Here is a 111,273-nt window from a genome sequence, read left to right on the forward strand (position 1 = left end):
GGCCCTGCCTTCATGCGCGTACCGACGGAAGATCACCCGACCAGGAACTCCGTTCGATCCACACGTTCCAAGATCGGTTGAGATACGGCTTCTTAAAGCACACGAGCTTCCCAAGCTGATGGCGCCACCGGAGTTGGCAGGGGCAAGTGGCCTCAGCCCTGCCCTCGCAGTGTTCGAGTGCCTACGATCGCGCAGTGAGCTATGACATCTACTTCTTGAACCGACGCGACGGGCAGTCCTGGGATGAGGTCCTGGAGGGGATGGAGGACGCAGCCGACGAGAGCGAGCCCATCCCCGCCCACCTCCTTGAAGCGTGGGACCGCATAGTGCCGCAGGCTCGGACCCTGCTGGGCGAAGTAGAGATCACGGAGTACGAGCAGGAGTCGCGGGACCTGAGCCACTCGGGCACCGGCATCGACCTGTCCATCTTCGGTGACGAGGTGAGCATCACCGTGCCCTACTGGCATGCGGGGGACGATGCTGCAGTCGTGCTCGGCCAGGTCTCCGCCCTTGCCGCCATCGTCGAGAAGGAGACCGGGCTGACTGCCTACGATCCCCAGACAGAGCGTCCGCTGGTGGAGACGCCGCCGGAAGACTCGATTGGGCTGATGTCACGCATCACCGACGATTTGCGCAGCCGCTACAGCGGTTGAGCACCGGGCACCGGCGGAGCCGGCCAGGTTCCGAGCCATCTGCTCGCCGCGTGCCACAGTCGTGCCAGATACAAGGGTCAGCCACAGCCAACGGGGGTGCCTCGCGGTCGAGTTCTCGATGGGCTGACCAGGTATCGAAGCTCCAGGTCAGCGCCCCCATGCCCCCGCCTCTCTCCTAAAGCGGGTGTCGCAGGTTCGAATCCTGCCGGGGGCACAGTGCGTTACACCGCTGACCTGGGGTTTCTCCCCCAGGGAAGCGCTCTATTCGGCCTCGGACTCGTCGTCCTGACATGGCGCGTCCAGCGCCTCGGCGCACGGCCGGCACCCAGCGCACGAGCCCGTGTAGCCCAAGCCCGCACGTCAGCAGTGGCGCATGCATCCGGGCCCTCCAGCGGGGTCGGGCCAGCACCCCTGCCCCGGCCTCAGTCGATGCCAGACCCCAGTCGGCACCGCTGAGCAGGACAAGACAGGCCGAGTGGCCACCAGGGCGCGTGCGTTCTCACACGGCGAGATGAGCAACTCGTACGCGGACGGTGCTCTGGTGGCCTGCTTGTCCGTGCTTGGCCGCGACGAAGACGACCCCTGATGATCAAGGTTCTCGAAGCCTTTGATCGCGAACAGGGGTCGCGTTCGCCTGCCATCCCCCCCTCTGATCGACGTTCTCCAGCGCCACCGCGAGGACGTCGACCTGCCGCACCTCCCTGTCGAGCCGTCCGAACTCGCCCCACTGTCAGAGAAGTTGGACCGGCTGCCCGATCCACGACGGGCGCGGGGCCGCCGCTACCGACCACTACCGGTCACGAACCGACCACGCCCTCCAAATACTCGATCTTGAAGCCTGAGAACGCATCAACCCTGCTGTCAGCACAAGTAGGGACCACGAAACGGCCATCACATAGCCACCCTGAAGCCCTGGATGAGCCAATATGTGCGACTCATCCAAGATCGAATATGTCTTATTTTCTTCTATTGGGCTGATCATCCATATTGAAGGATGAATGGAAGTTTGCGTGTCCGAAATTTCGCAAGATTCGTGCCATAGGGAGGGAAATGAAGTCCCCGAGATCCGGATATTTCATAGCCGTGGTGTGTGCGCTCTTATGCGGCCTCCTTGGCGCCGCCCAAGCTTCTGCGGCGTCTGGCGACGTCAAGACTGTCAAGGTCGACAGGCTGGATCAGTACATAGCCCCTGAGGCGCTACGGAAAGGACTCAAGGCGGGGAAGAGTGTAGCCGAGCAGGTTGCAGAAATCCGCACAAGCCGGGTGGCCGCCTCAACTGAGGTGCACCGTACCGGTCCGGTCGGCATCAGAGGACCCGTCGAAGTTCCCACCGTGACCGGTGAGCGCGAGTCCGGATCTTCGCGCGTCAAAGTGAGTGATGTCCCGAGCCGCTCTATGACGCGCGAAGAGTGTGCGGCCCAGACCGAGGTCGATGCAACGATGTGGATTCGCTCGCGCTTCGCCATGTGTGAATCGACGTGGTTGTATATCACGTGGCTGGTCAACGGAAGACCTGTGGGCGTGTCTCAGTTCACGGGAAATGCGATTGCCACCGTTCCGGACGCGAAGTCGCGACAGATCGACCTCGACTACTATTTCCACGATTTCGTGAAGGTGGGGACAGTCCCGTCAGGTGTGGTACTGACGCCCTCGCCCGAGTACACCACCGTCCCCAAGGTAACCCTGTACGAGGGTGACGTGTACCCCCGGAATGAGACATGGGAGCAGTGGGCGGCTCAATCCCCCGTTCACCATTCACTTTGGGTTGAGGCGCCGCTCGGTCAAGGTATGGCCCCAGACGACGGAATATGGGCCATATGGAACTATGAGATCAAGATTAAATTTCCGGCTGGGTGGGTCCCAATTGATGATGAGATGGGCTTCTCATCGTTCGGCTTGCGATGGGATTTCGCTCCTTATCTGGGAGACGCGCCAGGGGCTGCACTGAGCTACAACGTATCCCCGTTGCGTTATAGCAAGTCGGCTAACGAGGGTGAAGTGGCGCTGCACATCGACGATGCCATTAACAGGCCCGAGAGAACCTTGCCCGTCAACCCCAACAAGAAGGTTCCCGGGACGAGCCCGTCCGATCCGCTGCACAGGCTGTATGAGCTCTACGAACCCGATCGCTATGAGGAGAATCGGGCCAATGCCATAGCTGAATGCGTGGCCGCTGATCCGGACTACGCGTCCAAAGGGTTGGACTGCGACGAGTATCCGTTCGCGTCGACATTCGAGGGGACAGCCCGCGCGGACTATGAGGAAGGCTACCCTCAGAAAAACTGGAGTGCCCGCGCTCTCGGTTTGTCCTCCAACCGTTCCGCCGGTGCGCAGCTCAACACCTACTACCAGCGCAATCGCATCCTGCACGGTGAAAATGACGGGTACTATCTTCAAATCATCCCCTAAGATCGCCTAGGGGGGCGCCGACGCTGTGGGCGTGCACGGTGACAGGCCCTTTCGTCTTGACGAGCTGCTATCCACCTATAGCGTTACATTCGAGGTGATAGGGTTTCTTTCGTGTCGCTTGCAGTATCCAAAAGCCCGTCCTGCCGTGTGAGTTTTCATACGGCAGGACGGCCTCACGGCGTCACTGCTCTGTCGTAGGTTCCGACGGAGTGAGGGATCTCCGGTTCCGGAGGAGGCTGGTCACGCGGGGAATTGCATAATGCCCATTTATGTCCACGCCGTCAAGCGCGGCGCCATAGAACAGAGTGATCTTCGAATATCGCCCTGTAACCGGCAATACTGTGGGTGCTATCCTCAGTTGTCGCCCTCAGTGCGTTGGCAACGTCCTCGATAAGACTCTGGAAGCTAGGCCAAAGAGGTTCACCTACAGCCCCCGAACTCTGGTACCAACGTCGGATGCATCCGTGCATCTCTCCGTCGCGGAGATCGATGAAATACTCGTCGCCAGCCGTGTCTGTCGCGATGGGCAAAAAGCGAGGCGAATAACTGGTTGCGTCCTCACCCGCCAGACCTTCAACGTCAGGTGATGCATCAAAGTCTACCTCTATGATCTCCCGCCAGAGTTTGTGGCTGGCGACCATTCCCGCAGCACTGTACGGGATGAACGACGGCGGGAAGAGTCGAGCATGCAGCGGCTTGAGTTGCATCCCGTCGTGACAGGTGAGCGATTGCAAGAGCGAATCGGGGGCGCGGCCTAGCGAGCACTCTTGCACTTCGGACAAGACCGACTGGCTTGCCGGAGGGTTCAGGCATGCAGATGTCCGTGGGGCTCGTTCCGCCAGCACCGAGGAAATCGATCGCCACAGATCCCTTACTTCGTCAGACATAGTCCAAGTTCATCATGGCCTGAGCTTCGATGTGCCGGAAACCGGTGCGGCGGGCGGTGGCCTGGTGGTGGCGGCGCCATCGGGACCGGTTCAGTGCGCGGCCGGTGCGCCGCAGGTGAGTGGGGGACGGCGAGCTGCCAGGAGTCGCCGGATCTCCTCCACGGTGAGTGTTCCGCCGACCTGCCCGGCGAGGATCTCTTCTGAGCGGGCCGTAGGGAACTGCCGGACCGTACAGACATTGCGCTCTGAGGCGTCCGGTCCGACAGCCCCTGTCAGGCGTCTGCGCTTTCTCCCCCAGGCGGCCCGCCCAGAGACATCGACGCCCACACCTCGCACCGGCCACTCATCTGCGTTGACCAACCTGAATTACTCACAGCGAGGATGTGGCTCAACTCCCGAGTGGCCGCGCGGGACTCGCCCGGATCACGCCGTCGTTGGCACGCAAAGCCGACGCCAGTTCTCCATGCAGTTCGTCCGGGATGGACCCTGCCCCGAGGGCGCAGGCACGCACCGCGGGCAACGAGACCGCGGCGGCACCCCTCCCGAACACCGCCCGCTCCAACGGGCAGTGGAACGATTTCTCCCAGCTCACCTCGGTCACGCAGGGAAGCAAGGAGTACAAGGGCCGCTACGCCTCTACCGACCAGTCCGAGCGCACCCAGTTCGGCGACACCGCGTTCCACCACGGCCCCGTCGGTCTCTCCGCTCAGACCAAGGCCGGCGTGGACATGAACTTCACCCGCGAGCCGTCCGGGAACCTCCAATCCTTCCGCACCAACGGCGAGACGTACTACTACCTCACCGACGTCCTCGGTACGGTCGAGGCCGTGGCGAACTCCCAAGGCGAGAAGGTCAACTGGTACTACTACAGCCCCAACGGCATCACCGACGCTACCGAGGAAGTCCCACAGCCCTACCGATTCGCGGGCGGCTATCAGGACCCGACCGGGCTCTACCACAACCAGGCCCGCTACCTCGACTCGAACCTCGGGCGCTTCACTCGGCCCGATCCAGCCGGCTTGGAAGCGAACCCGTACCTGTACGCCTCCGGAGACCCCACCAACATCATCGACCCCACCGGCCTGTGGGGATGGGGCGAGGTGCTGGGCGGGGTCCTCGGCACAGCGATCGGGATCACGGCAACTGTCGTGACAGGAAACCCATACGTCGGCTTCGGCCTCGGCGGATGCGTCGGCGCAATGACCGCCGACTCGTACAACGGCACGCGTGGCGGCGCGCTGTTGAAGTCATGCGCTGGAGGCGCCGCGTTCGGCGCGATCGGTGGCGGCGGAGCCGGAACGATCCTCAGCCGAGTCGGTAGACCCCTTTAGAAACAGCCTTGCCGGGTGCCACGGGTTGTCCCGTGGCACCCGGCCCCTCCAGCCGATCCACAGGGGTGACGGAATGCACGACATCGATTCGCGAATACAGCGAGTGGCGAGCCGCGCGCTACGGAAACGGCTGATCCTGTTCGCCGTACTGTGGCTGGGCTTGCCGTTGCTCGCGGCATTGTTCGTGTACGTCGTCGGCGCCACCGAGAGTCTCCTCATCTACGCGCCCGTAATCGCAGCGTGGTGGACTGTGTACTACAGCGGGCAATCGTGGAAGGAACGCAGCCGGGTACAGGCACTCCTTGAGGAAAGCGAGTCCCCGATCGTGGTGTTCCCGGTCCGCCGTCCCCATGCCCCGGTGCTATGGCGAACGGTCCGTGGCTGCTTCCTCGTCCTCACCGAACGCCGGGTACTGGCGTTCACGTACAACAAGCTTCTCGACGCTCCGACTTCCGTCCTGTGGGTGGCCGATCGAAGCGAGAGTGTTGCTCAACTGCGGGCGGACGGACGGCTTCTGACCGTCACAAGCCAAGGCACAGAAATGGCGTTCGGTGTAGCGGAACGACGCAGGAAGGCGACAGCACACTTCGTATCCGCACTCGGCGTATGACGCGAAGGCCCGCATACCAACGGGCTGGCGCGGGTTCGCGCGAAGGAGGTCCAGCTCCTGGCCGACTTCTGAGGGCCGACGGAGACTGCCGCAGCTGGACCTCCTGGAGTGGCTGGCCGCGTGAGCGCCGCGGCAAGGGCCCATACAGCACCAGTCGGGCACCAGCCGCGTGAGCGATGCGTGAGCGGATGGTCGGGCACCAGCTGTCACGGCCAGGACCAAAGATCATGCTGGGTGGTGCTGACCTGCAAGGTCAGCACCACCCAGCATGAAACAGCATCCCCGATCAAGGATTCGAGCCCACTCCTAAAGCGGGTGTCGCAGGTTCGAATCCTGCCGGGGGCACCAGCTCAGAGGCCCCTCACATACGGATTTCCGTATGTGAGGGGCCTCTGACATCCAGGTCTGACCTCAACGGCGGTGGTCACTCACGACCGGGCCGCCTCTTGAGCAGCCGGTCCATGTGGCTGATGGCCTCTCGCTGGGTGTCCTGCACGACGTGCGTGTACACGTCCTGATGCTGATCTGTGAGTGCACCTGGCAAGGCAAAGCAGCCACGTTCGAGGGCGCAAACGATCGCCAGGCTTGAGGGGGGAGAAGATCGCCTACCTTCGGGAGTACGCGTCCACGGCACCGCTCTACGACGGGACGGGCGCCTGGCGTGATTGACGCCCACAGGTCTTGACGATTCCTCCTGCCGTGACGGAGCCGCACGAGCGCGGTTGAGCCGAATCGAGTTCGTCAGGTGGCCACGCTAAGCAGGACGTCCGTCAGGCGATCCGCTGCGTCCGGGCGGCCCAGGGCGCGGGCCCGCTGGGCCATGTTCTGGCGCTGCTCGAGGGAGGCGAGGATCGGGCCGACCGCCGAACGGAGACCTTCCGGGGTAACCGCATCCTTCAGCAAGGCGACCGCAGCTCCCGCCTGTTGGAGGTGAACCGCGTTGTGCTCCTGCTCGTTGCCCGCCGAGGTCGCGAGCGGAATGAGGACGGACGGCTTGCCGAGCGCGGTGAGTTCAGCGATCGTGCCCGCGCCGCTGCGGGAGATGACGACGTCGGCGAGGGCCAGAACGTGGGGAAGTTCTGGGCCGACGAAGTCGGTGACCAGGTAGCGGTGCCGGAAGTCGTCCGGGAGCTCGGCGGCGTACTTGCGGGATTCCTCGAGGGAGGTGGCGCCGCACTGGTGGATGACGTTGGCCTGGGTGAGCAGCCACGGGAGAACCGCGCGGACCATGGTGTTGATCTGGACCGAGCCCTGGGCACCACCCGTGATGTACACCGTCGGAAGCGTCCGGTCGAAGCCGACGAGCCCGAGCGCGCTGATCGCCTTGTCCGCCTGACCGGTGAGGAGCTCGGGGCGTACGGGATTGCCAGTGACGACCGCCGAGTCGCGCACCGAGTCCGGCAGCAGCGGGAGCGTCGACTCGGAGGAAACAGCGATGCGGGTGGCGGCGCGGGCCAAGGCGCGGTTGGCCAGCCCCAAACGGACCGTCTGCTCGTGAACGACCAGCGGGCGCCGGCAGAACTTGGCAGCCAGGCCGACCGGCACAGCCACGTAACCCCCGGTCGACAGCACCGCGTCCGGCTTGAAGTCGGAGACGATCGTACGAGCCTGCGCGGCGCCGAGCGGGACGCGGCCCATGTCCTTGATGTTGGCCGGAGAGGCCAGCTTCAGCGGATTGCTGGAGCGGCGGATCTTGCCGGTCGCGACCGTCCTGAACGCGATGCCCTCGCGTTCGGCGACGCGGGCCTCCAGACCGGTGGCCGTGCCGACCCACAACACGTCCAAGCCGATGCCCAGGCCGGCGAGCCGTGCGCTGGTCGTGCGGATCGCGGTGAGCGCGGGGTAGGTGTGGCCGCCGGTCCCGCCGCCCGTGACGATCAGCCGGAAGGGTCGGCCGAGGGCGGCGAGGCGGCGGTCGAGGTCAGCGCTGGTCACGTTGTGGGGGTTCCGTTCCGGCGGGCGCCGGGGCGCTGCCCGGGCCGGGAGACATTCGGACTTGCCGGACGATATCAGGCAGCCGGACCTTCGTAAGGAGCCGTCCAACACCCCAGGACGATGATCGCGGCGGGCGCCGAGCACGTGTCGAGCCGTCTGCTGCGCAGGCCCGACGACAAGCTGTCCCAGGGCACGCTCTGTGTGATCGTCGAAGGGCAGGATGTCGGTCTGCAGAGCGAGGACAGGCAGGGGTCGGCGAAGCGCACCGCCGTCCAGTGGCGCGAGCTGTATCCGGATGCCGAGGTGGGGCTGGTCATGCTGCCGTACGGCATTTCTGCCCTCTGCATACGCGACCAGGACCTGCAGATACCCGGCGTACTCTTCGGTCTGGACGAGCCCGTGCCTGCCACGATCCGGCAGGTGCAGTTCTGCTTGCCGCTGAGGACCGGCCCCGGATCGGCCCTCTTCGTCTTCATGACCGAGGACATCGAGCATTGGGCCGAGTATCTCGAGGTGCTCAGCGGCACCATGAAGTCGGACTCGGCGGACGAGCCGCACGATGGGAACGCCCCGGAAGCCGACGGCCCGGTTGCTGGAGGAACGGAGAAGCAGGCATGAGTGGCGTCGCAGAGGCAGAGGACGAGGCGCGCAAGAGGCGCGTTCGGTACCCCGTCCCGCTGGCGGTCGGCATCGGCTGCTACGTGCTCGCCGTGATTGGCGGGATGTTCCTCCTGGCAGACGACTTCGGCCCCGGTCTGCAGGTCCCCCTGTGGATCGTGCACGGAGTAGTACTCATCCAGCTGATCCGGAAGTTGGGGGCGAAAGAGTCGAGTGCGTATGCGGCGCTGTTCATCGTGATCACGTCCGCGATGTCCGTGTACGTCATCGTCGTGGCGTGCGACGACCTCACCCTTCAGCAACGAGGCGAGAGGGTCACGTCCACGGTTGTGAGGGAGTGGCGCGACCCAGCGCAGGGGCGCAAGGCCCGTGACTACAACTACGAGCTGGAGCATCAGGACGGCACCAAGGTCCTGGGCCCCGCCCTGAAAGCCACGTCCAACCTTTACAACGCCGGCCAGAAGGTGACGGTGATCGAGGACCCCGAGGGCGAACTCCGTCCCCGGACGCCGGGTCAGGCGGACGCGACGGGTGAGGCTCGTGGCTCAGGGGCGCTCGCCTTCGCCGCACTCGGTGCCGTCGGCTGGATGACTTGGCGAGGTTCGGACACCGCAAAGCGCAGGGACGAGGCAAAGCGAAAGACCTCGTCCCGGGCGCAGAAGCTGTACAAGACCGTCACCCGCGACCACACCACGCAGACCGAGCAGGAGGAGAAGCTGCGCGAGACCCTGCGCACGTACCCCGCCGACCGTCGCGGTTACATCAAGGTGCACCCCGAGGACTACCCCGACGTGTCGCAGCACCGGGCCGCCCGGATCGCCTGGGAGGCGGGCCTGCGCGCGGAGGCGGCGGGCAACCGGGGCTCGTGGCGCTTCGGGGAGACCGTGATCGAAGAAGTTCCGCACGACTGAGCGCTCGATCTCCGATCCACGGTCCGCTGGCCCGGCTCACGCTCGTCGCGTCGGCCACGTGATCGTCTGCGTCATTTGAAACGGCTGGAAAGCCGACAGCGAGAAGGACCGGGCAGCCCGGCAGGAAGGGTGAACCGCGCGTTGAGAGACGCAGAGATCCTGAAGGGAAATGACGTATCGGTCCCCGCTCCCACCGATGAGTTCGGCCCAGGTCGACGGTCATACTCCGCGACGGCCGGTCGAAGCCAGCAGAGGAGCAGCACATGGTCATCATCGCGGGGCACATCGTCGTCGACCCGGACCGGCGCGGACCGTATCTCGCGAACTGTGTGAGCGTCGTTGAACAAGCCCGCCGTGCACCCGGCTGCCTCGACTTCGCCATCGCCGCCGACCTGGTGGATGCCAGCCGCATCAACATCTTCGAGCGCTGGGAGTCGCAGGCGGCAGTCGAGGCGTTCCGAGGCAGTGGACCCAGCGACGAGCAAAGCGCTGCGATACTCACCGCCTCGGTGGCCGAGTTCGACATCGCGGACGTGCGCTCGCTGACGTGAAGGACCCCGGGCGCCAACTCGCAAGCGCGTAGCTCAGCGCGCGACGGCATTCTCGCCGGACGAAAAACAGAGCCCCTTGGATTCTCGGTACCGGCGATGGGCATGGATTTCCTGAGGGTTCGTCATCGCGGGCTGGGGGGCTCATGGCACTGCGGCTGGAACGCTCCGTCGAGGAAGCGCACCTCTACATGGCGATGCATCCGTGCGAAGTGTGCGGCGAAAGCGACTTTGACTGCCAAAGCAGCGTTGTCATGGCGGAGGGCGATCTTGCCAGTCAGTACGAGGGCAGTTGCTTCGGGTGCGACAGCAGGCGAAGCTTCGTTTTCCGGCTGCCGGCTGAGGTCTCACTACCCAGTCGGGTGCTCCAGTTCGGCGGGCCCGAGCCGTCTGAGTTGATTGACGCCGGTGAGTGGCTCTGGGTTTCGCGCAACTTCGCAGCCGTCGGCCTGGTCGACGATCCAGCGGCGCTGTCGGTCGCGGAGCTGAACGAAGCCCGTGCCGATTTCGAGGGCGCCGCGGCAGCCGTCGACGAAGTGCTCAAGTTCTTGCCAGACGGCGTGGACAAGGTTCCGGACAGGGCATTCTGGACGGACCGGGGGCTCCGAATGCGGGCCCAGGACCCAACGGCCTTCCGACGCGACCAGTTGGTTGCCCTCCGCGACGCATACCGGGCAACTCTCGCCGCACTACCCCGCCCCGGCGACGAAGCTGTGTCCTGATGAACTGCGCAGATCCGATGGGTACTTCTCGTCCCAGTCGGCAAAGCGAACCCGCCCGCGAAGGCGGAGCGGTGCTCACCGGAACGGGATCCGCGCCCCTATCAGGGCCCCGAATCACCCCAGGACAGCGCCCACTTCCGGACCGCCTCACCGGGGACGCGACGGGGACAGATCGGGGACATGTCCCCTCCGACGGCCCGTTTCCTGCCCGTGATCCGCACACTCACCCCCCACTTCGCGGGCGCCACCCGCCTGCCCCACCACCGCATCGCCCCCTACAGCGTCACTGCCGCCTGTCTGTGGGCCACCGCCGAAGCCGGCGTCGGCTACGCCGCCGCGCCGTCTCTTCAGCGGATCCTCACTCTGGGCGGCCCTGCCATAACCGTCGTCGTCCTGGTGACCCTCGGAGTCGCACTCCTACGGCGACGCGCTCTGCGCCGTACACGACACGCTGCGAACGCCCGGCCCGGTGGCTCTGGCTGCCACGCCCGTTCTTCCGAGCTGGTGTGACCAGCCGTCACCTGTCACGGGACGGCCGTCTACGATCGGCGGCCATGGACTGGCTGGAGCGGACCGCGAAGCTGAGGCAGTGGACGCGGAGCGGAACCCGCGCTCCGCACAAGCCACTGCTGCTCCTGTACGCCCTCGGCCGGTTCCAGGAAGATGCGGAGGGCGGCCTGCGCTACAGCGCGGTCGAGCTGGACCTGCAGCGGCTGCTGACCGAGTACGGCCCGCCGAACAAGACGACGCCCGCCTACCCCTTCCACCACCTGGTCAGCGACGGCGTATGGGAAGTGCGCACCGATCGCGGTCCCGGCAGCCCCGGAAGCGGGGTACGGGATCTCAGAGAGACGGGCGCCATCGGGCGGCTCACGCCGGACCTGAGAGCAGCAATGCGACGCGAGCCGCAACTGCTCGGCAGGCTCGCCCGGTTGCTGCTCGACCTGCACTTCCCACCCTCGCTCCACACCGAGTTGTGCGAAGCCGTCGGCCTGAATCTGGAGCCGGCGGAGACCGAGCAGCTCTCGACGGCACGCAGGCAGCGGGACCGGCGCATGCGGGAACTGGTGCTGACCGCCTACGAGTACCGGTGCGCCTTCTGCGGTTACGACGGCAGGATCGGCGCGGTGCCGGTCGGGCTGGAGGCCGCCCACGTGCGCTGGTGGGCGTTCGGCGGCCCCGACGACATCGAGAACGGGCTGTGCCTGTGCTCGCTCCACCACAAGCTCTTCGACAAGGGCGTCCTCGGTGTGGCAGACGGTCACCGGATCCTGGTATCGCAGCGCTTCGTCGGCCACAGCCCCGCGGCCCGCGAGCACGTCATAGCCCTCGCGGGCCGCCCGCTCGTCGGTCCACAGCCCGGCGCACGCCCTGTGGCGTCCGCCCACCGCGACTGGCATGCCCGTCAGGTGTTCCACGGCGAGCCGCGCCCAGCTGCGACTGCTTGAAACCGTCTGCCGGCCCGCCCAAGTCATCAATGTGGTGCCCCCGCTACGCGAGGCAGGTGCCGTAGCAGCAGAGCCCCGCTCATCGACGCCCAGAACGCATTCAGCACACATGAGGCCGGGAAGCGTCGTGAACGCATGAGAACTACGGAGGGGTGTTTTCCCATGCCAGGCACCGTCGGGCTCGGGCGCCGCGGCGGAAGCGGCGTTCTCGGTCGTGGCGCGGGCGCGCGGTACGAGCCGGGCGGCGGCCTCGGCGATCGTCAGATCCGCCTCGGGCAGCAGGCTCGTGTACGCGTCGGCCGTAATGGTGATCGAGGAGTGTCCGAGCATCTCCTGGATGTCCTTCAGGTCGGACCCGGCCGCATGGGCCAGCGTTGCCGCGCCGTGGCGGAGGTCGTGGAGCCTTGGCGAAGACGCGTCCGGTTTCCACCCAGGCGCTCGCCCGTTCCTCGCGACCCGGGCCTGTCGGGCCAGCCCAGAGCGCACAGCGCAGCATGGACCGACAGCACAGCACAGCGCCCCAGCACTCCGCTCCACCAAGCAGCCGCCGCAAGCCCCAACAGCACCACGCGTCGGCCATCGGTTGCCGGGGCCCGCGGCCTCGCTTCGACCTGCCGAACGGGATCTCGGCCGACGAAGCCTCTTCAGCCCTGGCGTGGCTACCGGTGTTCGGGGTTTTCGTAGTCGTGGCGGCAGCCGGCGTCCCAGGCGGTGCGCTGGTTGCCGTAGGCGGGGATGCCGCCGAGGTCCTTCAAAGCCCGGGCCAGGTGCAGGAGGTTCCAGGTCATGAAGGTGGTGTTGCGGTTGGTGAAGTCGTTCCCCGGGCCGCCCGAGCCGGGGTCGAGGTACGAGGGGCCGGGGCCCGCCTCGCCGATCCAGCCGGCGTCCGCCTGGGGAGGGATGGTGTACCCAAGGTGCTGGAGGCTGTAGAGGACGTTCATGGCGCAGTGCTTGACGCCGTCCTCGTTGCCGGTGATCAGGCAGCCGCCGACGCGGCCGTAATAGGCGTACTGGCCCGCTTCGTTGAGCAGACTGGAGCAGGCGTAGAGGCGTTCGATCACCTGTTTCGTCACGGAGCCGTTGTCGCCCAGCCAGATGGGGCCCGCCAGTACGAGGATGTCGGCTGCCATCACCTGCCGGTACAGGTCCGGCCAGGCGTCCGTCTCCCAGCCGTGCTCCGTCATGTCGGGCCACACACCGGTGGCGATGTCGTGGTCCACGGCCCGTACGACATCGACCTGCACTCCCTGTGCGTCCATGATCGCGGTGCTGCGGTCGACCAGCCCCTGGGTGTTGCTCGTCTCCGGCGAGCGTTTGAGGGTGCAGTTGATCACCAGGGCCCGCAGGTCGTCGTACCGGGCCGGCGGTACGTCGGTGGCGGCCGACGAAACAGTCACACGAGCCTCCCAGAGCCTTGCCGGCGCACGGTGCGCAGCGGCGCGTCCACATCCGGATCCAGCGTGCGGGCCGACCGAGGCAGCCGCCACCACAGCACCTCCGAATGGCGCCCGGCGGTGTTTGCGGGGCACTGGTCGTCACCTGCCACCTGCCACGGGCCACCGGCCCCCGGTCGGCGGCCGACGAGTGGCCGGGGCGGGCGGGGCGTGCCTACGTTCCTCTTCATGGGTACCGAGAGCGCGACCGATTCGCGGAACACGGATGCTGTCGAGGACGTCGCGCACCTGCTGGTGCGTTGTCTGCGCGCCGAGGGCGTGGAGTACGTCTTCGGGATCCCCGGCGAGGAGAACATCCGCTTCGTCGACGCGCTGAACGACTCCGGGATCCGGTACGTCCTGGTGCGCCACGAGCAGGCCGCCTCGTTCATGGCGGAGATCTACGGGCGGCTGACCGGGAAGGCCGGTGTGTGTTCGGCCACCCTGGGCCCCGGCGCGATCAACCTGCTGCTCGGCACCGCGGACGCCATGACCAACAGCAGTCCGATGGTGGCCCTGGCCGCCCAGGGGTCCCTGCGCCGCATCCACAAGGAGTCGCACCAGGTCATCGACCTGGTGTCGATGTTCGCACCCGTCACCCAGTGGGCGGCCCGCATCGAGTGTCCTGACGCGGTGCCGGAGATGACGCGCAAGGCGTTCAAGATCGCGCAGAGCGAGCGCCCCGGCGCCGTGTTCCTGGCGGTGCCGGAGGACATCGAAGCCGAGGGTCCCGCCGAGCCGCTGGCACCCCTGCAGATCGACGCGGTGTACGCCGACGCCCCGTCGCCCTCCCAGATCGCACGAGCGGTCGAGGTGCTCACCGCGGCACGGCACCCGGTTGTGCTGGCAGGCCACGGCGCCGCAAGGACGGGAGCCTCGGCCGCTCTCGTACGGTTCGCCGAGCAGCTGAACATCCCGGTCGCGACCACCTTCCACGGCAAGGGCGTCTTCCCCGACGACCACCCGGGCGCCCTCGGCGCCGTCGGCTTCATGCGCCACGACTACGGCAACTTCGGCTTCGACACGGCCGACGTACTGGTCTGCGTGGGCTACGAGATCCAGGAGTTCGACCCGGTCAAGATCAACCCGAACGGCGACAAGCGGATCGTGCACGTGCACCGCTTCCCCGCCGAGGTGGACGCCCGCTACCCGGTCACAGTGGGCGTCGAAGGTGACCTGTCGCAGGCGCTGGACGCACTCGCGGAAGCACTGCCCGACGGCCTCACCTACGACTCGGGCAGCAGCGAGAAGATCCGTACGCTGCTCGACGAGGAACTCCGGTACGGACACGACAACGGCGCATTCCCTCTGGTGCCGCAGCGCGTGGTGAGCGATGTCCGCACCGCGCTGGACCGCCACGACATCGTGCTCGCCGACACGGGCGCCGGAAAAATGTGGATGGCCCGCCTCTACCCCACCTACGAGCCTGACACCTGCCTGGTCTCCAACGGCCTGTCCACCATGGGGTTCGCGCTGCCGGGCGCCATCGCCGCCAAACTGGCCCGGCCGGACCGGCGCGTCCTGGCGATGATGGGCGACGGCTCGTTCCTGATGAACTCCCAGGAGTTGGAGACCGCCGTCCGCGAACACATTCCACTGGTCGTCCTCGTCCTGGTGGACGGGGAGTACGGCCTGATCACCTGGAAGATGGAACTCGAACTCGGCCGCCACAGCCACACCCGGTTCACCAACCCGGACCTGGTCGCCTACGCCGAGAGCTTGGGCGCAAGCGGCTACGCGATCGAGACCGCCGACGAACTGCTGCCCGTACTGCGCCGCGCCCTCGACGACGACACGGTCTCCGTGATCGCCTGCCCCGTCGACTACTCCGAGAACCTACGTCTGACCGACAAACTGGGCAGTCTGCACGGCCCGTTCTGACACCTTCCACTTCCACCAGCGGTCCTCGCGTACGGCGCACTGCCGACCGCCGCGGGGCGTGCCCAGCGCCGACGCCGCCTGCTGATCCCCGACCCGAGGCGGGCCGGACGGGTGGATGCGACGCGCGCCTCCCGCCCTCCCAGGTCACCATCGCGGGAACCGACCGTGCCTTAGCATGGCGCGCATGACGCGACGCGTGCCGCCGGCGCTTCGGACATGGTCCGGGGCGCTGCTTGTGTCTGCGCTGATGTTCTGTCTGTCTGGTTTGGCTCGCCCCGCAGTCGCCATGCCGATGTCGATGCCCGCCTCGATGGGGACCATGTCTGCACCCGCGGGCGCTGAGAGCACCGTGCCTGGGCAGACGTCCTTGGGTGTCGCAGGGCAGGCGGTGCGGGCGGCCGAGGCTTCGTATACCGGCCCGCACTGCCCGATGGCCCAGCAGCAGTGCGTATCGCCGAAGGCCACGATCGCCCAGGACAGTCCGACGGCCCCGAAGATCGGCGATGTGCCGCCGTCGACGGCGTGCCCGGCTGCCGCCCTGCTGCCGCAGTCCAACGCGCCGCCGCCGACGCTCCCTCCTCCGGATCTGCACCGGTTGTGCGTGTCGCGGACGTGACAGCTCCCTGCCCGTGAGGCTCCGCCTCGCGGGACGCCGTGCTGTCTCCACGTCCGCCCCGGCACGCCCCGAACTCCGCCATCGCGTGCCGGTTGTCGCAGAACAGGAGTAACGACGCATGCCGTCGTCCGTCGCATTGCTCATCACCGGTGTCGGCACCGGTCTTCTCGCCGGTGGCGCCTCCTGCGCCGCCGTACAAGGGGGGCTGCTCGCCGGTGCGGTCACCCGCCGGTCCCCCGCCCCCGCCCCATCCGCCGCGTCCTTGGCGAAGGGGGCGAAGGGGGCGAAGGGGGCGACTCGCACGGCCACGACGGCCACGGCCGAGCCAATCGCAGCGCCCCAGGCAACGGAGACATCCACCGGGCATCTGGCACCGGTGGGGGCGTTCCTGGCCGGAAAGCTGCTCTCCCACACGCTCCTCGGGGCGCTGCTGGGGATCTTCGGCGCCGCGCTGCAGCCCAGCCCCCGTGTCCAGGCGGGGATGCTGGTGGCCGCCGGGCTGCTGATGGTGCTGTTCGCGCTGGATCTGTTCGGGGTCAAGGCGGTGGGGCGGCTGATGCCGCGGCCTCCCGCCTCGTTCGGCCGGCTCCTGCGGCGCAGCGCCAGGACCGACTCCGTCGCCACTCCCGCGCTGATCGGTTTCGCCACGGTGCTGGTGCCGTGCGGGGTGACGCTGTCCGTGGAGCTGCTCGCGATCACGTCCGGGTCGCCGGTCGCCGGGGCCGCGGTCATGTTCGGATTCGTGCTCGGTACGGCGCCGCTGTTCGCGGCGCTGGGCTATGTCTTCCGCCGTTCCAGCCGGGCGCTGTCCGGCCAGCTCGCCTCTCTCACCGGTGTGGTGGTGCTGGCGGTTGCCGTCTGGACGATGGCCTCCGGGCTGCAGGCCGGAGGGTGGGTGTCCTTCGACTCCCCGGACAAAAGGCCCGCCGCCACTGGACCGTTCATCGTCGAGGGCGGCGACCAGAGCAGTCCCGGCAAAGACCCCGGGGGCGGGAAGACCACGGCGGTTGACGCCCCGGTCCGCATGGACGCCTCCGGGCAGCAGATCGTGACCCTGACGGTGACCGACTTCTACGAGACGACCCAGTTCACGGCAAAGGCGGACGTGCCCACCACGCTGGTGCTGCGCGGTAAGGACTCCGGCGGCTGCGCCCGCGCGTTCACCATCCCCGAACTCGGCGTCCAGGAGATCGTCAAGCGCAACGGCGACACCAAGGTCGACCTCGGCACCCGCAAGGCGGGAACCCTCCGCTTCTCCTGTGCCATGGGCATGCAGACCGGCACCATCGACTTCCAGGAGAAGGATCCTGTCAGTGAGCCTGTTCAGCCGTAAGAAGACGAAGCCCCAGACCGAAGCCGGCACACAGGTGGCCTTGCTCGTCGAGGGCATGCACTGCACCAGCTGCGGCCTGCTCATCGACGACGAGCTGGAAGACCTCCCCGGCGTGCGCTCATCCAGCACGGATGTGAAGGCAGGACGCACCACGATCCGCCTCGACGACGGCGCCGACGTCGACACCGCCGCACTGGTCGCGGCGGTTGAGCAGACCGGGGACTACACGGCCCGGCTCGCCGACTGACCGACCGAGGCGCCGCACCACGACGCCCGGCCGGGGAACGTTTCCCCAGCCGGGCCTCAGCGGGCGAACCGTGGGGTGCGGGAGGGGCTCGTAGCGGAGACGATGACGCTGTGCCCGAGCCGAAAGACAGCGAGCGGGTGCGCCGCTACTGGGACAAGCACGCCCACTCCTACGACCGGCAGATGCGGTTCTTCTGCGGCAGCTGTTGTGCGTTGGTTCGCCGTTCCCAGGCGTCATGGCGACCGGTGTTCGCAGCGATGTTCCGGCGATCGGCACGTTCGTCGCCTCGCTGCCAACGGACTCAACCTTGATCCGCCCCTCGCCGGAGGATCTGAACCTCGAACCACGGGACACTTCTTGTCAGCTCCGCCCGTCCCCACTGGGAGCAGGACAGCCCCGGGGGCGCGCCGTGGACCGACTGAGCGAAGATCCACCGCTGCCCGGCTTCTGCCGCCGAACTCTCAGTTGGCGCCACCAAGGCTGCGGATCGGGCCGGGATGCAGCACCTCATCGACCGGGGTCACCGCCGGATCGGCATGATCGACTGCGAGTGCGTGAGCGCCCCGATGGTCCGGCGCCGCACCTTCCTCGAAGTCGTCGGCGAACATGCGCTGCCCGTCGGCGAGGGCTGGGTTGTTCATGGGTGAACAGTCCCCGGCCGGGGGCGCCGCCGCGTTCGAGGCGCTGTACGCCGCGCGCCCGGACCTCACCGCCGTGGTCGCCTTCCACGACCTGGTCGCGATCGGCGCGCTCCGGGCCGCCCGCCGGCTCGGCGTCCAAGTACCGGACGACTGCGCGCCGGTCGGCTACGACGGGCTGAGCGTCGTCGAGCTGGTCGGCCCGCCACTGACCACCCTCCACCTCGACAAGCGACGGCTGGGCGAACTGGCCATCCATCAAGTCGACCAACTGACCCGCGGCTCGCAGTGCCTCCGACCACTGCGGGAGCACGGGCATCGGCAATCCCTGGTCTCGCTGGTCGGAGGCACTCTCTTTGCATCGGGGGCGAGGTCGACGATCAACCCGCATGAAGCCCGAGGTCAGTTGTAGACGTTGAATTCCGCGACTGACCACCAGCTACGCGCAACGTTGCCGGTGTTGACGACCTTGATGTAGCGAGCTGTCTGCGCCGGGAAGGAAATTAGGTGGACTCGTTGGCCGTCTGTTACGGAAGAGACCTTGGTCCAGTCGGTTCCATCCGCGGATACGTATACGTCTGCGCTTCGCGCATAGTCGCTGACACTGCCGCCGACATCCAGCACAATCTTGTCGAAAGTCTGCGCTTGCCCCATGTCCACTTGGATCCAGAGACCCTCGTACTGCCCTGTTCCGGAGCTGTACCGAGTGTCAGCATTGCCATCCAGCATGTTTCCGGGCGCATCCGACTGACTTGCGTCCGAAGCCTTTGCGGTCCAACCCGTCCGCGGCAGCGCGGGACCCGGATCCATGACGTCGAACGAAGATCGACCCGCATCCACTCCGCTGATTCCCTTCACGGAGACCGTAACCTTCTCCGACGGAAGTCCCTTCGGAACGTACGCGCTGATGCTCGTGTCCGACCAGCTGTCTATTTCGGCGTAGCCTGATCCGAAATAGACCGTACCCAGCCCCTGCGCGTCCCCGAAACCCGAACCGCGAATCGTGAACTTGGAGCGCGGCATGCCTTGGTCCGGCGTCAAACTGCTGAAGACCGGTGTCGGGAAGCTCGACAGCTTCTTGGTGGTGAACATCGCCGAGGTCCCGCTTGGCAGCGTATAGGTGTACGAGCCGTCGGTGGACATCTTGAAACTCTTGCTGTCGGCGGTCCCGTTGAATACTACGGTGACCTGTGACCCTTCCTTGCTGGTCCAAGTCTTCAACTGGAGCCCGTTTGATACCGCTGTAGGAGCTGTGATCGAACCGGATCCACGCGAATCCCCGCACACCTCGATGTCGCCGATGGCCCACCAGAAACCGGATGCCGCGGTACTGACGACGCGAATGTACCGCGCCGTCCGGGTGGGCAACGTGACGGCCACCTTTCCTATGCCTCCGCTGCCGCTTGCGATCGCGCTGCCCCAGTCGACACCGTCGTCCGAGACGTATATCTGGTACTTGGTGACGTAGTCGAACGAGTTGTTCACGCCGGTATCGAGGACGATCTTGTTGAAGCTCGTGGGGCTTCCCAGATCGATCTGGAACCAGTCGCCGCTCGTCGTCCCGTGCCCGAGACTCCATCTGGTGTTGATGTCGCCGTCGATCGCGTTCGCGGCCACACCCCAATCCGGCTGCGCCGAAGCCGTGGCGGTCCACTTGCTACGACTCAGCGCCCTTCCCGTCGTCTGGATGGAAGCACCGATCGGAAGGGAGTACGTGAGCAGCTTGTTTTCGGTGTGGATGGAATTCTGGTAGGGCAGGAGTGCCGGATCGTACGTGACAGTGACCGGACCGGATGGCGACCTGAACATGAAGTCATGCGTCGGGTCCGAGACCTTGGTCGCTGCAGGGGTGCGGCCGCTCTGCGCAGGCCCGGAGTACGTGAAGGTGACGGCGTCGCCGGCGTTCAGGGTGTAGTCGAACGATTGCGTCCCGTCGGCAACGCTGAAGGTTTTCGCGGCGCTTCCCGAGTTGTACGCGATCAGGACCTTCGATCCGTCCGCATTCTGGAACGCGACGTTCTCTATACTTCCTTCCCCGAAGGTGTTCGAGTAGATCCGACGCGCTCCAGGCTTGACGAACTTGCTGGCGTGAGCGAGGGCGTAGTAGTCCACGTTGTAGGACACCCGCCCGTCGGCCGGATCGATCGTGAGCAGGCCCCGGCACATGGGTATACCGCCGGTGTCGCTGTTGAGCGGACCCAGATCGGGGTCGAGTGCGATGTTCCACAGCATCACCCCGTTCGCCCAGTTGCGCACGCCCTTGATGATCCATGTACCGAGTGCCTCACTGAACGCTGTCTGCTTGCTGTCCTGCCAGACACCTCCAGTGGCTTCCGTGATGTAGGTTTCTTTGCTCGGGTAGTCGTTGTGGACCAGAGTCTGGGAAGTCGGGTTGCCGCTGTAGATGTGCCATCCTGTTCCCGCGGTGTACTCGGAGGCAGCGGGATCGCTGAAAATCCTCTCGGGATACGAGGGAACATCCCAGTTGTGGTCCCAAGCCAGGATCTTGGTGGAGATCTTGTTGGCCTCGAACCCCTTGCCGATCTCCTGAATCAACTCGGATTCCTGGTAAGCGGACAGGAACATGCCGGGCCAGGAGGGAGTGCCCATGGGTTCGTTTTGCGGCGAGATGTAGGAGATGGGCACGCCGGCTTCGCCGTAGGCTTGGATGAACTTGACGAAGTAGTTGGCCAGCGCGGACGTGTACTCACTCTTGAGAGTGCCTCCTATCATGGAGTCGGAGGTCTTCATCCAGCCTGGTGGGCTCCATGGATTGGCCATGACCTTGATGGACGGGTTGAGCGAGAGAGCCTGCCGCAATGCCGGAATGATGTACGGCTCGTCATGCTGGATGGAGAAGTTGGACAGCTTCGGATCCGTCTGCCCCGCCGGCATGTCGTTGTAGGAGTAATTCCCGGACGCGTTGAAATCCGTGGCGCCCATCGGAGAGCGGAGCAGGCTGAGGCCGATTCCCTTCGAGGGGTCAAACAGCTTCTGCATCAGCTTGGTCCGCTCAACAGTGGACAGCTTGTTGATAAGCCAGGCGGAGGAGTCGGTCATAGCCGCCCCGAAACCCTGGACCTTTTGATACTTGACGCTGTCGTCGATCTTGATCGTCAGCGGATTGGCCGTTTTCTCTGTCTTGAACAGCACATCGCTTTGGCCGGCAACCCACTTGTTGGCCGATACGTCCGTCAGCCAAACTTGCACGGAGTTGCGAGGTGCGGCTTTCTTCGGCTGCGGGGCGGCGATGGCGTTCCCGGAAACCTGGGTCCAGGCGGCGGCGACACCAACGGCGGTGGCCAGGAACTGGCGTCGTCCGAGACCGTACGAGCTCATGGAAGATCCTCCTTAGGACCAGCTGTTCAGCACTTTGAAAGGCGGGGGGAGTGCCGTGGGTTGGAGTGGTCTCTACAGCGATATCGGCGCCGGCTCTGCGGCGCCGGTGCTCGGCTCCTTGATCACGAGCGGGTGCAGCTCCCACGTGTCGATCGCGTAACCGAGGCGCGTACCCGGTGCGGCGGTGCGGGCCTGCAGTCGCCACGGGCCCTGTCCCGTCGGGTAGGAGCGCAGCGTGAGGACCTGGCCGGTGGTGGTCAGGAAGATTTCGGCGATGGAGTGGTCGACGACCACGCGCAGGTCGACGGGCCGGTCGGCTGGGCAGGGCATCCGGTAGGAGCCTCCGCGGGCCCGGGGGTCCAGTGAGGCGTGGGTGCGGTCGACGACCAGTTCGCCCGTGCCGGCATCGAGGCGGATGTCGAGGTACTCGGAACCGTCGGGGGTGGTGAGCAGCCGCAGACCGGCGTCCCCGGTCGGCTCCAGACGGGCCGTCAGGTCGAACGCGTGGCCCACGCTACCGAGGTCCACCGGCTGCGTGCCGTGCGTCTCGCCCGCGGAGTGGATGATGTGCCTGCCGCGCAGGGCGAGCAGTTCGGTGGCGGGCTGCTGACGCAGCGTGCCGTCGCCGTCGACATGGATCTCGCGGGGCAGGGTGAGGACGCCGGCCCATCCGTCCGCGACCGCCCAGGCTTCGTCGCGGGCTTCCCATGACCAGCCCCACAGCAGCCATCGGTTGCCCGGTGCGCGCAGGAGGGCGGGTGCGTAGTAGTCGGGGCCGTGGTCGAGGGGTACTGCCGGGCCGGCCTTGAAGTGGCCGTCGTGCTCTTCACCGATCAGAGCTGCGACGCTCTGCGGGCCAGTGCGTTCGGTCCATGTGCTGACGATGAGGGCGGCGCCGCGTCCGTCGGCTGCCGGAAGGTATTGGGGGCATTCCCAGCCCTCGCCCGTAAGTGACTCGGTGCCGCCGATGGACTCCGGACGGCGGGCCGCGAAGGGCCCTCGGTATGTCCAGGTCTCCAGGTCGGGTGAGTCGTACAGGAGGGCGGCGGCGCGGCCGTCCGCGAGGGCGGCGCCGACCAGCATCCGCCAGCCGCCGCCGTCCTGCCAGACGTACGGGTCGCGGTACATGGCGCAGCCCTCGGGCAGCTCGGGGATGAGCAGTTCGCCCCGCGGGCGGAGGCTTCTGCCGCCGTCGTGGGAGACGGCACAGGTGACCGGCTGGTGCTGGAACGAGCGGTCCTCGCGGTGCGCGGAGTAGAAGGCGACGAGACGGTCGCCGTCGGAGACGGCGTTGCCGGAGAAGCAGCCGTCGGCGTCCACGCCATCGCGGGTCGGGGCGAGGGCGATCGGCAGTGGCTCCCAGGTCTGCAGGTCGGGGCTGCGGAAGTGGCCCCAGTGCAGGTTCGCGTGGGTCGCTCCGTACGGGTTGTACTGGTAGCACACGTGGTAGTAACCGTCGTGGAAGACCAGCCCGTTGGGGTCGTTGATCCAGTTGCGGGGCGGGCGCAGGTGCGCCACGGGGCGGTGCGGATCGCGGGGTGCGGTGGACACACGCGTGCCTTTCGGTATTCCAGATGGGGCCCGCCCCGCCGGCCCTCGGTTCGGCGGGGCGGCAGGCCGGCGGGGCGGGGTCTTCGAGCCTGTATGCGGGCTTCAGGTCCGGATACAGGCTTCAGGTCCGGATACGGCCTTCAGGTCCGGATGCGGAATTCTGCGCTCAGTTGCTGCTCCCGTCGTGAGCTGGGGCCGACGCGGAGTGCGAACTCACCTGGTTCGACCACTCGGCGGTTGTCGGCCGTGACGAGTGAGCACTGCGCGGCAGGGATGCCGATGCGGACGTCCAGACTTTCGCCGGGAGGGATTTCGACCTGGGTGAAACCCTTCAGCTCCTGCTCGGCCCAGGTGACGCTGGTGGTCAGGTCGCTGATGTATGCCTGGACCGTTTCCAGGGCCGGGCGGCTGCCGCTGTTGGTGAGTCGTACCGTGGCGTCGACGGTGCCGTCGGCGGTGACGTCCGGGTCGTGCACGACCAGGTCGGAGTAGGTGACGGTGGTGTAGGTGAGGCCCTCGCCGAACGCGAACAGGGGGTCCTGGGTGAGATCCGCGTAGCGGTTCCCGTGCTGGCCTCGCACCTGGTTGTAGAAGACCGGTTGCTGTCCGACGTGGCGGGCGAAGGAGACCGGGAGCCGGCCGCTGGGCTCGATGAGTCCGAGGAGGAGTTCGGCGACGGCGCGGCCACCGCGCATGCCCGGGTTGAACGCCTCGATGAGTGCTGCCGCGTTCAGTGCCGAGGCGGGGAGGGTGCTCGGCTTGGACTGGGCCAGTACGACGATCATCGGTGTGCCTGTGCCGGCCACCGCGTCCAGCAGAGCGATCTGGCCGCCTTGGAGGTCGAGTGTGGCTGTGGAGCGCACCTCGCCGGTGAGGTCGATGGTGTCCCCCACGACCACGACGGCGTAGTCGGCGGCCTCCGCGGCCGCGGTGGCCTCCCGAAGTTGTGCCTGGTCGACCGGGGCGGGGGTGAAGACGGTCGGCTGTGGCTGGCCGTCGGGTCCGAGGGACCACTCGGAGGTGGAGGCGGGGCTTGCGATGTCGGCTCCGCGGGAGTGCGTGATGGTCCAGTCGGCGGGTGCGACGGCGCGAAGGCCGTCGAGCACCGTCTCCACCGACTCGCGGGGATGTCCTTCGGGCATCCAGGGGACCTGGCCGGTGGCGCCCGCCCAGTCGCCGAGCATGGCTTCCGTGCTGTCGGCGTTGGGGCCGATGACCGCGATCGTCCGCGGGGTGCCCTGGCTCGCGGCGCGGCCGGTTCCGTCCGCCGTCAACCCGCCATCGAGGGGCAGGATGCCCTCGTTGCGCAGCAGCACCAGGGAACGACGGGCGGTCTCGAGGTTGAGGTCGGCGTGTGCGCGGCAACCGATCACCTGCGCCTGCCGCTCGGGGTCGGGAGTGCGGGGGTCCTCGAAGAGCCCGAGCTCGAACTTCAGCCGCAGGACCCGCCGTACCGCGTCATCGATCTGTTTCTCTTCGATCAGGCCGCGGGCGACCGCCTCCTGGGCGCCCTCGAAGAACGCGGGTGTGGCCATGATGAGGTCGTTGCCGGCGTTGACGGCGACCGCCGCCGCCTCGGCGTGGTCGGCGCAGGTCCGCTGGTCGTAGACCATCCGGCCGACGTTGTCCCAGTCGGTCACCAGCGTGCCGGTGAAGCCCCACTCGCCCTTGAGCACATCGTTGATCAGCCACTCGTTCGCGGTGATGGGCACCCCGTCGATCGACTGGTACCCGAGCATGAAGGCGCGGCAGCCGGCCCGAGCCGCCTGCTCGAACGGGGGCAGGAACCACGAGCGCAGCTTGCGCGGGCTGAGATCGGCTTCGCTCGCGTCGCGCCCGCCGAGGGTCTCGGAGTAGCCCGCGAAGTGCTTCGCGTACGCCAGCACGGCGGTCGGGTCGCCGAGGCCCTCACCCTGATAGCCGCGCACCATCGCCGCCCCGAGTTCACCGATCAGGAACGGGTCCTCGCCGAACGTCTCGTTGATCCGGCCCCAGCGCAGGTCCCGGGTGATGCACAGCACCGGGGAGAACGTCCCGTGGATTCCGGTCGCCGCGATTTCGATCGCGGCTGCACGGGCGACCCGCCGGAGCAGAGAGGGGTCCCAGGTGCAGGCCATGGCCAGCTGGGTCGGGAAGATGGTCGCGCCCGGCCAGAACGAGTGGCCGTGGATGCCGTCGTCGGCTGTCAGCAGCGGAATGCCGAGCCGTGTCCGCCGGGCCAGTTCCATGGCCTCGGGCATCAGCGCGGGTGACACGTGCAGGACCGATCCGGCGAGCTTGGCCGACACGATGTCCGCCAGGTCACCGTGTTGGGCGTCGAGCATCAGCAACTGCCCGACCTTTTCCGGAAGGGTCATCCGTGACAGCAAGTCCTCGATCCTTGCTTCCACGGATGCTTCCGGATCCAGGTACGCGGCAGGGCGGACCGGCTGTCCCACTTTGGTCTCCAAGGAATGAGTCGACACAGGTCAGAGAGTTGATTGGCGACGGCGAGCGCTTCGTCGCAAGGACGCTTTCGCCTGCCGCGGAGGGGCTCGCCCGCCGGCTGCCCGCCGCATCGGGCGGGACCGGTGCGGCACAGGGCGGCGGGGTGGGAGCCGGGGTGTCACCTCAGGCCGGTGGTGGGTCACTTCAGGCCGGTGGTGGCGATGCCGGCCACGAACTGGCGCTGGAAGATCAAGAAGACGATCATCACCGGCAGCAGGACGACGACGGCTCCGGCGAGCAAGATGCCGAAGCGGGTGAAGGACTGTCCGCTGCTGGCCAGGGCGAGGCCGACAGGGAGGGTGTACTGGCTCTCGTTCTGGGCCACGACCAGCGGCCACAGGAAGTTGTTCCAGGAGCCGAGGAAGGTGATGATCCCCAGCGTGGCGAGGGCCGGCTTGGTCAGCGGCAGGATGATCTTCGCGAAAATGGCCAGTTCGCGGCAGCCGTCGACGCGGGCGGCGTCGATCAGCTCGTCGGGCAGGGTGGAGATGAACTGCCGCATAAGGAACACTCCGAAGGGGCTGGCCAGGAACGGCAGGATCAGGCCGAGCAGGGAGCCGGTGAGCTGCATGTTGGCCACCAGCACGTACAGGGGGACGAACGTGACCAGGCCGGGGATCATGAGCGTCCCCATGACCAGCAGGAATACGGCGCGCTGTCCGCGGAACTCCAGCTTGGCCAGGGCGTATCCGAGCATCGAGCAGAAGATCAGGTTGCCCGCGGTGACGGCGAGGGCCACGATCACGGAGTTGGCGAACATGCTCGTGAAGTCGAGCGTGCTGAACAGCTCACCGTAGTTGGATGTCGTGGGCGCCGTGGGTACCAGGACGGGCGGCACTCGGCGGATGTCGGCCTCGGGTTTGAAGGAGCCGGACAGCATCCACAGGAACGGCGCGATCATCAGCAGCAGGGCGCCGGCGAGCGGAAGATACAGCCAGGGCTGGCCCCAGGTCTGGCGGATGCGGCGGCGCCTCAGCACGCGGTCCGTGCCCGGGTGCGGCGTTGGGAGTGTGGAGAGGGTGCTCATGGGTCGTCAGTCCTTGTCTCGCAGCACGCGGAACTGCAGCACGGTCAGCGCCACGATGAGGACGAAGATGACGTAGCTGGCCGCCGACGCCATCTCGTAATTGCCGTTGCCGAACTGCTTGTAGGCGTACAACGTGGCCGACAGGGTGGAGTCCAGCGGTCCTCCGTCGGTCATCACGAACGGCTCGTCGAAGAACTGCAGATAGCCGATGCCCGTGGTCACGGCGGTCAGCAGCAGGGCCGGACGCAGGAGCGGGAAGGTGACCCGCCAGAACCGCTGCCAGGCCCCGGCGCCGTCGAGTTCGGCCGCCTCCATCAGGGACTGGGGAACGGACTGCAGACCCGCCAGCATGATGATCATGACGGTGCCGAGGTTGCGCCACACCGCCATCACGATCATGACGGGCAGAGCGAAGCGGGTGTCCGCCAGCCAGGCCGGTCCGTCGATCCCGAACCAGCCCAGGACGAGGTTCACCAGGCCCGCGCGAGGTTCGAGGAGCGTCTTCCACACCACGGCGACGGCCACGATGCTGGTGATCACCGGCAGGTAGAAGCCGACCCGGAAGACGGCCCTGAAGCGCCGGATACCGCGGTCGAGGGCGACCGCCGCGGCAAGCCCGGCGGCCAGCGTCAACGGCAGGGCCACCAGGACGAACACGGCCGTGTTGCGCAGGGCCGTGAAGAACTGCTCGTCCTGGAAGAGCCGCACGTAGTTGTCGAGGCCGATGAACGACACGTTCAGGGGTGTGCGCAGGTCGGCGCTGCTGGTGTCGGTCAGGCTCATCAGCAGCGACCAGACCAACGGGAGCAGCATGAAGGTCGCGAACAGCGCGAGGAAGGGCGCGGCGAGGATCCAGGCGGCCCGGGCCTGTCTGCCGCGCGCCATGCCCCGGAGCGGGAAGTGCCGGCGTCCGGCACTCCGCTCCGGCCCCGCGGTGCTCTGCTTGTCGGTGTCGCCCCGCCCGGGGAGCGTTTTCGTGGACATGGATGTCATCCGTCCGTACGAGGGGTGCTCATGGCGGTGGCGCTCAGCGGCCGGTGCCGATGCTGGTGGCCTTGGACTGCAGCGCCTTCTGCACCTCGGCGACGGTGGCCTTGCCGAGGGCCAGCTTCTCCAGTTCGGAGTCGATGGCGTCGGCGATCTGCTGCCAGGTCGTGATGGCGGGCGGCGCCTTGCTGACCTTGAGCTGCTCGTCGAACGGCTTCATGTTCTCGTCCGCGCTCAGGTTCCCGTCCGACCACGCCTGGGGCGAAGCGGGCAGGCCGCCGGTGGCCTTGACATAGGCGGCGAGGTTGGCGGGTTCGGTCAGGAACCGGGCGAACTTCCATGCCGCGTCGGGGTTCTCGGCCTCCTTGAACACCGCCAGGTCGGTGCCCCCGGCGAACCCGGCGGGCTGCTCGGAGTACGGCACCGGCATGGTCCTCCACTTGCCGTCCAGTTCCGGGGCGTCCTTGTGGAAGCTGGCACCGGCCCACGCGGCCTGCTGATAGGTGGCGATCAGCCCGTCCCGGAAGCCCTGCACGCTGTCCGACCTGTCGGTCGGCGCCAGGCCCTCCTTCGGGACGCTCGCCCAGTACTCCAGCGCCTTGGCGACCTCGGGCGTATCGAAGGTGAACTTCTTGGTTTCGGCGTCGTAGATGTCACCGCCCTGCTGCCAGACCATCGGCACCCAGAAAACCCAGGAGTTGAAGCCCATCACCAGCCCGGCGGCATGGCGCAGCTTGGGGTTCTGCTTCCCGGCGGTGGCCTGGATGGCCTTGAGGTCCTTCAGATATCCCTCCCGGTCGCCGGCCAGGGCACCCGTGATACCGGCCTTCTCGGTGAGGTCGGTCCGGTAGTAGACCACCGTGGTGTCGGCGGTGAACGGGACGCCGTAGGAGGCGTCCTTGTACTTGGTGGTGTCCCACTGGCCGGGGTAGAAGTCCGACGACTTGATCGAGGTCGGGGTGGCCTGGAAGCCGTTCATGGCGGCCATCTCGGCCATCCAGGTACTCCCGATCATGGACATGTCCGGCGTGTTGCCGCCGGCTATCGCGGTGGTCAGCTTGTCGTGGGCGCCGTCCCACGGGACCGCGGTGATCTTGACGTCGGCGTCCGGGTTCTCCTGCTCGAACTTCTTGGTCAGGTCCTTCAGGGCGGGTTCGATGTCGCCCAGGTTCCACATGACCACCGTTCCCTTGGCCTTGCCCGCGCCGATCTCGGCGGGCGCGTCCTTGCCGGGTCCGGAATCCTCGCTCCGGCCACAGCCGGTGGCCACCAGGGCCGCCGTGACGGTGAGGCACAGGGTCTGGACGGTTCTGACACTGTGACGGGTGGTGATACGCATGATGCGGCTCCTTGCCGTTGGGCGATACAGGCGCGGGGGGTGGCGAAGGGTGAGAGCGGGCGGGCGAAGGGTGAGAGCGGGCGGGCCGCCCGGATGAGTCAGCACACGAGGCGAGGCCGTCTGCGGTGACAGCGGCGTCGGCGGTCAGTCGCGGGTCGCGCCGGGAGCGTCCGACGCGGAGTGGGCAGCGGCCGGGCTAGGTGTGCCGGACGCATCGTTCGGTGTCCCGGATCGGGAACGCACGGGCGGAAGGGTGCATGTGGGCGGTGCCGCGTGAACGCAGGCGCAGCCGCCGGGATTTGCGAGGAAGGCGAGACCGAAGAAGTTCGCCGAGACTTCAAGGAGACGGGGGCGGTGCGTCGCCGGCAACGCACCGCCCGGCTGCGAGGCGCCATCAGTTGCGCATCGCGATGACGTCACGTCAGTTCGAGCTCGACTCTCACGTCGAGCCACGGATCACGAGGCTGGTGGGAATGATGCGCGAGGGGGCGGCCTCCGGCGACCTGCGCACGTGGTCGAGCAGCAGACGGGCCGCTGCCTCACCCATTTCCCGCATCGGCTGGCGGATGGTGGTCAGTGCCGGATAGGTGTACGACGCCAGCTCGATGTCGTCGAACCCCACCACGGCGACATCCTGCGGAATCCGAAGGCCGGCCTCGTGCAAGGCCGCGAGCACGCCGGCCGCCGAGGGGTCGTTGTGCCCGAAGACCGCGTCGAACTCCACGCCGTCCGCGAGAGCTTGTGCGACCGCGCTCCGGCTGCTGTCGAAGAGGAAGTCTCCACCGATGATGCGGCGTTGATCGAGCTCGATCCCCGCCTGCGCATAGACGTCGACGAAGCCGCCCAGCCGTTCCTGAGTGCAGCCGTACTCCTCGGGACCGGTCACGACCAGAGGGCGACGGCGGCCAATGTCCAGCAGGTGGCGCGCCGCCTGCTCACCGCCCTCCCGGTTGGTGGTGGCCACGTAGGGGAATCCCGGCCGCTGGAAGCGGTCGTCGATCAGCACCACCGGCAGTCCGGCTTCGTGCAGTTCCGTGATGGCTCCCAGGGCACCTTCGGGCTCTATCACCAGCAGACCGTCGAACGACTTGGCAGCGACCTGCAGGCCCAGCCTGCGCAGTGACTCCTCACCGCGGTTCACGGTCAGCATGCGCAGTCCGAAGCCCTCGGTCTCCAGCGTTTCGACGACCGCCTGCACGATGCCGGCCCAGGCCCAGGCCATGTCAGGGACCAGCATGCCGATCATCTGGGTTGTGCCGCGTGCGAGCCCCACTGCCCCGGCGCTCGGCACATAGCCGAGCTCCGAGATCGCCTGGCGGACCTTCAAGACGGTGTTCTCGTTGATCTCACCCTTGGCGTTCAGCACCCGCGAGACCGTCGTCTTGCTGACCCCGGCCCGCGCGGCCACGTCGGCGATAGTGACTCCCATGTCACCTCCCCTCCTTCCCTGCAGAGGCGGAAGACGTCCTCCCGCACCGAGGGGCCGATCGTACAGCGACCCATGGAACCGGTACCGGAAGCGGTCCCGGAACCGGTTTCGGTACCGGTTCCGGAAGTGAAGCACCGAGAGGCCCGACCGGTCAACAGGTCGGAAACAACTCGTTAAATTGCCGATCTCGGTCACTCGCGATGCAGGCGGAAGCCTGCCGGTTCGCCACCCAGGTCACCGCCCTGACCTGCTCGTTTACCGGCCCCAGCCCGCCCCGCCCGAACCAGTCGGCACAGTTCGCGACCGTCGGCGACACCTGATGGACTGTCGATCCGCCCCGAAACAATCGCGACCGCACCGTTGACGCACCGGCCGGATCGCGCTTCATAATCGGGCACTCGATGTCATCGCTGACACAAGTCAACGTTGACACCCCTGGTCGGCGGCGTGGACGCCGGCGTCGGCCAGGGTGTCACTTTTCGGTCCGTCCGCGCCGGGGCCGCAGTCACCGCTGTGCGGACGGACCGCGGGACAAGGAGACACCATGAGCTCTGTACGCGTATCCCGGCATGCCCGCATGCGGCTGATGGCGGCGGTGACGACGGTCTGCGCCCTGTCCGCAGCCCCGCTCGCCCCTCAGGCCGTCGCGGCCGACGCCCCTCCGTACTCCGAGACCTACAGACCCCAGTTCCACTTCACCCCGCAGAAGAACTGGATGAACGACCCCAACGGTCTCGTGTACTACAAGGGCGAATACCATCTCTTCTACCAGTACAACCCGAACGGTAACTCCTGGGGCGACATGTCCTGGGGGCACGCGGTGAGCAAGGACCTTGTGCACTGGGAGGAGTTGCCGCTCGCCCTGTCGCACGACGACGAGGAGATGGTGTTCTCCGGCAGCGCGGTCGTCGACTGGAACAACACCACCGGGTTCGGCACGACGAAGAACCCGCCCATGGTGGCGATCTACACCAGCGCCTACAAGGACGGCGGCAAGCAGGCCCAGTCGCTCGCCTACAGCACCGACCGCGGCCGCACCTGGACCAAGTACCAGGGCAATCCCGTGATCGACATCGGCTCCACCAACTTCCGCGATCCCAAGGTCCAGTGGCACGCGCCGACGAAGAGCTGGCTGATGACGGTGTCGCTGTCCGCCGAGCACAAGGTGCGGTTCTACTCGTCCAAGAACCTCAAGGACTGGAAGCTGCAAAGTGAGTTCGGGCCGGCCGGTGCGACGGGCGGCGTGTGGGAGTGCCCCGACCTGTTCCCGCTCGCCGTCGACGGGGACAGGAAGAACATCAAGTGGGTCCTGGTCGTCAACATCAACCCCGGGGGTATCGCGGGTGGTTCGGCCGCCCAGTACTTCATCGGTGACTTCGACGGCAAGAAGTTCACCGCGGACGACAAGGGCACCTACACACCTCCCACCGGCATGGTCGTCCAGGACTTCGAGAGCGGCGGCTTCGGTGAGTGGACGACGACCGGCACCGCCTTCGGCCGGGGGCCGGCAGCCGGCGCGGTTGACTGGCAGGGGGCCGTCACCGGCTTCGACGGCAAGGGCCTCGCCAACAGCTTCCACGGCGGTGACGGCGCCACCGGCGTCCTCACCTCCCCCTCCTTCACCGTCGACAGTCCCTACCTGAACTTCAAGGTCGGTGGCGGGCGGCATCCGCACGAGGCCGGAACCGTCATGGACAGGACTCCACCCGAGGGCACGGTCCTCGCCGACTTCGAAGGCGGAACCTACGGCGACTGGACGGCGACCGGGAACGCCTTCGGCACCGCACCGGCCACCGGCACCCTCCCCGACCAGGGACAGGTCTCGGGCTTCCTGGGAGACGGGCTGGCCAACACCTTCCTGAACGGCGACGCCGCCACGGGCACCCTCACCTCACCCGAATTCACCATCGACAAGAAGCACATCAACTTCCTCATCGGCGGCGGCAACCACCCGGCCGGCTCCGACAACCCCACCGCCGTCGAACTCCTCGTCGACGGCCAGGTCGTCCGCAGCGCCACAGGCAAGGACGCCGAAGCACTCAACTGGGCCTCCTGGGACGTCAGCGACCTCGCCGGCAAGAAGGCGCAGATCAAGATCGTCGACGACAACACCGGCGGCTGGGGCCACCTCAACGTCGACCACATCGTGATGTCCGACACCAAGGCCACGCCGGTCTCCCAGGAGACGTCCGTCAACCTGCTCGTCGACGGCAAGGTCGTCCGCAGCGCCACGGGAGCGGACAGCGAGAGCCTGGACTGGGCGTCCTTCGACATGCGCCCGTACGTCGGCAAGAAGGCGCAGATCCAGGTCGTCGACATGAACACCGCCGGCTGGGGCCACGTCATGGCCGACCAGTTCACCGCCGCCGAGAAGCCCGCCAAGTCCGTCGTGCAGCGCGCCGACTGGGCCGACTACGGCAAGGACTACTACGCGGCGGTGTCCTGGGAGAACGCACCGGACGGCAAGCGCTACATGATCGGCTGGATGAACAACTGGGACTACGGCCAGTCCGTCCCCACCTCCCCCTGGCGCGGCGCGCAGAGCGTTCCGAGGGAGATGGCCCTGCGCACGGTCGACGGCCGGGTCCGGCTGACGAGCAAGCCGGTGGGCAGCCTGGAGTCCCTCCGCCAGAAGCGCCCGGCCGCGACCGCGTCAGGCGTCACCGTCAAGAGCACCGCCAAGCCCCTGATCGGCCCCGCGGCCAGGGGTAAGGCACTCGACATCGAGGCGACCTTCTCCCTCAAGGACGCCGACCGCTTCGGCCTGAAGGTGCGCACCGGTGCGGGCGGCGAGGAGACCGTCATCGGCTACGACACCACGACCCAGGAGCTGTACGTCGACCGCACCCGCTCCGGCGCCGGAGACTTCAACAGCACCTTCCCCGGCGTCCAGACCGCACCCCTGAAGGCCAAGAACGGCAAGGTCAAACTGCGGATCCTCGTCGACTGGTCGTCCGTCGAGGTCTTCGGCGGCAGCGGCGAGGCCGTGATCACCGACCAGATCTTCCCCGACCCCTCCAGCACCGGCGTCGAGGTCTTCGCCGAAGGTGGTACCGCCACCCTCGACCGCATGCAGGCGTGGCAGCTGAGGTCCATCTGGCGGTGACGAGCCCTCAGGTCAGTGCGCCGGGCCGCCGACCCCGCGACAGCCGGGATCACGCTCAGGTGACCTCATCACCGCGCGGCCGAGGAGCCGGTGCTGGTGCCGGCGGAGGTCGAGTTGCCGGGTAGGCGGCCCGCACGTCCACCCCCCGGCCGGAACCCGGCCGGGGGATTTCGGTAGGTGACGGGTTCACACGAGGCCGACGAGGGTGGGTGTCGGCTCGGTCTCCTACGAGTGACCAGGCACCGAGCCAGTACAGCAGCGGAGTACAGCAACCACCTCGTCCACAGCCAACCACCAACGGCCCTCTATTGGGGCACAGGATGACGAGTTCTCCGGTGAGCGATGAGCTCCAGACCGAATCCGACGACAGCGAGGGCGACACCCAGCCAGAAGAGCAGCGAGCTATGCCGTTCCACTCCGCCGAACAGCATCACATCCGCGCCGAGGATGGGGAGAAAGATCCCTCCTGCGGTGTACCACTGTCCCTTGCGTGCCTTGTCGACCGCCGAAGCCGCACCAAGCAACAGGATCAAGGACATGAGCGCCATCCACACGGCGACACCTTCGCAGCGGATGGTCTCCTGTGCAACAGGCCCGTGCACGCGGTCGCTCACCGGCGGGTGCACCGCCTTCGTGCCATGCGCTGGGGCGGCTGTACAGCAACCACCACGCCCACGCTATCTGCCAGCAGCCCCAGGGGACCGGCTCACGTACTCGACAAACCTCAACAACCGCCCTGTCCGTGCAGCAGGGTCGGGCCTTGGCTCGTGAAGATTCCTCGCGCTCGGCGAGGTAGTCCGTGGTTTCGGCCCTCCAACGCTCGCGCTTCTCCCCCTGCCGGGTGGCAAAGGGCGGCGTGCTGGTCGCCGAAGTGAGGCGCGGAATCTGCGGTGCCGAGGTCGCAGCCGTGAGGCTGCGGCCTCGGCTTCGTCCGCGGGTGTGGCTGTGGCTGTGGCTGTGAGTGTGCGTGCGGGCACGTGGGCGTGGGATTTGAAGGGACGAGGCGTGCGTCGAGCGCCGTCCGCCTCGCTCGCATGTCAGGAAACCTGAGAAAGAATTACGCCTGCCGAGCGGGCCCCGTCAAGGCCGTCGCGGCAACTTCTCTCCCCCCGAGGCGCGTGGCGGGGGCAGCCGAAGAGCGCGTTCGATACGTCTCGGCAATGCCCTTGTCATCCGGCGCAACGGTGTGCATCATCAGGGTCATCATCAGGGTTCCTGATATCGGGCACGTTGCCCGGCCCTACCGGGACGCGACGGAACCCGCCACCGCTTTCCGCTGCCGGCTCCGGCTTCCCCAAGCGGCTTCAGCCGCCCCTCCGGCTCCCCCAGCAGCTTCACCACCCTCAGTTCCGCTCCCTCGACGTGCCCGGAGGCATTCATGAGCGCACCCATGAGCACACCCGCGAACGGCAATTTGTCCCGAAGATCCATTATCCGGGGGACGGCCGGAGCCGCCGGGCTGTTCACCGCAGGCGGTCTGCTGACCGCCTGCGGCGGCATCAAGGAGTCCTCGGCGCAGACCGACACGGTGCTCCGGATCGGCTATGTCTCGCCCAGCACGGGCCCGGCCGCGGGCTTCGGCGAGCCGAACGCGTTCCTGTTGAAGAAGCTGCGCACCACCTTCAAAAAAGGGTTGCAGATCGGCGGCAAGAAGTACTCGGTCGAGATCATCGACCGCGACAGTCAGTCGAATCCGCAGACCGCCGCGCAGGTCGCGGCCGATCTGATCAACAGCGAGAAGATCGATCTGATGCTCGTCACCTCGACCCCGGAGACGGTCAATCCCGTCGCCGACGCGTGCGAGGCGGCCAAGGTCCCGTGTCTGTCGACCGTCGTGCCGTGGGAGGCCTGGTACTTCGGCCGCGGCGCCACCCCCGAGAAGCCGTTCACGTACACCTACCACTTCTTCATAGGCGTCGCGGAGTTCCATACCGCGTACACCTCTCTGTGGACGAAGGGCGGGGTGGAGACCAACCGGCGGGTCGGCGTCATGTGGCCCAACGACCCCGACGGCAAGGCGATTCGGCAAGGGCTCGGGCCGCAGCTGAAGAAGAGCGGGTTCAGGATCGTCGACCCGGGAGCGTACGAGGACGGAACGAACGACTACTCGGCGCAGATAGCGGCGTTCAAGAAGGCGGACGCGGAGATCTTCAACACCTTCCCCCTGCCGCCCGACTTCGCCACCTTCTGGAAGCAGGCCCGGCAGCAGGGCTATCGGCCGCGCATCGCGTCCATCGCCAAGACCGGTCTGTTCCCCTCCCAGATCGAGGCGCTCGGCTCCCTCGGCCACGGCCTCACCGCCGGCTTCTGGTGGTCGCCGCAGTTCCCGTTCACGTCCACCCTCACCGACCAGACCTCCCGGCAACTGGCCGACGACTACGAGAAGTCGACGGGCAAGCAGTGGAACCAGGTCATCGGGTCCAACATGGCGCTCTTCGAGGTCGCGGTCCACGCTCTGAAGGCAACCTCCGACCCCAAGGACCGCAAGGAACTGGCGGCCGCCCTCGGCGAGGCCAAGCTCACCACCGTCGCCGGGCCGCTGGACTTCACGTCCGGGCCGGTGAAGAACGTGTCCACGGAGCCGCTGGTCATGGGGCAGTGGCGCAAGGCCACGGGGGGCAGCAAATTCGCCGTCGAGCCGGTCATCGTCGACAACGGCAACTTCAGCGCCATCCCCGTCGGAGGCGAACTTGAGCCCCTCCGCTGAGCCGGTGACCGACAACGTGGAGACAGGGGAGGCCGCCCCGGCGGCCGCCCCCGCCCTGCCGGTGCTCGCGGCGAACGGCATCCACCGACGCTTCGGCAGCCTGATCGTCCTCGAAGGCATCGACATCACCCTCGCCCCCGGCGAGGCCCTCGGCATCGTCGGCCCGAACGGCGCCGGAAAGACGACCCTGCTCGACATCCTCTCCGGCGCCCAGGCCCCCTCCGAAGGCAGCGTCACCTTCCAGGGGCAGGACGTGACCCGCTGGAGGGTCGACCGCCGTTGTCGCAGCGGCATCGGGCGCTCCCACCAGGTGCCGCGCCCCTTCACCGGCATGACGGCCTACGAGAACGTGCTGGTCGCGTCGGTGCAGGGCGGCTCGCACCGGCGCCGGGCCGCGCAACAGCACGCACTCGGCGTACTCGAGCGCTGCGGCATGCTCGGCCAGGCCAACCGGCCCGCGGCCGCGCTCACCCTGCTGGAGCGCAAGCGGCTGGAGATGGCGCGGGCGCTGGCGACCGATCCGCAGGTGCTGCTGCTGGACGAGATCGCCGGCGGTCTCACCGACGCCGAGACGGACGAACTGATCGCCACCATCCAGCAGTTGCGCGCCGACGGCATCGCCATCGTCTGGATCGAGCACGTCATCCACGCACTGCTGCGGGTGATCGACCGGTTGGTCTGTCTCGCGCAGGGCCGGGTCCTGGCCGAGGGCGAACCGGACGCCGTCATGTCCGATCCCCGGGTCGTCGAGGCCTACCTCGGGAGCGCGGCATGAGTCTGCTGTCGGTCGAGAATCTCGAAGTACGGCACGGTCTGCTGCGCGCCGTCCGCGACGTCTCCTTCGCCGTGGACGAGGGCGAGGTCGTGGCGGTGGTCGGGGCCAACGGTGCCGGGAAGTCCACCCTGATGCGGGCCGTCGCCGGAGCACACCAGCCGACCGAGGGCCGTATCGGCCTGGACGGCGTGGAGGTGACGGCCCGGCGGGCCCACGACCGTGTCGCGGCCGGGATCGCGCTGGTCCCGGAGGGGCGGCGGCTCTTCGCCGACCTCACCGTGGAGGAGAACCTGCTGGTCGCGTCCCGGGTACGGCGTCCCGGGCCATGGGACCTGGCAGCCGTTTTGGCGGCCTTCCCGCTGCTCGACGGACTGCTGAAACGGCGCGCCGGCAACCTGTCGGGCGGCGAGCAGCAGGCCGTGGCCATCGGCAGGGCGCTGATGACCAACCCCCGGCTGCTGCTGCTCGACGAGGTCTCGCTGGGCCTCGCGCCCATCGTGGTCGACACCCTCTACGACTCGCTCGGCACGATCCTGTCCGGCGGTACGACGGTGCTGCTGGTGGAGCAGGACCTCGGCCGCGCTCTGGGGGTGGCCCGGCGCGTGCTGTGCATGCTCGAAGGCCGCGTCGTCCTGGACGAACCCGCCGACGACGTCACCCGCGAACAGGTCGTCGAGGCGTACTTCGGGCTGAGTCGCGCCGCCGTCGCAACCGTGCAGGAGGAGCCGGCATGAACTGGATCAACGCCATCGTGCAGGGCGTCATGCTCGGCGGTGTCTACGCACTGTTCGCCTGCGGCCTCTCCCTGATGTTCGGCGTGATGCGGACCGTCAACCTGAGCCACGGCGACCTCGCGGTCCTCGGCGCGTTCCTCGTCGCGGTGCTGGCCGCCGCCGTCGGCATCAGCCCGCTCTTCGCGGTACTGCTGGTCCTGCCCGTGATGGGCCTGGTAGGAGTGGCATTGCAGCGGGGCATCCTCAGCAGGGCACTGCGCACCGGCGAGATGTCGTCGATGCTGGCCACCTTCGGTCTCGCCATCGTGCTGCAGAACGTACTGCTGGAGATCTTCAGCGCCGACTCCCGCTCCCTGGACGTCGGTTCGCTGTCCGCATCCGGCCTCCAGCTCGGGTCGTCGGTGAGCATTCCCTACCTCGGCCTGCTCACCGTGGCGGTCGCGGTCGCGCTGCTCGGCGGGCTGCAGCTGCTGCTGGCCCGTACGGGCATCGGCCGGGCGATCCGCGCCACTGCCGCCGACGCCGACACCGCCGAGCTGGTGGGGATCGACAGCCGCCGGGTGTACGCCTGGGCCGCCGCCATCGCCGTCGCCACCGCCGGCCTGGCGGGAGCGTTCTTCGCGATGCGGTCCTCGTTCAGCCCGTCCATGGGGCCGACCCAGCTGCTGTTCGCCTTCGAGGTCGTCGTGATCGGAGGGCTCGGTTCGCTGTGGGGGACGCTCGTCGGGGGCATGGTCCTCGGCGTCGCCCAGACGGTTGGCGCGCAGGTGGATCCGCGCTTCTCCATCGTGGCCGGACACGCGGTGTTCCTCGCGGTCCTGGCCTTCCGTCCGCAGGGCCTGCTCGGCATGAGAAGGAGCCGCACATGACCACCGCATCACCGGTGGCCACCGCCACCGCCACCGCCACCGCCACCATCCACCGGTGGACCCCCGTCTCCCGTACGGCGTCCGGTGCCTTGGCCGCCCTGCTGCTCGCCCTGGCCTTCGCGCCCTTCGTCTTCACGCCCGAGGCGACCGCGAAGCTGACGACCCTGTTCGTCCTCGTCATCGTCGCGGCGATGTGGAACGCGCTGGCGGGCTACGCCGGTCTGGTCTCCGTCGGCCAACAGGGCTTCATCGGCCTCGGCGCGTACGGAGTCTTCCTCTTCGTCGACCGAGGTGTCAGCCCTTTTCTCGCGGTCGTCCTCGCGGCACTGCTCGCGGGCGCCGTCGCCGTACCCACCTCGCTGCTCGCGTTCCGGCTCACCGGTGGGCAGTTCGCCATCGGCATGTGGGCGATCGCGGAGTTCTTCCGGCTGGTCGTGGTGAACACGCCTTCGCTGGGCGGCGGTTCCGGCCGCTCGCTCACCGATCTGTCGGCCACTGATCCAGCGGTACGGCAGGCCCAGGTGTACTGGCTCGCCCTGGCGCTGATGAGTGTGCTGCTGCTGGCCGTGTTCGTGCTGCTACGCAGCAGGCTGGGGGCCTCGCTGGAGGCGATCCGCGACGACCCGGTGGGCGCGGCCTCCGTCGGGGTACGGGTCACCTCGGCGAAGCGACTGGTCTTCGTCCTGGCGGCGGTGGGCGGTGCCGCGGCCGGTGGACTCACCCTCGCCAACACCCTTCGAGTGCAGCCGGACTCCATCTTCGGGGTCCACTGGTCCGCGTACATGATCTTCATGGTGGTCATCGGCGGCCTCGGCACCTTCGAGGGACCGATCATCGGAGCCATCGTTTTCTTCCTCGTACAGGACTGGTTCGGTGGTGAAGGAGGCACCTGGTACCTGATCGGGCTCGGCGCCCTCGCCATCGCGATGACGCTGTGGATGCCCCACGGGCTGTGGGGTACCGTGGCTCGCCGACGTGACCTGGAACTCCTACCTGTCGGCTATCGGGTGAAGACACCGGTCGTCTGACCTCGACGACGGACTCGCCCGACCTCCCCGACGACCGACCAAGAGGGGCGAACGATGGCGGAGGCAGCCGACCGGGATCCGGGTCCGGCTCCAGGTGCGGATCCCGATCCGGGCCCCGAGGGCCACAAGGGCCCGTTGACGATCTACCTCGTCAAGCAACTCGAACTGGCCATCCGCTCCTTCATGGATGAGGCACTGCGGCCGTACGGGCTCACGACGTCCCAGTACACGGCCCTGACCGTGCTTCAGCACCGAGGCGAGCTCTCCTCCGCCCAGTTGGCCCGCCGCTCCTTCGTCAGACCCCAGACGATGCACGAGATCGTGCGCGCGCTGGAGGAGCGTGGGCTGATCGAGCGTGCCCATGCTCCGGGGAACCGGCGGACCATGGAGGCCCGGCTGACGCGGGAGGGGGAGGAACTGCTGGCGGCATGCGCGCCGACGGTGCAGAAGCTGGAGGACCGGTTGCTGCTCGACATACCGGAGAGACAGCGGTCCGCGTTCCGTCAGGGCCTGGAGGACGGGCTCGCCTCCTTGACGGGGCGGCACCACGGCTGACGACGCGGATCGGCGGGCCGCCGCCCCTGCTCACCCCCGCCGCTGCTACGGCTCGGGCGAAGCCGTGTCGGACCTGGGTGCCGGGGGGCTGGGACCTGACGCTGAGGTAACCGATCCCACCGGCCACCCTCCGAGCGCCTTGGATGAGCCGGTCGCCGATGACCAGGCCCAGGCCAGGCCCATGCCCAGACCCATGCCCAGGCCCATGCCGGCACTGATGAAGACGTAGGCGAAGCTGTCGGGCGTCGCGCCCCGCGCCGTGCCAACGCTTGGCCACAGAGGCGAGGTTGACGTCGTTCTCCACCAGCGGCGGGGCGTCGGCCAGACCGGCCAGGGCTTCCTGGGGCTGGAAGAGGCCCTCCGGTAGGGCGTGTCCGCCGGCGGGATCACGGCGGAGGTCTTGGGGGGTCGACGCCGGTTGGCCACGGACATCCCGATGGCCAGGGGTTTTCCGTGGCTGACGGTCGAAGCGGAGATCCCGCTGCACGGCCGACGGGCGGTGGTTTTGCCGGAAGGGACCGGGGCGGTGCCGTACTGTCCCGTGAAGCCGTGGCGAGCTGCTGGTGCTGGTGCTCTCGCGCTGGCAGTCAGGTCGGCTGGACTTGGTCGAAGAGGGCGAGGGCTTCGGCGGGATCCGGGCTCACGAGGCGTTCCAGACCGGCCGTCGTGATCTTCGCCCATCTGCCGGCCCGTTCCCACATCTGTTCCTCGAAGGCGCGGACGGCCTCGTCCAGATCTCCAGGGCCGGTGGCGATGGACTCGGCGAGTTCGGCGCCTTCCAGCATCGCGAGGTTCGCGCCCGCCCCCAATGGGGGCATCAGATGGGCGGCGTCGCCCAGTAGCGTCACCCCGGGGACGTGGGTCCAGGTGTGGGACACGGGCAGGACGTAGAGGGGACGGTGGGCGAAAGCGGTGCCGTGGCGGAGGAGTCCGAGGACGGGAGAGGTCCAGCCGTCGAACAGAGCCAGCAGACTCGATCGCACGGCCTCGACATCGGCCAGGTCCAGGTTGGTGTGCCAGTCCAGCGGCGCGCGGAACTGGGCGTACACCTTGACGTGGCCGCCGCTGTTGCGCTGGGCGACGAGAGCTCGGTTCACTCCGTACACAGCCACGGAACCGTCGCCGATCAACCGGGCGAGGTCAGGGTGGCGGTTGTCGACGTCGTCCAGGGAGGTCTCGACCAAGGTGACGCCGGTGTAGTGCGGCGTCACCGACGAGACTGCCGGGCGGATCCGGGACCAGGCGCCGTCCGCGCCGACTACGAGGTCGAACGTCTCCTGTCGCCCGTCCGCGAAATGGACCAGTACGCCGTCCCGGGTACATGGGTTACTTCGCACGGTGCCTGCAGCGGGAACTCACTTCTGTCGTCGCTTATGCCGGCTGGAGCGTCGACGCACGGTGAAGGCGCAGGCGAGAATGCCGAGGCCCCAGGCGATCAGAAGGGCACCCCACAGCGGCATGGTCACCTCTGGAATGAGCAGACGGACCTTGATGCTGTCTTGGTTTTCGAAGACGAAGACCAGAGCGATCGCGGTGATCAGGACGAAAGGCGCGAGCCGGCGGACACCAGGGCGGGAAAGGAATGGCGTGTGCGCCTTGTGCTCTGTGCTGGTCTCGGCCATGGCTTTTCTCTCCATCACGGTGTGATGCCGGTCCACCGCGGACAGCCGGAGGTTCGTGTCAGTTGACGGGTTCGACCTCGCGCGGCTGCCACGTCTTGTCGAAGAACGGCTGCTCGGGGCTGCAGAGGCGCAGGATCGCGCACCAGCCCTTGCCGGGCGTGGTCGTCTGTATCCAGGACCTCATATCACCATGCTGCGCGCCTCATGGACCAACCGCATGCGCATCAGCCGTGGCGGGCGGCGGCGCAGCCACGCCGCGTGTCGATGCCGTACTCGGGATCCGGGCCCGCGCCACTGATCGCTGATCGCTGATCGCTGATCTGCCATCGTGGCGCCCGGCAGCGTGTGACCGGCGCGGGCTGTCCCGCGACCGGCGGTGGTCAGGACCGGGGGGCGCAGAGGCGCTGGACGGCCTATGCTGGATCGACCGTCTCAACAACCGCACCGATCGGTATGCAGTTCGCTGCCGGTTACCGGCTCGAAGGCCGCCTCTTCCGCCTCGCTGGACAACTCGAACGGGAAAGCCCGTGGTCGGGCCGAACCCCCACGGTGTGGGCAGGGAACCACACGGGCCACTGAGACTGCCCCTGGAGAGCGGGGAGTCCACGGGCCATGACCATGGCCTGAGGCAAGTTCACCGGCCGGACTTCTGGTCTTCAGTCGCGGTTTCAATCGTCGCTCGAGAACTCGCGTTCGCTGCACAGAGGTTGCGTTTGCCACGCATGAACGCGCGTTCCGAACACCGTGTCGTGTGGGTAAGTCAGCTGTGCACGCGAGCTCGCCCGCGACCTAGGAGTGCCTGTGGTCCTCGCACGCCGTTCGCTCCGAGTTTCCGTGAAGGCGTCGGTGGTTGCCGTCGCCGCGGCGGGACTTGTCGCCCCCGGTGCTGTCGTCGACCAGTACGACAACACCGCGGCCGCCGCTTCGGCGACCGCCGTTCCTCGGCCGATCGCCGGCTGGCAGCACGATCGCCTCGCCTCCGGAGTCGATCTGTACCAGGGGAGGATCTCGGGCCGTCCCGGTGCGGACCTCTGGACGGTCACGGTGCGTGCCGACGGCGCTCACCTCGCCACCGAGCAGGGCGCCGATGCGCTGGCGGAGCGGCTGCGTGGCGCCGGGTTCAGCACTCGCAGTGAGCGGGTCGAATGGCCGCGGGCTACGGACCGCAGGGGGCTGGTCGGTGTACGCGTCCGGGTCGGGGAGTACGCCACCCGGACGGAGGCCGACGCGCAGCGTCGGGCCCTCGCGTCCGCGGGGTTCGACGCGGTCAGCGAGTGGACCGGCGCGGACGGTGTCCCCGGCACCGGTCTTGCCGAGGTCAAGGTGACGATCATCGATCCGAAGCGCTGTGGCGGTGCGCTGAACGCCACGTACGGCATGGGTGTCGCCGGCCGGGAGAGGGTGAGCGACATGGCCGTCGGCGACGGCGCCCTGCTCGGCGTCAACGCGGGCTTCTTCGTCATGGAGGGCAAGGACGGCGTACCGGGTGCCTCGGCCGGTATTGCCGCGTACAACGGGGAGCTGCAGAGCGCGGCGACCAACGGCCGGATCGCGGCGGTGCTGCGCGGCGACGGTCTGCGCCCGGAGTTCAAGAAGCTCCGTACGGAACTCAGCGTCCGAGCGGGCGGGGCGTCCGCGATCGTGGACGGCGTCAACCGCGTGCCCGGTCTGGTCCGCAACTGCGGTGGCGTCGGCGGCGACTCCCCGACCGAGCGGCCGCAGCACGATGTGACCTGCACCGATCCCGACGAGATCGTCGAATTCACCGACGAGTTGGGCGCGAGCACCCCGACCGGTGACGGCGTCGAGGCAGTGCTCGACGCGACCGGCCTGGTGCGGGAGGTGCGTCCGCGCGGCGGTGCCGTGCCGGATGGTGGCCGGGTCCTGGCCGGCGTCGGCGAAGGAGCCTCCTGGCTGCGTACGCACGCGAAGCCGGGCGGCGAACTGAAAGTGCGGCAGCGCATCCTGGACGAGCATGGCCGCGAGCTCGCACTCGGCTCGCAGGACGACATCGTCAACGGCGGCCCCGAGCTGGTGCGCGACGGAGAGGTCGCGGTGAACTACGGGGCCGACGGCATCGAGCGGATCGGCGACCCGTCCTTCGCGTACACCTGGGGCATCAAGCGCAATCCGCGCATGCTCCTGGGCGTCGACCGGCTGGGCCGTGTGCTCCTGGTCGCCGCGGACGGCCGCCGACCCGGCTACAGCGACGGATTCGGGCTCACCGAAGGGGCGGAGCTGATGAAGTCACTCGGTGCGGTGCGCGCCATGGCCCTTGACGGCGGTGGTTCGGTCACCACGGTGGTGAACGGCAAGCTGATCAACGCGCCGTCGGACGGCACCGAGCGGACGGTGGGCGACGCGTTGCTGCTCACCCGCTGACGGCGGCGAGCGCATCCGCTCCTTCCTCCAGCCACACTCGCAGGTGGGACGGGTGCCGCGCGTCCATGTGCACGGTGTTCGTGGCTATGGCGGTGCGGCGGGCCGCTGCCTCCGGTTCGCCGGTGTTGGTGTTGACGTCGAAGCGGGGGAAGTTGCTGGACGAGATGTCGAGGCGGATGCGGTGGCCGGCGGCGAAGCGGTTCGCCGTGTCGGGGGCGGTCACCTCGATCTCGTACACCTCGCCCGGAGTGAGCAGCTCCGGCTTCTCGGTGGAGCGGTGGAAGCGGCAGCGGACGATGCCGTCGGTGAGGTTCATGGCGAAACCGTGCGGATAGTCGGCGTTGGGCGGGTGGACGTCGATCAGCTTGATGGTGAAGTCGGTGTCCGGGGCCGTGGTCGAGATGTGGAGCCTTGCCGACACCGGGCCGGCCAGCACGACGCCTCGCTCCAGGGGCGGGTCTGTTCTGGATGCTGTGCGGGGTGGTCGCCCTCGCCAGCTGGGCGCTGAACGCCTCCGGGCTGAGGGTCGAGGACCCGTCCTCGGGTGACGTGGTCGGCGTACGCAGCGCCGTGTCGGCGGACGCGGTACGGGACCTGATCACCGGTGCCGAGGAATCCTTCGTCACCTTCGGACCGCTCGGCGTCGTGGTGATGGTGATGCTCGGCGTCGCGGTCGCCGAGCGGTCGGGACTCTTCGAAGCTCTGGCCCGCCGCATGCTCTCGGGCCTGTCCCCGCGCACGGTCGTCCTGGGCGTGGCGCTGGGCGGCGTACTGGGGAAGTTCCTGTCCGACTCCGCGTACGTGGTCCTCATCCCGCTCGGGGCGGTGGCCTTCCGCGCCGTGGGCCGCTCCCCCATGCTCGGCATGATCGTCGCGTTCGTGTCCATCAACGCGGCGGGCGACGCCAACCCGCTGATCGCCCCCGGTGACGCGCTGTTCGCCTCCGTGGCCACCGAGGCCGCGCAGCTCGTCGACAAGGACGTGGTGGTGCGCGCGACGGACAACATGTACTTCACCACCGTCTCGGCGTTCGTGCTGGCCGGCACCATCGCCCTGGTCGTGGACAAGATCCTCACCAAGCGCGAGCACCACCTGATCCCCGACGCGGACCTGGAAGCCGCCGCGGCACAGCAGGTGGTCGCCGCCGGGGTCGACGACGCCACCGAGCGGCGGGCCCTCAAGCTGACCGGCCTTGCCGTGCTCGCCTACGCCACGCTGATCGTGTTCGCGATGCTGCCCGCTTCGTCGCCGCTCCGCGGTGAGGGAGGCGCGATCGTCGAGTCCACCTTCATGAACGCCATCGCCGTCTTCCTCACCGTCTTCTTCCTGCTCATCGGCGCCGTGTACGGACGGCTCACCGGGCGGATCAGCGGGAGCCGCGCGATACCGGAGTTCATGGCGGACGGAGTGCGCTCCATCGCACCGCTGCTGGTGCTCTTCTTCGCCGTGTCGCAGTTCCTCGCCCTGTTCCCGATCAACCCCACGGTCGCGGGCGCGGCCGGCGAGATGATCTCCAGCGGCAGCGACGTGAACCGGTTCCTGGACGCACTCGTACGCGGCAAGCTGCTGCGCCCCGCGCAACAGCGGGAGTTGATGCGGACCCGCCCGACCGGCAACCCGGACGGCCGGGCTTACGGCCTCGGACTGGAGAGCAGGCCGCTGCCCTGCGGCGGCCTCTACTGGGGGCACACCGGCGACTTCCTCGGATACGAGACGGCGGCCGGAGCCACGATCGATGGCAGCCAGGCGACGGTCATGGTGAACCTCGGCCCGGGTGCTTCGGACGCACAGAGCGACGACGTGAAGGCCGCCGTCCAGACGGCACTCTGCGAGGGCCGGTCCCCGGCCTCGCAGTAGCGCGCGACGACCGGGGGCGGCGACGCGTCCACACGTTGCCGACTCGACGGAGGGCTTGACCTCGTCGTGCAAAATGATTCACATGACGAAACGGGGAGAAGGGAACGAGCCCAGCGGCTCGTCCGCCGACAGCGCGCTCGCACTGTGGATGTCGCTCGGCATGGCCTTCGGCATCCCCCTCGGGATGCTCGCGGACAACGTGGGTCTCGGACTCGCGCTCGGTCTGGGATTCGGGGCGGCGATCGGTGTCGCCAAACGGCGGACGCAGCAACAGCGTGACGAGGCGCCGGGCGACGACGCCTGAGACCAAGGCGAGTTCGCGGCCCTGGTCGTCGGATGCGCCGTAGCGGCATCAGCGCTCCTGCTCGCTTCGTGCACGTCCGGCAGCGGTGACGACAACGCGGCCGGTTCGTCAGCCCCTTCCACCACGGTGCCGGTGACCGCCTGCTAGCGCGTACCGGCGTCTGCCGCCTGGCGGTCGTGCATACGGCGGCTCGCTTCGCCCAGCCCGTCCGCGAGGGCGGTGATCTGCTCGGGGGTGAGGACGTCGATGAGCAGTTCGCGTACGGCGGCCACATGACCGGGGGCCGCGCTCTCCAGCTTCGCCCGTCCGGCGTCGGTGAGGACGGCGAAGACGGCGCGGGCGTCGTTGGGGCAGGAACGGCGCCGCACCAGGCCGGCCTTCTCCATTTGGGTGATCTGGTAGGTCAGGCCGCTCTTGGTGTTGTAGAGCGCCTCGGCGAGTTCGGCCATGCGCATCTCGCGGTCCGGCGACAGGCTGAGCCGGACGAGGATCTCGTACTGCAGATGCGTCAGTCCGGCGTCCTCCTTGAGCTGCTGGTCCAGGCGTCGGTACAGCAGCGCGTTGGTGGCGAGGAACGCCGTCCAGGCACGCATCTCTTCGGCGTTGAGCCATTTCGTGTTCGAGGTCCCCATGCCTGCGAGGCTACACCTATGGTTCAAATTCAAACAGCTACTACGGTTCGGCGGCTCGCCCGTCAGAGCCGGACCACGGGGGAAAGCGGAGGAACCGCCCCGCCGCGATGTGCGTCCTTCGTCCGGGCAAGGAGGGCATGTGGTCGCACAAGTGGTGCGGGCCGTACGAGGAGAGCTACGAAGCGTGCGGCGGTGGGAGTACGGGCTCGTCGTGTGTGCCGTCGGTGTCGCCGGGCTGCTGGGCCTGCACTCCGCCGTGCCCAACCGGGTCGGGCGTCTCGGGAGCTTCCTGGAGACGTTCCTTCCGTGGCTGGGTGTGGCCGTGCCCCTGCTGGGCTGCCTCGCGCTGCTGAAGCGGTCGGTGGTGGGGCTGCTCGCCTGTCTGGCGCCTACGTTCGCCTGGCTCTGGATGTTCGGCGGGCTGTGGTTCGGCTCGTCGCCGGACTCGTACGACCTGACCGTCGTTCAGCACAACGTGGCCGACGACAACTCCGACCCCTCCGGCACCGCACGGGCGCTGCTCGGCGCGCGCGGCGACCTCGTGGCCGTGCAGGAGCTGACGCCCGCGGCGCGCGGCGCGTACGAGGACGTCCTGGGCGGCTCCCTCCCCCACCGGGCTGTCCACGGCACGGTCGCGCTCTGGTCCGCGTACCCCCTCTCTGACGTACGGGCCGTGGACATCCGGCCCTCGGGCTTCCCGGACAGCTGGCGGCGCGGACTTCGGGCCACGGTCGCCGCACCCGAGGGAAAGGTCACGGTGTACGTGGCCCATCTGCCGTCGATCCGGCTCGGCGCGACCGGCCTGGCGTCGGCGGCCCGCGACGAGAGCGCGGCGCTGCTCGGCGCACGGATCGCGGACGACCCGGCCGAGCGGCTCCTGGTCGTGGGCGACCTCAACGGCACCGTGCAGGACCGGGGGCTCGATCCGCTCACCTCCCGACTGTCCGCTCCCGCCTCGGGGTTCGCGTTCAGCTGGCCGGCGTCCCTGCCGGTGGCGCGGATCGACCACGTGCTCGGCAAGGGGGTCGAGGTGGCCGAGGTGTCGGCCCTGGACTCGACCGGGAGCGACCACTTGCCGCTGGTCGGCCGCGTACGTCTTGGCTCATGACGCCCGTCCCGTGGCCCAACTCGCCGAACTCGCCGAACTCACCGCCCCGTTCCGCCCTTACCTCCGACGTAATCGACGCTCCGTCGGCGCCCCGGCAGGCTGGGCCCCATGACGACTGCCACCACGCACACCGCCACCGCTGACGCCACCCGAGCCACCGTCCAGAAGTACCTCGCCCTCCGCCTCGCCGGGGACACCGAGGGGCTCACCGCGCTCTTCGCCGACGAGGTCGACTGGCTGCTCGCCGAGAATCCCGTGGTCCCCTGGATCCGGCCCCGCTCCACCGCCGCCGAATGCGCCGCCCAGATCAGGGAGGTGACCGAGCACACTGTGCCCGAGGACGCCCGCGCGTCCGTCGACACCGTCCTCGTCGACGGCACCGACGCCGTCCTGATGGGTCACCTCTCGGGGACCGTCCGCGCGACGGGCAAGTCCTTCGCGGGCCCCTTCGCGCTGCGCCTCACCGTCGAGGGCGGCCGGATCACCCGGCACCACCTGTACGAGAACAGCGTGTCGATCGCGGCGGCCTGCACCCCCTGACGACGCGGGCGGCAACCGGCCAGGGGCTCAGGCCGCGGTGTACCCCAACTGCCGTCGCATGTACGGAGTCATGAGGTTCTTCGCCTTGGCCAGGGTGCTGGTCCGGCCGCCGAGGACCGCCGTCTCACCGCCCGGTACGGGCAGCATGGTCACCCCGTCGGCCGGGCCGAAGGGCACGATGAGCGGCGTGCGGTGGATCGGCCGGTAGAAGCGGGGCTCCTTGCGGTGCTTGCCCGAACTCTGCAGGTACGTACGGATGTTGTGGGCGGCGAGGTCCGCCTGCGCGAGCGCGGCGGGGGTGAGCTTGAGTTCGCTGATGTTGTTCACGTCACCGACCGCGAACACGTTCTTCCACCCCTCGACCCGGAGCGACTTGTCGACCTTGACCTGTCCGGCCGCGTTCAGCCAGTCGCCGTACCCGGCCAGCCGCAGCCAGAGCGTGTTGGGGGTCGTGCCCGTGGTCCAGAAGGAGAGGTCGGCGTCGATGATGTTGCCGCGGGCGTCACGGTAGGTGCCGAAGTCGTTGCCGGGGGACATGAAGGAGTCGAGCCGTACCTCCACGTCGTGGGACTCCAGCCAGGTACGGGCCTTGCGCCCGGCCCGCGCGCTGCCCGTGGAGTGGAGCAGCGCGGGGCCGGAGTGGGCGAGCGTGATCCGGGCGTCCGGCCGGGCCAGCCGGATCTCGGCGGCGAGTTCGACGCCGGAGGGCCCGCCGCCGACGACGAGGGCGTGCTGGGCGGTGGCGATGTTCTGCTGGTGCTCGGCGAACGACTTGGCCGCCTCTTCGGGGGTGGTGCCGGTGAAACGGGCCGGTTCGGGGTAGTCGGCGCCGGTGGCGATCACCACCACGTCGTACGGCAGCCGTTCACCGGTGGCGAGCGCCACCTGCCGTTCGGTGGTGTCGATGCGGACCACCTTGCCCACGGCCACCCGGCCGTTGGTGAGCAGCCGGTCGTACGGAATGAAGGGCGCCCCCGTCCACTCCGGATCCACGCCGGCGCGCAGCGAGGCGACGCGGTGGAAGAAGACCTCCTTGCGGTCCACCAGCGTGACGCGCGCCTGCCCGTCCAACCGTTTCGCCAGACGGACGCCTGCATAGCCGCCGCCGATCACCACTATGTCGCGGTCACGCACGCCGAATCTCCTGTGCCTTGTGGGGGGGGAAACGAGGGCCGCGACGCATGCCGCCACGTTTCGGCCGCTCGACTGTTGGCGAGCTTATGACTTGAAACTTAAAGTTGCGGTCTTGTGTTGTGTGAATTCTGTGAAGTGACGGGACGAACGGGTCGATGTATGGGCCGTCGCCGCCAACGGTCCTGACGAGCTGGCAGGTATCGCGAAGGCGGGCCGGAGCCCCTCGGATCCCGGGCGGCATGCTCTGGTGCTGTTCCTTGCCGGTGAGTTCGAGCGGTACGCCGAACTCGACCACGACGGGAGCCTGTTGCGGGGCGTCCATGCCGGGGCCGGGGAGGCGCTGCGCCGCCTGCTGGCCAAGAAGGCGCGGGCCGGAGGGCGGCTGGAAATGGGTACGCGTGGTCGCCGAAGGGGCCGCGCGCCGCACGGGGCCGGTGTCCGAGGTCGAGTGGGACGCGGCGGTCCAGACGCTGCCGGCCGCCCGGCGATGGGATGAGCTGTGGCGGCCGGCGCTCCCGCCGCAAGCACGACGAAACCTGGCTGGGAAAGGTGACCGCCCGCCACGCCTACCACCTCACGGCCGGCACCCTGGAGGCCCAGGGCTTCAGCATGGCCGAGGAGACGGTGGAGCGGGACGGGACGGTCAGGATGGTGCTGCGGCGGTTCCAGTAGGACTGAGTCAGACGGTCGAGGAAGTCACACGGTCGGCTCGAGAGGCTCGATCGGCTCGAGCTCCGGGAGGTCCGGCAGGGTCGGAATGTCGGGGTATCCCGGGTAGCTGCTCTCACTCACGACATACGTGCAGTTGGTGTACGTGTAGCCGGGATCGATGCTCATGCCGTCGGCCTCGTTCGTCACGTCCCCCGCGTCTGCGTCGGCGTACTTGATGAGGGTGTGGTAGTTGCCGGCGGGCAGGTTGAGGTAGTCGGTCGGGTAGGCGATGCCGCTGTTCGAGCAGGCGCTGCTCTCGGCCTCCGAATAGCTGGAGTACTCGGTGCAGTCGCCGCAGGCCGCGAGGGTGATGCGGCCGGTGACCGGGCCCGTGTAGAGAAACTCGACCGCGGTCGGGGCGTCGTTGCTGATCTCCAGGGGCATCTTGGCGCCGCCCGGACTGCGGGACGGCGGCAGTTTCCGGCCCGCCTCGGGCCGCTCCTCGGCGATCTCCGCGGCGATGGCGATCTGCCGGGCACGCTTCGCGTTCTTGTTGTCCCCGTACTTGTCGGCGAAGTCGTTGAGCGTGGTGGCCGCCGCGCCGAACTTGCCGTCCTCGAACTCGTCGACCCCGCAGGCGTAGGCGCCGGACTCCACCGCGTTGACGGCATCCGTGCGCAGCCCGTCACCGGGGCTGCCCGCGGGCAGGTCGACCATGGTCTGGCTGATGGCCTGCAACTCCTTGCTGGCCGGGCACGGGTCGTTGCCCTTCAGCGCCTTGGACTGGTTCGCGATCTCCGCGCTGACGGCCGGTCCGACCTTGGCGGCCTGCGCCGAGTCGGGGAACGTACGCAGGAGGTCGGCCAGTGCGCCGCCGTTCGCCTTCGCTTGGGTCACGGCGTCGGCACCGAGGTTCGTGACACCGCACTCGTAGAGCGAGGTCGCCAGGGGCTCCTCGGGCCAGTCCGCGAGGGAGCCGAGCCGCTGCTTGCCCATCGTGTCGGGCAGCTTCCACAGATACCGCAGCGGTTCCAGCGCCTCGCAGTACTCCTTCTCGCGGTAGGGCGCGGCGACGGTGTCGTAGTACCGGTCGAGGCGGTCGGGGATGCGCTGTGCCGCGCGCGTGCCGGGATGGTCGTCGCCGAGCGCACGGTATGCCTTCAGCGCCCGCTCGTAGTCCTGCTTGGCCTCGGCGAAGCCGCCGTCCCGCTGGGAGGCGGCGGTGACCAGCCGGTCCGTCTTCGCGAGCCGGTCGAGGAGCATCTGCTGGTACGCCTCTTCCCGCGCCGCCTCGTACCCCACCGCGCTACCGGCCGGCACGGCGAGCAGCACGAGCCCGAGCCCGGCGGCGACCGTCGACCGCCACGGCAACGTCAGCCGCGTACGCCGCGCCAGCCACGCCCCGTGGGCGGCGGCCAGCACCAGTACGAGGCCGTACGCCCACACCACCCCGCCCGGAACCCCGTCAGGGTCGGCGGGCAGCGCGGCCACCAGCAGCCAGCCGGTCGCGATCCAGCACAGGGCGGCCAGCGGCCAGCGCTGCAGGAGCACATACCCGAGCCCGAGCCCGGAGAGGTTGAACAGCCCGGCCGCCGCGGCCCGCCACGGGTCCGGGGGCACTGCGTCCTCGGGCTCGTCCGCCGGCAGCGTGTAGGTCAACCACTCGGAGGTCGGCGGGACGGGCGGCGGACTGTCGGGCAGCGGGGGCGGGGGCGACGACGGGGGCTCGGGCGGTGGCGGAGGCACGTCCGGCGATGACGGTGCAGACGACGCGGACTCGGGCGACGACGGAGGTACGTCAGGTGCGGACGACGACGGAGGCTCGGGCGATGGCGGAGGCACGTCCGGCGGAGGCGGCGCCGACGGCGGAGGCGACGCGGACGGCGGAGGCGACGAGGCCGGTGAAGGCGGCGAGGCCGGTGAAGGCGGCGGAGGCGGAGGCGGGGGCGTGGCCTCCGGCCCGCTGCCCGACGGCTCTCCCGTGCCACCGACACCCGACGGCTCTTCGGACCCACTCATACCGGCTCACTCCCCCAACTGCCGTACGGACAGGACATCTTGCTCCATCACAGGCCCTCTATGTTCCCCCAGCCGGCTGGGGACGGGTCCCGAACGTACGGAGGAAATGCTGAACGGAAGGTGACGGTGCGATCACTCTCGTGCATGCCGCCGAGCACACACCCGAGCCCTCCGGTCGATAATTGGTGCATGGCACCCCCGTACCGTCGCCTGCTCGCCGATGTGCTCGCCGCGGGCGCCCCCTACCCGCTCGCGCTCACCGGCGGGTACGCGGTCCGGGCTCACGGGCTGGTCGAGCGGCTCAGCCAGGACCTGGAGTTCGCCACCGAGAGCCCTGAGGGCCTGGAGAAGATCGCCGCCGATGTGGGCGCGGCGCTGGAGGAACGGGGCTGGGAGGTGAGGGCATTGGAGGCGGAACCGCTCGCCGCACGGCTGATCGTCGCCGAGCCGGGCGCGAGCGAGGAGTGCGAGGTCGACCTGTACAAGGAAGCCCTCTGGCATCCGCCCGTGCAGACCGAGTACGGACTGACCCTCTCCCTCGAAGACGTGGTCGGAACCAAGGTCCTCGCCCTGGCCGACCGCGGCCTCGCCCGTGACCTCGTCGGCGTACGCGCCGCCTCGGACCGCTGGAGCCGCCCCGAACTCGAGGAACTGGGCCGCCGCCACGCCCCCGACACCTTCGACCTCACTGATCTCCAGACCCGCCTGGTCGGCGAGGAGTTGATCGACGACAGGGAGTTCGCCGCCTACGGACTCGACGGCCGGGCGATCGCAGACCTGCGCCGCTGGGCTCTGGAGTGGGCGGACGACATCGCGGAGCGGCTGCTGGAGATGGGTGTCCCGGAAGACGAATGACCGTACCGAGTACGGCTACTGAACCCCTCAGGCAAAGTCCGACGCCGGCCGGGGTGTCAGGGATAGCCTGACACCATGACCGATGCCGCAGACGCGTCCTCCGCTCCAGCCGCCGCTTCGGCCGCCGCTCCGGCCACGGACAAGATCCACAGGCTGTCGCCCCGAGACGAGTCCCGCGTCGCCCTCGCCCTGACCCTCCGGCAACTGGCGGACGCCGTCCTCGATGCCGTACCGGTCGAGCCGGACCCCGAGCCCGGCGACCTGCTCCGCACCGCGTTGCGGCTGCAGCGCCGCGTGGAGGACGTGGTGCGCGAGGCGGTGGTCGCGGAGCGCGAGCGCGGCACCACGTGGTACCAGATCGGCGAGGCCGCCGGCATCACCCGGCAGTCCGCCCACGAGAAGTGGTACGGCGACGTCCACGCCTGGGCGGCCACCGGCCGCAGCGCCCTCCCGCCGCACCTGAAGACCCTCGACGTGGCGGCGGAAGCGGACGCCCGCTACGCCGCCCTGCGCCCGGAGCGTCCGCACGCGATCACGTCCGGCCTGGACGCGGTCCGCTTCCCCGGCTCCCACGCGTACGAGGCCAGCCTCCGCACCCGCGGCTCCGCCCTGCACACCCGGCGCATGGACCTTGACGCGCAGGCCGACAAGCTGAACGCCGAGTACAGCACCCTGCACGCCCAAGGCCCCGCGGCCCCCTCCGCCGCCGACGGCGACCCCCTCACGCTGCTCACCGCCTACCGCGGCCATGCGAAAGCGGTACACGCCAACCGGCTCGCCCTCGCGACCGTCCACGATGAGATAGCCACCGTCTACGACCAACTCGTCACCGCCGAACCCTCCCTGGCCGAGGAACACCGCACCCAGGCCGACTGGCACCGCAACGCTTCCGAGCAGACCCGCGCCTACGCCGACCTCCTGCGACACTGAAAGCAAGCCGGCGGTACGCGAACCGCCAACTTCGCTACCCGATGGGGGACTTCGCATGGCACTGTTCGGAAACGCCCACACCGTCGATCCGGGGAAGGCCCAGCACGAGTACGGACGACTGCTCGGGCAGGACGAGCAGGTGTACGCCGCGTACCTGCTGATCCGCGACACCATCCTCTTCACCGACCGCCGCCTCATCCTCATCGACAAGCAGGGCATCACCGGCAAGAAGACGGAGTACCACTCCGTCCCGTACCGCAGCATCACCCACTTCTCCGTCGAGACCGCCGGCCACTTCGACCTCGACGCCGAACTGAAGATCTGGATCTCCGGCACACCGGCGCCGATCGAGAAGACCTTCACCAAGGGCGTCGACATCTACGAAGTCCAGGCGATCCTCACGCAGTTCGTGGCGCGCTGAGGACTCCTGACAAAAGTGGTGGGCTTGACCTGGTCAGAGGTCGGTGTCGTGCACGAGGCCACCGGGTAGCGGGACGCGGTCAGCCGCGTAATCGCACGCGATAAACCCGGCGACGTCGGCGATCACCCCCGGGATACTGGTCGCCCATGGATGAGGTCAAGGTCGTCGTCGCCCATTCCGAGCGCGCGACCCTGCGCGTCGGCGACGTGTTCCTGAAGGTGGACGCCGATCAGGCGCGCATCGACGTCGAGGTCGAGGCGATGTCCCTCGCGCCGGTCCCGACCCCGGAGGTCCTGTGGCGCAAGCCGCCCGTGCTCGCGATCGCCGCAGTCCCGGGGACGACGCTCGGGCGCCTCGGCGGGCCGTCGACCGGGTCGCCGACAGCGTGGGCCGCGGCGGGCGCCGCCATCCGGAAGCTGCACGACGCGCCGCTGCCGCCCCGGCCCGGCCGGGCCGGCCGGAGCATTCTCGCGTTGGCGGCGGAACTCGACGACGAGTGCGAGTTGCTCGTGAAGAACGGCGTCCTGCCCGCCGACCTGGTCACCCGCAACCGCCGGGTCGCCGAGGCGGCGCTCCGGCCGTGGACTCCGGCGTTCACGCACGGCGACCTGCAGATCGCGCACGTCTTCGTCGACGGCGACGAGGTCACGGGCATCATCGACTGGTCCGAGGCGGGCCAGGGTGATGCCCTGTACGACCTCGCCACCTTCACGCTCGGACACGAGGAGCACCTCGGCGACGTCTTCGCCGGTTATGGCACCGACGTCGACCTCGACGTGATCCACGCGTGGTGGTCGTTGCGAAGCCTGCTGGCGGTTCGCTGGCTGGTCGAGCACGGCTTCGACCCGTTCGCGCCGGGCTGTGAGGTCGACGTGCTGAGATCCCGGATGTGAGGCTGCGCGGGCCCGACTGCTACGGGCTCGACCGGCTCGCACCCTCTTCGGCCAACCTTGACCATCCGCATGTTCACGTACATATAGAGCGGTACGGCGTGGCAAGAGTTGTGGCCTTTACATTTTCTGCGCCCAACCCCCCAACCCGAACTCACACCAGACGATCTTCCCCGGCCCGTCCCGGTCGGCAACGCCCCACTTGTCCGCCACCGCCGACACGAGCAGCAGGCCCCGCCCCGACTCCCCCTCGGACGGCACGACGCGCGGCTCCCCGTCGCCGCTGTCGTGGACCTCCACGCGGAGCACTCCGTCGTCGTAGGGGAGCAGGCGGAGCTGGACACCTCGGCCCGGAGGTACGCCGTGGAGGAGGGCGTTCGTGGCGAGTTCACTGACGCACAGCAGGACATCGTCGTACGTCTCGTTCCGTACGCCCCAGTCCTCCAGCGCCGTCCTCGTGAACTCCCTTGCCGCGGGAACCGATTGGCGTTCGCGCCGGTAGAAGCGCTCGCGGGGAGCGGGTGACGTTTCGTTGTTCACGGGACGAGTGTCACGCTCTGTGCTCATGATGGAGCAGTGAGTGGGCCCGTACGGATTTCTTGTACGGGTCGCTCGCGGTGAACGTACGTACCGTGGTGGGGAGTTGGACCGCATGAACTCCAGGAAGCGTTCGCGCAAGAACGCGTCGGCGATGAAGATGGTCGGCGCGCAGGTGGGTGTGCTGAGGCGGGCGGCGGGTTTCACTCAACGCACCCTCGCCGAGCGGGCGTTGGTGGATGAGGAGACCATCGCGTCGATCGAGCAGGGCAGAAGGCCGCTGAAGGAGGACTTCGCGGAGCTGCTGGACGAAGTTCTCGAGACGAAGGGCGTGTTGGCCGCAGGCGTGGACAACATGCCCGAAGTGGATCTCATCCCGCGCTTCGCCGAGGAGTTCGTCGACTACGAGCAGCAGGCGATCGCGATCTCCTGGTACGAGGGTCTGGTGCTGCCGGGCCTATTGCAGACCGAGGCGTACGCGCGAGCCGTCTTCCGCAGCCGGATTCCGGTCTACGACGAGGAGGAGATCGAGCAGAAGGTCTCGGCCCGCATCGAGCGCCAGAAGATCCTGCACCGCAAGGTGCCGCCGACCACCAGCTTCGTGATTTGGGAGGCGGTACTCATGGACTTCCTGGGCGGCAAGGAGGTGTACGTGGGGCAGTTGCGGCGGCTGCGTGAGTACGCCGAACTGCCGGGCCTCGCCTTGCAGGTCCTGCCGTTCGGGCGCACCATGCATGCCGCGCTCGATGGTCCCTTCGTCCTACTGGAGACACCCGATCACCAGCGCCTCGCCTACAGCGAGACCCAGCGCGGCAGCCTGCTGGTCGGTGATCCGGACGAGGTGGCGATCCTCGCTCAGAAGTATGCGATGCTGCGAACTCAGGCCCTCAACACCGAGGACACCAGAGGCCTGTTGGACCGTCTGCTGGGAGAGCAATGAGCAGCGCACTGCACTGGTTCAAGTCGACCTACAGCGGCAGCGAGGGCGGCGCCTGCCTCGAAGTCGCCTACATCTGGCGCAAGTCCAGCTACAGCGGTAGCGAGGGCGGCGACTGCCTCGAAGTAGCCGCCCACCCCTCAGCCATCCACATCCGCGACTCCAAGAACCCCGACGGCCCGCTCTTCACCGTCACCCCCGCCACCTGGACGTCGTTCCTCACGCTGACCCGCGACCGCGACTGACAGCGACACCGTCACCGCGATCGACGCGACGGCCATCACCACCATCGCCGCCCCCGGCGACGTCAGCTGGGCCACCGCCCCCGCCAGCCCGGCGCTCATCCCCTGCATCGTGAGCATCCCGGCGGAGTGCAACCCCAGGGCGTGACCGCTGAGTTCGGGCGGGGTGAGGGCCATCAGCTGTTCCTGCTGGACCAGGCTCGCCCCGAAGCCGACGGAGGCCACGGCTACGACGACTGCCGCCGCAGGTACCCCCGGCCGCAGAGCGAACACCAGGTACGGCGTGGCCAGCAGCAGGAGCAAAGGGATGCCGAACCGGGGCCGCACCCGGGGCGGGAGGACGCGGCCGACGGTCACGTCCCCGACGAACATCCCCAGCGCCGCGCAGGCGAAGAGCAGGCCCGCGTCGTCGGGGGCGTACGGGACGTACAGCGACTCGCAGCCCACGATCAGGCCGTTGGGGATCCAGAGGAGCAGGTAGACGTTGCGGCGGGGTGCGTACGACCACAGGCGCGCGTTCGTACGCCAGGTCTCGGCCACGGAGGGGCGGCCGGACGCGCGGGGCGGGCGGCGGGTCAGGCCGAGGCGGGCCGTGATCGCTGCCGCGAGGTAGAACGCCGCGGCCGTGAGCAGGGTGCCGCGTGGGGACAGGAGCGTGACGAGGACGCCGCCCGTCGCGTACCCGGTGATCTGCGTGAGCCCGTTCGCCATGTTGAAGACCGAACGACCGGGCAGATAGCCGTCCTCGGGCAGGATCTCGTTCAGCAGACCCCAGCGGACTCCCCCGCCCAACGAGGCCACCAGGCCCAGCAGCAGGATCAGGACGAAGGTCGCCCACAGGGGCACGGGCGCCGCCAGGATCGCCGTACCCGCCGCGAACGCCAGGGCGATGCCCGTGATCGTGGCCCGGGGAGTCAGCCGGTCGGCCGCCGACAGGAGCGTGGTCGCGCCCAGAACCTGGGCCAGGGACGGGCCGAACGTGCTCAGCGCCGAGAGCAGGGGCGAGTCGGTGGCCGCGTACACCAAGGTCCCCAGGGCCAGACCGCTCATCGTCTGCGCGGCCACCTGGACGAGGGAGGTCAGGAACAGCGGCGTGAACTCCGGTGTGCGGAACAGGGATCGGTAGGAGCGCATGAGCGGAGTCTCGGAGTGTCCATATCCCGGCCGTTAATGTTTCGCACTGAGGCGAAACCACCACAACGGTGAGCCGGGGGGGGGGCGGGCAGACAGGCATGGGCTGGTGGCAGGTCAACGCCGACACCCTCGCCGGGAGCCGTTTCGTGCTGTCCCCGCTCGCCGAGACCTTCGCCAGTCTCAAGACGCTGCATTCGGGGACAGCCGCGCACCCCGGCGAGCGGTCCTGGCTCGATGCCCATCTCGCCGGGTACAGGCGGCGGTTGGCCGCAGATCCCGTCACAGCCGCCGTCGTACGGGCCGGGCTCGGCGAGGCGTGGATCGCCGACTTCCTCACGCCGACCCCGACCGGAGAGCAGGAGGACTTTGACACGGAAGTCGCGCGCGTACGGGACGCGTCCCCCGAAGCCGCCCGCGCCCACCTCGCCGTCGCCCTGAGCGGCGGCCCGCTGCCGCGCGTCCTCGAAGACCGCGACGACCTTCCAGCCCGTGCCGCCGGCCTGCTCCGGTACGTCTGGGCCGAAGCCGTACGCCCCTACTGGGACCGGCGGCGACGCGTACTCGAAGCCGATGTCGTCGCCCGCACCGCCCAGTTGAGCCAGGGCGGCTGGGCCGCCGCGCTCGACGCCATGCGGCCGGGCATGCGCTGGCTCGGCCAGAACCGGCTCCAGGTCAACCTGCACGAGTACCCGCCGCGTGAGATCTCCGGTGCCGAACTCTTCTTCGTGCCGGTCACGCCCCGGCGGCACGGCTGGGTGTCCTGGGAGGAGCCACACCGGTACGCGGTCGTGTACCCGTGCTCGGGCGCGCTGGCCGGGGGCGAGCCGGCCGCCGCGCCCGAGAGCCTCAACAGGCTGCTCGGACCCGCACGGGCGGGCGTACTCGCGCTGCTCGAATCACCCTTGAGTACGAGCCAGTTGGTGGCCGTCACGGGGCACGGACTCGGTTCCGTCGGCCGCCACCTGAAGATCCTGCTCGACGCCGGACTCGTCCAACGGCGGCGGGCGGGACGGTCGGTGCTCTACTACCGGACTCCGGCGGGCGAGGTTCTCGTCAAGGCGGGTCTTCGAAGTTGACCTTGGGTCTTGCTGCGGAGGCTGAGCTGTGGCTGACTGGCAACGCGCCGAAGGGGGAGTGGGCATGGGCAACTGGGTCGTGATCGCGGAGTACTACAGCGACGTGTACAGGACCGAGTTCATCTGCCGTGGGCAGGAAACCAAGGACGAGGCACTGAAGGCACTCCGTGCTGCCCTCCACACGTATGTACCGAGGAAAAATATCGTCGAGAAGCGGCGCCGCGTGTACCGCTTCGCCGACCAGGAGTCATACCTGGTGGTGATCAAAGGCAAGCTTTCGGAGTGGGAATGCACCCTGCGCATCGCGGAGCTGGTCTCGGACTCGGCCGACCCGGCCGTGGCCAAGCGGGCGCAGATGGACGACGGCGCGGCAGAGATGGCTGACGGGCCGCAGGACCGGATCCCGCCCGGCTACTGAGCGACGGACCGAACTCCACTCGGGTCAGTCGCCCCGCAGAAACCGCGGCCTTGTGTTCAGCCCAGGGTCGACTGCGGCGCTCAAGCGACCAACTCAAGCACTCAGCGGCCAGATCAGCCGCACAGCCGTTCAGTCGCTCAGCCACGGCCACGGCCACGGCCACGGCCAAAATGGCGCGCAGGACTCGTGGCCGACTATCACTGCGCATGGCCAACTGACGCCGAACGTCACATCAAAGCCGCGCAGCGCCCGTCACCGACATCACCAGCGAGTACAGCGACGTCGTGGCCGTGATGAACATGCGGTTGTTCTTCGGTCCGCCGAACGCGATGTTGGAGACCGTCTCGGGGATCAGCAGGCGGCCGATGAGGGTGCCGTCGGGGTCGTAGCAGTGGACGCCGTCGTCGCAGGCGGCCACCCACAGGCGGCCCTCGTCGTCGAAGCGGATGTTGTCGAAGACCCCGCCGCCGGGGCGGCACTCGGCGAAGACCTTGCCCTCGCCGAGCGTGCCGTTCTCGTGGACGTCGAAGACCCGGACCTGGTTGAGGCGGGTGTCGGAGACGTACAGCTGCTGTTCGTCAGGGGAGAGCACGAGCCCGTTCGGGCCGCGGAGCCCGTCGGCGGCCAAGGTCACGGAGCCCGTCGCCGGGTCGACGCGGTAGACGTTGCAGGCGCCGATCTCGCTCTCCGCCCGGTGCCCTTCGTAGTCGCTGAGGATCCCGAAGTCGGGGTCGGAGAACCAGATCGTTCCGTCGGAGCGTACGACGGCGTCGTTCGGGCTGTTGAGCCGCTTGCCGTCGTAACGGTCGGCCAGGACCGTCACCCGCCCGTCGTGCTCGGTGCGCGTCACCCGCCGGTTGCCCTGCTCGCACGAGATGAGGCGGCCCTGGCGGTCGACGGTGTTGCCGTTGCTGTGGCCGGCCGGTGTGCGGAAGACGCCGACCGTGCCCGTCGTCTCGTCCCAGCGCAGGAGGCGGTCGTTGGGGATGTCGCTCCAGATCAGCTGGCGCCAGGCGGGGAGGTAGAGCGGGCCCTCGGCCCAGCGGCAGTCGTCGTACAGGCGCTCCAGACGCACGTCCCCGAGCGTGCAGCGACCGGTGCGGAAGCGGTCGTCGAGTGTCTCGTAGATCCCATTCACTCTCGTCACGCGGGCGACCTTACCCATCCCGGTTAGCATCCGGACATGACCACTAACGAGCCGGACCCGACGAATTCCAATTCCGTGTACGACGTCGACATCGCCTCCCTCCAGGGCGGCTCCGCCGATCTGGGCCAGTACAAGGGCAAGGCCGTACTCATCGTGAACGTGGCCTCCAGGTGCGGCCTCACTCCGCAGTACGCCGGCCTTGAGCAGCTGCACGAGCGGTACGCCGCGCAGGGTTTCACCGTGCTCGGGGTGCCCTGCAACCAGTTCATGGGCCAGGAGCCCGGCACGTCCGAGGAGATCGCGGAGTTCTGCTCCGCGACGTACGGCGTGACCTTCCCGATGACCGAGAAGATCGAGGTGAACGGGGAGGGCAGGCACGCGCTGTACGAGCGGCTCGTGCCGACCGAGGACGCCGAGGGCCACAGCGGCGACATCCGCTGGAACTTCGAGAAGTTCCTGCTCGGCCGCGACGGCACGGTCCTCGCCCGCTTCTCGCCTCAGACGGAGCCCGAGTCCGCGGAGGTCGTGGCGGCGGTGGAGAAGGCTGTCGCGTAGCGCCGCTTGACCAACCCCGCTTGACCTTGCCCCTGGGGCAGGGATCACCGGCCTCGTCACCGGGCGGCAGTCGCCCGGTGACGGAGGATGGCGCCATGGACGAGGGCCTGCTGACGATCGGCGCGTTCGCCGCCGGCGCGGGGCTCTCGCCGAAGGCGCTCACGGGGTGGCGGGAGCGCCCCATAAGGGCGCGGGGCGGTGACCTGGTGCGGCTCCGCACCGATGGAGGCCCGCTCGAGAAAAGCCGAGAGTGGGAGAGCGACCAGCACCCCACCGGACCCGCACACATCACCGGAACTGCGGAGCAACTCCCCCAACCCCGAGGAGCGACTCCCGCAGCTCCTCGGGGCACCCCGTGCCCCGAGGCAGCTGGTACCGCGCCGCCAGGCGATAGGTACCAGCCCGCGGAGCCACCAGCTCCGTCCACTCGTCCCCCTTCGCATCCTCCTCCGCCTCCATCAGACACCCCGCGACGTTCTCGAACGTTTTCGGAGCGTCCTCGTCGACCTCCCGCAGCCGCTCGGACTCCTTTGTCTCCTGCGGAGGCGTGACGCTCTTGCCCTCGGCGTCGACGAGACCGAGCCACGGCGAGTACGGCACGCGGATCAGAACCCGCCCCGCCTCCCTCACCCTGATCGTCATCTCGTCCTGCCCGGCCCGCTCGACGACGGCGGGCGGGTCGGCGAGCGGCGTGGGATCGGTGACCTTGAAGAGCTGCCAGTTCGCGTCGCCCCAGACCTGCGTCAGATACGGCTGGCCGCGCTGCACAAGCTCGCGTTCGCGCTCTCCGCCGTCCCCGTCGGGCTCGTCCTTGGGCAGGACGACGTAGTGGACGGCCCAGCGCTTGAGCCACTCGTGGTAGTTGGCGGAGTTCAGGGTGTCGTCGTAGAAGAGCGGGTTGCGCTCCATGTCGGCCTGCCGGTTCCAGCCGCGGGCGAGGTTCACATACGGCGCGAGCGCGGACGCCTCACGGTGCGAGCGGGCCGGTACGACCTCCACGCGGCCCTTCTCGGCGTTGACCTCCTGGAGCTGATCGACTATGGGGGCGAGTTCACGCGCCCAGGATGCGGCGGGCGTCGCGTTGACGGTGTCGTCCACCGCTTTGAAGCCGATCCACGCGACGAACCCCGCGGAGGCCACGACCAGCGCGTACCACCTGCGCGAGCGCGGCATCGTGAACGGCAGCGCCGCCAGCAGTACGACGCCCGCGAACAGCATCGCAAGCCGCGTTATGTTGGAGCCGATCTGCGAGCTGATCAACCAGACGAGGACCACGGAGAGCCCGTACACACCGGCCGTGATCCGGACCGTCTTCCACTCCCTGGGCACGAGAAAGTAGACGAAGCCCGAGAACAGGAAGGGCAGGACCACCGACCCGAACAGCATCGGCTGCGTACCGGAGAACGGGAACAGCCACGCCGAGACACCCACGACGGCGGCGGGCGCGAGGCCCAGCGCGTACGCGCCCGGGCGCCGCTTCTGCAGGAACAGCGCCACGGCGACCAGTCCCACGAAGAGCCCCGCCACGGGCGACGCGGCGGTCGCGATCGCGGCGAGCGGAGCGGCGCACAGGGCCTTGGCCCAGCGTTTGTAGCGCCAGCGGTGGGGCCAGCAGAAGACGACGGCGGTCGCGCCCAGCGCGAAGACCATGCCGAGACCGAAGGTCACGCGGCCGGACACGGCGTTGCAGAAGAGTGCGAACACCCCGATGAGCGCGGGCCCCCGCAGATCCCTTACGGCCCAGCTGCGCATGAGGATCAGCGTGAGCAGGCCCGCGGAGACCGTCCCCGCGATCATCATCGTCGGCCGCACACCGAGCACCGACATCAGATACGGGGACACGACGCTGTACGAGACGGGGTGCATGCCCCCGTACCAGGCGAGGTTGTACGCCGAGTCCGGATGCCGCCCGACGAACTCCGCCCAGGCGTCCTGCGCCGCGAGGTCGCCACCGCTGTTGGCGAACGTGAAGAACCAGACGACGTGCAGCACACCGGCGAGGGCGGTGGCGAGGGTGACGGGGTGGCGGAGGAAGCGGGCGAAGGAGGTGGGGGGCGGAGGGGTCTCGTCGGCCTCACGACTTGGACATGCTGCACGGCTTTCGTCGCGGGCCTCTCGACGGGCTTTGCGGGTGCCGTCGCCGGCCTCGTCGCTGCCGTCGTCGCGGGCCTCTTGACGCGCGTCACGGCCGCCGTCGTGGTTCACGTCGCGGCCGTCCGCCTCCCGCGCACGCTCGTCTATTCGCGAGCCGGATCCTCCTCGGCTCGGCTCGGCGTCTTCGGCGTGCGTCGGCTCCGCTGTCGCCACGTAAAAGGCACTCCCCGTGTCCCATTGTTCGCTCTCAGCCGGACCCCGCGCCGGTGAGCTGCCCCGATCCTTGCGACGCTAGCACGCACCCCGCCGCAGGTCGCCCGGGCGGGATACGGCACGTACGTCGCGCTGTGTCACCGGGACGCGCGTGCCGTCAACTCACCAATGGGGCGCGCTGACTGCCCGGCCGGCTGCCCCTCCGGCCGTCAGCTCACGCGGGTGAGCTTGGAGCCGTAACCCGGTTCGGTGAGGTCCGACTGGAGGGCCACCGGGACCTCGACGGCGTCGCCCGTGCCGTCACCGACGCTCAGCGCGCCGACCTTGGTTCCCGCCTTCGCCTCGTGCGGGATCTCCGTACCGTCGTCGCTCAGGTCCAGCTCGACGGTCTTGCCGGCCCAGCCCACCGCGGAGACGTCCTGCGTGGCGACGACCGGGGTCCGGCCCCCGAGCCCGTCGTCCACGTACCCGACGACGTCGCCCTTCTCAAGGATCTTCGACGAGGTCAGCGCGTCCTGGGCGGCGAGCATCGCCGTCTTGCTGACCGCGTTGACGGTGTCGATGATCGGCGGCTGGTGCTGGCCGAGGATCGCGCCGACGACGGTGACGATCTCGCCGTCCACGTCCTCGGTCGCGGCGAACAGCAGGTTGCCGCCGGCCTTGGTGGTGGAGCCGGTCTTGATGCCGATGGCGTTGTCGTACGGGACGAGGCGGTTGTAGTTCTGCCACTCCCGGCCCGAGGGGTCCTTCCAGGTGGGCAGCTTGGTGATGTCCGTCAGCGCCTTCATCTGGACCAGCTCGTTGCCGAGCTTCACCTGGTCCTCGGCGGTGGAGACGGTGGACTCCTTCAGGCCGGAGGGGTCGGTGTACTTCGTGTTCTTCATCCCGAGGTCCGCGGCGGCGTCGTTCATCTTCTTGACGAACGCGGCCTCGGAACCGTTCGTGTCCCAACGGGCCAGCAGCCGCGCCACGTTGTTCGCGGACGGAATCATGATGGCCGCGAGCGCCTGCCGCTGGGTGAGGGTGTCGCCCTCCTTGATGGTGTTGAGCGTGGACTCGCCGTCCTTGTCGTAACCGCCCTCCGTCTCGGCCTTCGCGTCGACGGGGATGTTCTTGCCCTCCTCGCCGGGCTTCAGCGGGTGATCCTTGAGGATCACGTACGCGACCATGGCCTTGGCGACGGAGCCGATGGCCACGGGCTTCTGCTCGCCGAAGTTGTCGACCGTGCCGATGCCGTTGACGTCCATCCAGCCCTGGCCCTCTTCAGGCCACGGCAGGGTGACCTTGTCGCCCTCGAAGGTGTACGACTTGTCGGCCGTCAGCGCGAGGGCGGGCGTCGGCAATGGCCGTACCGCCTGCACCACCGCGAACACCACGGCCAGCAGGATGACCAGCGGCGTCCAGATCTTGACCCGCCGCACGATCGTCCGCACCGGGGTCTCCCGAGGCGGCGGCGTGTTCGTCAGCTCCGCCAGCAGATCGAGCGGCGGCTTGGGCGGCAGAGGCTGCTGCGCGGTCCGCTCCGGCCCGACCTGCGCGATAGCGGCAGTCTCGGCGGCGGGCGGAACGGCGGGCTTCTCTTCAGGTGCAACGGCCGGCTTCTCCTTGGGAGGAGCCGGTTCATCAAGCGGCTTGAGCGCCACGAACTTGCTGGTGCGCTCGGATTCACGCTCGGCGGCAGCGGGCTTCTCGTCCGGCTTGTCGTCGGGCTCGGGGGCGGCGCCGGCGGGCTTCTCGTCCGGCTTGGCATCGCCCACCTTGAGGGTGGTGGTGGGCTGATCAACAGCGGGCGCCCGCACCTTGAAGGCGGCGGTGGGCTGGTCGACGGGGCGCTTGGGCTCGTCCTCGTCAGCCCGTGTGCCGGACTCGCGGTCGTCGTCCCGACCGGCAGCCGGGACGTTTCCGCCGCCGGCGCGGGGGTCACGCTTCGCGTGCGCGTTCTGGGCGGGCGCGGAGTCGGGCTCCGCGTCGGTACCGGGGGCGGGGGCGGCTGCGTCGGCGGGGGCGGCATCCGCCTCCGCCTCTTCCGCGTCGACACCACGGCCACCGGCCGGGGTGTCTTCGGCCGAGGGCTCGGCGTCCTCTACGCGCTCGGCGTCGGAGCCACCCGCAGGGCGCTCGTCCTCCACGTCACCGACGGCACCGTCCGCAGCGGTGCCGGAGACAGCCCCCTCGTCAACGTCCTGGGGGACGGCCGGGACGGCTTCGCCGTCGCCGCCAGAGGCGGCGTCCGCCTCCGCCTCCGCCTCACCCGCACCGGTGCGGCGGCCACCCACCGGGGCGTCATCATCCGAGGGCTCGGCGCCCGACCGCGCGTCGGCAGCGCCCGCCGCCTCGCCCTCCGGCCGCTCGGCGCTCTCCGCGTCACCGGACGCGTCCTCGCCGGAGACGGCATCCGTCGCCGGCTCGTCCGCACCAGAGCCTCGGCCGCCCGCCGGGGCGTCCTCACCCGTGGACTCGGCACCCGACCGCGCGTCGGCACCGTCCGCCGCCTCGCCCTCCGGCCGCTCGGCATCCTCCGCACGCCGGGCATCGGAGCCCCCGGCGCGGCGGTCCTCCTCGGCGTCACCGTCGACTGCCGTGCCGGAGGCAGGCTCCGCGGCAGTGTCAGCGTCCGGGGCCGCGGTGGCCAAGGAGGCTTCGCCAGAGGCACCATCCCCCGCGACCGCTTCCTCCGGCTCGGAGTCCGAACCTTCCGCGGATTCCGCACGCGCCTCGGAGTCCGCACGCGCCTCGGAGTCCGCACGCTCCTCGGAGTCCGCACGCTCCTCGGATTCCGCACGCGCCTCCTCGGCGCCGGCCTCCGCATCCGGAGCCGTACCGTCATCGCCCGCAGCCGCCGCGTCCCCGTCGCTCTCGACGTCGCCGTCACTCTCCGCCACGACTCGCGACTCACGATCACCCGCGCCCGAACCGGAACCCGAGTCCGAGTCCGATTCCTCAGCCCCGGCGTCCGCCCCCGCTACCCAAGCCGCCACAGCGTCCCGCAGCCGGGCGTCACCCGACGGGGAGCCCTTCGCGGCAGACTCCGCGGCGTCCTCCGCTTCCGAAGCAGCCGCAGAGTCCTCCCGCCCAGGAGAACCCTCAGCAGTCAAGACCTCCGCCCCTGCCGTATCCGACGCAACCGACCCTGAAGCGTCCGTACCCGAGGCACCGGAGGTCGACACGTCCATAACCCCACGCGTGGAGAACACCGCCGTGGCCGTGTCCATCCTCGCCACGGCCACCGCCTCGCGGGCCACCGCGAGCCGCGGATCCGTACCCGGCGCGGGACGCGCATCGGAGCCACCCCCACCCGAGGAGGCAGGACCCGGAACCGGAGCCGTACTCCCCGACGTCGGTTCTGCCGACGACTCGTGCTGCTTCGACCTGTCGGGGGACTCGCCCGTCACCGATGCCTCCTCCATGCGCCACTCACCGTGCGCCCAACCGAACCATGAACCGTTGAAGAGCCGCCAACAGACGCTCGGAATCGATGTCCGAACCATGTACCAGTGTCCTGTGTGCGGGCTTAACCCCTGCGGTAGACGAGAACGACATACCTATCGGTTCCACTACATTCCGGTCACGCACCCTCGACAGACCGATGTGAGAGGGGTCACCCTGTCATTCATCCACGCGGGGAGGCATGGATGGGCAGGAGCCGCAGAACGATTCCGGAGGAGCTTCTGCTGCTGGCGCTGGACCCGACCACGGGTACCACCGCACAGCCGCAGTCGCTCGACCTTGGTCTGGCCGGAGCACAGCTAGTGGAGCTGGCGCTGGCCGGACGGATAGCCCCAGACGGGGATCGTATCGCCGTGGTAGCACCACGGCCGACCGGAGATCCGACTTTGGACTGCGCGTTGGAGTTGCTGCGAAGGCGTGGTGCTCCCGTGCGTGCCGTCCACTGGATCGGCGGGCCCCGACTGGGGCTGCGCCAGACATATCTCTCGCATCTGGAGCGCTGCGGCATGGTCCATGCCGTCGCGGGACAGATGTGCGGGGTGCTTCCGACGACTCGCTACCAAGCGACGGACACGGAGATCAGCCGGGAGATCAAGGCCCGGCTGGACAGTGCGATCCGCACCGGCGTACCGCCGGACCCGCGGACCGCCGCGCTGGCCGCGCTGGCGCACGCCGTCGGCCTGGGCAAGCACCTCTACCCGGGGAACGAAGGGCGCTCCTCGCGCTCCCGCCTCCGGGACCTGATCAGGCACGACCCCATGGGCGGCCTCGTGGCACACGCCGTGATGGACGTCCAGAACGGTGTGGCCGCACAGCCACGCCGCAGCCCGGCCCCATCGCCCGGCCGCCAGGCCGCCGCCGGAGCCAGGCCCACATCGGAGCCCACACGGGGCGTTCCGATGCAACCGCGCCGAGGATCCATGGCGCGCGCCGTGGCGCACTGAGCCGCTGTTCCACGGCACAGCAAGGCAGGGCAACAAGAGCAGCACAGCACCACCACCGTCAGCGCCGCACCGCAAGTCCCCAAGACCCGGTTCGGGAGCCGCTGAGCCGCGCGGGGTGGCAGGCCGTACGTCCGGACGACGACACGGCCCGCCGCCCCGCGCGGCCATGTCTCCGCGCACGAGCGCCCCGTAAAGGGCGCGGGGCTGTATCAGTCTGCGGCTCCGCCGCGTGGGCGCGGCCCTCGCCCCGAAGGAGGCCGCAGGCCTTTGAGGGGCGCGGGGAACTGCGCGCCCAGCCACGACGCACCCGCAGGTAACTTATCGGCCCCTCAGCGGAGCGCACCCGCATATCCGCTGTTTCCCAGCGCTGGCAAGCACCTTGGTGGCAATCTGCTCAACAGCAGACACGCAAAGTACAGGCCGCACGCAGCCGGAGGTGCACGTCCCGTGGCGTCCAATGTCAATCCCACCGTCAGGCGACGCCGGCTGGGCCAGGAGCTGCGCCGGCTCCGCGAGCTCAAGGGCATGACCGCCGAGGAGGTCGCCGAGCGCCTGCTCGTCTCGCAGTCGAAGATCAGCCGCCTGGAGAACGGCCGGCGCAGCATCAGCCCGCGCGACGTCCGTGACCTGTGCGGGGTGTACGAGGTAGAGGACCAGCGAATGGTCGACGGCCTGATGGAAATGGCCAAGGCCTCGCGCCAGCAGGGCTGGTGGCACGCGTTCGGGGACATCCCGTACAGCGTCTACATCGGCCTGGAGACCGACGCCGAGTCACTGCGGGTCTACGAGCCCCAGATCGTCACCGGGCTGCTCCAGACCCCCACCTACGCCGAGGCCATCGTCCGCGGCGGATCCCCCGAGTCCTCGGACGCCGAGATCGAAAAGCGCGTCCAGGTCCGGCTGCGGCGGCAGGAGCGCATCAACGCCGACAAGGACCCGCTGCGCCTGTGGGTGGTGCTGGACGAGGCGTCGCTGCGCCGCGTGGTCGGCGACAACAACGTGATGCGCGAACAGTTGGAGCACCTCAACGAGATGGCCCAACTCCCCCATATCACCGTGCAGATACTGCCCTTCGACGTCGGCGCGCACTCCGGTCTGGCGGGGCAGTACGCGATCCTGGAATTCGCCGACGCGGCCGATTCGAGCGTGGTGTACATCGAGGGTGTCACCAGCGACCTGTATCTGGAGAAGGCGCCGGACGTGCAGAAGTACAGCCTCATGTACGAGCATCTGCGGGCCCAGGCGCTCAACCCCGAGCAGTCGCGGCAGATCATCGCCGACATCGCGAAGGAGTACGCCCGCGGAAGCGGGCTGAACTGAAGGGCGCAGGGTATACCAAAGCGCGCCCAACCAGAAGGTTCGGATGGAATATGCCACCCAGACGAGTGAACGGCTCCTCCGGGCGAGGAAGTTGGCGAGTAGCGTCGATCACGCCACTCGATCAACAAAGTTGGCGCGAACCGCGCTGTGGCCCCAATGGCCCGGTGACCTCGGCCAGCGATTCACCATCGGAGCGAACATGGCAATTCTGCAAGGCGCCACGAAGACCTGGACGAAGTCCTCGTACTCCTCCCCGAACAGCGCGTGCGTCGAGGTCAAGTCACCCACCACCTCGGCCCTCGCCGTCCGCGACTCCAAGGCCCCCGAGGGCCCGACCCTGGCCTTCCCGGCCGAGGCATGGAGTGTCTTCGTGACATCGGTCAAGCATTGAGACCCGAGGGTCCCTGACCCTCGGCCGCCCACTGGCCGAACCAACTCCATAAGGAACCACAGCAAGAGCCCTCTCGACTGGCCGCCGTCACCAGCCGAGGGGGCCGCGTTCTTGCCGGTACGCCCGGCAGCTCACCGCAGGCGATCCACGTACCGATCCGTCCCCGGCACCGTGGGAATGAACGGGGCCACCAACTCCACCCTCCCCAGCCCCGCCTCCGCCACCGGCTCCTCCAGCCCCGTGAAGTACTCCTCCCAGCACTCCCTGGGGTCCGCCTCCAGGAACCACAGCAACGTCAGCCGCGTATCGACCCCTTCGACCTGCTTCACGTACGACATACGGTCACCGGGAAGCGGAGTCGGCCGGAAGATCGTGACCATCGCGGACGGAGAGCCGGCGAGCCGCTTCGGCAGGTGCTTGGCGCGCAGCCACTCCAGCAACTCTGCCCGCTGTTCCTGCCCTTCCGCATCGATGACCTCCACGACCAGCCCCGCATACGGATGGTCCAGCGCGTGGAAGTCGCGCGGACCCGCCGCCCCGTCCCGGTACACCGTCGCCTCGTGGTCCTGGAACGCCGTGAAGACGTGCGTACGGTCCTGATAGACGCGGCCGTCGCGATTGAGCCGCTTGTTGATGCCGACTGTCCACTTCATGTGGTCGTCGTAGCGGCCGTCCGTGACCCAGTACGTGGAGATGTAGCAGCCGGCGGTGACCGGCTGGGCGACCGCCGACTTCTCGGGGTAGCGCAGGAGTTGGAGGTCGCGGGTGGCGACCCAGCGGCGGCCCGCGTACATCCAGGGCATCGCCATCGCTCCAGAGATGAAGTGATCATCCTCGTACCAGCGGTTGTACGCGTACTCATGGCCCGGATGCGGCTCGACCATGGTGATCAGTGCATGGCCCGGGTGAACGCCGTACGGGCCCACCGCGGCCAGCTCCGCGTACACCTCGCTGCGGGTCTCCTCACTCATGTCGCTTCCCTTCCTTCCTCCGGCGGACGCCCATACTCTGACGCCCCGTCAGACAATCCGCCAGAGTCAGGGAGGCCTCGGCATGTCATTGCTCGCGGGCAGGACCGTGATCGTCTCGGGAGTCGGCGCCGGACTCGGGCATCAGGTCGCGGCAGCGGTCGTACGGGATGGGGGCAACGCCGTGCTCGGGGCGCGCACGGAGGCCAATCTCGCCAAGTCGGCGGCGGAGATCGACCCCGAAGGCACGCACACCGCCTACCGCTCGGCCGACATCACCGACGAGGAGCAGTGCGAGGCGCTGACCGCACTCGCGGTCGAGCGATTCGGGCGGCTCGACGCCGTTGTCCATGTCGCCGCCTGGGACAGCTACTTCGGCGGTCTTGAGGACGCGGACTTCGCCACCTGGCAGTCCGTCATCGATGTGAACCTGCTCGGCTCGCTGCGGATGACCCGCGCCTGCCTGCCCGCGCTGAAGGACCGCGGCGGGTCCGTGGTCTTCATCGGGACACAGTCGGCCGTCGCCGCTCCCACGCAGGTGCGGCAGATGGCGTACGCGGCATCGAAGGGTGCGCTGACGTCCGCGATGTACTCCCTGGCAAGGGAGTTGGGGCCGCACCGGATCCGGGTGAACACCGTGCTGCCGGGGTGGATGTGGGGGCCGCCGGTCGAGGCGTATGTCCAGTTCTCGGCGCATACCGAGGGAGTGCCGGAGGCCGAGGTCCTGGAGCGGCTGACCTCTCGTATGGCGCTCCCGGAGCTGGCCACGGACTCAGACGTGGCCGACGCCGCGGCGTTCCTCGCATCGGACCGGGCGCGGGCGATCACCGGACAGTCCCTGCTGGTCAACGCTGGGGAGTTGATGCGCTAGCCCTCCTTCGGGGCGTTCAGGAACATGAACCGAGGTCAGTAAGCAGAACTATTTTACCTCCTCTTGACGGTACGGGCCGTTGTCGCCGCCATGCCAGCGAACTGACGATGAGCGGGCGCTTCACGACCCTAAGAGGGGGGCATATGAACGGTCTCGACTGGACCGTGCTGATCGGCTACTTCGGTGTGATGGTCGCGATCGGTGTCTGGTCCCACAAGCGCGTCGACAACGTCAGCGACTTCTTCACCGCCGGCGGCAAGATGCCGTGGTGGCTGTCCGGCATCTCGCACCACATGTCCGGCTACAGCGCGGTGATGTTCACGGGCTACGCGGCCATCGCCTATACGTACGGCGTCACTTCGTACGTCACCTGGTCCTTCCCCATCGCCATCGGCATCGCGATCGGCGCCCGCCTCTTCGCGCCCCGGCTCAACCGGGTGCGCGCACGGCTGCATGTGTCGTCGCCGCTGGAGTATCTGAAGAACCGTTACAACCTGCCCACGCAGCAGGCTCTCGCCTGGTCCGGCGTCCTGCTGAAGATCGTGGACGTGGGTGCCAAGTGGGCGGCGATCGCCACGCTGTTGTCCGTGTTCACCGGGGTCTCGCTCAACATGGGCATCCTCATCACCGGTGCGGTGACGGCCGTCTACTGCACCGTCGGCGGCCTTTGGGCGGACGCGCTGACCGAACTCGGGCAGTTCATCATCCAGTTCGTCGCCGGTATCGCGATGCTGATCGCCGTCATGGTCGAGTTGAGCGGCTTCAGCACGCTGTGGAACGTCTGGGACGAGCCCGCGCTCGACGGGCACACCGAGCCGCTGGCCGGGCCGTACATGATGGTCTTCCTGATCGCGTACCTGTTCATCAAGACCTTCGAGTACAACGGCGGCATGTGGAACCAGGCCCAGCGTTACATGGCCACGGACTCCGCGAAGTCCGCCACGCGCTCCGCCTCCCTGTCCGCCGTGCTCTGGCTGGTCTGGCCGCTGGTGCTGTTCTTCCCGATGTGGGTGGCGCCGCTGATCATCCAGACGGACGTGCCGGCCGATTCGTACGCGCTGATGGCTGAACAGCTGCTGCCGCACGGCCTGTTGGGCCTGGTCATCGTGGGCTTCTTCTCGCACACGATGGCGATGTGCTCGTCGGACGCCAACGCGATCGCCGCCGTCGTCACGCGCGACATCATGCCCGCCGTCTCGCGGAAGGTGCGCGAGTGGGACACCCGGACGGGGCTGCTGGCCGCGCGCTGGGCCACGCTGCTGTTCCTCGGCCTGTCGATGGCCATCGCGACGCAGGTCAACTCCGACTTCTTCGGCGACATCATCACGGTCGTCATCAAGTGGGTCGCCGGTCTGATGGGCCCGATCGCGATCCCGCTGATGCTGGGCCTGCTGCCCTGGTTCCGCAAGAGCGGCCCGACGGCCGCGCTGATCAGCTGGGGCGTCGGCCTCGTCACCTTCTGGCTGGTCAACTACCCGATCCACTGGAACGTCGACGGCGGCGTCCCGCTCCAGTACCAGGTCTCGGTCCCGCTCGCCGTCTCCCTGGTCCTTTACATCCTCATCGGATACGTGAAGCCGGAGGACACCCCGGAGCGCGACGCCGTACTCGCGAAGATCAACAACGATGACGACGGCTCGGGTTCGGCGGCTGCGGCGATCCCGACCCCGGCGGGCGTGGCGGACGACGTGGTGGGAGCGCCGGTCAAGGACTAGAAGTCCCTACGCCCGCGGATAGCGGGCCAGCCAGCCCGGCGACGACGCGGCCGGTCCGTGCAACGCGGGCCCCTGGGTCATCTCCATCGCGAAGTCGTCGGCGAGGACGAGCATCGTGGGGCGGCCCTCCAGTTCGGCCAGCCAGGCCGGCGGAAGGGCCGTCTCGCCGTGCAGGGCGCCGAGCAGGGCACCTGTGAGCGCTCCGGCGGTGCCCGATTGGCCGCCGTGGTTCACCGAGAGGCACAGCCCGTGCCGGGTGTCCTCGCCGACCAGCGCGCAGTACACAGCGACCGACAGCAACCCCTCCGCGGTACCCGCCCCGGCCAGCTCCTCGATCCGGGCCGGCGTGGGCATGCCCTGTCGTACGGCCCCCAGCGCGAACTGCAGCGCGTCGGTCACCGGCTGCTGCCCCGGCCAGTCGGCAAGCAGCTGGAGCGAGCGCTGTACGGCGGCGTCGAGGCTCTCGCCGCGGGCCAGTCCGTGCACGATCAGGGCGTACGCGCCTGCCGACAGGTAGGCGGTGGGGTGGCCGTGGGTCTGCGCCGCGCACTCGACGGCGAGCTGCATCACCAGCTGCGGCTCCCAGCCGACGAGCAGCCCGAAGGGAGCGGATCGGGCTGCGGCCTCGGCGCCCATTTCCTCCAGGTTCTTGGGGGCGTCCAGAGTGCCCATCATGTCGTCGGCGAGGCCGATCAGGCAGGCGCGGGCGGGGTTGCGGCGTGCGTACAGCCACTCCTCGCGGGCCAGCCAGCCGTCCTCCTTGCGGCGCTCGTCGGGACCCCAGTCGTGCTGCGTGGCCGCCCATCTCAGGTACGCGCGGTGCAGGTCCGTCGGCGGGTGCCAGGCGCCCGTGTCCCGGCGGACCTGGGCACGGATGAGCCCGTCGAGGCTGAAGAGGGTGAGCTGGGTCAGATGCGAGACGGCGCCACGGCTGCCGTGGCCGAAGGGCAGGTCGATGACGCCCTCCGGGCCGTACTCCGCGCGGATCTCGTCCACCGAGAGGTCCCCGACCGGCGAGCCCAGCGCGTCACCGAGGGCCGCGCCCAGCAGTGTGCCCCGCACCCGGCTACGGAAGTCCTGCTGTTCGGCACGCCCCCAGACGGCACCGGACGTCGCACCCACCGAGGCCTCCTGAAGATCCCGTCCCGTACGGCTACCGTCCCGTACGGCTGACAGCTCAGCACTGTAATCGAATGGGAACAGTCGGTTGAGGGCCGGAACGGTTTACGAATTCTGGGCGGGAACGTGCAGCGGTGCGAGGTGTGCGCAAGCAAGTGGGAAGACGGCGGGAGCGGGGAATAGACGAGAGGCCAACGCCCTTGTTTCTCAAGGTACTTGACCCATCACAGCGGCACTTTCAGGGGGACCAGTGGGGACTTCAGGGGGACTTTCATGACAAAGACCGGAGGCGGACGGGCACTCCCCGTCACGGCGGCCCTGCTCACCGGCACGGTCGCCCTCTATATGGCGCTGGTCGCGTTCGGCAACATCACCGACTACGGCACGAACCAGCAGTTCGTACGCCATGTCCTGGCCATGGACACCACCTTCAAGGACGACGACCTGATGTGGCGCGCGATCGAGTCCCGCACCCTCCAGGACATCGCCTACATCGCGATCATCTCCTGGGAGACCCTGGCCGCCCTCGTCCTCATCACCGCCACAGCCCTCTACGGCACGGGCCTGCGCAGCATGGACCTCACGCGCGCCCGCCGCGCGAGCACGGCAGGCCTGCTCATGACGATGCTGCTCTTCGGCGCAGGCTTCATCGCCATCGGCGGCGAGTGGTTCTCCATGTGGCAGTCGGAGGACTGGAACGGCCTGGACGCCGCCCTCCGGGTCTTCGTACTGAGCGGGGTGGTGCTGCTGGTGGTGCATCTGCCGGGGGCGGCGGGGCGGGCGACGGGGGGCGGTGACGTCGGCCGTACGAGGTGACGTCGGCGACGCCCAGCCCCGCCTCCACTTCGCCGGCAGCCTCCCGAACCGATCCCGACCGTCGGCACCGGCTGCGCGGCTGTCTGGCGTCGTACGCCTACTCGACCACCGAAACCGCCGTCCCCGTCTTACCGAAATCCCAGATCGCGTCCCCGTCCGCCGCGCGCACGCGAATTCCCCCCGTCTCGACTCCAGGGGCGGGCGGGGGCGACGAGCCGTCCTCGGCGTTGGAGAAGGCGATCGAGACGCCGGAGCGGGTGGAGAAGTAGACGACGTTCTCGATCGGCACCCCGTCGTAGCCGGTCGCGGAGGCATTGCGGAACGTGACCGTGTATGTGCCGGGCAGTGGGCTCACCGAGCCGGGCCACACCGTGAACGTACGGCGGGCGTCCTTGCCGGAGTCGACCAGCCATGCCCGCCGCTGGCCGAGGGAGTAGACGATGCGCCGCCCCGTGCCCGAGTCGTCCGGTACCGCCACCGGCGCGGACGGGCTCGGCGAGGCGGAGGGGCTCGCGGAGGCGGTCGGCTTCGGCTGGGCCGCCTGCTCGGCGCGTACGGCCAGGGCGGCGACCACCACGACGGCGCCGAGGGTCAGCGCGGTGACCCAGGCCCACGGGGACAGCCGTCGCCGGGGCAGCCTTCGTCGGGTGGGCACGGGCACGCACCTCCTCCCCCTGCTCGATGAGACAGCTCAGTCAGTCTCAGTCCAACACCGGCAGCAGCTCCGGCAGATGCCCGTCCGATGCCGACGCGGCCCGCTGCCGTTCCTCCGGGACCTCCCCGTACAGCGTCGTCCGCGGCCTGGCCGGGCGGCCCGCCGCCTCCGCCACCGCGATCAGGTCCTTGATGGACTTGTACGAGCCGTAACTGGAGCCGGCCATACGGGAGATGGTCTCCTCCATGAGTGTGCCGCCGAGGTCGTTGGCACCGGAGCGGAGCATCTCGGCCGCGCCCTCCGTCCCCAGTTTCACCCAGCTGGTCTGGATGTTGGGGATGTGCGGGTGGAGGAGGAGCCGGGCCATGGCCGTCACCGCGCGGTTGTCGCGCATGGTCGGGCCGGGGCGGGCGATGCCCGCCAGGTACACGGGCGCGTTGGTGTGGATGAACGGCAGCGTCACGAACTCCGTGAAACCGCCCGTCTGTTGCTGGATCCGCGACAGTGTCCGGAAGTGGCCGAGCCAGTGGCGGGGCTGGTCCACATGCCCGTACATCATCGTGGACGAGGAGCGGATGCCCAGCTCGTGCGCGGTCGTCACGACCTCGATCCAGGTCGCCGTGGGCAGCTTGCCCTTGGTGAGGATCCAGCGGACCTCGTCGTCGAGGATCTCGGCGGCCGTGCCGGGGATGGAGCCGAGGCCCGCCTCCTTGGCGGCCGTCAGCCATTCGCGGATCGACATTCCGGTGCGGGTTGCGCCGTTGACCACCTCCATCGGCGAGAAGGCGTGGACATGCATCCCCGGAACGCGTTCCTTCACCGCCCGCGCGATGTCGAAGTACGCGGTGCCGGGCAGGTCGGGGTGGATCCCGCCCTGCATACAGACCTCGACTGCCCCGACGTCCCAGGCCTGTTGGGCGCGGTCGGCGACTTGGTCCATCGACAGCGTGTAGGCGTCGGCGTCCGTGCGGCGCTGCGCGAAGGCGCAGAAACGGCAGCCGGTGTAGCAGACGTTGGTGAAGTTGATGTTCCTCGTCACGATGTACGTGACGTCGTCGCCGACCGCCGACTTGCGGACGTCGTCCGCGATCCGGGTGAGGGCGTCCAGCGCCGGGCCGTCGGCGTGCAGCAGGGCGAGCGCCTCGTCGTCGGTCAGGCGCGTCGGGTCGTCGGCAGCCGTCGCGAGCGCCGCCCGTACGTCCGTGTCGATCCGCGACGGCACCATCCCGGGCGCCGCCGCCTCCCGCAGCTCCTCCCAGTCTCCGTACACCTCGTCGAAGTCGTTCCGGCGGTCGCCCGTACGTCCCTCGGTGTCGATGGTGCGGTGCAGATCCGTACGCCCCGACGCGGTGAACGCCTCGTCCGGCTCCTGCCACGGGTGGCCCTGGACGAGGGCCTCGGGGTTCGCCAGGCCGGTCTCCGGATCGGCCAGGGCCCGCACGTGCGGCAGCAGCCGGGGATCCAGCCAGGGCTCGCCGCGCTGTACGAACTCCGGGTACACACACAGCCGTTCACGCAACTCGAAGCCCGCCTGCCGGGACCGGGCGGCGAGTTCGTCGATCTGCGGCCAGGGCCGCTCGGGGTTGACGTGGTCGATGGTGAGCGGCGAGACGCCACCCCAGTCGTCGATACCGGCACCGATGAGCCGCCCGTACTCGAAGTCCACGAGATTGGGCGGCGCCTGGAGGCAGGCGGAAGGACCCATGATGTGCCGCGCGACAGCCACCGTGGCGACGAGATCGTCCAGCTCGGCGTCCGGCATCCCGCGCATCGCCGTGTCCGGCTTGGCGCGGAAGTTCTGGATGATCAGCTCCTGGATGCCGTGGTAGGCCCGCGAGACCTTGCGCAGCGCGAACAGCGACTCGGCGCGTTCCTCGTACGTCTCCCCGATCCCGATCAGCAGACCGCTGGTGAACGGCACGGACGACCGCCCCGCATCCTCCAGCACCCGCAGCCGCACCGCCGGTTCCTTGTCGGGCGAGCCGTAGTGCGGGCCGCCCGGCTCGGACCACAGCCGGGTGGCGGTCGTCTCCAGCATCATGCCCATGCTGGGCGCGACGGGCTTGAGTCGCTGGAAGTCGGTCCAGGACATGACACCGGGGTTGAGGTGCGGCAGCAGACCCGTCTCCTCCAGGATCCGGATGGAGATGGCGCGGACGTACGCGATGGTGTCGTCGTACCCGTGCGCGTCCAGCCACTCCCGCGCCTCGGGCCACCGCTCCTCGGGCTTGTCGCCGAGGGTGATCAGGGCTTCCTTGCAGCCGAGTTCGGCGCCGCGCCGCGCGATGTCGAGCACCTCGTCCGGCGACATGAACATCCCGTGCCCGGCCCGCCGCAGCTTGCCGGGAACGGTGACGAAGGTGCAGTAGTGGCACTTGTCGCGGCACAGCCGGGTGAGCGGGACGAAGACGCTCTTCGAGTACGTGATGACACCGGCACGTCCCGCGGCCTCCAGGCCCGCGTCCCGCACCCGTCCGGCGGACGCCGCCAGGTCGTCCAGGTCCTCGCCCCGCGCCTGAAGCAGCACGGCCGCCTCGGTGACATCGAGCGCGACGCCGTCGCGGGCGCGTTTGAGGGCCCGCCGCATGGCGTTCGCGGTGGGCCCGGTTCCGGAGCTCGCGGAAGTCGTCATCCTTCGAGCATACGGTCGCATTGATCAGGCACTCCTGGGGCCGTGACAAGAGCGATGGGGACGCCTTGGTCCGGTGACGGTCTCCCAACGCCCGACCCACACCCTGGCCTTGAAGCGCTTCGTCCCCGACCGCCCCCTGCCCGAGTAGCCATTCCATGTACTCCGTGGCGCCCTACACGTACTTCGCGTAGTCGTCCAGCACGCGCAGCACTTCGGCCTCCCCGGCCGGCGGAAGTTGCAGGACGACCTCCTCGATGCCCAGGTCGGCGTAGTGCGCGAGCTTGCCGGAACCGGGCAGCACGGCGTACGGCACGACCTGGAGCGCCCCGGGGTCGCGGCCCGCCTCGGCCCAGGCGGACCGCAGGACCGGCATCGACTCGGTCAGCCCGCGGCCACCGATCGGCAGCCAGCCGTCCGCGTACTCACTGATGTGGGAGAAGAGCTTCGGCCCGGCCGCTCCCCCGATCAGCGTCCGCGGTCCGACGACCGGCCCGCGCGGCTTCTGTACGGGTTTGGGGTAGGCGTAGCTGGCGCGTACGGACCCGAAGTCGCCCTCGTATGCCGTCGGTTCCGGCGACCACAGCGCCCGCATCAGGGCCATCCGGTCCCGGCCAAGATCCCGCCGCGTACGCCAGTCGACGCCGTGGTCGGCGGCCTCCTCCACATTCCAGCCGAAGCCGATGCCGAACGTGAAGCGGCCGCCGGAGAGGTGGTCGAGGGTCGCGATCTGCTTGGCGAGGTCGATGGGGTCGTGCTGGGCGACGAGGGTGATGCCGGTGCCGAGACCAAGTCCCGTGGTGACCGCCGCCGCCTGACCGAGCGCGACGAAGGGGTCGAGGGTGCGGCCGTACTCGGGCGGCAGCTCACCGCCCGCGGGGTACGGGGTCGTCCGCTCGACCGGGATGTGGGTGTGCTCGGGGAGGTAGAGCCCGGCGAAACCGCGCTGCTCCAGCTCGCGGGCGAGCCGGGTCGGGCTGATCGTCTCGTCGGTGAGGAAGATCGTGGTGGAGATCCGCATGAGCCCTTCCTAGCGTGACAGACGCCCGGAGTCCATACCGACCGGTCGGACGAGTCTTGGAGCGTGTCCCGAAATCGCCTCGGAAGCCATGGGGGCGCTCCCTGGAAGCGCCGATGAAAGCTGCCGATTCCCTTCCCTTGCACGGGAGTTCACGGGTGAATACGAGGGTGGTACGTGCCACCCCGCGTCACCCGGGTCACACCCGAACTGCCCGGGTCACAACCGACTGTCCCACCCGACACCTTGGGAGCAGCAGCATGTGCGAGGACGACCACGGCATCGCAAGACGCGCCCTGTTCGTGACGGGGGCCGCCGCCGCGCTTACGTTGGGAAGCGTGAGTTTCCCGAGTGAGGCTGCCGACGCCGCAGCGGACCACGAGACGAAGACGGTGCGCGGCACACTGCCCACCGGCTCCCCCGACTTCGTGTATCTGCCGGTCGAAGTCCCGGACGGCGTACGGGAGATCAAGGTCGCGTACACCTACGAAAAGCCCTCCGTCCCGGCCGGCACCGCGGGCAACGCGCTCGACATCGGCATCTTCGACCAGCGCGGCACGGAACTGGGCGGCAAGGGCTTCCGCGGCTGGTCGGGCGGGGCGCGCACGGAGTTCTTCATCCGCGCCGACGACGCGACGCCCGGCTATATCCCGGGCCCGGTCCGCGAGGGCACCTGGTACATCGCGCTCGGCCCCTACACCGTGGCCCCGCAGGGACTCCCGTACGAGATCACCATCACGCTCACCTACGGCGAACCCGGCGCCGCCGTGAAGCCGAAGTACCCGCCCACACGCGCCAAGGGCCGGGGCCGCGCCTGGTACCGCGGCGACTGCCACCTGCACTCCTGGTACTCCGACGGCCGCCGCACCCCCGCGGAGATCGCGGCCCTCGCCCGCGAGGCGGGACTGGACTTCATCAACACCTCCGAGCACAACACCCATGCCGCGCACCCCCATTGGGCGGATGAGGCGGGCCCCCATCCCGACGGCGAACTGCTGATCCTGCTGGGCGAGGAGGTCACGACCCGTAACGGCCATGTCGTCGCGCTCGGCACGGACCCGGGGACGTTCATCGACTGGCGTTACCGCGCCCGCGACAACCGTTTCGGCAAGTACGCGCGCGAGATCCGCCGCTCCGGAGGCCTGGTCGTGCCCGCCCACCCGCACGCCACGTGCATCGGCTGCAACTGGAAGTTCGGCTTCGGCGAGGCGGACGTGGTCGAGGTGTGGAACGGCCCGTACGGGCCCGACGACGAGGTCTCCCTGGCCGACTGGGACGGCATGCTGGTCGCCTCGGTCCGCGAGGGCCGCGGCTGGATCCCGGCGATGGGCAACAGCGACGCCCATCGTCCCCCGGACCCTGTCGGCACCCCGCAGACGGTCGTCCTCGCCGACGACCTGACCCGCGAGGCCATCCAGGAGGGCCTGAAGGCGGGCCGCTCGTACATCGCCGAGTCCAGGACGGTCTCGCTCGACTTCACCGCGTACGGCCCGAAGGGCGAACACGCGGGAATCGGCGGCCGTTTGAAGGTCGACCGCGACGACCCGGTCACGGTCCGCCTGGAGGTCACCGGCGCCCCCCGCTGCACGGCCCGCTTCGTCACGGACCAGGGTGTCCTGCACACGAGCCCGGTCCTGCCGGTCTCCGGCTCGGGCACGGTGGAGTGGCGTACGACGGCCCAGTACGCGGCGTACGTACGGGCGGAACTGCGTCACGAGGCGGCGGTGGCGCCGCTTCCGGGGGCGCTGGCGGCGTTCACGAACCCGATCTTCTTGGGGCGGTAGGGGTCCGCCTGAGAGACTTCTCTGATCACCGACGAGAAGGACCAGTGCCTTATGTCGCGCTTCCACGATCTCAAGTTCCGCGCCGTCACGACGCTCCAGCGGTGGGTCGCCAATCCGCTCTCCAGACAACTGCCCTTTCAGACGCTCCTCGAGACCACGGGGCGAAAGTCGGGGCAGCCGCGCCGGACCCCGCTCGGCGGAAGCCGGGTCGGGGACGAGTTCTGGATCGTCTCCGAGTACGGCGAGAAGTCACAGTACGTACGGAACATCCGGGCGAACCCGAGAGTCCGGGTCCGCATCAAGGGCCGTTGGCACACCGGGACGGCCCACCTGCTCCCCGACGACGACCCGATCGCCCGCCTGCGCAAGCTGCCCCGCGCGAACAGCACGGCGGTGCGGCTGGTGGGGACGGAGCTGCTAACGGTGCGGGTGGACCTCGATGATGGACACGCTGCTCCATGAAGGACTCTGTCGGGCCTGGTGTTCGAGCGTGGCCGTACGCCGCCCCAAAGGCCGCTCCGAGACCGCCCTGGACCGAGGGACCCGCGCCACGAATGCGCAGATCAGACACGTGCGAGCGCGCGGCGAGCGGGCGCTGACAGGCGATCTCCACCGCAGGCACGCGCCCCCGCCAGCAACGTCAGGATGAACAATCTTCAATCCGAGGATTGAGGAGCTGCTGATCCATGGGCCTACGGATCTATGACCTGTGGATCACGGAAGTAGTAGACGACCGTCACTCCCAGTCCCGGCGTGTGCGTGTACACGACGGTGATCGCCTCGGCCGAGTCGCGGGCCAGAGGTGTCGTGTACGTGTACTCCACAGAGGGAGGTCGCCAGCCGGGAATCTCGCGCCCGACCGCCGGGTCTCGTGCGATGACCGTGAGCGCCTCGCGGACCACTTCCCGCTCCCCCTCCGTGAGGTCGCCGTACGCCTTCCTGGCGGGTTCGGCCTCCTCCAGCGGGACCTCGCTCATGCGCTGCCGCCTCCGGTATGCGCCTCTTCGAGGGCTGCCATGATCTCGGGTGAGTTCCTGATCTGGACCCGGTGGCGGTACGCCCTCACCACGGCCGCGGCGCGCTCGAAGTCGTCTGTGGGGGAGGCTCCTATGGCTGCGGCCAGTTCCTCCTCGAAGCGCTCCCGGTCGCCCGGGAACCCGTACCGGCTGAGCGCGCTGCGCAGGTCGTCCACGGTCCGGATCTCCGGAAGGGGCATCGCTCCCCAGCCGTGCTCACGCTGTGCGCTCATGATCTGCTCCTGGTGAACGGCCATAGTTCCACCTCCCAGTATGACGCCGTGCACCCACGACCGGCATGGCACATCGTTTCCCTCGACGTGCACCGTCCCACTCACCGCGCCTCCCCGCACTCGGCCCACAGCAGCTTCCCGCCCTTGGAGGCACCCCACTCCCGCAGTACGGACACACCCACCGATTCCGCACACGCCCGTACGAGGTGCAGCCCGCGCCCGTGCTCGACGTCTTCCGGCGGTACGACGACCGGGGCACCCTCCTGGAAGGCGTCCGGCACCCTCGGGTCGGTGTCCCAGACGGCGACCATGAGGCGGTCGGGCTCCATGGAGCGGATGCGAAGAGCGTACGGGCCGGCGGTGTGGGTGTGGGCGTTGGTGAGCAACTCGGAGGCCAACAGCTCGGCAGTGGACGCGTGTTGAGCCATTCCGTGCGCGGACAGGACGAGCCTGAGTGTTCCTCGGGCGATACCGGGAGCTCTTGAGTCTCGGGGAAGGTGCAGGGTGTAGTTCCAGGGTGCGGATACGGTTGCCATGGAAGTCTCCGGTTACAGAGGGGAGTTGGACGGTTGGTCTGCGTTGTCTTCGTGCATGGGTTGCCCAGTGACCTCGCCGCTCCGTCGAGCGGGGCACTTCTGGGCGGGGCGCCTGGTCAGTAATCTAGCGGCCATCCACTTAATACATTTCCCATATGGGCAATCGCATGAGATGTTCCCTCGTGTGGGTGACATCAAGTTGCCGATTCGCAAGGAGAGTTGAGCCATGGCGCCCAAGACCGCCACGTCCGCCCGTCGCCTCCGTCTCGGCACGGAGCTGCGGAGGCTTCGTGAGCGCGCGGGTATGACCGTCACCGAGGGAGCCCGTCAACTCGGCGTCAGCCAGGCACAACTCAGCAACATCGAGGCCAGCCGCTTCGGCGTCAGCCCCGACCGCCTGCGCGCCCTGGCCCGCATCTATCGCTGTTCCGACACCGCCTACATCGACGGCCTGATCGAGCTGGCCACGGAACGCAAGAGCGGCTGGTGGGAGACGTTTCGGGAGGTGCTCCCAGCCGGCCTGCTGGACCTCGCGGAAATCGAACACCACGCGGTCCGGCTCCAGGCGGCCAACACGGCACACATCCCCGGCCTGCTCCAGCTCGCCGACCACGCCCGCGCCATCTACGAACAGGCCGTACCCGAGTTCATCCGCCGCGACATCGAGCACCGCGTGAACCACCGGCTCCAGCGCCAGGCGCTATTGGACCAGGCCGACCCGGTGCCATACCAGGCGATCATCCACGAGGCCGCCCTTCGCGTACCCGTGGGCGGCTCGTCAGTCGCCAAGCGGCAGCTGAAGCACCTGTTGGCCCAGAGCGAGCGCGACGAGATCACCATCCAGGTGATCCCTTTCGCCGTCGGTGCCTACCCCGGCTCTGGACAGACGTTCCTCTACATCCACGGCACCGTGCCCCGGCTCGACACGGTCTCCCTGGACCAGTCACACGGCCCCGCGCTGGTCGACGCCGAGGCCGAGCTGGACACGTACCGCAATCTGCTCCGGCGCATGGAATCCGTGGCACTCTCCCCGGAAAAGTCCCGCGACTTCATCCGCAACCTGGCAACCGAGCTGTGAGAGGACCCTCATGACCGCCTACGCATGGCAGAAGTCGTCCTACTGCGCACAGGGCGAATCGTGCGTCCACATATCCGCCGCCCCCGAGACCATCCACCTCACCGAAAGCGCCGACCCCACCCAAGCCATCCTCTCCGCCGCCCCCTCCGCCTTCAGTGCCCTCCTCCGCACTCTGAAAGCGAGCCCGAACCACGGCTGAAGCACGCCTGGGATACGAGGGTGAGCAGTGCGGAGCACGCGCCGGACTACGGCGTAGCGCCAGGCGCGGAGACGAGAGGCGTACAGCCGAGCCGAACGGCCGCCCCTGGCGGGACCATCTGCGGCGACCCCGCTGTTCAGTCCCGCCGCGGGTGCACCCCCGGAGGCAGCGTTCCGCCGCTCCGGTCCTCCCACCAGCGCCGGGCTGCCGGAGACACCCGCTCGCGCGGGTACGCCGTATGGGTCAGGAACGCCTCGATCACCGTCGCCGCGGGCCGGTGCGGACGCACCGCCATCAGTACCGCCTCGTTTCCGCCCGGCAACGGCGGTGCCACCAGGGCGACTTCGTCCCCGGACCTCAGACGCAGCACTCGTGCCCGCAACTGGTGCTCATCCCCGGGTACAGCGCGCAGGCGCGCGTGCATCGGGTCCCTCCCCGGCAGGTCCAGCCGTACGTGAGCCAGCAGGGACCCGCGTTTGTACTCCTCCCAGCAGTCCAGCCCGAGGAGGCGGAACGGCGGTTCCTGCCACGGTCGCAGCGCGTCCAGACGTTCCAGCACACGCCGTAGGAAGTCCCGGACCGACGGCTCGTCATGCGGCTGCCAGGACAAGTCCCGCTCCCAGGAGTCCTCGGCGAGCGCCGCCCTGATCGAGGCGTACTCCTCCTCCGTGGTGAGGTCGTAGAACGGCTGCTCCAGGATCATGCGAGCGATGCGCTCGACTTCGCTCTCGTCCAGTTCCCGGCTGAACTGCACGCAGTAAAGGATCGCTACGACCACCCCGAAGTGCATGCGCGGAGTATGACGAACGTGTCGCCTGCCGCAAGTCCCTGCCACCGGGCGGCCCGTGCAGGTGATCACCTGCGACAAGGTCAAGTGGATGAACTCCCCTCCGCCTCGGGCAGTTGGGCAGGGTTTTGTCACGTGCACACCTAGACCTCTGAACTTGTCTGTTTCACGGTGGTCCTTCCGACCCGCATGGAGGGACCCAGCAGTGAGACGAAGACGATTCGTGGCAGGAACGATCGGCGCACTTTCGGGGATCACGCTCGGTTCGGACGCGGTCCGGGCCGCTGCGCCGACGCCCCGTACGCAAGGCTGGCAGGCCGTGCCGGCGCCCGGCAGCACCCCGGTCGCGCAGTTACGCCGCATCGCCGCTGCCGGACCCCAACTGGCCTGGGCCGTGGGCGAGGAGGGCCGTGCCGGGCCGTCGCAGGGACGAGGGCTGGCCATGCTCTGGAACGGTAGCGCCTGGTCGAAGACCGACCTGTCGCATCTGACCTACACGCGGTTGAGCGACGTCGCCGGTATCAGCTCCACCGCGGCGTGGAGTGTGGGCCTGCCTGCCGGGAACACGAGCCCGCTGCTGCGCTGGGACGGAACCACCTGGCGCGAGGCCGCGTTCCCGGGCATGGGCGAGCCGGACGTCCGGATGGACGCGGTCGCGGTCGGCCCCGACCTGCGGGTGTGGGTCTGCGGCAGCCGCGGCGGCAGCGCCTGCCTGCTGCAGGGGGACGGGCGGCAATGGCGATGGCTGGACCCGCTGCCTGTCGCGAGCGCGAACCTGTACCGGGTCGTACTTCGCTCGCCGGACGAGGTCTGGGTGAGCGGCGACCAGCCACGGCCAACCGGCGGAGGATGGTCCGGACTCGTAGCCCGCTGGAACGGAGCATGGACGGTCCTGCCTCCGATCACGGGCCTCCGTCTGACCATCAGCGACCTGCATCCGGCCGGTCCGGACGACGTATGGGCGGTGGGCACCGAGGCCGGCATCGGCGGACCACCGGGACGCCCCGGCAACCCGGCTCTGGCCCACTGGGACGGCACGGCCTGGACACGGGTACAACCGGGCTTCACCGTGGGGTCGTTGACCGGAATCGCGGGCGACGCACAGGGCCGCGCCGCATGGATATCGGGCTGGAACTACCAGGACCAGACCCGCAGCACCTATCTGCGCCGGGACGGCGGCGCCTGGAACGTCGTACGAGGTCCAGCCGGCGCGGCGACGGCCCCGTACCTCAACGACGTGACGCCCATTCCCGGGACCGCGGGATTCTGGTCGGCGGGCATGACGAGTCCCACCCCCGCTCCTCCGACCGAGGCATACACGGAACGCATCGAAGCCTAGGCCCGCGGCGCGTTCGAGAGGCGGTCCGGCCACTCGGTGAGCAGGGCCGCCTCGGCGGGGTGAGGAACGCCGGCCCCCTGCGAAAAGGGGATGCACCGGTATGCCCTCCCTGTGTTGCATGGACCCATGGTGTCCACCGACCGACTGCTCGCCTTCGCGGCCATGTCCTTCCTGCTGATCGTGGTGCCCGGTCCGAGCGTGCTGTTCGTGATCGGGCGGGCGCTGGCGCAGGGGCGTCGCGCCGCGCTGACCACCGTCGTGGGGAACACGTTCGGCGCGTACGTGCTCGTCGTGGCCGTGGCGCTGGGTGTCGGTTCCGTCGTGGAGCGCTCCGTCCTGGTCTTCACGGCGCTGAAACTGGCGGGTGGTGCCTACCTGGTGTACCTGGGGATGAAGGCGTGGCGGCAACGGGGTTCGTTGCAGGCCGCGTTCAGCGAGGACGTGGCCACGGTCGGCGGTCGGCGCACGCTGTGGGAGGGGTTCGTGGTCGGGATCGCCAATCCCAAGACCATCGTGTTCTTCGCCGCCGTACTGCCACAGTTCGTCGACCGCGCCCAAGGACACGTCGTGGCGCAGATGCTGCTGCTCGGCCTGGTCTTCAACGTCATCGCGCTGGCGTCCGACAGCGTGTGGGGGCTGGTCGCCGCCACCGCACGGGGCTGGTTCGCCCGGTCACCTCGGCGGCTCTCCCTGGTCGGTGGGGTCGGCGGACTCGCCATGGTGGGCCTTGGCGTCACTGTCGCCGCGACGGGGCGAAAGGAGTAGCTGCTCCCGCCGATCCGGTCAAGCCGGATGCTCCTACGATGGCCACACCTTGCGCATGAGAAGAGTATGATGCCCACATGACGATCAACATGACGATGAGCCTGCCCGATGACGTAGCCGCGTTCGTCAAGGCCAAGGGGAACGCGTCCGCCTACACCGCCCGGATACTGCGCCGCCAGATGCTCGCCGAGCAGTTGGAGAAGTCCGCGCGCGTGCGGGCCGAGGCGGGGATAGTGACTACGGCCGCTGAGCCCGCCGAGAGTGAGGAAGCCACGTTGCAGCGCTGGGCGCGGGTGGCGGGTCGGTGAACCGCGGACACGTCTACCAGCTTTCCTTCGCCGGGGGCCCCGCCCACGTCCTGGTGATTTCGTCCGACGCCCTCAACGCACAAAACAAGACTGCGACCTGTGTACTGATCTATCCGCAGCAGGTGCGCGAGCCGACGCTCGTCGACATTCCGGTCAGCACGCCCTCGTCGGGCACCATCGTGCTCGGCGAGTTCCGCACGTTGTCCGCCCCCCACTTCACCGAAGACCTGGGACCGGTGGACGAACGCGTCATGGAAGCCGTAGAGATCGGACTCCGAGCCGTATTCGACCTGTAGAGCAGCTGACATCACCCCGGCCACACGATCGCCTGCACCTCGCTGTACGCATGCAGCGCGTACGAACCCACGTCCCTCCCCACCCCGCTCTTCTTGAAGCCCCCGAACGGGGCCTCCATGTTCCGGCCGACCGTGTTGACGCCGACGCCGCCGGCCCGCAGCGACCGGGCCACCCGGAACGCACGCGCCACGTCCCCCGACCAGACGTAGTCGATCAGGCCGTAGTCGGAGTCGTTGGCGAGGGCGACGCCCTCTTCCTCCTCGTCGAAGGGGATGACGACCACGACCGGGCCGAAGATCTCCTCGCGGGCGACCCGCATGTCGTTCGTGCAGTCCGCGAGGAGGGTGGGGGCGACGTAGAAGCCCGTGTCGTACGCGGGTCGCTCGCCGCCCGCGACCACCCGCGCGCCCTCCTTGCGGCCCAGCTCGATGTACGACTCGACCCTGTCCCGGTGGGCCGCCGAGATCACCGGGCCCACGACCGTGCCTTCGGCGCGCGGGTCGCCCACCTTCAAGTAGCCTGAGTACGCGGCGAGTTGGTCGACCACACGGTCGTACACCGCCCGCTGCGCCAGGACTCGCGTCGGTGCCGTACAGATCTGGCCGCTGTAGAAGGAGAAGGTCGTCCCGATCCCCCGTACCGCCGACGCCACGTCCGCGTCGTCGAAGACGATCGCCGCGCCCTTGCCGCCCAGCTCCATCAGCTGGCGCTTCATGTCGCGCCCGCACACCTCGGCGATGCGCTGCCCGACCGCCGTCGAGCCGGTGAAGCTCACCATGTCGACGTCGGGCGAGTCGACCGCCGCCTCACCGGCCTCTGCCCGCGAGCCCGAGACGACGTTCACCACACCGGGCGGCGCGCCCGCCGCCTCCAGCGCCTCCGCCATCCGGTAGACCGACAGCGGGTCCTGGGGCGCGGGCTTCACCACCACCGTGTTGCCCATCGCCAGGGCGGGGGCGATCTTGCCGGCCGGGTTCGCCCAGGGATTGTTGTACGAGGTGATGCAGGTGACGACGCCCACCGGCTGGCGTATGGCCAAGGCGCCCATGACGGCCGCCTTGCCGAACGGGCCCGCCTCGTTGATCTGCGGGACCAGCGCCTCCTCGACCGGCTCCAGCGCCCCCTTCGCGTACCGCCGGAAACGGGCCGCGCCCACCCCCACCTGCATCCCGCGCGCCGTCCCGGTCGTGGCGCCGCTCTCCGCCTGGGCGAGTTCGGCGTACGGGACGAGGTTGCGCTGAATGATGTCCGCCGCCCGGTCCAGGACCGCCGCCCGCTCCGAAGGGGACGTACGCGACCACGGTCCGAAGGCCTCGCGAGCCGCGGCTGCCGCCGCGTGCACCTGCTCCCGCGAGGCCTCCGGCGCCAGGCCGACGACCGACTCGGTCGCCGGGTCGATCACCTCGTAGAAACCGTCATCGGGTACGACCCACGAGCCCCCGATGAACAGCCGCTGCTCGTCCGTCACTCCGTACTCACCTCGGTCACTTGGTGTTCACCGTCAGGGTGTCCTGACCCGAGCGCAGCACCTTCCCCGGCACCGCCCCCGTCACCTGGTCCCCGCGAATCGCCTCGACCCCGTTCACCCAGACCGCCGTGATCCCGATCGCCTTGGAGTCCAGCCGCGGGCTGTCTCCCGGCAGGTCGTGCACCAGTGTGGCCGTACCGGCGTCGATGCGTTCCGGGTCGAACAGGACGAGGTCGGCATGCCATCCCTCGGCGATCCGCCCGCGTTCCCGCAGGCCGAAGAGCTGGGCGGGATCGTCGGTGAGCATCTTCACCGCCTGCTCCAGCGTCGCGAGCTTCCGCCCGCGCAGACAGTCCCCGATGAACCGCGTCGTGTACGGCGCCCCGCACATCCGGTCCAGATGCGCCCCCGCGTCGGAGCCGCCCAGCATGACGTCCTCGTGCTGCCAGGTCTCGGCGCGCAGCGCCCAGGAGTCGGGGTCGTTGTCGGTCGGCATGGGCCAAAGGACCGTACGCATCTGGTCGTTGGCGCAGATCTCGACGATGCACTCGAAGGGTTCCTGGCCGCGTTCGGCCGCGATGTCCCGTACGACGCGGCCGGTCAGTCCCTCGTTCTCGGGGCTGTACGTGTCCCCGATGACATACCGCCCGAAGTCGGCGAGCCGGCGGAAGACACCTGCCTCTTTGCTGTCCGCGCGACGCAGCATCTCGGCCCGTACGTCCCGGTCGCGGAGTTTCGCGATCCGCTCGGGCACCGGCAGGCCGAGGATCTCGCCCCAGCCGGGGATCAGATTGAGCGCGCAGAAGGTGCCGAGCGACATGTTCATCGGGGTGAGGATCGGCATCGTCAGCGCGATGATCCGGCCACCGGCCTTACGGGCACGCTCACTTGCCGCCAGTTGCCTCGGTACGCGATCAGGGACGGCCGCGTCGATGGTCAGGACGTTCCAGTTCAGGGGGCGCCCCGCCGACGCGCTCATCTCAACGAAGAGGTCGATCTCATCGTCGCTGAACTGGTCGAGGCAGCCGGCCACGATGGCCTCTATCTGCGTGCCCTCGTGTTCCGCGACGGCACGGGACAGAGCCAGCAGTTCGGCCGGTTTCGCATGCCGCGAGGCTACGGGTTTCCCATCGCCGTCGGAGTGCGTGGACGACTGGGTGGTGGACAGCCCCCAGGCACCCGCGTCCATCGACTCATGGAACAGCCGCAGCATCTCCGCCAGTTGCTCCTCGGAAGGCTGCCCGCCCACCGCGTCCGGCCCCATCACGTACCGCCGCAGCGCACAATGCCCCACCATGAACCCCGCGTTGACGGCGATCCGCCCCTCGAGAGCATCGAGATACTCCCCGAACGTATGCCAGCTCCAGGGCGCCCCCTCCTCGAGCGCGACCAGCGACATGCCCTCGACCTTGGACATCATCCGCCGTGTGTAGTCGGCGTCCTCGGGTCGGGAGGGGTTCAAGGGGGCGAGGGTGAATCCGCAGTTGCCGCCCGCGACGGTCGTCACACCGTGGTTGAGGGAAGGCGTCGCATACGGATCCCAGAAGAGCTGAGCGTCGTAGTGGGTGTGGGGATCGACAAAGCCGGGGGCGAGGACGAGCCCGCCGGCGTCCTCGCTGGTCCTGGCCTCCTCGGCAACCTTGCCGGGTTCCGCTATGACGGCGATACGGCCGCCGCGTATCCCCACGTCTGCGGTGTACGCGGGCGCTCCCGTCCCGTCCACGACGGTCGCGCCCTTGATCAGATGGTCGAGCATCGTGGAAAACCCCCTAGGAAGCCTGACGGAACCGTGACGTCCGATGCACCGGATCCGTATCGATCTTCGGAATCACGTGCTCACCGACGAGCCGAATCGTCTGCAGCGTGTCCTCACGAGAGATCCCGATCGGCATGCCGAAGGACAGCTGATCGGCCCCGGCCTGCTCCCACCGCTTGCACTGCGTGAGCACCTCATCCGGATCCCCGCAGATCAACAACTCCTCAGCGATGAGGTGCTCGATGATCTCCTCGTTGAACTCGGGCAGCGTCTCCGGCCACACCGGGAAGCCCTCGGGCCGCGGAAACGTGTCGTGGTAGCGGAAGACGAGCGACTGCAGGTAGTGGAGGCTGCCGCCCGCGGCGATCCGTACCGCCTCCTCGTGCGTCGGCGCGCAGATCGCCGTCGACGTCACCATCACGTTGTCGTTGACGAAGCCCCCGACCGGCTCCGCCTCGACGATCGCCGTCTTGTACTGCTCCAGCACCCACTCCATGTCGGAGACCTTCTGCACGCTGAAGCCGAGCACACCCAGGCCCTTACGGGCGGCCATGGCGTACGAGGGCGGGGACCCGGCCGCGTACCACATGGCAGGGTGCGCCTTCCCGTACGGCTTGGGCAGGACCTTGCGCGGCGGCAGCGACCAGTGCTTGCCCTGGAACCCGACGTACTCCTCCTGGAGCCACATCTTCGGGAACTCGGCGATGGTCTCTTCCCAGATCTCCTTGGTGTAGTTCATGTCGGTGACGCCGGGGATGAAGCCGAGGATCTCGTGCGAACCCGCGCCCCGTCCGCTGCCGAACTCGAAGCGGCCTTCGGAGAGATGGTCGAGCATCGCGACCTTCTCGGCGACCTTCACGGGGTGGTTGACCTGGGCGAGGGGATTGAAGATCCCCGACCCCAGATGAATCCGCTCGGTGGCATGCGCCAGATACCCGAGGAAGACGTCGTTCGCCGACAGGTGCGAGTACTCCTCCAGGAAGTGGTGCTCGGACGCCCAGGCGTACTTGAAGCCGGACTTGTCCGCCTGGATGACGTACTCGGTCTCCTCCATCAGCGCCTTGTGCTCGGCGAGCGGATCGGTCTCGGCCCGCTTGCCCACGTATCCCTGTACAAAGAGCCCGAATTCCAAGGAGGTTCACCGTCCCCAACATCGGTATCTGACGGAACGTCAGATCTGCTTCGCCGACTGTCGCACCGCACCCGCGAAGGGTCAATAGCTGACGAGGCGTCAGAGAACGCTGACCCCCGCCAGCCAGCCTCCGTCGATCACGAACGGCTGCCCCGTGATGTACGAGGAGTCGTCACCGGAGAGGAAGAGGACCAACCGCGCCACCTCCTCGGGCTGCCCGATCCGTCCGAGCGGCACCCGCTTGCGGTACAGCCGGTCGATGCCCTCACCGGCCTTCTCGGCGTCCGCGCCGGGATCGAGCTGGGCGGGGTTGCTCATGGCGGTGTCGATAGCGCCCGGGCAGACGGCGTTGACGCGGATCCCCTTCCCGGCCAGCTCCAGCGCGGCCACGCGGGTCAGCCCGACGATGGCGTGCTTGGTCGCCGCGTACGCACCGATCCAGGCCATGCCCGTCATCCCCGCGTACGAGGCGGTGTTCACGATCGTGCCGCCGCCGGCCGCCTCGATCTCGGGCGCGAGCGTCTTGATGCCGAGGAAGACGCCGACCTGGTTGACCTGCACGATCTGCTGGAACTCCTCCAGCGGCGTACTGACCAGCTCGTTGAAGCGCAGGATCCCGGCATTATTGACCAGCCCGTCGATCCGCCCGTACGCCTCCTTGGTCACGGCCACCGCGGACTGCCAGTCGGCTTCCCGGCCCACATCGAGGTGCACGTACCGCGCGCCCAACTCCTTGGCCAGCGCCTCCCCTTGGTCGTCCAGTACGTCCCCGATGACGACCTCGGCGCCCTCCGCGGCGAAGAGCCGCGCCTCCTGCTCACCCTGCCCGCGTGCGGCACCGGTGATGAGAACGACGCGTCCGTCGAGCTTGCCCATGGGGTGCCTCTCCTTCGTCGCCTGCGTTCTGACGCTTCCTGAGGCCTCATCGTCGTATCTGACGGTGCGTCAGGCAAGGGGCGGGGAGTCGGCCATGTGGCCGATCGCACACTCGAAGTGACCGGCAGGTAGGGACATTTGACTCTGTCGGGGCCGCGAAGCGAACGCCAATATTCCTCAACGGGAAGGCAAAGGAACTCCCAATAAAGCCCCCCCCTCAAGGAGAGAGCAGAGCGTGGCAAAGAGGCGATTCAAGAACAAGAAGGTCCGGTATGTGGCGATCGGCGCGGCGATCACCACGGGCGCCGCGGTCGCCACGGTGTTACTGCCGTCGGCCAACGCGGCCGAGGAGAAGACGCCGGAGCAGATCATGAAGCTGTGCGAAAGGACCAAGGTCCTCAACGGCAAGAACCAGTCTCTCGAGGATTTTGGTGGCCATGGGATCGCCGGCCCCACTTTCGAGTCCGACACCTGCGACTTCGTCGAGACGAAGAAGCTGGAGTTCTTCGACGGCCCCACGGAGAAGGTCTCGATCGACTTCCCGAACTGCGAGCCCAACGCCACCAAGCCGACGAAGGCCGAATTCAAATGGACAGCGACTGTAGGCCAGGGTGAGGGCAAGTACACCGCGACACAGCAAGGTGCCGGCGGTGGGCTCTTCGGCGCCCTGAGCGGGTCCTGGCTCAAGCACAAGGGAACGACCGACATCACCGTCGATACGGTCACCGCCGGCGACAGCGAAACAATAGATGTTCCGGTCGGCAAGGTCCTCCACATGGAGTTCACGCCGAAGATGCAGCGTATGACGGGCGAATGGCGAGTGAAGATCAACGCCAACCCGGGGAGCTTCGCCGTCAACCCCACCCCCGAGCAGAACTACTCGGCGCCGGAAGTCGTCGAGGGCCCCGTCGTTCTGGCGGGAGCGGCCGGCGCTCCCGGAATCGCGGACGGGGAGCCCAAGCCCGTCCTGACCGACTGCTGACGGACCCTCGTAACCCCTCACACTTCCCCCCTCAAGGAGACGCACCATGACTCGCCCCGGCCGCAAAGGAAATCACCGGAGCAAGAAGAAGCGCATCACCATCGTGCTGGCCCCGGTGGTGGCCGCCGCGGTAGCCATTCCGCTGATGAACCAGGCGGGCGCCGCCACACCCTCCGAGGTGACCAAGGACTGCGCGGAGGACGCCGCCACCCTGGAGAACTGCGAATTCGTCGACGTCCAGGTCAAGCGGAACAACCTGGGGCCCAACAAGCGCGTCTCCACCCCGTCCAACAACTGCGGGTCCACCACCGAACGCGAGAAGACCTTCAGCGTGGCCACGTCGGTGACGAGGTTCATCACGCTCGAAGACGGCTTCGTCGCCGCCGCCGACTCGAAGCTGGGGAACTCCTTCTTCGAGATCGGCGCCAAGTTCAACACGACGGAGTTCAACCTCACGCGTGACGACAAGGGGACCGGCTTCGACTTCTCCCTGACGGGCACGGTGATGCCCGACCACATCGGGTTCTTCATGTGGTCCGAGAAGCGCACCGACGTCAGTGGATTCCTCAAGGCCACCTACAAGGAGGCGCAGGACGGCCAGAAGGTGTTCTTCTCCCCCGAGGAGGGCGGCACGAGCGTGCACGTCTTCTATCCGCAACTCCTGAAGAACGGCGCTCCTGACGGCCGTCTCTGGGTGCGCAACGTGAAGTGCGGTACGCCGGAGGCCGAGGAAGTCGGGGGCGACAGCAGCCCGCAGAGCGCCGAGATCCGCGCAGAGTCGCAGCAGCCCGGATTCGGCAAGGGCGGCGAGAACGTCACCGATGTCGAGGTCCCGCTGTCCGAGATCCCGGCACCGTAACTCGTCGGGAGGGCAGTCGTAGCCGACGGCACAAAGCCCCCGCTTCTCACGCGGGGGCTTCTTCCGTGCTCTTGTCCGCTACCGTCGGCGCCCGTGCCCGTCACGTCGACGGCAGCGTCAGCGGGCCGCAGACCCCAGGCTGTCGCCATTCCTGGCGCCCAGCCAGCGCAGGACCGCGTCCGTACTCCCCCGGGCGTCGAGCTTGGCGTAGATGTTGCTGAGGTTGTTGCGGACGGTCTTCTCCGTCAGCCTCAGCCGCACCCCGATCTCCTGCGCGCCCAGGCCGGTCGACAGCAACTCCATGATCTGTCGCTCGCGGGGTGAGAGCAGGGCCCGCAGCCGTTGTAACGCGTCGTCACGCGGGGCCGCCATGCGCTGGGCGCACTCCCTGAGGGCCGCGCACGCCACGGGCGAGAGATAGGTGTGCCCGACCGTGGCGCCCACGACCGCCGCGGAGAGCATGCAGGTGCAGTAGTCGCCCTCCGCCAGGTAACCGGCTCCGCCGCGGAAGACGTCGACGATCACGTCGGGGTCGCGCTCGGGGCTGATGACGATTACTGATGCGTTCATGTCACCCATAGCGCCGAGCAGCCTCGGAAAGGCGTCCGCAGGGTCCTCGCAGGGCAGCACCACGACGTCCACGGCCTCGTTGTCCCCGTTACGGGCACGGTCGCGCAGGAAATGGTGGGGAGCCGGAGAGTGCAGCACCCGGCCCACGTACGGATCGTCCGGGGCCGGCCAGTCGTCATGCGGCCAGTCGTCCTCGGCGCAGGCCAGGACGACGGTCAGTCTCCGGGACGAATCGGCGGGTGCAGGGGGGTAGTACGCGTGATTCGCCGTGCTGACGTGCCTGGAAGATCGCATTTCGCGGGCCCTTCCGCAGAAGTCATGACGTCTCTACGTACGGGACCCGGAGCGGGCCTGTTCAAATGTTCAAGAAATTGCTGTCATGCTGTCAGACAGGATGCCTTCCGCTGGGAGGAGCAGGGCGACCGCAGGTCGTTCTTTGGCCGCAGGCCGTCTGGGGCTGGTCGCGCCCGACGCACCGGCCCACGCCCCCTCCCGCCGGTGGGAGGCTGCGGGAGCGTGGGGGTGCGGGCTTTTCAGGGTTGGAGATGCGGAGCTACCTCCGCCCCGAACGCGCCCATCTGGTCCGTGAGTTCGCTTCGGCTTCGGGAACGGAAACGGACCTGGATCTGGTGTACGCCCATCGCCTGGTAGGCCCGCAGTGACTCGGCCAGTGCTTCGGGGTGGCCGGAGAGGGTGCGGCGGCCCACGTCCCAGGCCGGGTCCCCCACGTACAGCGGCTCGGTGATGGCACCGACGACTACGGGCTCGGTGACGCCCGCCTCCTCCCGTATGCGCTTCAGCCGGGCGATCTGGTCCGGCAGGCGGTCCCGGGGGTCGCCCTGCGGCAGCCAGCCGTCCCCCTTGACCGCGGCTCGGCGTACGGCGGCGGGCGAGGACCCGCCGACCCAGAGGGGTACGTGGGCCTGCGTCGGCCGGGGCCGCTGACCGAGGCCTTCGAAGTCGTACAACTTGCCGTGGTGCTCGGGGAATTCATCGCGGCCGAGGGCGGACCGGAGCGCGTCGATGCTCTCGTCGAGCACGGATCCGCGCCGCTCGAAGTCGACGCCCAGCGCCTCGAACTCCTCCTGCACGTGGCCGGCGCCGACTCCGAGGATCAGGCGGCCGCTCGAAAGGTGGTCGAGGGTCGCGTATTGCTTGGCGGTGATGAGCGGGTGGCGGAGTCCGACGACGGCGACATGGCTGAGCAGCCGTACGCGCTCGGTGACCGAGGCCAGGAACGCGAGGGTGGCGACCGGGTCGTACCAGACGGTGCTCATTGCGGCCGCGAGGCGACGTGGGATGGCGACGTGGTCGCAGCTCGCGAGGTATGCGAAGCCGGAATGGTCGGCCGTGCGGGCGATCTCCACGAGGTCGTCGGGGCCGGCCGCCGCCTCCCAGGCCTCGGCGTAGATCGTGCTCTGCGACTGGACCGGGAGCTGCATCCCGTACAGCAGCGGGCTGCTCAACGGGCACCGCCCGGTCCGGCCCAGAGCCCGTCCTCGGTCAGCCCCAGCAGCTCGATCGCGTTCCGCCGTACGATCCGGTCGACGACGTCCGCGTCCAGGTGCCCCATCTGCGCCTCGCCGACCTCACGGGACTTGGGCCAGGTGGAGTCGGAGTGGGGGTAGTCGGTCTCGTAGAGCACGTTCGGGACGCCGATCGCGTCGAGGTTCTTCAGGCCGAAGGCGTCGTCGAAGAAGCAGCCGTAGACGTGCTCGGCGAAGAGTTCGGAGGGCGGGCGGTGGACCTTGTCGGCGACTCCGCCCCAGCCACGGTTCTCCTCCCAGACGACGTCCGCGCGCTCCAGGATGTACGGGATCCAGCCGATCTGGCCCTCCGCGTACATGACCTTGAGGTTCGGGAAGCGTTCGAACTTGCCGCTCATCAGCCAGTCGACCATCGAGAAGCAGCAGTTGGCGAAGGTGATGGTGGAGCCGACGGCGGGCGGCGCGTCCGCGGAGGTGGAGGGCATCCTGCTGCTGGACCCGATGTGCATGGCGATGACGGTGCCGGTCTCGTCGCAGGCGGCGAGGAACGGGTCCCATTCGTCCGTGTGGACGGACGGCAGCCCCAGGTGCGGGGGTATCTCGGAGAAGGCGACGGCGCGTACGCCGCGAGCGGCATTGCGGCGCACCTCCTGCGCCGCCAGCTCGGCGTCCCAGAGAGGGATGAGCGTGAGCGGTATCAGCCGTCCCTGCGCCTCGGGGCCGCACCACTCCTCGACCATCCAGTCGTTGTACGCGCGCACCCCCAGCAGACCGAGCTCGTGATCCTTCGCCTCCGTGAAGGTCTGGCCGCAGAAGCGCGGGAAGGTGGGGAAGCAGACGGCGCTCTGGACGTGGTTGACGTCCATGTCGGCGAGGCGCTGCGGGACGTCGTACGAGCCCGGGCGCATCTGCTCGTACGTGATGATCTCCAGCTTGATTTCGTCCCTGTCGTACCCGACGGCGGTGTCGAGACGGGTGAGGGGACGGTGCAGGTCCTCGTAGACCCACCAGTCGCCGATGGGGCCGTCGTCGCCGGGATTGCCCATGACAGGGGCGAACTTGCCGCCCAGGAAGGTCATTTCCTTGAGCGGTGCGCGGACGATACGGGGTCCTCGGTCCTGGTACTTCGACGGGAGCCGGTCCCGCCAGACGTTGGGGGGCTCCACTGTGTGGTCGTCCACCGAGATGATCTTCGGGAAGGTCTCCATGGTCTCCATGAGGTCTTACGGTAGCGCCGATCTGACGGGGCGTCAGCTATGCGGATCGAGGCTCTCTGGTCGGGCTCTCGTCGGCTCCTCCCGCCGGCCGCCCCTGTCTCCACCCCTGTATCCGTCCGCGGTGAGCGGTCTCTAGGTTGAGAGGACCATGTGAGGGCCGTGTGAGACGTTTCAGTTCACGGCACGTCGGCCTGTGATCGGCGTCTCCCACAGCTGACGTATGCGGCGTCCACAAGGCAAACTGGCCTGGTTGTCATGACAGTTCGACAGGGGTTCGGCAGGGGGACAGCGATGGACGGTGTACCGCGAGTAGAGCCGCTGGAGCAGGGGCGCCCCGAGGAATCGGCCGCGCCGCTCCGCTTCAGCCTGCTCGGCCCGGTACGCGCCTGGCGCGGCGCGGAGCCCCTGCCCACCGGTTCACCGCAGCAGCGCGCGCTGCTCGCGGCACTGCTCCTGCGCGAGGGCCGTACGGCCACGGCGTCCGAACTGATCGACGCCCTCTGGGGCGATGAACCACCCTCCCAGGCGCTGGCGGCGGTCCGTACGTACGCCTCCCGCCTCCGGAAGGTGCTCGGCTCCGGAGTCCTGGTCAGCGAGTCGGGCGGGTACGCGATCCGCTCGCTCGGCGAGGGGGCGCTGGACCTGGCCCTGGCCCAGGAGCTGGCGGCGGACGCGGAGAAGGCCCGTACCGCCGGGGACCTGTGCCATGCGCGCGTCCTGCTGAACAAGGCCCTGAGCCTGTGGGACGGGGAGGTGCTGGCGGGCGTTCCGGGTCCGTACGCGGACACGCAGCGGACACGGTTGGAGGAGTGGCGTCTCCAACTCGCCGAGACCCGCCTCGACATGGATCTCGAACAGGGCTGCCACGCGGAGGCGGTCTCGGAGCTGACCGCCCTGACGGCGGCCCATCCGCTGCGCGAACGCTTGCGGGAGTTGCTGATGCTGGCGCTGTACCGCAGCGGGCGCCAGGCGGAGGCGCTCGCGGTGTACGCGGACACGCGGCGCCTGCTGGCGGACGAGCTGGGCGTCGACCCGCGGCCGGGGCTGAAGGACTTGCAGCAACGGATCCTGCAGGCGGACCCGGCCCTGGCGGAACCGTCGGCGCCGGTGGAGGAGCCCGTGGCTGCACCGGTGAAGCCGGCGCAACTCCCTGCCACCGTCTCGGACTTCACCGGCCGCGCGTCCTTTGTAGCTGAGCTGAGTGAGGTGTTGTCGGCGGCGTCCGCAGCCCAGGGCCGGGTCATGGCGGTGTCGGCGCTGGCCGGCATCGGTGGCGTGGGGAAGACGACTCTCGCCGTACATGTGGCGCACCAGGCGCGGTCCGCCTTCCCCGACGGTCAGTTGTACGTGGACCTCCAGGGGGCGGGGGCGCGGGCGGCCGAGCCTGAGACGGTGCTGGGGTCTTTCCTACGGGCGCTGGGCACGGCCGACTCGGCGATTCCGGACTCGCTGGAGGAGCGCGCGGCTCTGTACCGGTCGGTCCTGGACGGGCGGCGGGTGCTGGTGCTGCTGGACAACGCGCGGGACGCCGCCCAAGTGCGTCCGCTCCTGCCCGGTACAGAGGGCTGCGCGGCGCTGGTCACTTCGCGCGTACGGATGGTGGACCTGGCGGGGGCGCACCTGGTGGACCTGGACGTGATGTCTCCCGAGGAAGCGCTCCTGCTCTTCACGAAGATCGTGGGCGAGGAACGGGTGGCGTCGGAGCGGGAGGCCGCGCTGGACGTGGTGGCGGCGTGCGGTTTCCTGCCCCTCGCCATCCGGATCGCGGCGTCGCGACTGGCAGCCCGTCGTACGTGGACGGTGTCGGTGCTGGCGGCGAAGCTGGGCGATGAACGGCGCCGACTGGATGAGCTGCAGGCCGGGGATCTGGCGGTGAAGGCCACCTTCGAGCTGGGGTACGGGCAGCTGGAGCCCGCGCAGGCTCGGGCTTTCCGGTTGCTGGGGCTGGCGGACGGGCCGGACATCTCGCTGGCTGCGGCTGCGGCGGTCCTGGACCTGCCGGTCGAGGAGACGGAGGACTTGCTGGAGTCGCTCGTCGACACGTCGCTGCTGGAGTCTGCGGCTCCCGGGCGGTATCGGTACCACGACTTGGTGCGTCTCTACGCGCGTGCATGTGCGGAGAGGGATGAGCAGCCGCCCAGTGAGCGGGAGGCGGCGATGTCCCGGTTGCTGGACTTCTACCTGGCCACGGCGGCGGGGGTTTATGCGATTGAGCGGCCTGGGGACCGGCTGGTGGATCACCTGGAGGCGACGGAGTACGCGGGGCTGCGGTTCACCGAGGGTGCCGCCGCCCTGGACTGGCTGTACACCGAGGCGGCTTCCCTGTTGGCCTGTGTACAGCAGTCCGCGGGCACGGACAGGCTGCGGCGCGCGGTCGATCTCCTGTGGATGGCCAAGGATCTGACCGAGTCGGGCGCGAACTCCCACCAGTACGAGACAACGGCCAGGGCGGCGTGCGAGGCCACCCGGGCCGCGGGAGACGTACGTGCGGAGGGCAGAGCGCGTACGACCCTTTCCCAGGTCCTCCTGGTCTCCGGGCGTATCGAGCAGGCGGCGGAACAGGCCGAGCTCGCCATGGAACTCGCGGGCTCCGCCGAGGACATCACCGCGAGGAGCTGGGCGGCCAACGACCGGGGTTACATCTTCCTGCGACAGAAGCGGTACGTGGACGCCAAGAAATCCTTCGACCAGGCGATAAAGGGCTACCAGGCGGTCGGTAACAGGCTCAACGAAGCAGTCGCCCTGGTCAACCTCTCTCGAGCCAACCTGGGGATGGGCAATGTCGCGAAGGCGGTCGAGATCGCACAGCGCGCACTCGCGGCCCACGTCGAGTTGGGAAGGCCGATGCGCCTCGGCAACGGGCATTACAACCTGGGCATGGCTCTGGCCGGGGCCGGACGTCACGCCGAGGCGCTGCGCGAGTTCTCCGACGCCCTGAGCAACTTCGCCGATCACCGCCAGCGGCTCTGGGAGGGAGCCACCCACTTCCGGATCGCCGAAGTACACCTCGCCCTCCGTCACCCCGCACGAGCGGCCCAAGGGGCTGAACAGGCGCTCGCGCTGGGCTGCATCGGCGGCGACTGGATGCGGGGCAATGTCCTGACCCTCCTCGGGCGGGCACTCTCCGCTCTAGGGCAGGCGGACCGGGCACAGGCATGCTGGCGGGAAGCTCTCAACCTCTACGAAAAGAACGGCGTCGCCGAGGAAGCCGACGAGGTACGCGCGTTGCTCATGCCTGCCGCGGCGGCCTGAGCATGCCTGAGCAACATGAGGCGCTCCAGTGTGCTGCGGGCGTTCAGCATTCGTTTATCGCCGCAAGGCACTGTCATATCTGTCACACCGTCGCGTCGGGGGGCAGACGGTCTGACCAGGAGCCCGACCGGGGGATACGGCTCCGCGACGCCCGTCCGGTGGCCCTCGGGGGAGCATCCGGGCGGGCGTTCCTCACTCCGCGCTCACTAGAGAAGAGGAAATTGAGCACATGACCGAGAAGACCAAGGACACGGACCTCCAGCCCAACGACAACACCCCGCCCAGCCAGCCGGTGGGCAAGGAGACCTTCACTACGCTGGACAACACTCCGCCGAGCCAGCCGGTGTCGGAGGGGGACGCCACCACCCAGGACAACACCCCGCCCAGCGAGCCGGTGTCGGACGGGGACGCCACCCCCCAGGACAACACGCCGCCGAGCTGAGCAGCCCACCTTCCGACGGGGATCGGCCGCGGCGGCGCGGAGGGGGAGCCGCCGCGGCCGAGGCGTGTCCGGGCACGGTTCAGGTCAATCGGTGGCGCGAACCGTTCGACCCCGGGCGGCCGGGCTGGTCGCCGGGCCTCCTCACGAAGTCCGAACCGCCACACGGCATCATGCAGGCATGATCACCATTCATCTGAAGTACGAGGTCGATGCGGACAAGCTTGAGGATTTCGAGGAATACGGTCGCCGCTGGGTCCGGCTCGTCAACCGTTTCGGCGGGACGCACCACGGCTACTTCCTGCCGAGTGAGGGCGACAGTGACATCGCGTACGCCCTCTTCTCTTTTCCCAGCCTGGCCGCATACGAGCAGTACCGCACGGACAGCATGTCCGACCCGGAGTGCCAGGAAGCGTTCGAACTGGCTCGAGAGACCCGCTGCATCAAGCGGTACGAGCGCCGCTTCCTCCGGCCGCTCGACGGCCTGTCCTAGGTCGCCGGGAGGTGCGTGGTGCGCCCCCGCCTCGCGGCTGCGCGCAGCGCTGCGATGACGGCGACGAAATCGTTTCGAGCCGCAGCGGCACGGCACCTCTGGTACGGATTCCCCTCAGACCCCGCCGGCGCACTCGAACTCGTCGCGAGCGAAGCATTCCCCCACAGCTCGTCTGGCTGCGTACCGCCTCAAGAGGTAGCCGAGTTGCGGCCCTGGGACCGCAACTCCCCCTTGACCACCTTCCCACTCGCATTCCGAGGCAGCTCCCCCACGAACTCCACCACCCGCGGCACCTTGTAGTTCGCCATCTCGCGCCGCGCCCAGGCGATCAGGTCGTCCGAGGTCAGGGTCGCCCCGGGGCGGCGTACGACATACGCCTTGCCCACCTCGCCCAGCCGTCCGTCCGGGATGCCGATCACCGCGACGTCCGCGACGTCCGGGTGGAGGCCGAGGAGTTGCTCGATCTCCGCCGGGTAGGCGTTGAAGCCGCCGACGATGAACATGTCCTTGATGCGGTCGGTGATACGGAGGTTGCCCGCGGAATCCAGGACGCCGACGTCCCCCGTACGCAGCCAGCCGTCCGGCGTCAGCACGGCGGCCGTCGACTGCGGGTCCTCGAAGTAGCCCCGCATGACGTTGAAGCCGCGGACCAGGACCTCCCCCGGAGTGCCGGGCGGCGAGGCCGCTCCCGTCGGTCCCACCACCTTCACCTCCGTGTCCGGGATCGCCCGCCCCGACGTGGACGCGATCACCGCCGGCTCGTCCCCGCGGCGGCACATCGTGACGATGCCGCTCGCTTCGGAGAGTCCGTACGCGGTCAGGACCGTCCCGACGCCGAGTTCCGTACGGAGGCGTTCCACCAGGCGTAGAGGCACGACAGCCGCGCCTGTCACCACCAGGCGCAGAGCCGAGAGGTCGTACGCGTCGCGGGACGGGTGGTCCAGGAGGGACTGATGGAGCGTCGGCGGGCCGGGGAGGACCGAGATCCGTTCCGACGCGATGTTCGCCAGCGCCGTGTCCACGTTGAACACCGGCTGCGGGATCATCGTCGCGCCCCGCATCAGGCAGGCGATGACGCCCGCCTTGTAGCCGAAGGTGTGGAAGAAGGGGTTCACGATCAGGTAGCGGTCGCCCGCACGGAGCCCGGCCAGTTCGCTCCACACCTCGTACGCCCGCAGCGTCTGCGCATGCGTGATCACCGCGCCCTTGGGACGGCCCGTCGTACCCGAGGTGAAGATGATGTCGGAGGGCGAGTCGGGAGCCAGGGCCGCCGAGCGTGCCCGTACCTCAGGCTCGCCGACGCCGTCTCCGCTCGCCAGGAAGTCCTTCCACGTGCGGAAGTCGGAGGGTGCGTCGTCGGACAGCACCACCACCTGCTCCAGGTGCGGCAGTCCGGGGAGAGGTCCATTGCCCGGCCCTTCCGAACTCGGTCCTTCCGAACCCGGCCCCTCCGAACCCGGTCCCTCCGAAGCCGCCCGCCGCAACGACGCCACGTACGACGTCCCCAAGAACGTCCCCGTCACGAAGAGCAGCCGCGCCCGGCTGCGCGCCAGCACATACGCCGCCTCCGTCCCCTTGAAGCGCGTGTTCAGCGGCACGAGCACCGCCCCGGCCGACACCGCGCCCAGCGCCGAGACGATCCAGTCCAGCGAGTTCGGCGCCCAGATGGCGACGCGGTCGCCGGCCTGGACACCGTTCGCGACGCAGGCGGCAGCCGCTCGCTCCACGCGTGCGCCCAGTTCCGCGTACGAGATGCGCGTACGCCCCTCCACGACCGCCTCGGCGTCGCCGTACCGGTCGGCCGCCGCACGGACCAGCCCCGGGATGCTGCCCCACGCCCCGCGCGTCGAGTCTCCGCGCACCACGTCCCCGCGCATCGCAAGCCTCCCCAATACCCACAGGCGTACCGGCATACCGACGTACCACTAGCTGACTACCCGTCAGATTAGCTGTAGCCTGACGGACTGTCAGCAGTTCGGACCAGTGCGGACTCAGCAGCGGAGGTGCGTGCCCATGACAGGACTCATGGCGGGGCTCAAGGACGCGACCGCCATCGTCGGGATCGGTCAGACCGCCTTCGCCAAGCAACTCCCGGAGTCCGAGAAGACCTTGGCCTGCCGTGCCGTTCTCGCCGCCCTCGACGACGCCGGGATCCCACCGGGCGAGGTCGACGCGCTCGCCTCGTACACGATGGAGGAGACCGACGAGGTCGAGCTGGCGAAGGCGATCGGCGCCGGCGATCTCACCTTCTTCAGCAAGGTGGGCTACGGCGGGGGCGGTTCCTGTGCCACCGTCGCCCATCTCGCCGCCGCCATCGCCACCGGGCAGGCCTCCGTCGGGGTCGCCTGGCGGTCACGGAAGCGGGGTTCCGGGCCGCGGCCCTGGAAGAACACCGCCGTCCAACTCCCCACCCCCGCCCAGTGGACCCGCCCCTTCGGCCTCCTCCGACCGGCCGACGAGATCGCCATGCTCGCGCGCCGCTATATGCACGAGTACGGCGCGACCCGTGACCACTTCTTCAACGTCGCCCTCGCCTGCCGCAACCGCGCCAACCAGAATCCCGCCGCGATGATGTACGAACGCCCGCTGACCCGCGAGATGTACATGACGTCCCGCTGGATCAGCGAACCCCTCTGCCTCTTCGACAACTGCCTTGAGACGGACGGGGCGTTGGCCTGCGTGATCGTGTCGAAGGAACGGGCCCGCGACTGCCGGAACACACCCGTGTACGTCCACTCCGCCGCGCAGGGCCTGCCCGCCCAGCACCACGGCATGGTCAACTACTGGAACGACGACCCGCTCACCGGGCCGGCCTGGACCGCAGCCCGACACCTGTGGAAGCAGGCGGACTTCGGCCCCCATGACGTTGATGTCGCGGAGATCTACGACGCTTTCACGGCACTCATCCCACTCTCCCTGGAGGGCTACGGCTTCTGCGGTCGCGGCGAGGGCGGGGCCTTCACCGAGGGCGGTGCGCTGGAAATCGGCGGACGGCTGCCGGTCAATACGAGCGGGGGCGGACTCTCCGAGGCGTACGTCCATGGCTTCAACCTCATCAACGAGGGCGTGAAGCAGTTGCGCGGGACGAGCACCGCCCAGGTCCCGGACGCCTCGACCTGCCTGGTCACGGCGGGTGAAGGCGTCCCCACCTCCGCGATCCTCCTACGGAACTGAGGAGTTGGGAGTTGACGATGCCATTGCCGGGAGAGCGCCTGTCCCTCCTGTCCCCCGTCCTCGACGACGACGGTGCCCCCTTCTGGGAGTACGCCGCCCAAGGCGAACTCCGCGTCCAGGCCTGCGCCGACTGCGGCGGACTCCGGTTCCCGCCCCGGCCCTGCTGCCCCCACTGCCAGTCCTTCGCGAGCGAGTGGCGGCTGATGAGCGGGAAGGGACGGATCTGGTCGTACGTCGTCCCGCATCCCCCGCTCCTTCCGGCATACGCGGAGCTGGCCCCGTACAACGTGATCGTCGTCGAGCTCGCCGAAGCCCCGCGCATCCGGCTCGTCGGGAATCTGGTCAGCGACGCCGAGGCCCCCCTGGGCTCCCTTCCGCCGGAACGGATTCGGATCGGGGCGAAGGTTCAGGTGGTGTTCGAGCGGACGGCTCGCCTACCCCAGTGGATCCTGGAGCGCCCGTGACCATACGCCTCACCACCGACAAGGACACCGGCGTCGCCGTCGTCACCCTCGACCGGCCCGAGCGGCTGAACTCGATCGATCTCGCCATGGCCGCCGAACTCACCGCCGCCTGGCGGGAGTTCAGGTTCGACCAGTCCGTACGCTCGGTCGTCGTCACGGGGGCGGGCGAGCGGGCGTTCTGCACGGGGCTCGATCGTGACGTCGAGGTGCCGCAGCCCGGCTCCCCGTACATGGTGGACGAGCCGCTCACCATGACCGGGCCGAAGGCGAACGACCTGTGGAAGCCCGTGATCGCCGCCGTGAACGGGATGGCCTGCGGAGGCGCCTTCTACCTGCTCGGCGAGGCCGAGTTCATCGTGGCCGACGAGCGCGCCACCTTCTTCGATCCGCACACGACGTACGGGATGGTCAGCGCGTGCGAGTCGATCTACATGGCGCAGAGGATGCCGTTCGGGGAGGTGGCGCGGATGGCGCTGATGGGGACGGCGGAGCGGATCTCAGCCGGGCGGGCGTACGAGGTGGGGCTGGTGTCCGAAGTCACCGCCCCCGGCGAGGCACTCCAGGCCGCCGTACGGTGCGCCGAGGTCATCGCCTCCTACCCGACCGAGGCCGTGCAGGGCACGGTACGAGCCGTATGGGCGGCGAAGGAAGCGGCGCGCGCTCAGGCGCTCACGCACGCGCCGCACCTCATCGCGCTCGGGAACCTGCCCGCGGACCGCCAGGCGGAGCTGTTCACCGCCCGGCGGGCCGGCGGGTACCGCGTCCGATGAGGAGGCGACTGTAAGTCAGTTCGCGGGTGCGTCCCGGTCGGCCACGCAGCGGTCGACCTGCGTCGCGACACCCGGACTGGACAGGTCCACCTGCACCGTCGCCGTCTCGTTCGCGCCGACGAACTCGTCCGCGCTCCCCAGTTCCACCCGGTCGGAGTCGGCGTCGAGGAAGTCGACCGTGACGGTGAAGTAGGCGCCCTCGGCGTTCGGGTTGGTGACCTCGACCGTCGCGTACGCATCGGTCGGCGTCGCGCAGTCGATCAGCTTCACCGTGGCGTCCCGAAGCGGCGTGGTCGCATCCGAGGAGCCGCTGTCGTCGTACGTGTCGTCCGTGTAGTCGTCGTCATCGTCGTAGTCGCGGTACGTCCCCGATCCCGAGGTCCCGCCGCTCGACGACGAACTGTCGTGAGACTGGCTGGAGCTGCTGCAGCCGCCGCCACCTCCACCGTCTCCGCCGCTGCGGTGCCCGCGTCCCGTCGAGAACCCGGTGAGGGAGAGCACCACCAGCGCCGCCACCACTGTGAACTTGAGCCTGCGTCCCCGTAGTTGCATGCCATCACTCTATGCAACGCATGTCACGGGCATGTCACTGGGTGGTGATGGGCACGTACGGGGCGTAACGCCGGGGCGACCCCTGGCGGGGCCTTGGGCAGAGCCCCGGAATTCAGCCCGGTCCCGCAAAATCCAGCCCAGTCCCGCAAAATCCAGCCCCTCCGGCGATTGAGGAGCCGGGGTCCGGGGGCTGGCCCCCGAAACGGGGTCCGGGGGCGCAGCCCTCATCGGGGCACTGGGGGCTGGCCCCGGGATGGGACGGGTAAGGGCGGAGGGGGCGAAACAAACCCCCGTCAAGCCGTCCGCGCCGTCCCCGTCCCCTTCTCCGCGTCCAGCGCATACACGCACCGGTCCTTGCTGCACGCGTACACCACCCCGTCCTTGACGACCGGAGCACCCGTGATCTCCCCGCCCGTGGCGAGCTTCCAGCGGAGGCGCCCGTCGTCCGCCTTCAGGGTGTAGAGGAGATGGTCCGTGGAGCCGAAGTGGATGCGGCCGTCCGCGACCGCGGGGGTGCCGACGAGGTCGCCGCCGGCCTGGAAGCGCCACTTCGGGGTGCCGGTGACGGCGTCCAGGGTGTAGAGGCCCTTGCCGCTGCCCACGTGAACGTGCCCGGCCTCGACGAGCACGGGGTCGATCGAGGCACGGGACTCGGTGGCGATACGCCAGCGGTCACGGCCGTCCGTGGCGTCGAGGGCGTACACAGTGCCGAGGTAGTCGGCGAGATAGATCCCGCCGCCGGTGACCGCCGGGCCGGGCGCGAACGTGGGCGGGCTCAGGAAGACGGCGGGCGCCTCGAAGTGCCAGCGGACGTGGCCGCTGGCGACGTCGATGGCGAGGACGCGGGTGCCCGCGGACACGTACACGTATCCGTCGTCGCCATGGGTGAGGCGGAGGGGGACGCCACCGCAGGAGGCGGCGTCACCGATGGGGTAGGACCAGCGTTCGTCGCCCGTGCGCGCTTCGAGGGCGCGCAGACGGGCGTCCTTCCACACGTACACCGTTCCGTCGTGGACGACGGGCCCGGCCTCGGGCGACTCGAAGTCGGCCTGGGAGCCGGTGAGTTCCCAGAGCTTCTGGCCGTTGGACGCCTCCCAGGCCTGTACGCCGCCGCCACGGGTGCCGGTGACGACGGTGCCGCGGTCGGCCTTGAGTGAGTACACCCAGGCGTCGGTCGGCAGCCGCCACAGGTCGCCGCCCTCGCGGGCGTCCAGGGCGAAGAGGGTGGGCCCGTCCGAGGCGTGGATACGGCCGTCCGAGACCGTCATCGACCAGGCGACGTCCCGCGTCTTGAAGCGGCGGCGGCCGGTCGCCACGTCCAGGGCGTGGACTTCGAAGGAGGTGACGTAGACGAGATCGCCGGCGACGGCGGGCGTGCCCCACACGTCGTTCGACATGCGGAAGCGCCACGGCCGCCAGGACGAGCCGCCGTCCGGCTCGTGAGCCGTCATGGGCGCGGGTACGACCGGGTCGGCGCCGTTGACGCCGGGGCGCGGGCGGGCCCAGGAGGCGGCGAGTCCCGCGTCCGGAGAAGGGGCCTTCACGGCGGCGGCGCGGGCGTCGGAGACGCGCGGGCCCGGCCCGATGGGCACGGGGGCCCCCGCGAGACGTACGGGCCCGTTGTCGGGGGCGCCACCATGCCGGCCTGTACCCGCGCCGACGGGGACGGGCGGATCATGCGGCGGTGGTGGCGGCAGGGCTGGCGCCGCGGGCCCGGCGGCGCCCCCGGCATCGGGAGCGCCCCGCCCGCCACTGCGGCCGCCGCCGGACGACGACGGCTTCGCCGCCGGACGCCCACCGCGCCGCGTCTCGATCAGGCTCACCGCCCGCTCGGGCAGCCACGCGGAGGCCGTACCGCTGTCGTCGGAGCCCGAGCCGAACAGATGCGGTGCGAGCTGGGCCTGGAGGTCGGCGGGATTGGGGCGGGCCGTGGCCTCCATCTGCATACAGGACTCGATCAGCGGCCGCAGTTCCTCCGGCAGGCCTTCGAGGTCCGGGCCTTCCCGGAGCAGCATGAAGACGGTCTCGACGGGGTTCGCGCCGTGGAAGGGCGCATGGCCGGTGGCGGCGAACACAAGCATCGAGCCGAGCGAGAAGACATCGCTCGCGCCGGTCACGCTGCGTGAGTCCTTGGCCTGCTCGGGCGACATATAGGCGGGGGTGCCGACTGCGACGTTGGTCATCGTCAGCCGGGTGTTGGAGACGCCGGACGCGATACCGAAGTCGATCACGCGCGGGCCGTCCTCGACTACGAGGACATTGGACGGCTTGAGGTCCCGGTGCACGAGTCCGGCGCCATGGATGGACTGCAGCGCCTCCGCGACGCCCGCCGCCAGCCAGCGCACCGCCTGGGCCGGGAGCGGCCCGCACTCGGTCACTATCTCTTCGAGGGAGGGCGCGGGGACGTACGCGGTGGCCAGCCACGGCACGGCCGCGCGCGGGTCGGCGTCGACCACGGCCGCCGTGTAGAAGCCCGACACGGCACGGGCCGCCTCGACCTCGCGGGTGAAGCGGACCCGGAACAGCTGGTCCTCGGCGAGTTCCGTACGGACCGTCTTGATCGCCACCCGCCGGCCCGAAGCCGAGCGCGCCAGATAGACCAGCCCCATGCCGCCGGCACCCAGCCGTCCCAGCACCTCGAACGGCCCGATCCGCCGCGGATCGTGCTGCGTCAGCTGATCCACCACTTGCCTGCCACCTCCCCGTACGCGGCTGTGTTTCCAGCCACTGCGCAGCGTCTCACCACCGAACCGCTCCGGCGGCACGCACTCCGATTCTTCCTGGCCCGGCCACCGGTTGCGAACCCGGGGCCGGACCTGGATGTCTCAGGGCGTTCCGGGACAATTGCGTCACTTCTTTCTCGCGGCTCAGTACCTTTCAGTACCTTTTCAGTGCTTCTCGGCTCTCTTCAGCGCCGGAGCACCGCGAAAGACGCCCCTTGATTGTCAGTGACGACTGCCACACTCCCGTACGACGCTTCGAAGGGAGGCACCTGGATTCGGCCGCCCAGTCCGATCACCGTACCCAGTACGGCATCGGGGTCCACCACCTGGAAGTGGACAAGGAAGTGCGGCGGCATCTCGGCGGGGAAGACTTCGCCGATGGCGACACGGCCGAAGTCGGGCGCGGCATCGGGGCCCAGGAGGGTGTCGTGGAAGAGTTCGCCGTAGAAATCGTCGGCGACCTTGGTGTCCCGGGCGTACAGCTCGACCCAGGCGAAGCTGCCCGGCTCGTGCCGCCGTTCGAAACCGGCGTGCTCGTCGCCCTCCCACAGCCCGAACACGGCACCCTCCGGGTCGGCGGCCAGCGCCATCGTGCCGTACGTGTCCACCGGCACCGGATCCGTGATCACCTGACCGCCGGCTTCCCGGATCCGCCCGGCCAGGGCGAAGGCGTCCGGAGTCGCGAAGTACACCGTCCACACGGTGGGCATCCGCCCGTCCCGCTTGGGCGTGAGCGCGGCGACGACCCGCCCGTCGCTGTACACCCAGGTGGAGGACCCGTGCCCCGCCTCGAAGGTCCACCCGAAGAGCTCGCCGTAGAATCGCTTGCCCGCCTCCACATCGGGGAGCTGGGCGTCGATCCAGCACGGAACACCCTCCCCGAAACCGGCATCACCGGCGTCTGTGGCAGAAGGCTTCGATTCGGCCATACTGCCAAGCTAAGCGTCTCCCCGGCATCTCGCAGGGCGGCCGC

Annotated in this window: 103 protein-coding genes and 3 pseudogenes; 59 read left to right on the forward strand and 47 right to left on the reverse strand. The window is 68.8% G+C overall.

What is annotated here, in order from left to right; genetic code table 11:
- Positions 1-194: 194 nt before the first annotated feature.
- Together ACFYO0_RS24185 and ACFYO0_RS24190 are read left to right on the forward strand one after the other, a co-directional pair.
- Positions 195-653 carry a hypothetical protein gene (locus ACFYO0_RS24185; protein WP_388679511.1) on the forward strand — a complete coding sequence of 153 codons (459 nt, stop codon included), beginning with the start codon at positions 195-197 and terminating at the stop codon, positions 651-653.
- A gap of 1,332 nt (positions 654-1,985) precedes the next feature.
- Positions 1,986-3,062: a NucA/NucB deoxyribonuclease domain-containing protein gene (locus tag ACFYO0_RS24190; RefSeq protein ID WP_388679513.1), complete on the forward strand. Its 1,077-nt coding sequence runs from the start codon at positions 1,986-1,988 to the stop codon at positions 3,060-3,062.
- Positions 3,063-3,343: 281 nt separating this feature from the next.
- Here ACFYO0_RS24190 and ACFYO0_RS24195 read toward each other — a convergent pair whose 3' ends face one another.
- The gene (locus tag ACFYO0_RS24195; protein ID WP_388679516.1) at positions 3,344-3,949 is read right to left on the reverse strand and encodes an SMI1/KNR4 family protein; all 606 of its coding nucleotides are present in this window, start codon (positions 3,947-3,949) and stop codon (positions 3,344-3,346) included.
- Between the two features lie 479 nt (positions 3,950-4,428).
- On the opposite strand from ACFYO0_RS24195, the gene ACFYO0_RS24200 reads away from it, so the two are divergent.
- Positions 4,429-5,280, forward strand: a complete 852-nt coding sequence (locus tag ACFYO0_RS24200; RefSeq protein WP_388679518.1) for an RHS repeat-associated core domain-containing protein — start codon at positions 4,429-4,431, stop codon at positions 5,278-5,280.
- A 73-nt stretch (positions 5,281-5,353) separates the two neighbouring features.
- Positions 5,354-5,890 (forward strand): hypothetical protein, encoded by a 537-nt coding sequence (locus tag ACFYO0_RS24205; RefSeq protein ID WP_388679521.1) that lies wholly within the window; start codon positions 5,354-5,356, stop codon positions 5,888-5,890.
- 424 nt (positions 5,891-6,314) lie between these two features.
- Here the strand turns inward: ACFYO0_RS24205 and ACFYO0_RS24210 are convergent.
- Both ACFYO0_RS24210 and ACFYO0_RS24215 read right to left on the reverse strand, forming a co-directional pair.
- Positions 6,315-6,404, reverse strand: a pseudogene (locus tag ACFYO0_RS24210) (integrase); the annotation flags it as partial.
- Between the two features lie 227 nt (positions 6,405-6,631).
- Positions 6,632-7,825 (reverse strand): glycosyltransferase, encoded by a 1,194-nt coding sequence (locus tag ACFYO0_RS24215; protein ID WP_388679524.1) that lies wholly within the window; start codon positions 7,823-7,825, stop codon positions 6,632-6,634.
- Positions 7,826-7,945: 120 nt separating this feature from the next.
- Between ACFYO0_RS24215 and ACFYO0_RS24220 the strand changes: the two genes are divergently transcribed.
- The 6 genes from ACFYO0_RS24220 to ACFYO0_RS24245 all read left to right on the forward strand — a co-directional run bounded on the left by ACFYO0_RS24220 (position 7,946) and on the right by ACFYO0_RS24245 (position 12,072).
- The gene (locus ACFYO0_RS24220) at positions 7,946-8,443 is read left to right on the forward strand and encodes a hypothetical protein (protein ID WP_388679526.1); all 498 of its coding nucleotides are present in this window, start codon (positions 7,946-7,948) and stop codon (positions 8,441-8,443) included.
- The gene (locus tag ACFYO0_RS24225; protein WP_388679529.1) at positions 8,440-9,354 is read left to right on the forward strand and encodes a hypothetical protein; all 915 of its coding nucleotides are present in this window, start codon (positions 8,440-8,442) and stop codon (positions 9,352-9,354) included. Before ACFYO0_RS24220 ends, ACFYO0_RS24225 begins: the two co-directional genes overlap by 4 nt.
- 263 nt (positions 9,355-9,617) lie before the next feature.
- Positions 9,618-9,905, forward strand: coding sequence for a putative quinol monooxygenase (locus ACFYO0_RS24230; RefSeq protein WP_388679530.1), 288 nt, complete (start codon positions 9,618-9,620; stop codon positions 9,903-9,905).
- Between the two features lie 143 nt (positions 9,906-10,048).
- Entirely contained in the window at positions 10,049-10,624 is a 576-nt protein-coding gene (locus ACFYO0_RS24235; protein WP_388679533.1) for a hypothetical protein, read from the forward strand.
- 180 nt (positions 10,625-10,804) lie between these two features.
- On the forward strand, positions 10,805-11,134 hold the full coding sequence (locus tag ACFYO0_RS24240; protein WP_388679535.1) for a DedA family protein: 330 nt from the start codon (positions 10,805-10,807) through the stop codon (positions 11,132-11,134).
- A 44-nt stretch (positions 11,135-11,178) separates the two neighbouring features.
- A complete protein-coding gene (locus tag ACFYO0_RS24245) occupies positions 11,179-12,072 on the forward strand; it encodes a phosphorothioated DNA-binding restriction endonuclease (protein ID WP_388679538.1) in 894 nt (297 codons plus the stop codon).
- Positions 12,073-12,363: 291 nt separating this feature from the next.
- On the opposite strand, the pseudogene ACFYO0_RS24250 reads toward ACFYO0_RS24245, so the two are convergent.
- Together ACFYO0_RS24250 and ACFYO0_RS24255 are read right to left on the reverse strand one after the other, a co-directional pair.
- Positions 12,364-12,609, reverse strand: a pseudogene (locus ACFYO0_RS24250) (tyrosine-type recombinase/integrase); the annotation flags it as partial.
- Positions 12,610-12,731: 122 nt separating this feature from the next.
- Positions 12,732-13,469, reverse strand: coding sequence for a flavodoxin family protein (locus ACFYO0_RS24255; RefSeq protein ID WP_388679541.1), 738 nt, complete (start codon positions 13,467-13,469; stop codon positions 12,732-12,734).
- Positions 13,470-13,694: 225 nt separating this feature from the next.
- On the opposite strand from ACFYO0_RS24255, the gene ACFYO0_RS24260 reads away from it, so the two are divergent.
- From ACFYO0_RS24260 to ACFYO0_RS24275, 4 genes are all read left to right on the forward strand, one after another.
- Positions 13,695-15,386, forward strand: coding sequence for an acetolactate synthase large subunit (locus ACFYO0_RS24260; protein ID WP_388679544.1), 1,692 nt, complete (start codon positions 13,695-13,697; stop codon positions 15,384-15,386).
- Between the two features lie 319 nt (positions 15,387-15,705).
- The gene (locus ACFYO0_RS24265) at positions 15,706-16,002 is read left to right on the forward strand and encodes a hypothetical protein (protein WP_388679546.1); all 297 of its coding nucleotides are present in this window, start codon (positions 15,706-15,708) and stop codon (positions 16,000-16,002) included.
- 118 nt (positions 16,003-16,120) lie between these two features.
- Positions 16,121-17,335 (forward strand): sulfite exporter TauE/SafE family protein, encoded by a 1,215-nt coding sequence (locus tag ACFYO0_RS24270; RefSeq protein WP_388679549.1) that lies wholly within the window; start codon positions 16,121-16,123, stop codon positions 17,333-17,335.
- Complete coding sequence (locus tag ACFYO0_RS24275) at positions 17,316-17,582, forward strand: heavy-metal-associated domain-containing protein (RefSeq protein WP_388679552.1); 267 nt, start codon at positions 17,316-17,318, stop codon at positions 17,580-17,582. The genes ACFYO0_RS24270 and ACFYO0_RS24275 overlap by 20 nt, the downstream gene beginning before the upstream one ends.
- 461 nt (positions 17,583-18,043) lie before the next feature.
- Here ACFYO0_RS24275 and ACFYO0_RS24280 read toward each other — a convergent pair whose 3' ends face one another.
- A complete protein-coding gene (locus ACFYO0_RS24280) occupies positions 18,044-18,223 on the reverse strand; it encodes a hypothetical protein (protein ID WP_388679555.1) in 180 nt (59 codons plus the stop codon).
- Between ACFYO0_RS24280 and ACFYO0_RS24285 the strand changes: the two genes are divergently transcribed.
- Positions 18,222-18,632 carry a substrate-binding domain-containing protein gene (locus ACFYO0_RS24285; RefSeq protein ID WP_388679558.1) on the forward strand — a complete coding sequence of 137 codons (411 nt, stop codon included), beginning with the start codon at positions 18,222-18,224 and terminating at the stop codon, positions 18,630-18,632. The two genes, ACFYO0_RS24280 and ACFYO0_RS24285, sit on opposite strands and share 2 nt — an antisense overlap.
- Here the strand turns inward: ACFYO0_RS24285 and ACFYO0_RS24290 are convergent.
- The 7 genes from ACFYO0_RS24290 to ACFYO0_RS24320 form a co-directional block, all read right to left on the reverse strand.
- Complete coding sequence (locus tag ACFYO0_RS24290) at positions 18,623-21,559, reverse strand: discoidin domain-containing protein (protein ID WP_388679561.1); 2,937 nt, start codon at positions 21,557-21,559, stop codon at positions 18,623-18,625. The two genes, ACFYO0_RS24285 and ACFYO0_RS24290, sit on opposite strands and share 10 nt — an antisense overlap.
- A gap of 72 nt (positions 21,560-21,631) precedes the next feature.
- Positions 21,632-23,110 carry a glycoside hydrolase family 32 protein gene (locus ACFYO0_RS24295; RefSeq protein ID WP_388679564.1) on the reverse strand — a complete coding sequence of 493 codons (1,479 nt, stop codon included), beginning with the start codon at positions 23,108-23,110 and terminating at the stop codon, positions 21,632-21,634.
- 140 nt (positions 23,111-23,250) lie between these two features.
- On the reverse strand, positions 23,251-25,467 hold the full coding sequence (locus ACFYO0_RS24300; RefSeq protein WP_388679567.1) for a glycoside hydrolase family 3 N-terminal domain-containing protein: 2,217 nt from the start codon (positions 25,465-25,467) through the stop codon (positions 23,251-23,253).
- 269 nt (positions 25,468-25,736) lie between these two features.
- The gene (locus tag ACFYO0_RS24305; RefSeq protein WP_388679570.1) at positions 25,737-26,624 is read right to left on the reverse strand and encodes a carbohydrate ABC transporter permease; all 888 of its coding nucleotides are present in this window, start codon (positions 26,622-26,624) and stop codon (positions 25,737-25,739) included.
- A gap of 6 nt (positions 26,625-26,630) precedes the next feature.
- Positions 26,631-27,617, reverse strand: a complete 987-nt coding sequence (locus ACFYO0_RS24310; RefSeq protein WP_388679572.1) for a carbohydrate ABC transporter permease — start codon at positions 27,615-27,617, stop codon at positions 26,631-26,633.
- A gap of 34 nt (positions 27,618-27,651) precedes the next feature.
- On the reverse strand, positions 27,652-28,950 hold the full coding sequence (locus ACFYO0_RS24315; protein ID WP_388679574.1) for an extracellular solute-binding protein: 1,299 nt from the start codon (positions 28,948-28,950) through the stop codon (positions 27,652-27,654).
- A 439-nt stretch (positions 28,951-29,389) separates the two neighbouring features.
- Positions 29,390-30,379, reverse strand: coding sequence for a LacI family DNA-binding transcriptional regulator (locus ACFYO0_RS24320; RefSeq protein WP_388679577.1), 990 nt, complete (start codon positions 30,377-30,379; stop codon positions 29,390-29,392).
- A 544-nt stretch (positions 30,380-30,923) separates the two neighbouring features.
- Here ACFYO0_RS24320 and ACFYO0_RS24325 point away from each other — a divergent pair.
- Positions 30,924-33,485 (forward strand): GH32 C-terminal domain-containing protein, encoded by a 2,562-nt coding sequence (locus tag ACFYO0_RS24325; protein WP_388679581.1) that lies wholly within the window; start codon positions 30,924-30,926, stop codon positions 33,483-33,485.
- Between the two features lie 305 nt (positions 33,486-33,790).
- Here the strand turns inward: ACFYO0_RS24325 and ACFYO0_RS24330 are convergent, their stop codons facing one another.
- Positions 33,791-34,099 carry a hypothetical protein gene (locus tag ACFYO0_RS24330; RefSeq protein ID WP_388679585.1) on the reverse strand — a complete coding sequence of 103 codons (309 nt, stop codon included), beginning with the start codon at positions 34,097-34,099 and terminating at the stop codon, positions 33,791-33,793.
- Positions 34,100-34,875: 776 nt separating this feature from the next.
- Here ACFYO0_RS24330 and ACFYO0_RS24335 point away from each other — a divergent pair.
- From ACFYO0_RS24335 to ACFYO0_RS24360, 6 genes are read left to right on the forward strand one after another with little or no spacing between them, the layout of a single operon-like run.
- Positions 34,876-36,192 (forward strand): ABC transporter substrate-binding protein, encoded by a 1,317-nt coding sequence (locus tag ACFYO0_RS24335; RefSeq protein WP_388679587.1) that lies wholly within the window; start codon positions 34,876-34,878, stop codon positions 36,190-36,192.
- Between the two features lie 4 nt (positions 36,193-36,196).
- Positions 36,197-36,967, forward strand: a complete 771-nt coding sequence (locus tag ACFYO0_RS24340) for an ABC transporter ATP-binding protein (protein ID WP_388679589.1) — start codon at positions 36,197-36,199, stop codon at positions 36,965-36,967.
- Positions 36,964-37,701 carry an ABC transporter ATP-binding protein gene (locus ACFYO0_RS24345; RefSeq protein ID WP_388679591.1) on the forward strand — a complete coding sequence of 246 codons (738 nt, stop codon included), beginning with the start codon at positions 36,964-36,966 and terminating at the stop codon, positions 37,699-37,701. The genes ACFYO0_RS24340 and ACFYO0_RS24345 overlap by 4 nt, the downstream gene beginning before the upstream one ends.
- A complete protein-coding gene (locus ACFYO0_RS24350) occupies positions 37,698-38,570 on the forward strand; it encodes a branched-chain amino acid ABC transporter permease (RefSeq protein WP_388679593.1) in 873 nt (290 codons plus the stop codon). Before ACFYO0_RS24345 ends, ACFYO0_RS24350 begins: the two co-directional genes overlap by 4 nt.
- Positions 38,567-39,598 (forward strand): branched-chain amino acid ABC transporter permease, encoded by a 1,032-nt coding sequence (locus ACFYO0_RS24355; RefSeq protein ID WP_388679596.1) that lies wholly within the window; start codon positions 38,567-38,569, stop codon positions 39,596-39,598. The genes ACFYO0_RS24350 and ACFYO0_RS24355 overlap by 4 nt, the downstream gene beginning before the upstream one ends.
- A gap of 54 nt (positions 39,599-39,652) precedes the next feature.
- Positions 39,653-40,153 (forward strand): MarR family winged helix-turn-helix transcriptional regulator, encoded by a 501-nt coding sequence (locus tag ACFYO0_RS24360; RefSeq protein ID WP_388679598.1) that lies wholly within the window; start codon positions 39,653-39,655, stop codon positions 40,151-40,153.
- Positions 40,154-40,740: 587 nt separating this feature from the next.
- On the opposite strand, the pseudogene ACFYO0_RS24365 reads toward ACFYO0_RS24360, so the two are convergent.
- From ACFYO0_RS24365 to ACFYO0_RS24375, 3 genes and pseudogenes are all read right to left on the reverse strand, one after another.
- Positions 40,741-41,478 (reverse strand): annotated as a pseudogene (locus ACFYO0_RS24365) (FAD-dependent oxidoreductase); the annotation flags it as partial.
- A gap of 30 nt (positions 41,479-41,508) precedes the next feature.
- The gene (locus tag ACFYO0_RS24370) at positions 41,509-41,775 is read right to left on the reverse strand and encodes a hypothetical protein (protein ID WP_388679600.1); all 267 of its coding nucleotides are present in this window, start codon (positions 41,773-41,775) and stop codon (positions 41,509-41,511) included.
- Positions 41,776-41,833: 58 nt separating this feature from the next.
- The gene (locus ACFYO0_RS24375) at positions 41,834-41,959 is read right to left on the reverse strand and encodes a hypothetical protein (RefSeq protein ID WP_388679604.1); all 126 of its coding nucleotides are present in this window, start codon (positions 41,957-41,959) and stop codon (positions 41,834-41,836) included.
- A 617-nt stretch (positions 41,960-42,576) separates the two neighbouring features.
- Between ACFYO0_RS24375 and ACFYO0_RS24380 the strand changes: the two genes are divergently transcribed.
- Positions 42,577-44,157, forward strand: coding sequence for a phosphodiester glycosidase family protein (locus ACFYO0_RS24380; protein WP_388679606.1), 1,581 nt, complete (start codon positions 42,577-42,579; stop codon positions 44,155-44,157).
- Here the strand turns inward: ACFYO0_RS24380 and ACFYO0_RS24385 are convergent.
- Positions 44,147-44,608 (reverse strand): CocE/NonD family hydrolase, encoded by a 462-nt coding sequence (locus ACFYO0_RS24385; protein ID WP_388680341.1) that lies wholly within the window; start codon positions 44,606-44,608, stop codon positions 44,147-44,149. The two genes, ACFYO0_RS24380 and ACFYO0_RS24385, sit on opposite strands and share 11 nt — an antisense overlap.
- Before the next feature lie 29 nt (positions 44,609-44,637).
- Between ACFYO0_RS24385 and ACFYO0_RS24390 the strand changes: the two genes are divergently transcribed.
- Both ACFYO0_RS24390 and ACFYO0_RS24395 read left to right on the forward strand, forming a co-directional pair.
- Positions 44,638-46,014, forward strand: a complete 1,377-nt coding sequence (locus ACFYO0_RS24390; RefSeq protein ID WP_388679609.1) for an AbgT family transporter — start codon at positions 44,638-44,640, stop codon at positions 46,012-46,014.
- 82 nt (positions 46,015-46,096) lie between these two features.
- Entirely contained in the window at positions 46,097-46,318 is a 222-nt protein-coding gene (locus ACFYO0_RS24395; protein WP_388679612.1) for a hypothetical protein, read from the forward strand.
- A 143-nt stretch (positions 46,319-46,461) separates the two neighbouring features.
- Here the strand turns inward: ACFYO0_RS24395 and ACFYO0_RS24400 are convergent, their stop codons facing one another.
- Positions 46,462-46,950, reverse strand: a complete 489-nt coding sequence (locus tag ACFYO0_RS24400; protein ID WP_388679615.1) for a MarR family winged helix-turn-helix transcriptional regulator — start codon at positions 46,948-46,950, stop codon at positions 46,462-46,464.
- A 139-nt stretch (positions 46,951-47,089) separates the two neighbouring features.
- On the opposite strand from ACFYO0_RS24400, the gene ACFYO0_RS24405 reads away from it, so the two are divergent.
- A complete protein-coding gene (locus ACFYO0_RS24405) occupies positions 47,090-48,058 on the forward strand; it encodes an endonuclease/exonuclease/phosphatase family protein (protein ID WP_388679617.1) in 969 nt (322 codons plus the stop codon).
- A 108-nt stretch (positions 48,059-48,166) separates the two neighbouring features.
- Complete coding sequence (locus ACFYO0_RS24410) at positions 48,167-48,598, forward strand: nuclear transport factor 2 family protein (protein ID WP_388679619.1); 432 nt, start codon at positions 48,167-48,169, stop codon at positions 48,596-48,598.
- A gap of 27 nt (positions 48,599-48,625) precedes the next feature.
- On the opposite strand, the gene ACFYO0_RS24415 is transcribed toward ACFYO0_RS24410, so the two are convergent.
- Positions 48,626-49,732, reverse strand: coding sequence for an NAD(P)/FAD-dependent oxidoreductase (locus ACFYO0_RS24415; protein ID WP_388679622.1), 1,107 nt, complete (start codon positions 49,730-49,732; stop codon positions 48,626-48,628).
- A gap of 492 nt (positions 49,733-50,224) precedes the next feature.
- Here ACFYO0_RS24415 and ACFYO0_RS24420 point away from each other — a divergent pair, with 492 nt between their 5' ends.
- The gene (locus tag ACFYO0_RS24420) at positions 50,225-50,404 is read left to right on the forward strand and encodes a DUF1257 domain-containing protein (protein WP_388679625.1); all 180 of its coding nucleotides are present in this window, start codon (positions 50,225-50,227) and stop codon (positions 50,402-50,404) included.
- A 24-nt stretch (positions 50,405-50,428) separates the two neighbouring features.
- Here ACFYO0_RS24420 and ACFYO0_RS24425 read toward each other — a convergent pair whose 3' ends face one another.
- Positions 50,429-52,042, reverse strand: coding sequence for a hypothetical protein (locus ACFYO0_RS24425; RefSeq protein ID WP_388679627.1), 1,614 nt, complete (start codon positions 52,040-52,042; stop codon positions 50,429-50,431).
- Between the two features lie 139 nt (positions 52,043-52,181).
- On the reverse strand, positions 52,182-52,412 hold the full coding sequence (locus ACFYO0_RS24430) for a hypothetical protein (protein ID WP_388679629.1): 231 nt from the start codon (positions 52,410-52,412) through the stop codon (positions 52,182-52,184).
- Between the two features lie 179 nt (positions 52,413-52,591).
- Here ACFYO0_RS24430 and ACFYO0_RS24435 point away from each other — a divergent pair, with 179 nt between their 5' ends.
- From ACFYO0_RS24435 to ACFYO0_RS24450, 4 genes are all read left to right on the forward strand, one after another.
- A complete protein-coding gene (locus ACFYO0_RS24435; RefSeq protein WP_388679631.1) occupies positions 52,592-53,257 on the forward strand; it encodes a nucleotidyl transferase AbiEii/AbiGii toxin family protein in 666 nt (221 codons plus the stop codon).
- Between the two features lie 75 nt (positions 53,258-53,332).
- A complete protein-coding gene (locus ACFYO0_RS24440; RefSeq protein WP_388679633.1) occupies positions 53,333-54,187 on the forward strand; it encodes a hypothetical protein in 855 nt (284 codons plus the stop codon).
- A gap of 55 nt (positions 54,188-54,242) precedes the next feature.
- Positions 54,243-54,608 (forward strand): PH domain-containing protein, encoded by a 366-nt coding sequence (locus tag ACFYO0_RS24445; protein WP_344394271.1) that lies wholly within the window; start codon positions 54,243-54,245, stop codon positions 54,606-54,608.
- A gap of 146 nt (positions 54,609-54,754) precedes the next feature.
- The gene (locus ACFYO0_RS24450; RefSeq protein WP_388679635.1) at positions 54,755-55,501 is read left to right on the forward strand and encodes a phosphotransferase family protein; all 747 of its coding nucleotides are present in this window, start codon (positions 54,755-54,757) and stop codon (positions 55,499-55,501) included.
- Positions 55,502-55,618: 117 nt separating this feature from the next.
- Here the strand turns inward: ACFYO0_RS24450 and ACFYO0_RS24455 are convergent, their stop codons facing one another.
- Complete coding sequence (locus ACFYO0_RS24455; RefSeq protein WP_388679637.1) at positions 55,619-56,038, reverse strand: ATP-binding protein; 420 nt, start codon at positions 56,036-56,038, stop codon at positions 55,619-55,621.
- Positions 56,039-56,150: 112 nt separating this feature from the next.
- On the opposite strand from ACFYO0_RS24455, the gene ACFYO0_RS24460 reads away from it, so the two are divergent.
- Positions 56,151-56,975: a helix-turn-helix domain-containing protein gene (locus ACFYO0_RS24460; protein ID WP_388679640.1), complete on the forward strand. Its 825-nt coding sequence runs from the start codon at positions 56,151-56,153 to the stop codon at positions 56,973-56,975.
- Positions 56,972-57,217: a DUF397 domain-containing protein gene (locus tag ACFYO0_RS24465; protein ID WP_388679643.1), complete on the forward strand. Its 246-nt coding sequence runs from the start codon at positions 56,972-56,974 to the stop codon at positions 57,215-57,217. Before ACFYO0_RS24460 ends, ACFYO0_RS24465 begins: the two co-directional genes overlap by 4 nt.
- On the opposite strand, the gene ACFYO0_RS24470 is transcribed toward ACFYO0_RS24465, so the two are convergent.
- Positions 57,113-58,348, reverse strand: a complete 1,236-nt coding sequence (locus ACFYO0_RS24470) for an MFS transporter (RefSeq protein WP_388679645.1) — start codon at positions 58,346-58,348, stop codon at positions 57,113-57,115. The two genes, ACFYO0_RS24465 and ACFYO0_RS24470, sit on opposite strands and share 105 nt — an antisense overlap.
- A 98-nt stretch (positions 58,349-58,446) precedes the next feature.
- Between ACFYO0_RS24470 and ACFYO0_RS24475 the strand changes: the two genes are divergently transcribed.
- Both ACFYO0_RS24475 and ACFYO0_RS24480 read left to right on the forward strand, forming a co-directional pair.
- A complete protein-coding gene (locus ACFYO0_RS24475; RefSeq protein ID WP_388679648.1) occupies positions 58,447-59,424 on the forward strand; it encodes an ArsR/SmtB family transcription factor in 978 nt (325 codons plus the stop codon).
- Between the two features lie 28 nt (positions 59,425-59,452).
- Positions 59,453-59,842 carry a hypothetical protein gene (locus ACFYO0_RS24480; protein ID WP_388679650.1) on the forward strand — a complete coding sequence of 130 codons (390 nt, stop codon included), beginning with the start codon at positions 59,453-59,455 and terminating at the stop codon, positions 59,840-59,842.
- A 232-nt stretch (positions 59,843-60,074) separates the two neighbouring features.
- Here ACFYO0_RS24480 and ACFYO0_RS24485 read toward each other — a convergent pair whose 3' ends face one another.
- Positions 60,075-60,989, reverse strand: a complete 915-nt coding sequence (locus ACFYO0_RS24485) for an SMP-30/gluconolactonase/LRE family protein (protein WP_388679653.1) — start codon at positions 60,987-60,989, stop codon at positions 60,075-60,077.
- Between the two features lie 36 nt (positions 60,990-61,025).
- Between ACFYO0_RS24485 and ACFYO0_RS24490 the strand changes: the two genes are divergently transcribed.
- A complete protein-coding gene (locus ACFYO0_RS24490) occupies positions 61,026-61,544 on the forward strand; it encodes a glutathione peroxidase (RefSeq protein ID WP_388679656.1) in 519 nt (172 codons plus the stop codon).
- 288 nt (positions 61,545-61,832) lie between these two features.
- Here the strand turns inward: ACFYO0_RS24490 and ACFYO0_RS24495 are convergent, their stop codons facing one another.
- Together ACFYO0_RS24495 and ACFYO0_RS24500 are read right to left on the reverse strand one after the other, a co-directional pair.
- The gene (locus ACFYO0_RS24495) at positions 61,833-63,851 is read right to left on the reverse strand and encodes an MFS transporter (RefSeq protein ID WP_388679659.1); all 2,019 of its coding nucleotides are present in this window, start codon (positions 63,849-63,851) and stop codon (positions 61,833-61,835) included.
- 209 nt (positions 63,852-64,060) lie between these two features.
- Entirely contained in the window at positions 64,061-67,258 is a 3,198-nt protein-coding gene (locus tag ACFYO0_RS24500) for a D-alanyl-D-alanine carboxypeptidase (RefSeq protein WP_388679662.1), read from the reverse strand.
- Between the two features lie 225 nt (positions 67,259-67,483).
- Here ACFYO0_RS24500 and ACFYO0_RS24505 point away from each other — a divergent pair, with 225 nt between their 5' ends.
- The 3 genes from ACFYO0_RS24505 (at position 67,484) to ACFYO0_RS24515 (ending at position 69,953) form a co-directional block, all read left to right on the forward strand.
- Positions 67,484-68,242 carry a GPP34 family phosphoprotein gene (locus ACFYO0_RS24505; protein ID WP_388679665.1) on the forward strand — a complete coding sequence of 253 codons (759 nt, stop codon included), beginning with the start codon at positions 67,484-67,486 and terminating at the stop codon, positions 68,240-68,242.
- A gap of 447 nt (positions 68,243-68,689) precedes the next feature.
- Positions 68,690-69,562 (forward strand): helix-turn-helix domain-containing protein, encoded by an 873-nt coding sequence (locus ACFYO0_RS24510; protein WP_388679667.1) that lies wholly within the window; start codon positions 68,690-68,692, stop codon positions 69,560-69,562.
- Between the two features lie 199 nt (positions 69,563-69,761).
- On the forward strand, positions 69,762-69,953 hold the full coding sequence (locus ACFYO0_RS24515) for a DUF397 domain-containing protein (protein ID WP_386336753.1): 192 nt from the start codon (positions 69,762-69,764) through the stop codon (positions 69,951-69,953).
- Positions 69,954-70,084: 131 nt separating this feature from the next.
- Here the strand turns inward: ACFYO0_RS24515 and ACFYO0_RS24520 are convergent, their stop codons facing one another.
- Positions 70,085-70,924 (reverse strand): hypothetical protein, encoded by an 840-nt coding sequence (locus tag ACFYO0_RS24520; protein WP_388679670.1) that lies wholly within the window; start codon positions 70,922-70,924, stop codon positions 70,085-70,087.
- A gap of 82 nt (positions 70,925-71,006) precedes the next feature.
- On the opposite strand from ACFYO0_RS24520, the gene ACFYO0_RS24525 reads away from it, so the two are divergent.
- Positions 71,007-71,792 (forward strand): SDR family oxidoreductase, encoded by a 786-nt coding sequence (locus ACFYO0_RS24525; protein WP_388679673.1) that lies wholly within the window; start codon positions 71,007-71,009, stop codon positions 71,790-71,792.
- 143 nt (positions 71,793-71,935) lie between these two features.
- Entirely contained in the window at positions 71,936-73,507 is a 1,572-nt protein-coding gene (locus ACFYO0_RS24530) for a sodium:solute symporter family protein (RefSeq protein ID WP_388679675.1), read from the forward strand.
- A 6-nt stretch (positions 73,508-73,513) separates the two neighbouring features.
- On the opposite strand, the gene ACFYO0_RS24535 is transcribed toward ACFYO0_RS24530, so the two are convergent.
- Positions 73,514-74,629, reverse strand: coding sequence for an ADP-ribosylglycohydrolase family protein (locus ACFYO0_RS24535; RefSeq protein WP_388679677.1), 1,116 nt, complete (start codon positions 74,627-74,629; stop codon positions 73,514-73,516).
- 270 nt (positions 74,630-74,899) lie between these two features.
- On the opposite strand from ACFYO0_RS24535, the gene ACFYO0_RS24540 reads away from it, so the two are divergent.
- A complete protein-coding gene (locus tag ACFYO0_RS24540) occupies positions 74,900-75,442 on the forward strand; it encodes a DUF2165 domain-containing protein (protein ID WP_388679680.1) in 543 nt (180 codons plus the stop codon).
- Between the two features lie 97 nt (positions 75,443-75,539).
- Here the strand turns inward: ACFYO0_RS24540 and ACFYO0_RS24545 are convergent, their stop codons facing one another.
- The 3 genes from ACFYO0_RS24545 to ACFYO0_RS24555 form a co-directional block, all read right to left on the reverse strand.
- Positions 75,540-76,103, reverse strand: a complete 564-nt coding sequence (locus ACFYO0_RS24545) for a hypothetical protein (RefSeq protein WP_388679683.1) — start codon at positions 76,101-76,103, stop codon at positions 75,540-75,542.
- A 40-nt stretch (positions 76,104-76,143) separates the two neighbouring features.
- Positions 76,144-78,729, reverse strand: a complete 2,586-nt coding sequence (locus ACFYO0_RS24550) for a bifunctional FO biosynthesis protein CofGH (protein WP_388679686.1) — start codon at positions 78,727-78,729, stop codon at positions 76,144-76,146.
- Between the two features lie 172 nt (positions 78,730-78,901).
- Positions 78,902-79,747, reverse strand: coding sequence for an LLM class F420-dependent oxidoreductase (locus ACFYO0_RS24555; RefSeq protein ID WP_388679689.1), 846 nt, complete (start codon positions 79,745-79,747; stop codon positions 78,902-78,904).
- A 257-nt stretch (positions 79,748-80,004) separates the two neighbouring features.
- Between ACFYO0_RS24555 and ACFYO0_RS24560 the strand changes: the two genes are divergently transcribed.
- Together ACFYO0_RS24560 and ACFYO0_RS24565 are read left to right on the forward strand one after the other, a co-directional pair.
- Positions 80,005-81,528, forward strand: a complete 1,524-nt coding sequence (locus ACFYO0_RS24560) for a CehA/McbA family metallohydrolase (RefSeq protein WP_388679691.1) — start codon at positions 80,005-80,007, stop codon at positions 81,526-81,528.
- A 51-nt stretch (positions 81,529-81,579) separates the two neighbouring features.
- The gene (locus tag ACFYO0_RS24565; RefSeq protein WP_388679693.1) at positions 81,580-81,990 is read left to right on the forward strand and encodes a nitroreductase family deazaflavin-dependent oxidoreductase; all 411 of its coding nucleotides are present in this window, start codon (positions 81,580-81,582) and stop codon (positions 81,988-81,990) included.
- Between the two features lie 230 nt (positions 81,991-82,220).
- Here ACFYO0_RS24565 and ACFYO0_RS24570 read toward each other — a convergent pair whose 3' ends face one another.
- The 3 genes from ACFYO0_RS24570 to ACFYO0_RS24580 all read right to left on the reverse strand — a co-directional run bounded on the left by ACFYO0_RS24570 (position 82,221) and on the right by ACFYO0_RS24580 (position 83,313).
- The gene (locus ACFYO0_RS24570; protein WP_388679696.1) at positions 82,221-82,505 is read right to left on the reverse strand and encodes a hypothetical protein; all 285 of its coding nucleotides are present in this window, start codon (positions 82,503-82,505) and stop codon (positions 82,221-82,223) included.
- Positions 82,502-82,777 carry a hypothetical protein gene (locus ACFYO0_RS24575; RefSeq protein WP_388679698.1) on the reverse strand — a complete coding sequence of 92 codons (276 nt, stop codon included), beginning with the start codon at positions 82,775-82,777 and terminating at the stop codon, positions 82,502-82,504. The genes ACFYO0_RS24570 and ACFYO0_RS24575 overlap by 4 nt, the downstream gene beginning before the upstream one ends.
- 101 nt (positions 82,778-82,878) lie before the next feature.
- Positions 82,879-83,313, reverse strand: coding sequence for an ATP-binding protein (locus ACFYO0_RS24580; RefSeq protein ID WP_388679701.1), 435 nt, complete (start codon positions 83,311-83,313; stop codon positions 82,879-82,881).
- A 226-nt stretch (positions 83,314-83,539) separates the two neighbouring features.
- Here ACFYO0_RS24580 and ACFYO0_RS24585 point away from each other — a divergent pair, with 226 nt between their 5' ends.
- A complete protein-coding gene (locus tag ACFYO0_RS24585) occupies positions 83,540-84,391 on the forward strand; it encodes a helix-turn-helix domain-containing protein (RefSeq protein ID WP_388679704.1) in 852 nt (283 codons plus the stop codon).
- A 10-nt stretch (positions 84,392-84,401) separates the two neighbouring features.
- Positions 84,402-84,590, forward strand: coding sequence for a DUF397 domain-containing protein (locus ACFYO0_RS24590; RefSeq protein ID WP_388679707.1), 189 nt, complete (start codon positions 84,402-84,404; stop codon positions 84,588-84,590).
- Positions 84,591-84,726: 136 nt separating this feature from the next.
- Here the strand turns inward: ACFYO0_RS24590 and ACFYO0_RS24595 are convergent, their stop codons facing one another.
- A complete protein-coding gene (locus ACFYO0_RS24595) occupies positions 84,727-85,380 on the reverse strand; it encodes a hypothetical protein (protein ID WP_388679710.1) in 654 nt (217 codons plus the stop codon).
- Between the two features lie 220 nt (positions 85,381-85,600).
- On the opposite strand from ACFYO0_RS24595, the gene ACFYO0_RS24600 reads away from it, so the two are divergent.
- The 4 genes from ACFYO0_RS24600 to ACFYO0_RS24615 all read left to right on the forward strand — a co-directional run bounded on the left by ACFYO0_RS24600 (position 85,601) and on the right by ACFYO0_RS24615 (position 88,085).
- Positions 85,601-86,716, forward strand: coding sequence for a hypothetical protein (locus tag ACFYO0_RS24600; protein WP_388679713.1), 1,116 nt, complete (start codon positions 85,601-85,603; stop codon positions 86,714-86,716).
- Between the two features lie 126 nt (positions 86,717-86,842).
- Positions 86,843-87,481, forward strand: coding sequence for a LysE family translocator (locus ACFYO0_RS24605; RefSeq protein ID WP_388679716.1), 639 nt, complete (start codon positions 86,843-86,845; stop codon positions 87,479-87,481).
- Between the two features lie 77 nt (positions 87,482-87,558).
- Complete coding sequence (locus tag ACFYO0_RS24610; protein ID WP_388679719.1) at positions 87,559-87,789, forward strand: hypothetical protein; 231 nt, start codon at positions 87,559-87,561, stop codon at positions 87,787-87,789.
- Positions 87,786-88,085: a type II toxin-antitoxin system PemK/MazF family toxin gene (locus ACFYO0_RS24615; protein ID WP_388679721.1), complete on the forward strand. Its 300-nt coding sequence runs from the start codon at positions 87,786-87,788 to the stop codon at positions 88,083-88,085. Before ACFYO0_RS24610 ends, ACFYO0_RS24615 begins: the two co-directional genes overlap by 4 nt.
- Before the next feature lie 11 nt (positions 88,086-88,096).
- On the opposite strand, the gene ACFYO0_RS24620 is transcribed toward ACFYO0_RS24615, so the two are convergent.
- The 4 genes from ACFYO0_RS24620 to ACFYO0_RS24635 all read right to left on the reverse strand — a co-directional run bounded on the left by ACFYO0_RS24620 (position 88,097) and on the right by ACFYO0_RS24635 (position 93,318).
- Entirely contained in the window at positions 88,097-89,554 is a 1,458-nt protein-coding gene (locus ACFYO0_RS24620) for an aldehyde dehydrogenase family protein (protein ID WP_388679723.1), read from the reverse strand.
- A 16-nt stretch (positions 89,555-89,570) separates the two neighbouring features.
- Positions 89,571-91,310: an amidohydrolase family protein gene (locus tag ACFYO0_RS24625; protein WP_388679725.1), complete on the reverse strand. Its 1,740-nt coding sequence runs from the start codon at positions 91,308-91,310 to the stop codon at positions 89,571-89,573.
- Between the two features lie 13 nt (positions 91,311-91,323).
- Entirely contained in the window at positions 91,324-92,442 is a 1,119-nt protein-coding gene (locus ACFYO0_RS24630; RefSeq protein WP_386336725.1) for an LLM class flavin-dependent oxidoreductase, read from the reverse strand.
- Positions 92,443-92,541: 99 nt separating this feature from the next.
- The gene (locus ACFYO0_RS24635; protein WP_388679728.1) at positions 92,542-93,318 is read right to left on the reverse strand and encodes an SDR family NAD(P)-dependent oxidoreductase; all 777 of its coding nucleotides are present in this window, start codon (positions 93,316-93,318) and stop codon (positions 92,542-92,544) included.
- A gap of 235 nt (positions 93,319-93,553) precedes the next feature.
- Here ACFYO0_RS24635 and ACFYO0_RS24640 point away from each other — a divergent pair, with 235 nt between their 5' ends.
- The gene (locus ACFYO0_RS24640; RefSeq protein WP_388679731.1) at positions 93,554-94,300 is read left to right on the forward strand and encodes a hypothetical protein; all 747 of its coding nucleotides are present in this window, start codon (positions 93,554-93,556) and stop codon (positions 94,298-94,300) included.
- A gap of 46 nt (positions 94,301-94,346) precedes the next feature.
- Complete coding sequence (locus ACFYO0_RS24645) at positions 94,347-95,159, forward strand: hypothetical protein (protein ID WP_388679733.1); 813 nt, start codon at positions 94,347-94,349, stop codon at positions 95,157-95,159.
- Positions 95,160-95,276: 117 nt separating this feature from the next.
- On the opposite strand, the gene ACFYO0_RS24650 is transcribed toward ACFYO0_RS24645, so the two are convergent.
- The 3 genes from ACFYO0_RS24650 to ACFYO0_RS24660 all read right to left on the reverse strand — a co-directional run bounded on the left by ACFYO0_RS24650 (position 95,277) and on the right by ACFYO0_RS24660 (position 98,424).
- Positions 95,277-96,023: a response regulator transcription factor gene (locus ACFYO0_RS24650; protein WP_388679736.1), complete on the reverse strand. Its 747-nt coding sequence runs from the start codon at positions 96,021-96,023 to the stop codon at positions 95,277-95,279.
- A gap of 239 nt (positions 96,024-96,262) precedes the next feature.
- On the reverse strand, positions 96,263-97,171 hold the full coding sequence (locus ACFYO0_RS24655) for an LLM class F420-dependent oxidoreductase (RefSeq protein ID WP_388680345.1): 909 nt from the start codon (positions 97,169-97,171) through the stop codon (positions 96,263-96,265).
- 20 nt (positions 97,172-97,191) lie between these two features.
- Complete coding sequence (locus ACFYO0_RS24660) at positions 97,192-98,424, reverse strand: amidohydrolase family protein (RefSeq protein WP_388680348.1); 1,233 nt, start codon at positions 98,422-98,424, stop codon at positions 97,192-97,194.
- Positions 98,425-98,724: 300 nt separating this feature from the next.
- Here ACFYO0_RS24660 and ACFYO0_RS24665 point away from each other — a divergent pair, with 300 nt between their 5' ends.
- The 3 genes from ACFYO0_RS24665 (at position 98,725) to ACFYO0_RS24675 (ending at position 102,617) form a co-directional block, all read left to right on the forward strand.
- Positions 98,725-101,685 carry a BTAD domain-containing putative transcriptional regulator gene (locus ACFYO0_RS24665; protein ID WP_388679739.1) on the forward strand — a complete coding sequence of 987 codons (2,961 nt, stop codon included), beginning with the start codon at positions 98,725-98,727 and terminating at the stop codon, positions 101,683-101,685.
- A 229-nt stretch (positions 101,686-101,914) separates the two neighbouring features.
- Complete coding sequence (locus tag ACFYO0_RS24670) at positions 101,915-102,127, forward strand: hypothetical protein (RefSeq protein WP_388679742.1); 213 nt, start codon at positions 101,915-101,917, stop codon at positions 102,125-102,127.
- Between the two features lie 178 nt (positions 102,128-102,305).
- Entirely contained in the window at positions 102,306-102,617 is a 312-nt protein-coding gene (locus ACFYO0_RS24675) for an NIPSNAP family protein (protein WP_388679745.1), read from the forward strand.
- A gap of 188 nt (positions 102,618-102,805) precedes the next feature.
- Here the strand turns inward: ACFYO0_RS24675 and ACFYO0_RS24680 are convergent, their stop codons facing one another.
- Positions 102,806-104,494 (reverse strand): fatty acid--CoA ligase family protein, encoded by a 1,689-nt coding sequence (locus ACFYO0_RS24680; RefSeq protein ID WP_388679748.1) that lies wholly within the window; start codon positions 104,492-104,494, stop codon positions 102,806-102,808.
- 148 nt (positions 104,495-104,642) lie between these two features.
- Between ACFYO0_RS24680 and ACFYO0_RS24685 the strand changes: the two genes are divergently transcribed.
- Genes ACFYO0_RS24685 through ACFYO0_RS24695 form a run of 3 tightly spaced genes read left to right on the forward strand, consistent with a single transcriptional unit; the run spans position 104,643 to position 107,025 of the window.
- Positions 104,643-105,791 (forward strand): lipid-transfer protein, encoded by a 1,149-nt coding sequence (locus ACFYO0_RS24685; RefSeq protein WP_388680351.1) that lies wholly within the window; start codon positions 104,643-104,645, stop codon positions 105,789-105,791.
- 17 nt (positions 105,792-105,808) lie between these two features.
- Positions 105,809-106,255, forward strand: coding sequence for a Zn-ribbon domain-containing OB-fold protein (locus tag ACFYO0_RS24690; protein ID WP_388679751.1), 447 nt, complete (start codon positions 105,809-105,811; stop codon positions 106,253-106,255).
- On the forward strand, positions 106,252-107,025 hold the full coding sequence (locus ACFYO0_RS24695; protein ID WP_388679753.1) for an enoyl-CoA hydratase/isomerase family protein: 774 nt from the start codon (positions 106,252-106,254) through the stop codon (positions 107,023-107,025). The genes ACFYO0_RS24690 and ACFYO0_RS24695 overlap by 4 nt, the downstream gene beginning before the upstream one ends.
- Before the next feature lie 15 nt (positions 107,026-107,040).
- On the opposite strand, the gene ACFYO0_RS24700 is transcribed toward ACFYO0_RS24695, so the two are convergent.
- The 3 genes from ACFYO0_RS24700 to ACFYO0_RS24710 form a co-directional block, all read right to left on the reverse strand.
- The gene (locus ACFYO0_RS24700; protein WP_388679756.1) at positions 107,041-107,577 is read right to left on the reverse strand and encodes a hypothetical protein; all 537 of its coding nucleotides are present in this window, start codon (positions 107,575-107,577) and stop codon (positions 107,041-107,043) included.
- Positions 107,578-107,870: 293 nt separating this feature from the next.
- On the reverse strand, positions 107,871-110,264 hold the full coding sequence (locus ACFYO0_RS24705; protein ID WP_388679759.1) for a PQQ-binding-like beta-propeller repeat protein: 2,394 nt from the start codon (positions 110,262-110,264) through the stop codon (positions 107,871-107,873).
- Positions 110,265-110,485: 221 nt separating this feature from the next.
- The gene (locus tag ACFYO0_RS24710) at positions 110,486-111,229 is read right to left on the reverse strand and encodes a VOC family protein (protein ID WP_388679762.1); all 744 of its coding nucleotides are present in this window, start codon (positions 111,227-111,229) and stop codon (positions 110,486-110,488) included.
- Positions 111,230-111,273 lie beyond the last annotated feature (44 nt).

The sequence above is a fragment of the Streptomyces sp. NPDC006365 genome (genome assembly GCF_042870755.1).
GTDB classification, from domain to species: Bacteria; Actinomycetota; Actinomycetes; order Streptomycetales; family Streptomycetaceae; genus Streptomyces; species Streptomyces xiangluensis.

What these genes read in the sequence shown, in the direction of transcription:
- ACFYO0_RS24195 (WP_388679516.1), bottom strand. Translation starts at nt 3,949, where the DNA reads ATGTCTGACGAAGTAAGGGATCTGTGGCGATCGATTTCCTCGGTGCTG.
- ACFYO0_RS24200 (WP_388679518.1), top strand. Translation starts at nt 4,429, where the DNA reads ATGGACCCTGCCCCGAGGGCGCAGGCACGCACCGCGGGCAACGAGACC.
- ACFYO0_RS24205 (WP_388679521.1), top strand. Translation starts at nt 5,354, where the DNA reads ATGCACGACATCGATTCGCGAATACAGCGAGTGGCGAGCCGCGCGCTA.
- ACFYO0_RS24220 (WP_388679526.1), top strand. Translation starts at nt 7,946, where the DNA reads ATGATCGCGGCGGGCGCCGAGCACGTGTCGAGCCGTCTGCTGCGCAGG.
- ACFYO0_RS24225 (WP_388679529.1), top strand. Translation starts at nt 8,440, where the DNA reads ATGAGTGGCGTCGCAGAGGCAGAGGACGAGGCGCGCAAGAGGCGCGTT.
- ACFYO0_RS24230 (WP_388679530.1), top strand. Translation starts at nt 9,618, where the DNA reads ATGGTCATCATCGCGGGGCACATCGTCGTCGACCCGGACCGGCGCGGA.
- ACFYO0_RS24235 (WP_388679533.1), top strand. Translation starts at nt 10,049, where the DNA reads ATGGCACTGCGGCTGGAACGCTCCGTCGAGGAAGCGCACCTCTACATG.
- ACFYO0_RS24240 (WP_388679535.1), top strand. Translation starts at nt 10,805, where the DNA reads ATGTCCCCTCCGACGGCCCGTTTCCTGCCCGTGATCCGCACACTCACC.
- ACFYO0_RS24245 (WP_388679538.1), top strand. Translation starts at nt 11,179, where the DNA reads ATGGACTGGCTGGAGCGGACCGCGAAGCTGAGGCAGTGGACGCGGAGC.
- ACFYO0_RS24260 (WP_388679544.1), top strand. Translation starts at nt 13,695, where the DNA reads ATGGGTACCGAGAGCGCGACCGATTCGCGGAACACGGATGCTGTCGAG.
- ACFYO0_RS24265 (WP_388679546.1), top strand. Translation starts at nt 15,706, where the DNA reads ATGTCTGCACCCGCGGGCGCTGAGAGCACCGTGCCTGGGCAGACGTCC.
- ACFYO0_RS24270 (WP_388679549.1), top strand. Translation starts at nt 16,121, where the DNA reads ATGCCGTCGTCCGTCGCATTGCTCATCACCGGTGTCGGCACCGGTCTT.
- ACFYO0_RS24285 (WP_388679558.1), top strand. Translation starts at nt 18,222, where the DNA reads ATGGGTGAACAGTCCCCGGCCGGGGGCGCCGCCGCGTTCGAGGCGCTG.
- ACFYO0_RS24280 (WP_388679555.1), bottom strand. Translation starts at nt 18,223, where the DNA reads ATGAACAACCCAGCCCTCGCCGACGGGCAGCGCATGTTCGCCGACGAC.
- ACFYO0_RS24290 (WP_388679561.1), bottom strand. Translation starts at nt 21,559, where the DNA reads ATGAGCTCGTACGGTCTCGGACGACGCCAGTTCCTGGCCACCGCCGTT.
- ACFYO0_RS24300 (WP_388679567.1), bottom strand. Translation starts at nt 25,467, where the DNA reads ATGACCCTTCCGGAAAAGGTCGGGCAGTTGCTGATGCTCGACGCCCAA.
- ACFYO0_RS24305 (WP_388679570.1), bottom strand. Translation starts at nt 26,624, where the DNA reads ATGAGCACCCTCTCCACACTCCCAACGCCGCACCCGGGCACGGACCGC.
- ACFYO0_RS24310 (WP_388679572.1), bottom strand. Translation starts at nt 27,617, where the DNA reads ATGACATCCATGTCCACGAAAACGCTCCCCGGGCGGGGCGACACCGAC.
- ACFYO0_RS24315 (WP_388679574.1), bottom strand. Translation starts at nt 28,950, where the DNA reads ATGCGTATCACCACCCGTCACAGTGTCAGAACCGTCCAGACCCTGTGC.
- ACFYO0_RS24320 (WP_388679577.1), bottom strand. Translation starts at nt 30,379, where the DNA reads ATGGGAGTCACTATCGCCGACGTGGCCGCGCGGGCCGGGGTCAGCAAG.
- ACFYO0_RS24325 (WP_388679581.1), top strand. Translation starts at nt 30,924, where the DNA reads ATGAGCTCTGTACGCGTATCCCGGCATGCCCGCATGCGGCTGATGGCG.
- ACFYO0_RS24335 (WP_388679587.1), top strand. Translation starts at nt 34,876, where the DNA reads ATGAGCACACCCGCGAACGGCAATTTGTCCCGAAGATCCATTATCCGG.
- ACFYO0_RS24345 (WP_388679591.1), top strand. Translation starts at nt 36,964, where the DNA reads ATGAGTCTGCTGTCGGTCGAGAATCTCGAAGTACGGCACGGTCTGCTG.
- ACFYO0_RS24350 (WP_388679593.1), top strand. Translation starts at nt 37,698, where the DNA reads ATGAACTGGATCAACGCCATCGTGCAGGGCGTCATGCTCGGCGGTGTC.
- ACFYO0_RS24355 (WP_388679596.1), top strand. Translation starts at nt 38,567, where the DNA reads ATGACCACCGCATCACCGGTGGCCACCGCCACCGCCACCGCCACCGCC.
- ACFYO0_RS24360 (WP_388679598.1), top strand. Translation starts at nt 39,653, where the DNA reads ATGGCGGAGGCAGCCGACCGGGATCCGGGTCCGGCTCCAGGTGCGGAT.
- ACFYO0_RS24370 (WP_388679600.1), bottom strand. Translation starts at nt 41,775, where the DNA reads ATGGCCGAGACCAGCACAGAGCACAAGGCGCACACGCCATTCCTTTCC.
- ACFYO0_RS24375 (WP_388679604.1), bottom strand. Translation starts at nt 41,959, where the DNA reads ATGAGGTCCTGGATACAGACGACCACGCCCGGCAAGGGCTGGTGCGCG.
- ACFYO0_RS24395 (WP_388679612.1), top strand. Translation starts at nt 46,097, where the DNA reads ATGACGAAACGGGGAGAAGGGAACGAGCCCAGCGGCTCGTCCGCCGAC.
- ACFYO0_RS24400 (WP_388679615.1), bottom strand. Translation starts at nt 46,950, where the DNA reads ATGGGGACCTCGAACACGAAATGGCTCAACGCCGAAGAGATGCGTGCC.
- ACFYO0_RS24410 (WP_388679619.1), top strand. Translation starts at nt 48,167, where the DNA reads ATGACGACTGCCACCACGCACACCGCCACCGCTGACGCCACCCGAGCC.
- ACFYO0_RS24420 (WP_388679625.1), top strand. Translation starts at nt 50,225, where the DNA reads ATGAGCTGTGGCGGCCGGCGCTCCCGCCGCAAGCACGACGAAACCTGG.
- ACFYO0_RS24435 (WP_388679631.1), top strand. Translation starts at nt 52,592, where the DNA reads ATGGCACCCCCGTACCGTCGCCTGCTCGCCGATGTGCTCGCCGCGGGC.
- ACFYO0_RS24440 (WP_388679633.1), top strand. Translation starts at nt 53,333, where the DNA reads ATGACCGATGCCGCAGACGCGTCCTCCGCTCCAGCCGCCGCTTCGGCC.
- ACFYO0_RS24445 (WP_344394271.1), top strand. Translation starts at nt 54,243, where the DNA reads ATGGCACTGTTCGGAAACGCCCACACCGTCGATCCGGGGAAGGCCCAG.
- ACFYO0_RS24450 (WP_388679635.1), top strand. Translation starts at nt 54,755, where the DNA reads ATGGATGAGGTCAAGGTCGTCGTCGCCCATTCCGAGCGCGCGACCCTG.
- ACFYO0_RS24460 (WP_388679640.1), top strand. Translation starts at nt 56,151, where the DNA reads ATGAACTCCAGGAAGCGTTCGCGCAAGAACGCGTCGGCGATGAAGATG.
- ACFYO0_RS24465 (WP_388679643.1), top strand. Translation starts at nt 56,972, where the DNA reads ATGAGCAGCGCACTGCACTGGTTCAAGTCGACCTACAGCGGCAGCGAG.
- ACFYO0_RS24470 (WP_388679645.1), bottom strand. Translation starts at nt 58,348, where the DNA reads ATGCGCTCCTACCGATCCCTGTTCCGCACACCGGAGTTCACGCCGCTG.
- ACFYO0_RS24475 (WP_388679648.1), top strand. Translation starts at nt 58,447, where the DNA reads ATGGGCTGGTGGCAGGTCAACGCCGACACCCTCGCCGGGAGCCGTTTC.
- ACFYO0_RS24490 (WP_388679656.1), top strand. Translation starts at nt 61,026, where the DNA reads ATGACCACTAACGAGCCGGACCCGACGAATTCCAATTCCGTGTACGAC.
- ACFYO0_RS24500 (WP_388679662.1), bottom strand. Translation starts at nt 67,258, where the DNA reads ATGGAGGAGGCATCGGTGACGGGCGAGTCCCCCGACAGGTCGAAGCAG.
- ACFYO0_RS24505 (WP_388679665.1), top strand. Translation starts at nt 67,484, where the DNA reads ATGGGCAGGAGCCGCAGAACGATTCCGGAGGAGCTTCTGCTGCTGGCG.
- ACFYO0_RS24515 (WP_386336753.1), top strand. Translation starts at nt 69,762, where the DNA reads ATGGCAATTCTGCAAGGCGCCACGAAGACCTGGACGAAGTCCTCGTAC.
- ACFYO0_RS24520 (WP_388679670.1), bottom strand. Translation starts at nt 70,924, where the DNA reads ATGAGTGAGGAGACCCGCAGCGAGGTGTACGCGGAGCTGGCCGCGGTG.
- ACFYO0_RS24525 (WP_388679673.1), top strand. Translation starts at nt 71,007, where the DNA reads ATGTCATTGCTCGCGGGCAGGACCGTGATCGTCTCGGGAGTCGGCGCC.
- ACFYO0_RS24530 (WP_388679675.1), top strand. Translation starts at nt 71,936, where the DNA reads ATGAACGGTCTCGACTGGACCGTGCTGATCGGCTACTTCGGTGTGATG.
- ACFYO0_RS24540 (WP_388679680.1), top strand. Translation starts at nt 74,900, where the DNA reads ATGACAAAGACCGGAGGCGGACGGGCACTCCCCGTCACGGCGGCCCTG.
- ACFYO0_RS24550 (WP_388679686.1), bottom strand. Translation starts at nt 78,729, where the DNA reads ATGACGACTTCCGCGAGCTCCGGAACCGGGCCCACCGCGAACGCCATG.
- ACFYO0_RS24555 (WP_388679689.1), bottom strand. Translation starts at nt 79,747, where the DNA reads ATGCGGATCTCCACCACGATCTTCCTCACCGACGAGACGATCAGCCCG.
- ACFYO0_RS24560 (WP_388679691.1), top strand. Translation starts at nt 80,005, where the DNA reads ATGTGCGAGGACGACCACGGCATCGCAAGACGCGCCCTGTTCGTGACG.
- ACFYO0_RS24565 (WP_388679693.1), top strand. Translation starts at nt 81,580, where the DNA reads ATGTCGCGCTTCCACGATCTCAAGTTCCGCGCCGTCACGACGCTCCAG.
- ACFYO0_RS24570 (WP_388679696.1), bottom strand. Translation starts at nt 82,505, where the DNA reads ATGAGCGAGGTCCCGCTGGAGGAGGCCGAACCCGCCAGGAAGGCGTAC.
- ACFYO0_RS24575 (WP_388679698.1), bottom strand. Translation starts at nt 82,777, where the DNA reads ATGAGCGCACAGCGTGAGCACGGCTGGGGAGCGATGCCCCTTCCGGAG.
- ACFYO0_RS24580 (WP_388679701.1), bottom strand. Translation starts at nt 83,313, where the DNA reads ATGGCAACCGTATCCGCACCCTGGAACTACACCCTGCACCTTCCCCGA.
- ACFYO0_RS24585 (WP_388679704.1), top strand. Translation starts at nt 83,540, where the DNA reads ATGGCGCCCAAGACCGCCACGTCCGCCCGTCGCCTCCGTCTCGGCACG.
- ACFYO0_RS24590 (WP_388679707.1), top strand. Translation starts at nt 84,402, where the DNA reads ATGACCGCCTACGCATGGCAGAAGTCGTCCTACTGCGCACAGGGCGAA.
- ACFYO0_RS24595 (WP_388679710.1), bottom strand. Translation starts at nt 85,380, where the DNA reads ATGCACTTCGGGGTGGTCGTAGCGATCCTTTACTGCGTGCAGTTCAGC.
- ACFYO0_RS24605 (WP_388679716.1), top strand. Translation starts at nt 86,843, where the DNA reads ATGGTGTCCACCGACCGACTGCTCGCCTTCGCGGCCATGTCCTTCCTG.
- ACFYO0_RS24610 (WP_388679719.1), top strand. Translation starts at nt 87,559, where the DNA reads ATGACGATCAACATGACGATGAGCCTGCCCGATGACGTAGCCGCGTTC.
- ACFYO0_RS24625 (WP_388679725.1), bottom strand. Translation starts at nt 91,310, where the DNA reads ATGCTCGACCATCTGATCAAGGGCGCGACCGTCGTGGACGGGACGGGA.
- ACFYO0_RS24635 (WP_388679728.1), bottom strand. Translation starts at nt 93,318, where the DNA reads ATGGGCAAGCTCGACGGACGCGTCGTTCTCATCACCGGTGCCGCACGC.
- ACFYO0_RS24645 (WP_388679733.1), top strand. Translation starts at nt 94,347, where the DNA reads ATGACTCGCCCCGGCCGCAAAGGAAATCACCGGAGCAAGAAGAAGCGC.
- ACFYO0_RS24650 (WP_388679736.1), bottom strand. Translation starts at nt 96,023, where the DNA reads ATGCGATCTTCCAGGCACGTCAGCACGGCGAATCACGCGTACTACCCC.
- ACFYO0_RS24655 (WP_388680345.1), bottom strand. Translation starts at nt 97,171, where the DNA reads ATGCAGCTCCCGGTCCAGTCGCAGAGCACGATCTACGCCGAGGCCTGG.
- ACFYO0_RS24660 (WP_388680348.1), bottom strand. Translation starts at nt 98,424, where the DNA reads ATGGAGACCTTCCCGAAGATCATCTCGGTGGACGACCACACAGTGGAG.
- ACFYO0_RS24665 (WP_388679739.1), top strand. Translation starts at nt 98,725, where the DNA reads ATGGACGGTGTACCGCGAGTAGAGCCGCTGGAGCAGGGGCGCCCCGAG.
- ACFYO0_RS24670 (WP_388679742.1), top strand. Translation starts at nt 101,915, where the DNA reads ATGACCGAGAAGACCAAGGACACGGACCTCCAGCCCAACGACAACACC.
- ACFYO0_RS24675 (WP_388679745.1), top strand. Translation starts at nt 102,306, where the DNA reads ATGATCACCATTCATCTGAAGTACGAGGTCGATGCGGACAAGCTTGAG.
- ACFYO0_RS24680 (WP_388679748.1), bottom strand. Translation starts at nt 104,494, where the DNA reads ATGCGCGGGGACGTGGTGCGCGGAGACTCGACGCGCGGGGCGTGGGGC.
- ACFYO0_RS24685 (WP_388680351.1), top strand. Translation starts at nt 104,643, where the DNA reads ATGGCGGGGCTCAAGGACGCGACCGCCATCGTCGGGATCGGTCAGACC.
- ACFYO0_RS24690 (WP_388679751.1), top strand. Translation starts at nt 105,809, where the DNA reads ATGCCATTGCCGGGAGAGCGCCTGTCCCTCCTGTCCCCCGTCCTCGAC.
- ACFYO0_RS24700 (WP_388679756.1), bottom strand. Translation starts at nt 107,577, where the DNA reads ATGCAACTACGGGGACGCAGGCTCAAGTTCACAGTGGTGGCGGCGCTG.
- ACFYO0_RS24710 (WP_388679762.1), bottom strand. Translation starts at nt 111,229, where the DNA reads ATGGCCGAATCGAAGCCTTCTGCCACAGACGCCGGTGATGCCGGTTTC.